We start from the raw sequence: 115,343 nt of genomic DNA on the forward strand, positions 1-115,343 counted from the left end.
AATTTGGATTACGGAAAAACATTGCAGCTGCTGAAAACGGACTTTCCGATGAGAGGTAACCTGCCCCAGGCAGAGCCTAAAATGCAAGCGCATTGGGAAGAAATCGACATTTACGCGAAAGTGCAGGAGAGCCGCAAAGGGCGGGAGAAGTTCATTTTGCACGACGGACCTCCGTACGCCAACGGGGACATTCATATCGGCCATGCGCTGAACAAGATTCTGAAGGATGTTATCGTCCGCTTCAAAACGATGCAGGGCTACGATGCGCCGTATGTGCCGGGCTGGGACACGCACGGACTGCCGATTGAGCAGGCAATCGCCAACAGCGGCAAAGTGGACCGCAAAAAGATGTCCGTTGCCGAATTCCGCAAATACTGCGAAGAATACGCGCTTCAGTGGGTAGAGCGGCAGAAGGAACAATTCAAGCGTCTCGGAATCCGCGGTGACTGGGATCATCCTTATATCACGTTGCAGCCGGAATATGAGGCCGAGCAAATCCGCCTTTTCGGCAAAATGGTGAAAAAAGGATACATCTACAAAGGGCTGAAGCCGGTGTACTGGTCTCCATCCTCCGAGAGCGCTCTGGCTGAAGCCGAGATCGAATACAAAGAAAAAACCTCCCCGTCCATCTATGTCGCTTTCGATGTAGCGGACGGCAAAGGCAAGCTTCCGCAGGATGCGGCTGTCGTCATCTGGACGACCACTCCGTGGACGCTTCCGGCGAATCTGGGCATTTCCGTTCACCCGGACTTTACGTACGCTGTCGTGGAAGCGGGCGGCAAAAAATATGTGCTGGCCGAAGGACTGCTGGAAGCGGCGGCGAAAGCCATCGGCTGGACCGATTACAGCATCGTCTCCACGGTTAAGGGAAGCGAGCTGGAGAACGTGACCTGCAAGCATCCGTTCTACGACCGGGAGTCGCTTGTCATGCTGGGCGAGCACGTTACGCTGGAAGCCGGTACGGGCTGCGTTCATACCGCTCCCGGCCACGGCGAGGATGATTTTATCGTCGGGCAGAAATACAAGATCGGCGTGCTTTGTCCCATTGACGATCAAGGGCACTTCACGGCGGAAGCGCCGGGGCTGGAAGGCGTTTTCTACGAAAAAGGAAACAAAACGATTCTGGAATGGCTGGAAAACAGCGGTCACCTGCTTCACGCTTCCTCCATCAATCACCAGTACGCGCATGATTGGCGTACGAAAAAGCCGGTTATTTACCGGGCGACGGAGCAGTGGTTCGCTTCCATTGATAAATTCCGCGATGAAATGTTGGAAGAAATCAAAAAAATCAAATGGACGCCTAACTGGGGCGAGATCCGCCTTCACAACATGATCGCGGATCGCGGAGACTGGTGTATTTCCCGCCAGCGCGTGTGGGGCGTACCGATTCCGATTTTCTACTGCCGCAGCTGCAATCATCCGATCGTAAACGATGAGACCATCGAGCACGCGGCCAAGCTGTTCGAAAAAGAAGGCTCCAACGCGTGGTTCACGCTGACGGAGAAGGAGCTTCTGCCGGAAGGCCTTTTCTGCCCGGAATGCGGCCATGGCGAGTTCCGCAAAGAAACGGACATTATGGACGTCTGGTTCGATTCGGGTTCCTCCCATGCGGGAGTGCTGGCCAAGCGTCCCGAACTGCAGTGGCCGGCCGATCTGTATCTGGAAGGTTCCGACCAGTACCGCGGCTGGTACAACTCCTCCCTGATCACGGGCGTGGCGGTAAAAGGCCAGTCCCCGTACAAGGGGATTCTCAGCCACGGCTTTACTCTGGACGGCGAAGGCCGCAAAATGTCCAAGTCGCTAGGCAACACAGTCGATCCGAGTCAAGTGTGCAACAAGCTTGGCGCCGACATTTTGCGTCTGTGGGTATCTTCGGTGGATTATCAGTCCGACGTGCGGATTTCCGACAACATCCTGAGCCAGATTACGGAAGTGTACCGTAAAATCCGCAACACGCTCCGTTTCCTGCTGGGCAACTTGAGCCATTTCGATCCGGTGAAGGACCGTGTGGATGTCGCCCAAATGAGCGAGCTGGACCAGTATGCCGTTATCCGCCTCAACAGAATGACGGAAAAAGTAATCAAAGCTTATGACGCATATGAGTTCCACGTCGTCTATCAAGCTGTTCATCACTTCTGCGCCGTGGAGATGAGTTCGTTCTACCTGGATATCATCAAAGACCGCCTGTACGCGGACGCGGCCGACGATTCCGCCCGTAAAGCTTCGCAGACGGTACTATACGACGCCTTGCTTGCTATCACGAAGCTCATTGCGCCGATCCTGCCGCATACGGCCGATGAAGTGTGGAAATACATCCCCGGCGTGGAGCTGGATAGCGTACAGATCAGCGAACTGCCGGAGATCCGCACGGATGTGTATAACCAAGAGCTGGAACAGAAGTGGGACGGCTTCCTGAATATCCGCGACGAAGTGCTTAAAGCGCTGGAAGAAGCGCGCAAGAACAAAACAATCGGCAACTCGTTGAGCGCCGCGGTTGATTTGTACCCGAGCGATGCGGCGTTCAAGCTGCTCAGCGGTTTCGACAAGCTCGATACGCTCTTCATCGTCTCGGCCGCAGCTCTGCATAATCCGTCCGAGAAAGCGCCGGAAGGAAGCTATGAGGCTCAAGACCTTGCCGTGCAGGTGTCCGTCGCCGAGGGAGACAAATGCGAACGCTGCTGGATAGTCACACCGGAAGTTGGGCAGAACAAAGAACACCCGACTCTGTGCGCAAGATGTGCGGAAGTAGTTTCCCGCCTCGAATAAAGCAGCCCAGGTAATGGAATTCGCCGCCGTGTGGAGATAGGGGACACCAAATCTGCAGGAGCGATTTCATGGATAACCTGAACGAAGAACGGAACGAACGGAATGACCGGAATGAATGGAACAAACCCGTTAGTGCCCGGCTTCCGGAGGAAGATGCGGAGCTAGAGCACCGGGATTTGCCAACCAACGCCGCCCGTACGGACGATGAGGAAAAACGGCTCGTTCATCATATTCATGAGAAAGTAACCGAAATAGCGGCCAATATCGAACGGACGCAAATTGCCGATTACGTGACGCTGATGAACAAGCCGCGCAAACTCATTTTCGCGAATCTCATAGCGGGGATTTCCAGGGGAGTGGGGCTCGGTCTCGGCATTACCGTATTCGCCGGTACCATCCTCTACGCACTGAAAGCTCTGGGCGCATTGAACCTGCCCATTATCGGCACTTACATTGCGGACCTTGTGGAGTATGTCCAGTTTCAACTGGAAGGGCGCCGGTTTTATTAACCGGGCGCGTTACAAAGGAAAACGCAGAGCCGCTTGTTCAGCTCTGCGTTTCTTCCGATGTATAATCCGGCTCAAGAAGAGGATCTCCTTCTTGATTATCCATATAAGAGCGATAGGCTTTATTGCGAATAACGGATACATGATTGCCGTAAATATCGGTGGCAAGGAAGCTTTCGAACGGTTCCACATAGCCGTCAAGCTCGTCTGCCTCGACGTACATGGCATTATAGTCGCCTATGTTCGGATCTTCCGCCATGGCGGGAGAGTCGGAATTGCCCCAGCTTTCCACGATCTGCCAGGCGTCTTCGCCGTCAAATTGATTTTGGTCCGAGCGTTCGTCCAGACTGGTCCGTCCGAAAGGCGGGGCAAGAAATTCCTCTTCCACAGGTCTTCTGTCGGATGCGTGCCGGTTCGGCACATGCTCCAGGCAGTACTGGGTTGTCGGAATTGCGCTTAACCGCTCGTAGGGAATGGTTCTGCCGCACTCGATACAAATCCCGTAGGTGCCGGCAGCCAGCCTTTCCAGTGCGAGATTGACCTGATCGAGATGACGTTCGGCATTTTCAAGCAGAGCGATGTCTTTTTCCCGCTCGAACATTTCCGTTCCCAAATCGGCGGGATGATTGTCGTACGTGGACAACTCTCCGGTGTTCTCGCCCATAGCCTGAGACATTCCGAAGTGTTCGTCGAGCTCTAACTGCTCTTTAAGTTCTTTTTTTTCAATGAGAAGCTGCTGTCTGAGTTGATCCGTTTGATTGGAAGTCAGTATACGCATGGGGGTACATCTCCCTTCGGAAGGTGGCCTGCAGCAATAGGGTTTACGAAGGCTCCCTTTTTTAGTGTGGAAAATGAAAGCACCGCAGCCAAACGTTTAACGGGCGACAAGCGACAAGCCGTCGTCAGAGGAGGAATCCCGTTGTATTATTATTTACTTGCACTTATCGTCTTTTTGATTGATCAGGGGACCAAATGGCTCGTGGTTAAAAACATTCCGCTGCATGACTCCATTCCGGTGATCGGCGAGTTTTTCCAGCTGACTTCGCACCGCAACCGCGGCGCCGCCTTCGGAATTTTGCAGGACCAGCGCTGGTTCTTCATCTTGATTACTTTGGTAATCGTCGCGGGAGTTGTTTTGTATCTCAACAGGACCCGTAAAGCCGGGCAGAAGCTGATGTCTCTGGCGCTCGCTCTGCTTTTGGGAGGCGCGGTAGGAAATTTCCTGGACCGTCTTCTTTTCGGCGAGGTTGTCGATTTCCTTCAACTGCATTTTCAGTTTTCCTTTTTCGGCAAAGCGGTCGACTACATTTATCCGATCTTTAACGTGGCGGACTCCGCGATCGTCATCGGCGTCATTCTGATTTTTATCGATTCGATCATCAGCTGGAAAAATGAAAAAAGAGGGACGGCATCATGAGCGAACAAAACAACTATGAGTTGGAACAAAACGGCATGGATGAAACGGAAAGCGAACCGACGCGCTGGCAGGTCGAAGCCGGGCAAAACGGCGAAAGAATCGACAAGCTTCTGTCCGATGCCTTGGATGGAGTGTCGCGTACGCAAATTCAGCAGTGGATTAAGGACGGTCATGCCCGGGTGGACGGCCGGAACGTAAAGCCTAACTACAAGCTGTCCGAAGGGCAGGTCGTCGATCTAGCCATTCCGGATCCCGAACCGCTGGATATCGCCGCGGAAAACATTCCCCTGGAGGTCGTTTACGAAGACGGGGACGTCATCGTGATCAACAAGCCGCGCGGACTGGTCGTGCATCCGGCTCCCGGTCATTACAGCGGTACGCTGGTGAATGCGCTGATGCATCACTGTAAAGATTTGTCGGGCATCAACGGGGTTATGAGACCCGGCATCGTTCACCGCATCGACAAGGATACTTCCGGCTTGCTGATGATCGCCAAAAACGATCAGGCCCATGCAAGTCTGGCCGAGCAGCTTAAGGAGCACAGCGTGACCCGCAAATATGTGGCGCTTGTCCACGGGAATTTGCAGCACGATCACGGAACGATTGACGCCCCGATCGGCCGGGACAGCTATGACCGCAAGCTGTACACCGTGACGGACAAAAACTCCAAACACGCGGTCACGCATTTTGCCGTATTGGAGCGGTTTGACGGGTATACGCTGGTGGAGCTTAAACTTGAAACGGGCCGGACTCATCAGATCCGGGTCCATCTCAAGTTCATCGGGCATCCGCTTGTCGGAGACCCGTCCTACGGCCGCAGCAAGGGGATGACCATGGACGGTCAAGCGCTTCACGCGCAGATTCTCGGTTTTACCCATCCGCGGACAGGGGAGCGGCTCGAATTCGAGGCGCCGATTCCGGAGGATATGGCGGATCTTTTACACCGTCTGCGCAATTTGTAAGGACAACTAGGGACAGGCGGAAGCCGGTCTCTCTTTTTTAAAACTAAGCGAACCTTTGGAGAGGGGAAGCACTCGGTATGCAACCGATCATTAATCCGCAGGTAAAAGAGATTCAAATTTCGGGTATCCGTAAAATTGCGAATAAAGTCGCGGCAATGCCGGACGCACTGGCCTTAACGATGGGACAGCCGGATTTTCCGACGCCCGCCCATATTGTGGAGGCCGCGCAGAAAGCGCTCCAGGCAGGCAGGACGGTGTACACGCCCAATGCCGGACTCCCGGAGCTTAGAAAAGCCGCGGCGGACTTTGTCGGCTCCAAATACGGACTGTCCTTTGACGGGAGCAGCGAAGTCATCGTGACGACGGGGGCAAGCGAGGCGCTCGACATTACGCTAAGGACTATTTTGACGCCGGGAGCGGAAGTTATTTTGCCCGGGCCGATTTATCCGGGCTACGAACCGCTGATTCGGCTGTGCGGGGGAGTGCCCGTTTATGTGGACACGCGGCCTTACGAGTTCAAGATGACCGCAGCCGCTCTGGAGCCTCATTTGACGGAGCGAACACGCTGCGTCGTTCTCGGCTATCCGAGCAATCCGACGGGGCAGATCATGACCAAGGCGGAATTGGCCGAGCTGGCAGCTCTTCTGGGAAGCCGAAACCTCTACGTTATTTCCGATGAGATTTACAGCGAGCTGGTGTACGGAGCCGAGCACGCTTCGATTGCCGCCCTGCCGGGCATGAGAGAGAAGACGATCGTAATCAACGGTTTGTCGAAATCCCATTCCATGACCGGCTGGCGGATCGGCTTTACGTTTGCACCGGAAGCTTTGACCCAGCACATGGTCAAGGTGCACCAATACAACGTCACCTGCGCAAGCTCCATCTCGCAGTATGCGGCTGTCGAGGCGCTCACCGCGGGCCGTGACGATGCTCTTCCGATGCGCCAGGCCTACGAGAACAGGCTGGAGCACGTATACGGCCGACTCCAGGCGATGGGACTGGAAGCCGTTAAACCGCAGGGAGCTTTCTACCTGTTCCCTTCCATTGCCCGGTTCGGGCTAGGTTCGGAACAGTTTGCTTACAGGCTGCTGGAAGAGCAGCGGGTCGCGGTCGTTCCGGGAGACGCGTTTTCACCGCTGGGCGAAGGTTACATCCGGCTGTCGTACGCCTATTCGCAGGAGGTGCTCGACGGAGCGCTGGACCGGCTGGAGGCCTTCATCCGCAAGCTAGACCGGAGCTGATCTCCCGCCGCGTGCCTATAAAAAATCCCCTTTATCCGACCCGCTGCCTGGCAGAGGGGAGATAAAGGGGATTTTTTTAACCGGACTGTGCGGATTTCCAGCGGAGGTAGCTGTCCACCGTCCGGATGGCTACACCGATGGCTCTTTCATCGGGTTCGATGCGGGCGTGATGGAGGCCGTAAGGCGTTTCGGCGCCCAGCCAGAACATAAAGCCCGGGATTTTCTCCAGGAAATAACCGAAATCTTCCCCCGTCATCGCCTCTGTACATTCGTACAGGCGGACGGGGATCAGCGGCTCCGACCAGGAGGAAGGGCTGTCTGCTTGCGCTTGGCTGGCTTCGGCAGGTTCCGAGCCGTTAACGGTGCCGGTTGCGGATTTGTCAGCTAAGGAACCGTCAGACACGCCGGCTTCAAGAGCCGTATCTGTTTTTTTCAGCCAATCCATAAATTCCAGCGTCAGCGCTTCATTGTTATACACTTGAAGATAATTGGAGCCCCAATCAATGGCCGCCGTACAGTCGTAGGAAGATTCGATACCGCGAACGATTCCTTCGATTCTCGCTTTAATCAGCTGCATGGATTCGGCGGAAAGCGTGCGGATCGTGCCTTCCAGCCGGGCGTTCTCGGCGATGATGTTCTGCTTGGTGCCCGCACTCATTTTGCCGATCGTGACAACGGCCGAATCGAGAGGATTGATGTTGCGCGACACAATCGTGTGAAGCTGCCCGACAAGCTGGGAAGCGGCGACCACCATGTCGTTGGAGAGATGCGGATACGCCGCGTGGCCTCCCCTGCCCTTAAGGTCGATAAATAGCTCGGACGTATTGGCGAACAAGATCCCGGGTTTGACCGCGATGGTGCCCACGGGATATTCCGGCGCGATATGAAGGCCGACCATCTGCTCCGGCATCCAGTCGCTTAGCTCGGCGGACGCCAGCATAGGGAGCGCTCCTCCGGGACCTTCTTCCGCGGGCTGGAACACGACGACGAGATCGTCTTTCATCGGGCGCTGCGCGAACTGAGTCACTAGGCCGGCGCCGATGGACATATGCACGTCATGCCCGCAGGCATGCATATATCCGGGGTGCTCGGACCGAAACGGATAGCCGGTTTCTTCGGGGATCGGCAGGCCGTCCATATCGGCCCGGTATCCGAAGCGTTTGGAAGGATTCGTCCCTTTGATATACACCAAAATGCCGGTGCGCCACGTACGGATTTTCATCCGTTCCTGTGGAAGAGTTTCCAGATAGTCGAGGAGCATGCGCTGGGTTTTAAATTCCTGGAACCCCGGCTCGGGAATCCGGTGAAGCTCGCGCCGCAGTTCAATAAACGGGCTGGTCACAGTGGTTCTCTCCTTCTTTCGTTAAATGTAAGTCCGCAGGATTGAAAAAGGGCCCGGCGCCGGAAGCGCTGGGCCAAACAGCAGCGGCAGTCCGCCTGCCTTCAGGAAGGATGCGCGCGTGCCGGTGTTGTTCTTTTTATGTACAAGCGGAGCGTGAACGGAAAACCCGCCGGGTTTACAGCTCGCGAAGCTCTTTCAGAATTTCCGTTTTGGATTTCGTTTTGTCGTCGACTTTCTTGATGACACGGGCAGGCGTACCGGCTACAACCGTGAATTCAGGAACATCTTCCACAACAACGGCACCCGCGGCCACGACGGAACCTTGACCGATGCGTACGCCTTCGAGAATAACGGCGTTAGCGCCGACAAGTACATCGTCTTCGACTACGCAAGGCTGTGCGGAAGGAGGTTCGATTACTCCGGCTACAACCGCCCCGGCACCGATGTGGCACATGTTGCCGATTTGAGCGCGTCCGCCGAGGATGGCGTTCATGTCGATCATCGTGCCTTCGCCGATGGAAGCGCCGATATTGATAACCGCGCCCATCATAATAACGGCGTTGTTGCCGATGGAGACTTTGTCGCGGATGATGGAGCCGGGCTCGATACGCGCGTTAATGCCTTTCAGGTCAAGAAGAGGAATGGCGGAGTTGCGGCGGTCGGACTCGACTACATAATCTTCTATGTTCTGCTGATTGGATTCGATAATGGCCTGGATATCCGTCCACTCGCCGAACAGGACACCGCTTTTACCGGAAATGAAAGATTGGATGCCCGTTCCGAAATCAACGGCTTCCAGGTTTCCTTTTACATATACTTTCACGGGTGTCTTCTTTTGGCTGGTCTTAATAAACTGGATAATTTCTTCGGTATTCATCTGTGTCATACTTCCACTCCTCCTGGGGTACGTTATCTTTATCATCATAGCAGATGAAAAGCGCTTACGCGATAGATTGTCCGAAAAAACGACAGGATACGCAGGACAGAGACAAAATAACGGGGGCAAACACACGGGAAAATGCGTAAAAAGCATGTTTTTTTACGGTTGACTTCTTTTGTCGAAAGTGGGATAATGGGCTTCAAGTGAATAGGGTACCTTTAAAATCAGTCCAGAGAGGCTGGCAAGGTCAACGTTTAAGCAGGAGCAGACTCCGGGGGAGAGCGTATTGCGGCGATTAGCTGCAACTTCCTTCGGTTCCAAGCACCCGTCTGTTTCTGCACATGCGCTAACCTTCTTGCCTTCGGAGCAAGGAGGTTTTTTTATGGCCGAAATTCGAGAAACGCGTACCCGACAGAAGGAGGCAGTCGACATGAGCGAGCATATGCATGTGCTGCTGGATGAAATGGCAGTAAGAAGGGCTCTGACCCGGATTGCCCATGAAATACTGGAGAAAAACAAAGGGGTCGGCAACTGTATGCTGATCGGAATCCGTACACGGGGCATCTACCTCGCCCAGAGGGTGGCGGAGAGGATTCAGGAAATCGAAGGCGTTCCGGTTCCGGTCGGGGAGATCGACATTACTTCCTACCGCGACGACCGGGTGAAAGTGCGGTCCGTGGATACGGTGCCCGGCGGAGACAATCTGAACATTCAGAGCAAGAAAGTCATCCTGTTCGACGATGTGCTCTTTACGGGCCGCACGGTGCGGGCAGCCCTGGACGCCCTGATTGACCTCGGAAGACCGGAGATGATCCAGCTTGCCGTACTCGTAGACCGGGGACACCGGGAACTGCCTATCCGGCCCGATTACGTGGGCAAGAACGTGCCGACATCGAAGCTCGAGAAAATCGAAGTTCACCTGACAGAAGTAGACGAACACGACCGAGTGGTCATTATCCAGCAGCAGAGGGGGAACGAATGATGGGAGCCGTTAAATCACGCACAGCGAACCATTTCATCGGTCTGAAAGGGGTCAGCGCTTCTGAAATTAAAGCGATCCTGGACCGGGCGGATTTCTGGGAAAAGCATCCGGATAAAGTGACGAGCCGGTTGAAGGGCACCTTTGTTTCGAATCTCTTCTTTGAGAACAGCACGCGGACCCGCTTTTCCTTTGAAATGGCGGAGAAAAGACTGGGAGCCCAGGTGCTGAATTTTTCCGCGGCGGAATCGAGCGTACAGAAAGGCGAGTCGATTTACGACACGGTCCGGACCCTCGAATCGATGGGAATCGACGCGGGAGTGATCCGGCTGAAGCCGGTCGGTCTGCTGGCCGAGCTCGCGGAGAAGATCAGCGTCCCCTTGATCAACGCCGGGGACGGAAACAACGAGCATCCGACGCAGGCGCTGCTCGACCTGTACACGATGCGCAGCCACTTCGGCGAATTGCGGGGGCTCACCGTCTCCATCATCGGAGACATTCTGCACAGCCGTGTGGCCCGCTCCAATCTGTGGGCACTCCGGGAGATGGGAGCGAACGTGAAGTTCTGCGCACCTGCCAACATGCAGGCACCTGAGCTGTCCGCTTACGCTCCGTACGTATCGATGGAAGAAGCGCTGCAGGCTGACGTGGTCATGATGCTTCGGGTCCAGCTGGAACGGCACGAGAAGGGCATGATCTCTTCGGCGGAAGAATACCGCGCCAAGTACGGGCTTACGATGAACCGGCTGCAGCAGATGCCGGCGCACGCGATCGTCATGCATCCGGCTCCGGTCAACCGGAACGTGGAGCTTGACGACGAGCTGGTGGAACACGCCCGCTCCAAGATTTTTACCCAGATTCATAACGGCGTGCCTATCCGCATGGCTGTAATCGAACGGACACTCAGCTAAAGCAGGCCGGCAGGGAACGGTGGGAACGGTAAGAGCAGCCGGAAACGGCTTGGACAAGTTGAACTTATAAATTCAGAAGCGGCAACTGCGAGTGCAATAACCGCTTTTCTATAGAGGAGAGGACAACGGCATGGGAATGTGGATCTTAAACGGAAAAATGCTGGACGCCTCCGGTAAGGAAACGACGGGGCATGTGCTGGTGGAAAACGGCAAAATCGCGGCGGTCACAGCCGGACAGGAGCAGCCGGACACCACCGGACATGAGGTTATAGAAGCGGCGGGCAAGCTGGTTTCTCCGGGTTTTATCGATATGCACGTGCATTTGCGGGAACCGGGTTTCGAACATAAAGAAACGATAGCTAGCGGAACGCGGTCGGCTGCCCGGGGCGGGTACACCACGATCGCCTGCATGCCGAATACGAAACCGGTAATCGATACCGTCGAAACGGTCAAGCTCATTCAGGGAAAAGCGGAAAACGAAGGAAACGGCGTGAAAGTTCTTCCTTACGGATGCATCAGCCGCAATCAGCTCGGCCGCGAACTGACCGATTTCGAAGCCTTGAAAGACGCCGGAGTCGTGGCGTTTACGGATGACGGAGTCGGGGTGCAGAGCGCCCAGATGATGAAAGACGCGATGAAGCGGGCGGCTGAACTCGGCATGCCGATCGTCGCTCACTGCGAGGACGAGACGCTGGTAGCCGGAGCTCCGGTTTCCGAAGGGACGTTTGCCGATAAGAACGGGCTGAAGGGAATTCCGAACGAGTCGGAGGCGATTCATGTAGGCCGCGATATCCTGCTTGCGGAAGCGACGGGCGTTCACTATCACGTCTGCCATGTGAGCACGGAGCAATCCGTACGGCTGATCCGGCTGGGCAAGCAAATCGGCGTGAAGGTGACGGCTGAAGTTTGCCCGCATCACCTGCTCCTCTCCGAAGAAGATATCCCCGGTATGGATGCAAATTGGAAAATGAACCCGCCCCTGCGCTCGAAACGGGATGTGGATGCGGTGATCGAGGCGCTGGAGGACGGCACCATCGATATCATTGTGACCGATCACGCGCCGCACAGCGAGGAAGAGAAGGCTAAAGGCATGCAGCTTGCGCCTTTCGGCATCGTAGGCTTCGAAACGGCCTTCCCGCTGCTGTATACAAAGTTTGTCGCGACAGGCAAATGGTCGCTGGGCTTCCTGATCGAACGGATGACTTCCAAACCGGCCGAAGTGTTCGGACTGGAAACCGGACGGCTGCAGGTCGGAAGCGACGCGGACCTTACGCTGGTCGATCTGGAAACCGAAAAAGAAGTGGATCCGGCGGCATTTTTGTCCAAGAGCCGCAACACGCCGTTCACGGGCTGGAAGCTGAAAGGCTGGCCGGTGCTGACAATGGTCGGAGGCAAAATCGCCTGGACGGAAACAAACGAATAGACAACACGAAACATATAGAGAAGGAGCTGAGGGGCATGAAGGCAAAGGCAAGACTGCTGCTGGAAGACGGAACGCTTTTTACGGGTAAATCGTTCGGAGCCGAAGGGGATTCGGTCGGCGAAGTAGTATTCAATACGGGAATTACGGGTTACCAGGAGGTACTTTCCGACCCGTCCTACTGCGGACAAATCGTGACAATGACCTATCCGCTGATCGGGAACTACGGCATCTCGCGGGATGACTTCGAGTCCGTGAGACCGTTTGTCCACGGGTTCGTCGTACGCCGGCACGAAGAGGCGCCGAGCAACTGGCGCGCGCAGTACACTTTGGGCAACCTGCTCAAAGAATACGGCATTATCGGCATCAGCGATATCGACACGCGCATGCTGACCCGTAAAATCCGCCATCACGGCGTTATGAAAGGTCTGCTGACGACTTCTGACCGCTCGGTTGAAGAACTGAAGGAAATGCTGCAAACGACTCCGCTTATGACCACGCAAGTATCAACCGTATCGACGCCGCATGTATTCAGCGCGCCGGGCAACCGCGAGCGTGTAGTCCTTGTGGACTTCGGAGCGAAGAGCGGAATTGTCCGCGACCTGACGAAGCGCGGCTGCGACGTGGTTGTCGTGCCTCAGGACTCGACAGCGGAGCAAATTATGCGCCTTGCGCCGGACGGTGTGCTGCTTTCCAACGGCCCTGGGGACCCTAAAGACGTTCCTCATGCGGTTGAAACCGTCCGTCAGCTTCTGGGTCAAGTGCCTGTCTTCGGAATCTGTCTGGGTCATCAGCTGTTTGCCCTGGCCTGCGGCGCCGACACCGAGAAGCTGAAATTCGGCCATCGCGGCGGCAACCATCCGGTGAAAGATCTCATTTCCGGACGCTGCTACATCACTTCCCAGAACCACGGCTATACCGTAAAAGAAGAATCCATCGACGGTACGGACTTGACCGTTACTCACATCAACAATAACGACCGTACGATCGAAGGACTTAAACATAACCAGTATCCGGCATTTTCGGTCCAATATCACCCTGAAGCGGCTCCGGGACCTTTCGATTCGAGCTACCTGTTCGACGATTTCCTGACTATGATCCGCTCGCATCAAACCGACAACCCGCAGGCTCCGCGTCAAGCGCAAATGCTTGCCGCCTGGAAAGCCGAGCAGTCTGACAACACGTCGAAAGGAGAACTTCACTATGCCCAAAAATGAGAAGCTCAAAAAAATTCTGGTGATTGGATCCGGACCGATTGTCATCGGCCAGGCTGCGGAGTTTGACTATGCCGGCACACAAGCGTGCCAGGCTCTTAAAGAAGAAGGTTTTGAAGTTGTCCTGATCAACAGCAACCCGGCAACAATCATGACCGATACAAACATGGCCGATAAAGTATACATCGAGCCGATTACGCTTGATTTCGTTACCCAGATTATCCGCCAGGAGCGTCCGGACGGGCTTCTTCCGACACTCGGGGGACAGACGGGTCTGAACATGGCGGTTGAGCTTGCACGTGCAGGCGTCCTGGAACAGGAGAACGTGAAACTGCTCGGCACACAGCTAACGGCTATCGAGAAGGCCGAGGATCGTGACTTGTTCCGCGATTTGATGCGCGAGCTGGAACAGCCGGTACCGGACAGCACCATCGTAACGACCGTGCCGGAAGCCGTGGACTTCGCTAACGAAATCGGCTACCCGATTATCGTACGTCCGGCTTACACGCTAGGCGGTACGGGCGGCGGAATCTGCCACAGCGAGGAAGAACTCGTGGAAACCGTGGCATCGGGTATCCGCTACAGCCCGATTTCACAGTGTCTCGTCGAGAAAAGCATCGCGGGCATGAAAGAAGTCGAGTACGAAGTCATGCGCGACGCCAACGATAACTGCATCGTCGTCTGCAACATGGAAAACTTCGACCCTGTCGGCGTTCATACGGGAGACAGCATCGTCGTGGCTCCGAGCCAGACGCTTTCGGACCGCGAGTACCAGATGCTCCGCTCGGCATCGCTGAAAATCATCCGCGCGCTGAACATCGAAGGCGGCTGTAACGTTCAGTTCGCCCTGGATCCGTTCAGCTTCCAATATTATGTCATCGAAGTAAATCCGCGCGTAAGCCGCTCTTCGGCGCTCGCTTCCAAGGCGACAGGTTATCCGATCGCCAAAATGGCCGCTAAAATCGCAATCGGCTACACGCTGGATGAACTCGTTAACCCGGTTACCGGCCAAACATACGCCTGCTTCGAGCCGACGCTCGATTACATCGTTTCCAAAATTCCGCGCTGGCCGTTCGATAAATTCATCAACGCCAACCGTAAGCTGGGGACGCAGATGAAAGCGACGGGCGAAGTGATGGCGATCGGCCGCACATTCGAAGAATCGATCCACAAAGCGATCCGTTCTCTGGAAATCGGCGTACACCGACTGTTCCTGAAGGAAACCGATCTGCTGGATCAAGAAACTCTTGAGCTGCGCCTGCAAAAGCCGGACGACGAGCGTATCTTCCTGCTTGCCGAAGCTTTCCGCCGCGGCTACACCATCGAACAGCTTCAAGACTTGACCAAAATCGACTGGTGGTTCCTGCACAAGCTGGACGGCATGATCCGGTATGAAGAGGAAATCGCCGCGGAAGAGTTTGATGACGAAGTGCTATACGACGCCAAACGGATGGGCTTCACGGATCGTGCCATCGCCGAAATCCGCAGTCTCGCCGGCCGCAGCACATTCGTCAAAGAAGCGGAAATACGCGAGTACCGTCTGAACCGGAACATCAAACCGGTCTATAAAATGGTAGATACCTGTGCCGCGGAGTTCGAAGCGACTACACCGTACTACTACTCCACCTATGAGATGGAAGACGAAGTGCTGGAAACCGATAAGCAAAAGGTGGTCGTTCTTGGCTCCGGACCTATCCGGATCGGTCAGGGAATTGAATTCGATTACTCCACCGTCCATGCGGTATGGGCCATCCAGGCTGCCGGTTACGAAGCGGTCATTATCAACAATAACCCGGAGACGGTTTCCACCGACTTTAACACGTCGGATCGTCTGTACTTCGAGCCGCTCTTCTTCGAAGATGTCATGAACGTTATCGAACGCGAGAAGCCGATCGGCGTCATCGTCCAATTCGGAGGCCAGACGGCGATCAATCTGGCTGCTCCGCTCTCCAAAGCGGGCGTACGCATTCTGGGCAGCGACCTGGAAAGCATCGATAAAGCCGAGGACCGCAAAAAGTTCGAAGCTCTGCTTCGCAAGCTCGATATCGCACAGCCGCCGGGCGGTACGGTTACTTCCGTGGACCAAGCGGTCGGAACGGCTGCGCAGTTCGGTTACCCGGTGCTTGTCCGTCCTTCCTACGTGCTCGGCGGGCGCGCTATGGAAATCGTCTACTCCGATGAAGAACTTCTCAGCTACATGGAGTACGCGGTGAAAATCAACCCGGAACATCCGGTCCTGATCGACCGCTATATGCTCGGCAAAGAAGTGGAAGTCGACGCGATCTGCGATAAAGAAACGGTACTCATTCCGGGTATCATGGAACATGTAGAGCGTGCAGGGGTTCACTCCGGCGACTCTATCGCGGTCTATCCGCCGCAGTCTCTTTCGGACGCGATCAAAAATCAGATTATCGATATCACGACAAAAATCGGACTTGAACTTCAAGTCGTCGGTCTGGTCAACATCCAGTTCGTTATCCATAACGAGCAGGTGTACGTGATCGAAGTGAATCCGCGCTCCTCGCGTACGGTTCCGTTCCTGAGCAAGGTGACGAACATTCCGATGGCCAATGTGGCTACTCGGGTGATCATGGGGCAGAAACTTACCGAAATGGGCTACCAGAGCGGCCTTTGGCCGGAAGATAACTTCGTCTCGGTCAAGGTGCCGGTATTCTCCTTCGCCAAACTGCGCCGTGTAGATACGACGCTCGGACCGGAGATGAAATCGACGGGCGAGGTTATGGGACGCGACGTCAACTTTGCGAAAGCTCTTTATAAGGGGCTCATCGGCGCAGGAATGAAAATTCCGGCTGCGGGAGCCATCATCGCTACCGTCGCGGACAAAGACAAGGAAGAAGCCGTGGAAATTTTCGGCGGATTCCAGCGGCTCGGTTACAAAATCATCGCGACCGGCGGCACGGCTCAGGTGCTCGAAGCCGCGGGCGTTCCGGTTACGACCGTAAATAAGCTGAGCGAAGGCTCGCCGAATATTCTGGATCTGATCCGCAGCGGGGAAGCGCACTTTGTCGTCAACACGTTGACGAAGGGCAAAACGCCTCAGCGCGACGGATTCCGCATCCGCCGCGAAGCGGTGGAAAACGGCGTCGTCTGCATGACTTCGCTCGACACGGTCCGTGCTCTGCTTCATATGCTCGAAGCGATCAACTTCTCGTCCCGCTCTATGCCGGTATACGCGTAAGCGGACGGGTTCAAACCAAATCAGGGGATGTGCGCATAACCGGCCCGCAGAGGCCGGGAGCGTAACATCCCCTCCTTATGAACGCAGGAATGAAACAAGCCATATGAGAGGGGAATGCCGGATGGAAACCGCAAGAGCACAATCTGCCGGACGGATCATGGTAGCGCTCGATTTTGCTTCAGCAGCCGAAGCGGAGACGCTCATTCAGGAACTTCGGGGAATTCCGTGTTACCTAAAAGTGGGGATGCAGCTGTTTTACGCAGCCGGGCCCCGTTTCGTAGCGCGCTTGAAGGATGAGGGCTACAACGTATTTCTGGATGTGAAAATGCATGATATCCCGAACACGGTCAAAGGCGGCTCCGAAAGCGTGACGCGCCTTGGAGTGGATATGTTCAACGTCCATGCTGCCGGAGGCGTCAAGATGATGGAAGGCGCCCTGGAGGGTGTGGACAAGGCCCTTGGCGGAGGCACGGCGAAGCGTCCGCAGGTCATTGCGGTCACACAGTTGACCAGCACCGGCCAAATGATGCTGAACGAGGAAATCGGCATTGCCGGCCGGGTGGAGGATGCAGTCGTCCGTTACGCGCGTCTGGCTCGCCAGGCGGGGCTGCAGGGTGTCGTCGCGTCACCGCTCGAAGTGTCCGCCGTCAAGGAAGCGTGCGGCACCGATTTTATTACGGTGACTCCGGGAATCCGGCCCGCCGGGGCGGCGTTGGGCGACCAGAGCCGGGTCATGACTCCTGCCGAAGCTTTCGCGGCCGGAACCGATTATGTGGTAATCGGCCGTCCGATAACGGCCGCACCGGATCCGCGCCAGGCGCTGGAACAAATTTTGGATTCGCTGGAGAGCTAAGATAAGCCTCTCATAATATAAACGCAAAAACTTTTATACACAGGAACGGAGTGATTGGATATGAACACAGCGCAATCCACAGAACGTGAAATAGCGGCTTCCCTGCTTAAGATCGGAGCGGTAGCTTTGCGTCCGCACGAGCCTTTTACCTGGACATCCGGAATCAAATCGCCGATCTACTGCGATAACCGTCTGACAATGTCGCACCCCGAAATCCGCGATGCTATCGCAGAAGCGTTTGCGGCCAAAATCCGCTCGGAATACCCGCAGGCCGAAGTAGTCGCAGGCACGGCGACGGCCGGTATACCTCACGCGGCATGGGTAGCCCAGAAACTCGGGCTTCCGATGATTTACGTGCGGGACAAGGCCAAAGGCCACGGCAAGCAAAACCAAATCGAGGGCGCTTTGGCAGCAGGGCAGAAGGTCATCGTGATCGAAGACCTGATCTCGACAGGCGGAAGCTCCCTCAAAGCAGCTCTGGCCGTCAATGAAGCCGGGGGTCAGGCGCTGGGTGTACTGGCTATTTTCTCCTATCAGCTGGACAAAGGCATTCAGGCGTTTGCCGAAGCCGGCATTCCGCTGGATACGCTGACGAACTATTCCAAGCTGCTTGAAGTAGCCGTGGAACAAGGGGTCATCGCTCAGGCAGATCTGGAGCTGCTCCGCTCCTGGCGCGAAGACCCGGCTTCCTACGGCGTGTGAAGCGGTAAGGTAGGCAGCAGACAAGTCGGGACCGCGGATCGAGATAAACCGAAGTCCCGTGAGCATCTGCCGGCATAAAGCCGGAATCAGGCCAGCATACGCCGCGGCGCTGACGGGGATCTGGGATAGGCGCTTCCTGAAGCAGAAGGAACTGTCCGCGGTGACCACCGCCACGTGACGATATGGCGCATTGGGAGCTGTTCGCGGTGCGAAACCTGATCCAAACAAATAGACCTCCATCCGCCGTATTGCGGCGTTGGAGGTCTATTTGTTTGGGGCCAAATCCTTGTTCACGGCTGCGGCATGCTCCACCGGTAAGGCCCATCCGATTGGAGCGGTTTACCTGAGTTATACGATACAAGCAGCGCCGCGCCGGTTGCCTACTGGCTGCCTCAGCCTACGCGTTTGCCCATAATGATCAGGTCCCGCTCGATTCCGTCCAGCTCGGCGATCCGCGGAAGCTCGGCCCATCTGGCGAAGCCGTAACGGTCGAAGAGGGCAAGGCTGTGCGCGTTGTGCCCGAAAATAAAGCCGAGTACGGTTTTAATGCCGAGCTCCGGACAGGCGGCGATGGCTTTCTCCAGAAGATAACGCCCCAGACCGCGGCCGCGGCACTCTTCATCAAGGTAAATGCTTACCTCGGCGGTGCCGTTATAGGCAGGACGGCCGTAAAAAGACTGGAAGCTCAGCCAGCCCCAGATCTTGCCGTCCTTTTCAAGTACCCAGATCGGGCGGGTTTCCGGATTGTGCTCGGCAAACCAGTTTTCCCGGCTCTGGACGGTCACCGGTTCAAGGTCGGCCGTAACCATTCTTCCCGGGATGGTTGAATTGTAAATGTGTACGATGGCGGGGAGATCCGCCGGTACAGCGTCTCTGAGCTTGTAAGTATCCTGCTGCATACCTGTTCCTCCGTTTTCGAGTGCGATGATTTAATTTTATCATGGTTAACGGAGTTAGGCCGCATTTTTTATTGGCTCGCCAGCTTTTCCCAGAAGCCGCAAACGGCCTGCAAGCCCTTGTCGAAGTTGTCCAGATCGAAATGCTCGTTGGGAGCATGGAGATTTTCGTCCGGAAGCCCGAAGCCCATCATGACGACCGGAGCCTGAAGCAATCGTTCGAAAACGTCCACGATCGGGATAGAGCCGCCGCCCCGGGTGAGCGCCGTTTTCTCTCCGTAGGCCTCTTCCAGCGCCGCCGAGGCAGCCACCATAACCGGATGGTCGGCAGGTGTCAGGAAAGGGTTGCCCTGCAGCACTCTTTTGACCGAAGCCTTCAAACCGGCCGGTGTGTGGGCCGCTACATGACGCTCAATCAGCTCGAAAATTTCATCCGGGCGCTGATCCGCAACGAGACGGCAGGCAATTTTAGCGGATGCGCGCGCCGGAACGATCGGTTTAATGCCTTCACCGGCAAAACCGCCGCTTATTCCCGTTACCTCCAAAGTCGGCCGCGCAGTCGTACGTTCGGTGAACGTATACCCTTTCTCGCCAAAGAGCTCAGAGAGACCGAGGTCCTCCCGGATCTTCGTTTCATCCTGCGAGACGCGGGCCAGTTCGCCGCGTTCCTGTTCAGTCAGATGGATGACACGGTCGTAAAAGCCCTCTATCGCGACGCGGCCTTCTTGGTCGTGAAAGGAATCCAGCAGGCCTGCGAGCGCATGAACGGCATTCGGCACGCCGCCGCCGTACAAGCCGGAGTGGAGATCGTTTCTGGCCGCGAGTATTTCAATCTCGACTCCGGCGACTCCGCGAAGCCCGTAAAGCAGGGCGGGTTTGCCCTTCTCCAGCATGGGCGTATCAGAGATCACGATAGCGTCCGCTTTTAGCTTCTCCGCATGCTCTTTTACGAACGGGGCGAGGGAAGGGCTCGTAATTTCTTCCTCGCCTTCGAGAATGAATTTGATGTTCAGCGGAAGGCTTCCGACCGCTTGAAGGAACGTTTCCGCCGCTTTGACGTGAATCCAGAGCTGAGCTTTATCGTCCGTCGCTCCACGCGCATAAATTTTGCCGTCCCGGATGACAGGTTCGAACGGTTCCGATTGCCATTCGTTCAAGGGATCGGCAGGCTGGACGTCGTAATGGCCGTAGACGAGGATGGTCGGTTTGCCGGGCGCATGAAGCCAGTCCCCGTACACAATGGGAAGTCCTGCCGTCGGCATGATCTCCACATTTTCCAGACCGGCATGCGTTAAGGCGCCGGACAGCCATTCCGCGCAGCGGTATACGTCTTCCCTGTGCTCGGACAATGTGCTGATGCTGGGAATTCGGAGCAGCTCTTTCAGTTCTTCAAGATGTCGTTCTCTATGCCGGGACGCATAAGATTCTGTTTTGGCTTTCATGGTGACAGGACTCCTTTTTTGACAATGGGTTAAAAAAGCTTATCCTCATAACTTCCCCATTTCCGCTTAAAATCCTGCAAATTCTTCAATAACGAAAGCAACCGCCGGAACTGAAGCAGGAAAAATAATTTTTTGGCCTAAAAAGAAACTTCCTGGAGATTTAATCGTCTTACTAAGTGGAAACAGGATGGAAATCTTTTCATCCGCGTTTTGTCAACAGGCTTTTCGGCTGTATTTAAATCATGGGTTGAGGTGGAAACTATGCGCAACAAAATGGCAGCACGTGCGACCGCACTGGCGCTGATTTTAACTTTAAGCACAGGAGGAGTGCTTGCGGCGACCCCCGCTGCGGCAGCTTCCGGACAACCGGCTCTGGGCTCGGTGACGGCAGGGGCTTCCGGTTCGTTCGAGCTTCAAAATATCCAGCTGCTGCCGGATCAGGACGGCAATATCGTGACGTTCACGGTCGGCGTCCATAATAAGAGCGCTGCCGATTTATCGCTCGTGGATTACTGGGTCCGGCTCAAAAGCAAAACAGGCCATACATATACGGTTCGATTGATGCCCCAGGACAAAGAAGTGAAGAAGATCGGAGCCAACTCTTCGGGCCAGGTGTCTTACTACGCCAAAGTCGGCAGCGGCGAGAAGCTTCAGGATCTGCAAGTGCAGTTTATCAAATGGGATTTCAGCCAGCCAAACTCCGAGCGCATTCTCGGACAAGTATCCGTACCGGCTTCTTACACGGGAGTGACGCCGACGGGACAAAATGCCGACTTCCAAGTGGGAAGCAGCGAACTGCGCGCCACCACGGAGAAGTTTACAAACGGAAAGAACGAGAAATATTACTTGCCCGCAATAAGCCTGCAGCTTGAAAATATCGGGGGCGCGGCAGTTACCCTGCCGGAAGTCAAATTTTCGGTTCGAACGCCCGAAGGACTTTTGTATCCGCTGGATGCGAAGAACGCCAAGGATTTGAAAATCAGCCCGAAGGAGACGAAAACCGTTCAGCTGTCGGGTGCTATTCCGCTTAAAGCCGGGGATAAGGGCTGGGAGCTTGTCATCACCCGGATCCATCCGGAGCTGAAGTTCAACACGCTGCTGGCCGCTTACCAGCTTCCGGCCGTCAGTAAACCTGCCGGTGGCGAGGCCGGCAAGGAAACGCAGTTTATGAACAAGTCCGGTCTCTATACGGCCAAGCTCGGAGGCATTTACCGTCTTCCGTGGGAAGACCAGGATATTTTGACCGCCAACGTCACGCTGTCGAACAAAGGAGAGCAGTCGCTTCCGATTCCGGATATGACGGCTTACTTTCTGCTGGATAATGCCGTGAAAGTGGAGGCCAAGCTGGTCCGCACGGATAAAGTGATCGGTATCGATCCGGGCTCGTCTCTGTCCGTTGAAGCGCTTGGCAAAATCCCGTATACGTACGCGTTTAAGGAAGTCAAGCTGGTTATCCAGGAAAAAGAAAGCGACACGCAGGTGAACGATCTGCTGGAGCTTACCGCGAAGCCCGATCTGCAGCAGCTGCCTTTTGTGGGATTGGGAGAAAAATACGCCCGCGAAGAAATCGGCCGCAAAGCGGAGTATACGGTTGCCGGAATCAACTCTTACGAGGGCTTGAGCGGGAGCATCGTTTCGGCCGAGCTGGAAATCGAAAATGCGGAGAAACGGTTTGCGCCCGTCACCGGTCTGGTCGCCCATTTTCAATTGAAGGACGGCACCGTATTCCCGGCTTCCGTGTCGGATATCAAGAAAACGGTCGCGCCAGGCGGCAAAGCAAGACTAGACGTATGGGCCGCTCTGCCTAAGGGAACCGATATGGAGAATGTCCGTCTGCTGATCGGTGATTCCGTTGCGCTGGAAACCGGAGGAGGCAAGGATGGTACTGCCCAGCAGCCTGCAAAAACCGACGCTTACGTAAGGCCGGTAACGTTCGCGCTGCCCAAAGAGAACAAAGATGTCAAAGACAAGCTGAAGGATATCACCCTGTTCCCGTATACGGTTTCCTTGAGCCGGATCAATACGGCGATCAACAACGATGTGCTGACGCTGAAGTTCGATTATGATATCCGCAAGCAGCTGTTGACCGAAACGGCGCCGGAAGGACATAAACTCGTTCTCGTCTTTGAAGACTATAAAGGCAACAAATCGTTCGAGAAAGCGTACGAGCTGAAAAACTGGGAGCCGCACGACGGCAAATCGGCCGAGCAGGTGACCGACAACGAGCTGAGAATCGGCAAGAAGGAGAACTTCACCATCCAGCTTCAGGACGCGGAGCTGATCTATAAGCAGCGGTTTCTCGATAAGTTCCATCTCAGCGTCTACCACGAATTCCAGGGACAGCGGAAACTTATGGCCAAGCAAAGCTTTACTTGGTTTACGTATTCGGACTAATTATAGCGATATTAAGGGCTTTTACGGCAAAGGTTCCATCTTCGGATGGAACTTTTTTCATGTTTATCCGTAACTGTTGAAGTGGACACCTCTTTTTTGTCGTCAAAACGGTAGGAGGCAGCGTGAAGGGAAAAAAAGTGTAGAGAAAAAAGTCATTGAAAAAAAATAAAGCCAGTTTATATTTTTTTAACCTTTACCGTTTATGATGGGGAAAGAATGGGTACAGCTGCCAATTTCAAGAGAGATGTTCAATCGGTGCGGAGGAGTAGAGTGGATGAACAAAATGACTAGTTTTTCAATGAAAAACGTGGCGGCGCTTTTTATTATTATGCTGCTGATATTTGCGGGCGGCATTTTCGCCACGACTAAACTGAAGGTGGAAAGCATGCCGGATATTTCGTTTCCGATCGTGGTCATTTCCACCCAGTACACGGCACCGCCGAAAGATGTGCTTGACCAGATTACGAAGCCGCTGGAGAAAGCGGTCGCCGGTTTTGACGGCATCAAAAATTTATCGTCTACGTCGAGCGATAATTATTCGCAAATTACGATCGAACTCGAACAGAACATCAAGCCTAAGGATGCCAAGCAGGATCTTGAGGCGCTGGTTTCGAACGTCAAGCTGCCGCAGCAGGCTGAGAAGCCTAAGGTGCTGACAGAAGGATTCTCATCCCAGCCGGTTTATTACTTGGCGGTATACGGCAACGACGGGATGAACCAGGCGGAGCTTGATAAAATTTACAAAGACACGATTTTACCGGGCTTTAACACGATCAAAGGCATTGACCATGTCGACTCCGTCGGCAACCAGGAAGCGACTCTTTCCATTAAGCTCAATGAAAACACGATCAACAGCTATGGATTGACGCCGACGGATGTCTCGAACAGCATCCGGGCCGCCTTGTCCGCAAGTCCTGCAGGAACCGTTGAATTCAACGGTACGACCCAGATGGTGCGGGTGACGGGTCAGATCGACACGATTTACAGCCTTGACAACCTGACGCTGACCACACCGAAAGGCAGCGTGCTGCAGCTTAAGGATCTCGGCAAAATCGAAGCCATCAGCGAATCCCAGTTTATCACCCGCCTCGACGGCAAAGCGGCCATCGGCGTGCAGCTGTACAAAACGAAGTCGGCCAACGCGGTAAACTTCGCGGACGAAGCCGACGCTTTGATGGCAAACTGGGAGAAAAGCCTGCCGGGCGTGAAATTCAAATCCGTTTATAATTCGGCGGTGGAAATCAAAAAGTCGATCCACGGCATGGTGCAGGAAGGCGGTATGGGCGCCCTGCTTGCCTCGGTTATGATTTTGCTCTTCCTCAGAAATATTCGGATGACCCTCATCGTTTTGGTCTCGATTCCATTATCCATTCTAATCACGCTCTTGATGATGGTGCCGCTTAATATTTCACTTAATATCATGACACTCGGCGGTATGGCTATTGCGGTCGGACGCGTCGTGGACGATAGTATCGTTGTCATCGAAAATATTTACAGCCAGCTTCAGAAAGCCCAGGAACGCGGAGAGTCCGTCATCAAAATGGCTACGGCTCAAGTTGCCTCGGCGATTACTTCCTCGACGATTACAACCGTCGGCGTTTTCGGCCCGATCGCATTCGTAAGCGGGGTTATCGGCGAAGTGTTCCGTCCTTTCGCTCTTACACTGGTCGTTGCGCTTCTGTCCTCGCTTCTCGTGGCGCTGACGGTCATTCCGATGCTGGCGAAGCTTCTTGTGCTGAAAAGCAAAAAACTCGGCAACCACGACGAGAATCATGTGGGCAAATTTGCCCTTGCATACAAAAGAGTCTTGGAGTGGTCCCTGAACAACCGGATCAAAACACTCCTGTTCTCCGGAATTCTCTTCGTTGCCTCGCTTGTGCTGATCGTACCGCAGCTTGCCGTATCGTTCATGCCGGAGGATCAGTCGGCACGGCAGATGATTTTCCAGATTAAGATGCCGAACGACACGTCGATCGAAACGATGGACGAAAAGTCCAAGCAGCTCGAGCAGATGATGAGGGAAGCGAAAGACGCTTCGGGCAATCCGCAGTTTACATACAATGAGTCAATGGTGGGCTACGCATTCAGCAGCGATGTAACGCCGTACCGGACGCTGATGTTTACCGAAGCGAACGAAGGCAGCAACGCCGATCAGGTTATGAAGGCCTACAAAGAGAAAATCTTATATGAGCTTCCGAAAGGTTCAGAGGTCGACGGTTCACTGATTGCCGCGAGCGCCGGCGGAAGCGGCACGGATTTCTCTTACTCCCTGAAAGGCGACGACATGCTGTATCTGAAGCAGGCGGCCGCCCAGGTTAAAGAGAAAATGAAAGAATTCCCCGATCTGTACGAAGTCAAGGACAGCCTCAGCGATTCCAAGACGGAAGTCGAAGTCACGGTCGACCAGAACAAAGCGCGTATGTACGGGCTAAGCTCCGCCCAGGTGCTTGAAATGGTTAACTCTTGGATCGGAGTCAGCAAACTCGGCGACTTGAAGTTTGATAACGTTACTTATGAGACCAAAGTGGAGCTTGATCCCCAGTATAAAAATTCGGTGAATAAACTCGGCACGTTCCTGCTGAAAACACCGACGGGTCAGACGGTTCAGCTGAATGAAATCGCCAAGATCACGCAGATTGATGCTCCTACAGCCATCACCCGTGAAAATCAGACCCAAACGCTGAAAGTAACGGCCAAGATCAAAAGTGCGGATAAAGGCGGAGTCAGCGGCAAGGTGGCTGCAGAATTGAATGCGCTGGAGCTTCCTGCCGGCGTAAGCCGTGAGGTCAAAGGGGTTTCCGACGATATCTCTTCCGGGTTCTCGGAAATGTTCGCTGCCATGGGCGCGTCCATCTTTATCGTCTATCTGGTCATGGTTCTCGCGTTCGGGAACGCCAGCGCTCCTTTTGCCATTCTGTTCTCGCTGCCGCTGGCGGTCATCGGCGGATTGTTCGGCCTCCTGGTCACGGGAGAATCGCTCAACATTACTTCTCTCATCGGATTCCTGATGCTGATCGGAATCGTCGTGACGAACGCGATCGTTCTGATCGACCGGGTACAGCAGCTGCGCGAGCAGGGAGTCGAGGTCAGGGAATCCCTTATCAGTGCGGGGATGACTCGTCTTCGTCCCATCATTATGACCGCGGGAGCGACTGTGTTTGCGCTTATGCCGCTTGCGCTCGGTTTGTCCAAAGGGACCATTATTTCCAAAGGCTTGGCGGTCGTCGTTATCGGCGGGCTCGTCACTTCTACAGTACTTACGCTAGTTGTCGTACCTATCATTTATGAATTGATTGAATCCTTTAAACGCAGAAGTTCGAACGCGTTCCACCGTAAACCAAAGAAAAATAAGGTGGATGCGGTCCCTGCGGCAAAATCCTGAGTCAAGCAAAGAGAAGAGGAGAGTACAACTGATGAAACGTCCTTTAGCTACGATCGTAAAGCAGAGCACGAAACTGGTAGGCATTGTCGCCCTTACTACGGCCTTGGCCGTCGGCTGTTCGAACAAACCGCTGTCTGGTCCGCAAGACACCGCACAGGGCCAGGAATCTCAGATTAAGACCGTAAAAACCGTCAAGGTGACGAAAGAAAAAATATCGGACCCGCTCGAGCAGGTCGCCAATGTCATCTCTTCCGTTCAATTGGAAGTTATTTCGAAAACAGGCGGAGACGTTCAGCAGGTCTATAAAAAGAGAGGCGACATCGTCAAGAAGGGTGAGCTTCTGTTCCGCATTGACCCATCCGATCTGCAATTGCAGAAGGAACAGGGACAGCTCGGTATCAAGAGCGCCCAGGCCCAGTTGAAGCAGGCCAAGGAAGAGCTGGCCAACGCGAAGACGGACCTCGAAAACAACATCGTAAAAGCGGAGCAGGGAATCCGGGATGCCGAGAAGAATTTTAATAAAATCCGTAACGATTATGATGAAGGTACCGTAACGAAGATCCAGCTGGAGCAGGAGGAAACAAAGCTCAACAGCCTCAAGCTTGATCTGAGCACCCTGAAACAGAAGCGCAAAACGCTGGACAATTCGAATTCGCTCGCCGCTGCTCAAGTAGCGATCGAAACGTCCGGCCTGTCTGTCAAGAAAGCGGAACGCGATCTGGAAAATACGGAAGTGAAAGCACCTGTAAGCGGAGTGCTTACGGACTTCCCGGTTGAGGCGGGGATGACGGTCGGGCAGGGATTTAAAGCCGGGGTCATCCAGCAGCTGAATCCGATCCTGATCAGAGCCGATTTGACGGAAGAAGCCGTTAATCTGGTGCGCGACAAGAAAGAGCTGAATTTCTATGTGCCGGGCACGACGGAATTAACGAAAGCTCCGATTAAGTATATTTCCGATGTGCTGGATGCACAGACGAAAGCTTACACGCTGGAGCTGGAAGTTTCAAACGCCGACCAAAAGCTGAAGCCCGGACAGAAAGTTCAGATTCAGCTGACCGATGAGGCGGAGCAGACAGTGGCGGCTATCCCGACGCTTAGTATCGTCAGAGAAGGCAGCGACTCATTTGTCTTCGTTCTGAACGGGGATACCGTTGAGAAGCGCAAAATCCAGCTCGGCCGTTTGAAGGAAACGATGCAGGAAGTGATTTCCGGCGTAAGCGAAAACGAGCAGATTGTCATTTCCGGTCAGCATCAGCTGAAAGATAAAGAAAAAGTCACGACAGCAGCCGCAGCTAACTAACAAAGGAACACATGGAGGAGAATACCGTGAAGAGCCAATGGAAAACTACCGTATCGTCCGTCTTTCTGTCTGCCGCTCTGCTCGCAAGCGCCGTTCCGGCACTTGCGGCAGAACCGGGGAAGCCAGCACCCGCACAAGCATCGGCCTCAGCGCCGACCGCTTATAAATTAACGAACGATCTGCAAGTCGAAATAAAAAGTGTTTTAAACGAAAAAACAGCGGACGGAACCCGTCTGGGTGCCGTTGTCCGCATGAAAAACACCAGTTCGAAAGTTGTACGCGTACCCGAGTACGAAGTGCGCATGAAAACGAAAGACGGCGTGGAACTCCGCTTGCAGGCAAGTCTGGGAAGCCCCCGCTCCATTCAGCCCAAATCCCAGGTTGAGCTTAGCTACCTGGCGACGGTTGACAGCGGAGAAGGCGTAGAACTGAGCGAGCTTCGCTGGGTAGACATCGATGTTTACGTCTATCCGAAAAAAGAAACGCTCCAGCTCAGCGTACCTGTGAGCGATCTAGTGTGGAACGGAACGGAAACGTCCGAAATTCCTTCCGCTTCCGTGAAGAAATGGGGAGAAGCCTTTACCATTCCTTCTTTGCAGACGCCGCTCGAATTCAAAACAACGAGTATCAGCCGCGATACGGTCGGCACGAAAACGAACTCGGTCGTTCAAGTGCTTGTAACGAATCCGTCGACCAAGCGCCAGACCCTTCCGAACATTGCCCTGGAAGGCAAAAGCGGCCTGCAGACGTATGACAGCAACCCATCCGACGCTACGCTAACTGTGGAACCGGGAGAAAAGAAGTACATTCACTTTGTTATACCTACGGAACTGAACACAGAGCTGCAATCTTTAAATGTGGTCACCGCAGAGAAATACATTGACGCGCAGGAGAAGCCGGTCATTTACAGCGTAGGCCGCGTTCATATCATGCTGCCGGCCAAGCAGGCCGATGCCCTGCCGGTTCAGGGAGTTTATGCTTTCGGTGCCTCCATGAAAATGGACCCGCTCAACGAGACGATTCACCCGAACCTGGATGTTTCCCTTGTGGAGCTCCACATGCAGCAAAATGATGAAGACGGTTTTAAAACCGCCATCGCTAAATTTAAACTTACCAATAAATCCGGTAACCCATTGGATGTCCCTGGTTTCGCAACAGATCTTGTCAGCAGAGACGGTTATACGTACAACGGAAACAGACAGGGAACGACCTCTCAGCGCGTGCTTCCAAACGCATCCAATGTCGTAACTTACTCCTATGTACTGCCGACTTCGGAAACAGGAGAAGGGCTTAAAATGGCTTTGTATGAAACTTACGGATTGTACGCTGCTCAGCCGGCTTCGCCAGCACCTGCAACGCCGGTAGCTTCGTATAAATCTCTTCTGACGGCTTACAGCGTTAATCTTCAACCGCAACCGGAGTCGAAGGATGAGCTCAAGCTGTATCCATTGACCGTGAAAGTGAACAACTGGGAGATCTCAGCACTGTATAATCAACAGCAGAACTATAATTATCGTCTGAAGCTTTCCCTGGACATTGAGCAGGAAAAAGATGTACTCATTGACCGTACGTTCTCCCAGCTTCAGTTTGACTTGTACGATAACGGCGGTACTCTTATAAACTCGGTCAAAAGTCCGTTTGTCGGGGAAAACAAGTTGCAAAAAGGCTCCAACACCATTAATTTTGGTGCGGAATCCATGCAGTTGAATTACCCTGTAATGATCAAAGTCTATGAATCCTTCGTCAATGATAAAGGCGAGACGGCGAAGCGTCTTCTGACTACGTTTAAACAGTAATTGAAAAGCTCGGCCACTTCTTCTGAAGGAGCCGTTCGAGTCTTGGCGTGGCTCTTTCCGCCGAACCTCATCTAAAAAAGGCCTTTCCGGTTAAACCGGAAGGCCTTTTTTTATTGAAGCGTTCGTTACCCCTGGAGCGGGAATGAGCGGATAACGGACCATTCGCCGTTTTCCTGTTTTCCGAGCAGTTGAATACTGTCCACATTGAAGGAAAAATCGACCGGCGTGTTTTTTACACTGGCCAGTACGTCGTGCAGCTCATCGGCTCCCAATTTCTGTCCGATGGTCAGATGGGGATGATAGGTGTAAGCTTTTTCCGTATCCACGAGAGGGCCCGTACAAAGCTTGTCGTGAAGATCAATGACCGGTTCCACTTGTTCCAGTGCCAGGTAAATAACGTTGTTAACCGGAAAATAAGAACTGAACCGGTTGAACGTAAGCTGGAATGGAGACACGCTGCGGCTCAGATCTTCCAAATGACTGATGGCAGCCTGAAGCTGTTCTTCGGTCCACTCTTCTTTTTCACGAACCGTAATGTGGGGCGAAATCACCCTATAATAAGGATCGAACCTTTTTCTATAACTGTTGGCAAATTCCTTAATTTCTGCGGATGGAAGAATGGCGATGCCGTACATCATATGGAATCCCTCCCTAAATTATGGTCGACTAGTTCTTATTATACCGTGTTTGTATCCCGCTCACAATTTCATTTTAAGACGATTCATTGTACGCGTATGCCCATACCCGAAAATGTGTGAAGTCATATACTGAACATATCGTGGAAATTTAAGGGGAGAAGACCGTGAAACGACAAGTTCACAGCCGGGAAATTAAAAAGGTCGTTATGCAAAGGCTGGCAGACCGGGGTGCGAGTCTGGAAGACATCGCAGAGATCGTATACGCCATGCAGGAGCCCTATCATCCGGGTTTATCGATGGATACGTGCATGCAGTCCATTCAGGCCGTACTGGGCAAAAGAGAGCTTCAGCACGCGATTCTGGTGGGAACCGAGCTGGATATGCTGGCCGAGCAGAAAAAGCTTACAGAACCGCTCCAAACGATTCTGGACACGGATGAGAGTTTATTCGGATGCGACGAAACGCTTGCGATCGGTTCCGTTTTCGGCTACGGCAGCATTGCCATCACGACATTTGGTTATCTGGACAAGGAAAAGACCGGATTGATCAAACGGCTGGATACGAAGACCGGCGGCGCCGTGCATACCTTCCTGGACGATCTTGTAGCCGCCATAGCCTCGGCCGCATCGGGAAGAATCGCCCATAGAAGCAGGGATGAACTAGAACGGGAAGTACCCGATGAAGATAACGAATATGTGTAAATTGCGCACTTCGATGCTTTTTTATGAAAAATTCCGCTGACCGTGTTGGCCTACAAATAAGCGAATGTCTTTTTGGATATGCTATTTCTAGGCCAATAACATCATCAACGGAGTGAGGACCATGCAGTGGGTATATTGGGTAAAGCTGTACGACAGTAAGTTTCAGGCAGGTGTCCTTGCCAAGCGGATGGAGGAGGACTGGTGGATTTACGGCTACGAATGCCCGTCCGAAGTTGAAGTCTTCAAATCCAAAAAAGGACGTTTCGGTGTCCGTTACTCGATTTACTAAAAAAAGTATTGACTTAACCGTACTTTGTATTGTATATTTATTTTTGTCGCTAAACGACATTGCTAGTTACTGACGCGGGGTGGAGCAGCCCGGTAGCTCGTCGGGCTCATAACCCGAAGGCCGCAGGTTCAAATCCTGCCCCCGCAATTAATCAAATTTTTTTTGTCTGTTTTTAGCCATACATAACATATCCGGGCCCTTAGCTCAGTTGGTTAGAGCGGTCGGCTCATAACCGATTGGTCGGGGGTTCGAGTCCCTCAGGGCCCATTGTAAGCCGGAGTGGCGGAATTGGCAGACGCACAGGACTTAAAATCCTGCGGTAGGTGACTATCGTACCGGTTCGAGTCCGGTCTTCGGCATTTAGGCAACAACGAGGTATAATCAGAAAACTCCCTTCTTTCACTTATGCGCACCGCAGAATGAGACAAGGGAGTTTTTTGCAGTTTATTTTTTCCTGTTAAGAAATGCCTGTAAAACGGGTAAGGGTATATTAAAACAAATAAGCGGGGAGGCGTTACCATGGCGATACCGTTTGAGATCGTAATGGATCAAAGCAATGTCATTCGCGGAGATTTTTATCCGGCGTCTTCTATAGCAAGGGGCATTCTCATTGTCTCGCACGGTTTTAAGGGATTTAAGAACTGGGGGATGTTCCCTTACGCGGCCGGGAAACTGGCCCAGGATGTGGATGTCATTACGTTTGATTTTACACATAACGGAGTGGGAGAAGACGGGCAGTCATTCAGTGAGCTGGAGAAATTTGCGAAAAATACGTACAGCTGCGAATTGGACGACTTGTCGACCTTGATCTCTGTGCTGACGGACGAGTGGGACTTTAAAAACAAGCTGCTGAAATCGGATCGCTTGAAGCCTGTTGTTTTTTATCCTCACCACAGCAGGGGGATTAATCTTTCGAACGAGGAGAATCAGCACCGGGGCTCCGCCAACCCGGTCAATAAGCTTCCTGTCTTTTTGCTCGGTCACAGCCGCGGAGCGGGGGTAAGCCTGATCTACGCGCTGGATCATCCCACGGAGATTGCGGGAGTCGTCAGCTGGAACGGAATTACGCAGGTGGACATTTTCGACGAAGCCTGCAAAGAACAGATGCGCAGCGAAGGACGCGCCTATATCGCTAATGCGAGGACCAAGCAGCAGATGCCGCTCGATAAGGTCATCCTGGACGATCTGGAGGCCCGCAAGGAGGACTTCAACATCCTGGAACGGATGCGGGGAGCGGCGTTTCCGGTTGTGCTCATACAGGGGGAGGAAGATTACGCCAACTTGAGGGCAGGCTCGGAAAAGCTCGTTGAGAATCAGCCGAAAGTCCAGTGGATTCAAATTGCGGGTGCCAACCACACGTTCAATACGGTCCATCCGTTTGCGGGTACTTCCGCGGAGCTGGAGCAGGCTATTGAACACACGCTGCAATTTTTAAAAAGCAAAGTGGTGCCGACAGAGTAAACGAAAAGTTCGCAGGTCCCGGAAGGGACCTTTTTTAATTCAGGGTAAGGGTGGAGCGGTATGGCTTGTTGTGCCTTTAAACGGCAAAAAAACCTTACAACGTAAGGGTTTTTCTAGTATGGCCTGAGCCGGGCTGGAACCGATGATCCCCACCCAGTCAAGATAGAGGAACGATATGTGTACGGGATGACAGACTGAGTTTCCTCAGTCCATCGTATCAAAGACGGCATTCATAAAATATGCGACCTCTAGTTCTGCCTCAGCGGCGTCGAAACCAACAAATATTAAAAAGTTTTTGTACCGATTATAAATATCCGGATCATTGTCAGTACGTTGATGCTGGCGGTCATAGACCAAAAAATTATTAGTCATATTACTATACATGATTATCACCTCCGGTTTTATTATATAAAACAGAATTTGGTATGTATAGATATTTTAAGTTATTTTGACTAAATTAAGAAGTGCATAGGTGGTCGATGCAGTACCCGTTTTCAAAGAGAAATACCAGAAGGGAGTGTGTCCACAAAGATAGCGAATAAAAGGACCACCTTTTCACGCAGCAAAACAAAGCTGGACGAAAAACATATATAAGCAAGTTGGTTTCAGAAACTGGTTTGAAGGAACAAAAATTGAAGGATTTGATAATAGTGAAAGCGAGGGATCGTAGCCCTTGTTCGTTCGTATCAGATATACCAAATTCATACCAAATTCGTATCATAAGCTCATTTTGCTGTTTTTCATCAGAAATAATTTAACCCCGTAAACGGCGAAAAACCCTTACAGAGTAAGGGTTTTTCTAGTATGACCTGAGCCGGGCTCGAACCGACGACCCCCACCCTGTCAAGATGGTGCTCTCCCAGCTGAGCTATCAAGTCATGTTTGTAAAATCTTCAGTTGTCTTAGTGACAAGTAGTATAATATCAAGAATTTAAAACACTGTCAACAATTTTTTTATAAAAGAGTTACAATAGCTAATGGAAAAACAAACGACCGTAAGGAACGTTATGAATGCATTGGACGGTTATTTGGATCACGCTTGCATGTAGGGGAAGACGTAAAGCTTTCCGGGTGAGGCGGTGTGAAATTTTAAATGATACAAAGTACTTGCTGTTCTATCACTTAGACTGGCGGTTGAGAAATAACACCGGACCCAGGTCCGGCAGCTGTCCGAAAGAAAGTAGGCGGCTCCCCGGTCAGGGGGATTCGAATTTGACGGGCACGAAGTGTTTCCTGAACTTTCCGGTTCCTTTATAATCAGAGAAGGGCGGTCAAGATGCGGCCCGATTTATAAAGAGAAGGGAAGAGAGAGAAGATGGAACGCTGGGAATACCAGACGCTTAAATTTTTTACAAAAGGTTTTTTTGTGGGCGGAAAATTAGATCTGGACGAATTTGATCAGGACCTGAACGAAATGGGGGCTCAAGGCTGGGAGTTGATTTCCTGTTTTGACACAAGCCAGCATCAAGGATCTTCCAAAGAAGTGATCTGTGTGTTTAAAAGAAAGCTATTTTAACATGCTCATATGTTTATCCCTAAAAAGCCCTCCCGCCGCTTTATAACGTCGTGGAGAGCTTTTTCAAAACCGTGAAGACATTCGGCCGGGAGCTCGGCCGGTCAACGTTTATCCGCCGGTTTGCCGGGGGAAGGATCAGTCGGATGCTCGCCGGAAAGATTGTCCATAATCTCTCCCACGATATCGCTCACGGGATCGGTTGCGGCTTTGTCCTCACGGTCCGGAGGGGTGTTGATGCCGCCCGCTGTATTCGAAGTTTCATTATATATGCCGACATCGTCGTTCGATCGCTTGTTCATCTAAGAAAACTCCCTTCGCTATAAAATGAACGTACGGTTCTTCACCGGGACAAGCCGGGTAACTTGGCTTCGTCTCTTTAAGTTAACCGTTCCGAAGGTAATTTAAACGGCCTTAAATCAATTATCAAAATTTTCAGATAATTATATTGCAATAAATGGGAGGGTGTTTTATAATGAAAACAGAAGGAAGAACAAGAGAAAGGGTGAGAAATTATGATAATGATGGTCTGGTTCATCGTCATCGCCTTTATTGTCCTTAAATTGGCCACAAGCGCTTATAAACCGCCTAAGAAGCGCAAAAACAAGCATCACTATTCCGATTCCGGCAGCAGCGGTTACACGGATTCCGGTTGGAGTTTCTTGGGAGGCGGTTCCGATTGCGATAGCGGAAGCGGAGGAGGAGGCGATTGTTCCGGTGGGGGAGACGGGGGAGGCGGCGGTGGCGATTGAAGCGCACCGGGCGCTTTTTTTAATGTTTACGGACTTTTAACGGGAAAATCAAATAGCTCATGATGGAATCCGCTTAGATGAAGAAGCGGTTTTTTTGCGCTGCATAAAATAACTAATAAAATCAGGCGGAAAACTTGCTTCGTTTATTGTTTTGTCCCAAAATAAGGACAGAAAGAAGTTTATCATACCGAGAGGGGCTGAAGAGATGGCGGTTACAAAAGTGGAACACGTGGGTGTAATGGTTACCGATATGGAAAAGTCGATTTCATTTTACGAATCCGTCGTAGGATTGAAGCTGAAAGATACCGTGACCAACGGGGCGATGAAGCTGGCGTTCCTTGGCTTCGACTTAAAAGGCGAAACGGAAGTCGAGTTAATCGAAGGCTACGGCGGAAGCTTAACCGAAGAGGGCCGGGTTCATCATCTGGCTTTTACGGTCGACGATATCGAAGCGGAATTTGACCGGGTCCGCAAGACGGATGTCGTGATGATCGATACGGAAATTACAACGCTGCCGAACGGATCGCGTTATTTCTTTTTTCACGGGCCGGACGGCGAATGGGTGGAATTTTTTCAAAGCACGAGAGTCTGATTTACCATGCCTGCCCTCATTCATCGCGGCGTTTTAAGAAAATCCGGTAAGTGGAACGGATGTTGACAGCGTTTTTATTCCGCGTTATGCTACAAGAAAGTTAATAGCTGTGACGGAGACTATGGAGATTCATACGAAGCATCGGATGTTGCAATCCGGTTGGTTTGTCGTGGATCTCTTTTTTTGCGGCCTATGGCCGAGGTCTCCACGGATTTTCGAAAATGATGCGGCCGAAGGCCGACAAAAGGCTGTTCCGGCAGCCGGTGGGGAGGAACGGACTTATGTCATCCTATATTATGTCCATCGATCAGGGGACCACAAGTTCACGGGCGATTTTGTTTAATCACGAAGGTCAAATCGTCCATACCGCCCAGCAGGAATTCCCCCAGTATTTCCCGAAACCGGGATGGGTCGAGCATAACGCCAACGAGATTTGGGCTTCGGTTCTGGCCGTCGTTGCAACCTGTCTGATTGAATCCGGAGTAAAGCCGGAGCAGGTGGCGGGCATCGGCATCACCAACCAGCGCGAAACCGCCGTCGTCTGGGACAAAAGAACGGGCGAGCCCGTGTACAATGCCATCGTCTGGCAGTCCAGACAAACCCAGCAAATCTGCGACGAACTCAAGCAGCGGGGACTGGAGGAGAAATTCCGCGATAAAACGGGACTCCTGCTGGACGCTTATTTTTCCGGGACCAAGGTGAAATGGATTCTCGACCACGTGGAGGGTGCCAGAGAGAAAGCGGAACGCGGAGAGCTGCTATTCGGTACCATCGATACGTGGCTCATCTGGAGGCTGACGGTCGGGGAAGCCCACGTAACGGATTATACCAACGCATCGCGGACTCTGATGTTTAACATCCACGAGTTGCGTTGGGACGAAGAGCTGCTGGAGCTGCTGACGATTCCGGCGAGCATGCTGCCCGAGGTCCGTTCCTCCTCCGAAGTCTACGCGCATACGAGCGAATCCCATTTCTTCGGCGCGAAAGTGCCGGTAGCGGGCGTCGCGGGCGACCAGCAGGCGGCTTTGTTCGGGCAGGCCTGCTTTGACAAAGGCATGGCCAAAAATACATACGGCACCGGCTGTTTTATGCTCATGAATACCGGGGAGAAGGCCGTTACATCCAGCCACGGGCTGCTGACGACGATTGCCTGGGGATTGGACGGCAAAGTTCAGTATGCTCTCGAAGGGAGCATCTTCGTTGCCGGTTCGGCCATCCAGTGGCTCCGTGACGGGCTGCGAATGATCAAGACGGCCAAAGACACCGAAACGTACGCGTCGCGCGTAGAATCGACGGACGGCGTTTACGTGGTCCCTGCTTTCGTGGGGCTGGGAACTCCCTATTGGGACAGCGACGTGAAAGGAGCCGTTTTCGGGCTGACGCGCGGCACGACCAAAGAACATTTTATCCGGGCGACTCTGGAAGCGCTCGCCTATCAGACGAAGGATGTGCTCGCGGCGATGGAAGCGGACGCCCATACAAAGCTGAAGAGGCTGCGTGTGGACGGCGGGGCCGTGTCCAACGACTTCCTGCTTCAGTTCCAGAGCGACATGCTGGGCGTGCCGGTCGAAAGGCCGCTTATCAATGAAACGACCGCGCTCGGAGCCGCTTACTTGGCGGGCCTTGCCGTCGGGTACTGGAAAGACTGCGCCGAAATCGCCGCGCAGTGGTCGGTCGGCGGCACGTTTGAACCGGAAATGCCGGCGCAGCGCAGCGGACAGCTGTACAGCGGCTGGCAGAAAGCGGTGCATGCCGCCATGGCTTTTAAATAAGCTCCCTGTCTTGCGTTCTTCTTATTCCCTACAATAGGTCCTCCGGAGGTTGCGTCAGAAAATCCGACACCGGAGAGACCTATTTGTGCTGCCCCGGAAAAGCGGCCGGGCTTCCGACCGAGGACGATTTACCTGTTTTTTACCAGTTGAGTTTAACTCGGAAGACAAACCGGGTAAGAAAAAGGAAACTGCCGCGTTTAGGCAGAGACATGTTGGCATATCCTAAATTATCGGATCAGGAGGTTTCATAATGCGAAAACCAATTCTGTCCCTGCTGCTCTCTGCAGCCGCCGTAGCGGCGATGACCGGCTGCGGCAGCGGCAACAACAAAAACGCGGGTCCGAACTCCACCATTACACCGGAGGCCCTGCCTACCGCCGCAACAGCGCCTTCCGCTTCGCCGGGCGCAACACCGTCCGCTTCGCCGTCGTCCTCGTCCGGAGTCGAGATCGAGCTTAAGAACGGAGAGGGAAGCGTGGTAGGCACAGCACGGTTTACCCAAGAGAACAAAGGGGTCCGCGTCCAGGTTCAGGCTACGAAACTCGGTCCCGGAGAACATGGCATCCATGTTCATGAAAGCGGCGTCTGCGCCGGTCCGGATTTCAAGTCGGCAGGGGGACACTTTAACCCGAACTCCAAAATGCACGGGATGGAAAATCCCCAAGGGCCCCACGTTGGAGACCTGCCGAATCTGAAAGCGGAGGCAAACGGAGAAGCGAAGCTGGACACGGTGTCGGAAGCTTTTACTCTGGAGAAGGACAAGCCGAATTCGTTGTTGAAGCAGGGAGGAACATCGCTGGTCATCCATGAAAAGCAGGATGATATGAAGTCCGATCCGGCCGGAAATTCGGGCAACCGCATCGCGTGCGGCACGATATCCGAAGGCAAATAGGCGATTAAGCTGGATGGAGGCAAGCAAGCATGATCAAGACCCAGGAACTCAAGCAGCAGATGGACGATCTGTCCAAGCAGAATGATATGCTTCTTGTGGAGTTTGAACAATTAAAAAAAATGATTATGAACGGCGGATCTCAAAACTCCGGCGATAGCACGGGCGGTTCGGGCAGTTCGGTCGGCGGCCGGCAGGAATCGGGCCAAAGCACGGACGACGGGCAGCAGCAAAGCCAGGATCAAAACCAGGATCAAAACCAGGATCAAAACCAGGATCAAAACCAGGATCAAAACCAGAATCAAGATCAATCGGGAGCCGGAGGCGGCCAGTCCACCAGACGCGGCGCTTCTTCCGGTAAAAGGCAGCAGTCCCAGGACGGCCAAAACCAGCAGGATTCTTCGTCCGGAGGCGCAAATCAGCAAGCCCAGGGCTCTTCCCGGCAGCAAAACGGGAGCTCCGGCAATAGCGGAAGCTCTGCCGCCGTTTCGGAAATGGCGGACGATCTTTACGTCATCAAAAACATGGTCGAACAGCTGGAGAGAAAGACGTCCCAATACGTTTCCGAGCAGACGAACCAGTCTTTGACGGAGAAGGATGTCGTTAATCTGGTCTTGTATCTGATGAACGGCATGATCGACTGGACCAGTGAATTTGTGGGAAAAAACCAGTCCTCATCGGGTTCGTCGGGACCGGTGCAATAGTGTGAAAGCCGTGAGAACGGCTTTTTTTTTTCCTGAAAAGAGGGAAATCCATTGATTCATTCTTTAGAGAATTCGACAAGATACACTTATTTACAGTTATCGGAAGTCCATATAAAGTAATGGTAGTGTTGTTTACTCACAGGGGCTTGACCCGCAAGAACCGGATTATTAGAGAGGATGAGCAGGGAGTATGAGAAACATCGATATTCGAGTCATGAGCAAGCAGCTTGGATTTGGTACCGAATCCTTGGAGTCTTGGCTGGCCAAAGAGGGGCAGCAGGAACCGGAGAAACAGCCGGCTTACCGTCTGGAAAACCTGCGTCCTTGTTACGAGAACAGGCCGTCGGATGAGTTTGTCTCTCTTTCCGTCTAACACGGATGTCAGCAGGATTCGGACCTCAACCTTCTTACTCTGCCACCTTCCTTCCTACAAACGCCCCCCGTCTTAGTACATATCCGACTCCATAAAAAAACCTCTCCGGTAAGGAGAGGCCGCGAACATCTTCACCCCGCAGCTTGCCGCTAAACGGGTGCCTGGAACATTTGCTTGGCACAGTATTCGATAATGTCACTGCGGCGCACAATTCCGATGAAATTACCTGCGTCATCCACGACCGGTACAAAGTTCTGCACCTTGGCAAGATCAATGAGATCTTCCATGTTCGCATGAATGTGTACCGGTTTATTTCTCATCCGGAGGGGAACTTCTTCTAAGGTATGCCTATGGGCGTTATCGAAGGTAATGCCCGGAGAATTTTTCAAAAACCAGAGCAGATCGCCCTCGGTTACCGTTCCCATATATTTGCCATCCTCTGTAAGGATGGGAACCGCCGTATAGCGGTGATATTCCATTCTTTCCAAGGTTTGTCTCAGTGTGGCATCAATCGTCGTTGTGATTACTTCAAGTTTGGGCAAAAGAAAAAAGGCAATATTCATGAATAATACTCCTTTGCGTAATAAGCGCAATTTATCATTTCTCACGAACTATTATACTATATCGGGGAGTCAGAAACGAATCCGCGGAAGTGGAAAGTTTGGAGTAACACGGGTGAGCCTATAGGAGAAACCGCCGAGCAGGGGTACGTTCCGTCTGGACAAGGGTGCGCGGATAAGCTATCATATCTCGTATCGTTTGGACGAAAGGGGAACAAGGCAGATGGAAATTATTCGCGTTACGACGGACGAACAACTTAAAGAGTGCCTGAGCGTCCGCAAAGAAGTCTTCGTTGATGAGCAGAATGTGCCGCTGGAACTTGAAATAGACGAGCTGGACGCATCTCACCAAAGCGGTCATCATTTTCTGATCCGAGAGGGGGGGAAGGCGATCGCGGCTGCCAGGTGGAAGCCGTTTGAAGAAAACCGGGCGAAACTGCAGCGTATCGCCGTCCTCAAGGCGAACCGGGGAACCGGCCTCGGATCCGTACTCGTGCAAGCGATGGAAACCCACGCCAAAGAACTCGGCTATAAGGGAGCGGTTCTGGATGCGCAGTGCCAAGCCGAGCCTTTTTACAAAAAAATCGGGTATGAAACGATTTCCGGAGAGCCGTTCGATGACGCCGGTATCCCTCACGTAAGAATGGTCAAATCTTTATAAGCCTTACACCGCGTTCTTGCGCCGGTTAAGCGGATAGCAGGGAGTCGATTCCGGTTCGGCAAGGGGAAAGGTCATTATGAACGTCGTGCCTCTGCCGATAAAGCTTTCCACTTCGATCGTGCCGTTGTGATCCTGCACAATTTTGTGGCAGATGGACAGGCCAAGTCCCGTTCCGCTGTCTTTGGTCGTGAAAAAAGGATTGAAGATCTGGTCCAGCTGTTCCACGGGAATTCCGCTGCCCTGATCTTCGATTTCAAGTACGGCATGGTGATCGCGCTCATACAGGCGGATCGCCATTTTTTTATTGTCTTCCATAGATTCATACGCGTTTTTAAAGAGATTAATGAGCAGCTGCACCATTTTATCCGCGTCCATCCAAATATTCATCGGTTTGTCCGGAGGATTATATACGATTTCATGGCCCAGCCGGGACATCTCGGATAAGGTTAGCGAAATGACACGCTGTATACAAATCTGCATCGACACTACTCTGAAATGGACGGCGTGAGGCTTGGAGAACTGGAGAAATTCGGCGGTTAGCTCGCTCATTCTGCTGATTTCGTCCATAATCAAAGGATACCAGGTTTCGATGTTGTAACCGTTCGATTTCGAGATCTGCAGGAAACCCTTGATTGTGGTCAGGGGATTCCTGATTTCATGCGCCATGCCGGAAGCGAGTTCGCCGACGATTCTAAGCTTTTCCGAGCGAAGCATATGCTCCTCGCGCTTCAGCCACATTTCCCGCTTCATACTGAACAGGCTGTTTTCCGCGACGAGCACGAGATCGTCCTTCGATGAACCGTCATCGGGCAGCACCGCGATACCGTAAGTGATTTGAATCCCCGTCAATTTGGGGAGTTCGGATCCGAGCTGCTGATCCACATAGGCCCGCATCGTTTCTTTGTCCTCATACGTAACGGCTACCGCGAACTCGTCTCCTCCGTACCGGGAAATAAAAGCCGCCTGGGAAAACTTGATTTTCAACAAAACCGCGATCTGCTTGAGAATCTGGTTGCCCGCTTGAAAGCCCTGCGTTTTGTTCATCGCCTTCAGATCCGTGCAGTCAATCAGGATAAACAGCAGCCGGCTTTCCTTATCGACCAGGTTATGGAGCATCGCGTGGCACGCTTCGAAATTGGGCAGTCCGGTCAGGGAGTCATGGGTCATCAGCTGCCTTCTTTCCCCGGCCAGTTTGTCTCTTTGTCTAAATGTGTTGAATACGGTTAAAGCGAGTCCCATAAAGATGGCGAAGTTGCTTAAGTAGAGCAGAATCATCCAGAGAGGCGGATATACGGAAAAGGCGGGAGCGGTTATCAGCGCCATAACGGTAAAGGTGATAAGATTGAGCGTAACCAGCATCCAGACGGTTTTCCGCGACTTAGACTCGTAAACTTCCGATGCGAGCAGGAGCAAGTACAGGGTGAAGCACCAATCGGTTTGGCTGCTCCAGTGAAACAGCGTAAGCAGAACCAGTTTGACGGCTGAAAAGGTGACGGAGGATCTTTTAAGGCCGAGGACGGCGGCAGCGAGGAACAGCAGGCTGAGCGGAAGCCATCCGCTAACGGACAAACCCAGCTTCCACGAAGAGATGCTGATGACCGAGGCATAGAAGATAACGAACCATTTGTAAATCACACAATCCACCCCACTTGAAAAAGGCCGCGCAGCGGAGCGAGCGAACGGGCCGGGCTCACAAGCGCGAAAGGCCAAAGTTTTTGGATTAGTACTTTAGTCCTGTCTCCATTAAAAAACACGAAAACCAGGCAGGTCACCTGGTTTCTTAAAGCTGATGCGGCTTTATAAAGTGTAAATTTGATGCTGCTTGATAAACGACATTTTTCCCGTTTTGCCGACATAAGCGGGCATACTGTCCCCATAGTGCATAAGCCGAATCCTAGATTGGACCGACTCGGGGAGCGTGAGCAGTTCTTCAAGCGCGGCGTGAACGACGCCGGGCCCTTCCAACTGGCAATCGTGGAAAATATGGCGGCAGTCTCTTTGCCCGACGACTTCGTTTAAAATCAGCTCGGGCTGAAAAATCATATCCGCACTGTAGAAAACGGTGTCGTTAACGAATAGGGAGAAGCTGGGCTTGCCGGCGATATGAGGCGTCCGGATAATCTCGATACGGAATCCCGTATGAATTTCGGAAGGCCGGCCTTCTTCGAGCAGTTCGACGTCGAAATAATCCGCCAAGCGGTTTAAATGTTCGCCGGTGTTCTCCATTCCGCCCTTCAAGGTGTGTTCCCAGATAGGAGCCTCCAGCGCCGCGGGCAGCAGCAGTCTGAGCTTTCGCCCGTATACGTAACGCATTTGCAGGGCCAGCTCTTCAAGCCCGCCGACGTGATCGGAGTGAAGGTGCGTAATCAGGACAGCGTCCAGTTCATCCGGCTTCATATTCAGCTCATGCAGGGCGCGCGGTGCCGTATTCCCGGCATCGACCAGGAGAGTAAAACCGCTGCAGGTCCAAAGTGCATTGTTATTAAAATATTTCTTGGCAAACGCACTGCCGGTTCCGATCATTTGCAGCTGCAAGCTCACAGAATAAGCCTCCGATCTGTAGAGTGACGTACTACCCACACTCTAGCACGGAAAAAGTTGGATTTCAACCGCTTTCATCTGTCAAATCCATGCGACATTCAAGTAAAACGGCTTCTTCCCGAAGCCAAGGAGTGGTATAATAAAGGATGAAAGAATTGCAGCGATGTGAGGGAAGGAAGGGGAAGGAGTTGGCTTTCTCAGTGGGTTCGAATTTACACGCGATTTCCCTGTTCGGAACGCTCGGTATGGCACTTCTCGTAATTGCCATCCGGATGAAAGCGTCCAAGCGGCCTATAAACGCGATGAAAATATTAATGCCGCCAATCGGCATGAGCACGGGGTTTCTCATGTTTGTCGCTCCGTTGACGCGAATACCGGTTACTTGGGGATTGATCGCTTTCGCGGTGGGAGCGGTCGTTTTCGCCTATCCGTTAATCCGGACCTCCGGATTTTCCAAGCAGGGCGATCATGTGTATCTTCATCGTTCGAAAGCGTTTTTAATCATTTTGGTCGTTTTGCTTGCCATTCGCTTATTTCTTCATTCGTACGTGGAGGAATACATTACGGTGTACCAGACGGCTTCCGTATTCTTTATCCTGGCGTTCGGAATGCTGCTTCCTTGGCGGGTGGCCATGTATGTGCAGTACCGCAAACTGATGAACAGCTGAGCCCGGCGAGCCGCTTTACGGCCTGAATAAGGTTAGGAGGCGGCCCGTTTTTTCATTTGTTCCACAATGAGGCCGTCCAGCTGCTGGCTGACTTCGACGACACGCGGATGATTCAATTCGTATTTGTATTGCGCGGCCATATAAGTCAAGACGCTTTTGAGGTATTCGATTTCCAGGTCAAGTGATCGGTTCATGGTTTTGAGCACGGGATCTCCTCCTGCACGATCGGAATTTTATAAAGCCGGGCTACTGAGGCTGCAGACTAGATAGGGTACGGAGAGTGAACGCATTGATATGGATCGTGTGGAGCGTCCTTCTGCTCCTTTTTGCCGGGTTTCTTGCTTCGGTCGGTATTGCCGCTTATGTGGGCTGGCAGCTGACGCATCCGAAAAGGCAGCCTGTCGACGACTCGCCCGCGAATTACGGGCTTGTTTTCGAAGAGGTGGAGATAGCCAGCCGTATGGGAGACATTGTGCTCAGCGGCTGGCATCTTCCTCCTCCCGATACGGCGGTCAGGCGGAACCCGATGACCGTCATTCTGTCCCACGGATACGCCGGAAACCGGCTCGAACGCGGGCTTCCGTCGCTCGCGTTAGCACGGGATCTCGTAGCAGCGGGTTTCCGTGTGATTATGTTCGACTTCCGGAATTCCGGGAAGTCCCAGGGAAGCATGACCTCCGTGGGTTATTACGAAAAGTACGATCTGCTCGGCGTCATCGACTGGGTAACGGAAACGTATCCCGGCGAAGCCGTAGGTCTGATCGGGTTTTCGATGGGAGCGACGACTTCTCTTCTGGCGGCTGCCGAGCATGAGAAGGTTGCCGCGGTAGTGGCGGACAGTCCGTTTCATCATCTCAAAAAATATTTGAAAACAAATTTGCCGGTATGGTCGGGTCTTCCGAACATTCCGTTTACTCCGCTTATCCTGCTTCTTTTTCCGCCTCTGCTTAAAATCGATCCCGAGGGAGTCGATGCGGTCAAGGCGGTTGAAGCGATTTATCCGAGGCCGGTTCTTTTTATACACAGCAGCGATGATCGCGCTATTCCCCAAGCTTCATCCGAAGAAATGTGGAGACGCCATCCCGATGCATTCGATTTCTGGCGGACGGCCGGAGCGCCCCATGTGGGCTCTTACCATTTAGAATCGGCAGAATATGCTTGTCGTGTTATAGCGTTTCTGGAAAAAACGGTTTCCGAAGAGACGGTATATCCCCGTGAAGCAGCTATATCCTATAATTCCCATTAACCTCAATTGATTCCTTTTGAATCGGGTTGCCGACAATTTTGCAAAGCATGGATTTATAAGGAAAAATCCGGTGCGGACGGGCGTTTGACCTGTTCCGTTTTCCGTGATACGATACCATCGAAAGATGCAAATTTAAAACGAAACGAGGTTCTACAATGAGCGATCACAAACACGATCATGATCAGGATTGCGGCTGCGGACACGATCACGACCATGAGCATGAAGAAAGCGTGTTTATTGTAACGGACGAAGAAGGCAAAGAACATGAAATGGTCATGGTGTACACGTTTGACTCTCAGGATCAGCTGTATGCGGTACTGCTGGACAGAAACGATCCCGAAGCAGACGGTGTTATTTTCCGTATAGAAGAAGAAAACGATGACGCCTACCTGGTGAACATCGAAGATGAAGCTGAATGGGAGCGCGTCGTAGCGGTCTACAATCAGATTATCGCGGAAGAAAACCGCGAATAGGTTCCGGACCCGGTATACATACGTACGGCAAGCGTGCGTACGATAAAAAATCCCTTTTCCTGTATAAGGAGAAGGGATTTCTGCATTTCTCTTTTAAAGTTTGTTATTTGCGGGGATTGAAGTACATCGTACGGCCGTTGAACAGGTCCAGTCGGGCTTTCCAGTGGCGGGCCAAATATTTCCCGAGTTCGTTGGCCTTGGACTTATCCCCGTGTGTTGCCGTATCCGGAAGAACGATTTGGACGTAATGCTGAAGGCTGTCTTCCCGTACTTCGCTTCCGACACCGAGCACGATGCTGCGGTAACGGGGCGTGGTTCCTTTCAAATAGAACCATTTGCCCTCCCCTTCGGGCTTCGTCTCCACCGTGTAGGGAAAGCCGGCTGAATCGTATTCCCAGCTCAGCTGGATGCCGGTTCTGGCAAGCTGCTCGCGGTAATGCTCGAGCTGGCCCTTCAGTTCGTCCAAGGTGGGGGAAGTCATTGTGGAGCCTGTGACAAAACGGATAAATGCGCTTTGACTCATTACTTGGCACCTCCAAAACTGCAATCCCCCACATCATAGCATCCGTGGACAATTTTGACAATCATGCGCCGCTTGGAGCAGAATTAGAAAATCGGCTGCGTTTCCACGATGACTTTGACGAACTGGCAGCTGCGGTCTTCCGGCCCTTTTACAGGCAGCCCGACTTCCACGTGTTCCACGATGTAGTCGATGTTTTCCTGCGAGATGACTTCGCCCGGCAGCAGGATCGGGATACCCGGCGGGTAAACATAAATGAATTCGGCAATGATTCTTCCCGCCGATTCCTTGAACGGAACCACTTCGGTATCGCCGTAGAAGGCATCGCGGGGGATCAGGGAAAGCTGCGGTATTTCCGGGATAATCACGATCAGATCGTCTTCGGCATTGCCGGTGTAGTGCTCGGCGGACAATTCGCGCAGCGCCTGCAGAAGCGCGTCGATGTTATCGGAGGTGTCGCCCGGCGTGACAAGACACAGAATATTGTACATGTCGCTCATCTCGACCTCGATGTTGTAACGGTCTCTGAGCCAGTTCTCCACATCGTAGCCGGTCAGTCCGAGATGACGGATATGAATCGTCACTTTGGTTGCGTCGTAAGCGTAAGTGGCTTCCGTGCCGAGAATTTCCTCCCCGAACGAATACAGGCCGGGGATCTTGTTGATTTCGCTCCGCGCATGTTCGGCAAGAGCGATCGTGCGCTCAGCCAGTTCATGGCCGTTCAGGGCCAGATGGCGACGGGCGGTATCCAGTGAAGCGAGCAGGATATAAGAAGTCGAAGTCGTCGTCATCATGCTCATGATCGTCTGGATGCGCTTCGGGTTTACGCGGCTTCCCTGCACATTCAGCACGGAGCTTTGCGTCAGGGAGCCGCCGAGCTTATGTACGCTCGTAGCCGCCATATCCGCGCCGGCTTCCATTGCGGACATCGGAAGTTTATCATGGAAATGGATAAGCACTCCGTGCGCTTCGTCGACCAGAACGGGAATGTTGTAACTGTGAACGAGATCGACAATCTCTTTCAAGTGCGTGCATACGCCGTAGTAGGTAGGGTTGATTACCAGAACCCCTTTGGCGTCCGGATGCTTCTCCAGCGCGCGGCGCACGGACTTGGTCGTAATTCCGTGGTCGATCCCGAGGTTCGCGTCACGGGCGGGCGATACGAAGACCGGTTTGATTCCGGCGAAAATGATAGCCGCCATTACGGATTTATGCACATTCCGCGGTACGATGATCTTATCTCCTTGACCGGCTACCGACATGATCATGGTCATGATAGCGCCGCTCGTCCCTTGAACGGAGAAGAAGGTGTGCTCTGCGCCGAAAGCCTGCGCGGCGAGTTTCTGGGCTTCTTCGATCACGCCGGTAGGCTGGTGAAGGTCATCCAGCGGTGCGATATTAATCAAATCGATGGACAGTGCGTTTTCGCCGAGAAATTCCCGGTACTCAGGGTCCATCCCGACTCCTTTTTTGTGGCCTGGAATATGGAACTGGATCGGATTTTTCTCTGCATGCGTGCGCAAGGCCGAGAATAGGGGTGTGCGATGTTGATCCATCCGGCAACCCTTCCCTTCTGCGTGGAATTTCTGCGAATCGCTGATACGAATCACGAGATTGAACAAACAAAATAGAGTATAACAAAAACGGACGGGCATGCAAGTATATTTTTTGAAAATAGTTTGTCCATCCTGGGGAAAACCTAATAAAAGAACGCTGCAAGAGAGGGGCGAGAGACATCGTGATGAATCTGGCCGGTTGGAAAAACAAGGCGGGGGCGGCCGCGCCCTTTGTCGTACAACTGCTGGTTATTATGTTCGTGGTGGAGTTCGTGAAGGGGGCGCTCCTTCTGACGATTCTTCCCGTTTATATGAAAACGGTCCTGGGAGCGACGGCATTCGTCGTAGGCTGGTCTCTTGCCGCCCAGTACATCGGGGACAACGTGTTCCGCACGCCGGTCGGATGGCTGATCGACAAAGCGGGCTACCGGTTGTCCATGCTGATCGGCATTCTGCTCTCGGGGAGCTCCGTGTTGATCATGGCGACCTTCACCCATCACGCTTGGATGGTAGCGGCATGCGCCATGCTGGGAGTCGGCACGGCTCCACTGTGGCCGGCCGTCATCGCGGGAACGACCGAGGTCGCGGGAGACAAGGCGAAAGGTACGATCATGAGCGTGGTCTACATGGCATGGCTCAGCGGTACCGGCCTTGGGCCGGTCGTGATCAATTTCTTTATTCACGGGTCCAATTACGGCCCGGCTTACCGGCTGCTGCTCATTTCCATGGGCGTTGTTTTGCTGATCGCCCTGTTTCTGCCGCGCAAACCGCTGCTTCGGGAAGACGGGGAGAAGAGGGAAGAGAGCCGGCATGTTCCAGCCGGCGCCGCATTCCCGGCGGGCGCAGCGATGGAAGCGGGCGCCGATCCCCTCGGGGAGGCCGTCACCGCAGACGGGGGAGGCGCGGCCGCTGTCATGCCGGCCGCGGACAAGAAGCCGCTCGGTGAGCGCGTGCGCCTTTATATGCGGGAAGTTCGCGCCTCTCTGCGGGAAATGAAAGTCAGCCGGCTGCTGTTTCCGGCCATGTTTATTCAGACGTTCGCGCTGGGAGTTCTGACCCCGATCCTGACGCTGTACGCCCGTGAAGTTCTGCATCTTTCGCCGGGTCAATACAGCATGCTGCTCATTGTCGGGGGAGGAGCGGCAGTGGCCCTGCTCGTTCCGGTCGGAAAACTTGTGGACCGCAAGGGCATTAAGGGACTGCTGACCGCCGGGCTTATGTTCAGCTCGGTCGCCCTGCTGGCCCTCGGATTTATCAGGCAGCTTGCGGCCGTCTACGTAGTCGTCGGGCTGCTCGGAATCGGCTATGCGCTTATCATTCCGTCATGGAATGCCCTGATTGCGTCCTGTGTGCCCAAGGAGAAGAGAGGCGCCGTCTGGGGCTTTTTCCTGACTATAGAAGGGCTCGGCATGATTGTGGGTCCCATCGTTTCGGGCAAGCTGTGGGATGCGTTCGGCCCGTCCGTGCCTTTTACGGTGAGCGGATCGGTGCTTCTGCTTCTGCTCGTGCTCCAGTGGAGAATTTTGGCGAAGAGCCGCGGGAATGCCGCGCGCCGGACAGGCTGAACCGGCCTGGATCGGTTCTTTGCCGGAGCGCTTTCCCGAAAGTCCCGCAGCGTATGCGGGACTTTTTTTATATAGAGGCAAGGGGATTCCCGAGGGCAGGTCCCGTGATGATCCGCCTCAGGAAGAGGTATATAAACCGGAGCAGAAATATGTAAATATCGTAAGAAAACCCATCCAGCACCAGCCGGGCGCTGTGTTATACTGAAAGCAGATCGGAGAGGGGAGGCGGGAGAAAGAAGTGTATTAAACACCGGAAATTAAAGCGTTTTAATTTTTACTCGCCCGATTAAAAGGAGGCTATTGTGATGAAAACTAGGTTAACCCCGACAAGGCTGCTGCGTAAAAGCCTGCTGTCCGCCGTCCTGCTCGGCGCCGCGTTTGCGCCCGCCATGTATGCCGCCGTGCCCCTTGAATCCGGGACCTCGGCGGATCAAGCGGCCGTCCGCAGCACAGAACAGGCCGCTGCCGCGCTTCGCACCGTATCGTGCTCGTCCGTATCGTGCCTCCAGAACGCCTTGAAAAACGCGCTGCCCGGGGACCGTATCCTGCTTGCGCCGGGTACATACAAGGGGACGTTCTCCTCGGCCGTCAACGGCACCAAATCGAATCCGGTTACGATCGAAAGCCAGGACCCGGCCAATCAGGCCCTCATATCCGGCACTTCCGCGGGAGGCGGATACTGCCTGAAAATTACGGGTGACAACTGGGTGATCCGAAATCTCAAGTTTACGAACGCCCAGAAAGGCATTATTTTGGACAATTCGAACGATACGCTAATTTCCGGGGTCGAAGTGTACGGCATCGGCTATGAAGGCGTGCACTTCCGTGACGGAAGCTCGCGGGGCATTCTCGAAAATTCGTATATTCACGACACGGGTACCGTAAATAAAGGATTCGGCGAAGGCGTATACGTAGGATCAGCCGAAGGAGCCGGCTACAACCAGGCTGTAAACGATACGATTATCCGGGGCGTGCGCATCGGACCCAATGTGACTGCCGAGCATATCGACATCAAAGAAAGAACGAGCGGAACGCTTGTCGAGAACTGCATATTCAACGGCACGGGCATCAGCGGCGAAAACTACGCGGACAGCTTTATCGACGTCAAAGGCAACAATGCCGTTATCCGCAACAACACGGGATGGAGAAACGGGAACACCGTGATAACCGACGCTTTTCAGCTTCATCAGATTGTGGCGGGCTGGGGCGTGAACAATGATTTCTCGGGCAACACCGTCAACCTGGACCAATCATCGGCTTATGTCATTAACGCTTCTCAAGGGACACAGGCCAAGGCGCACGACAATGTCAGGAATCCGGCGGGGAACATGTACACGGGCAACGTGACGACCTATTAAGAATTCCGAATCGGCAAAAAGGGAGTGCCTCCGCTGCGGGCACTCCCTTTTATCGTATGGCGCCGAAGCGTCCGGGCAGTCCGCACGGGACGGGCAAAAAGTCAAGATTCCCGTGCCGGAATGCGCTGCTCGACGTATTTTTCCAGGTCCGGAGCGAGCAGGGACTGGATGCGGCTGATCAGCTGGCTTTTCGTAATGCCCTTGCTTTCGGCGATCTGCTGCAGCGATTTGCCCTGCCGGAGCTCGCGGTGGAGCTCTTCTTTGCTGATGCCGATAGCCTGGGCGAGTTTTTCCTGATCCGGCTTGAGGCTGTGACGCATTTTCCCGTGCTGGTGACGGTTATGGTGGTTCAGCAGCGCCTTATCCTGCAGCATCCGCTTCAGGTGCTCCGCCATTTTCTGTTTCAGGGCCGCTGCGTGTTCCGCGTCGAGGCGTCCTTCTTTGACCGCCTGATCGATCTTGGAATGACGGATCGCAAGCAGCTTAGCCGTCAGGTCCTTTTCGCTGATTCCTTTATCTTTGGCCACGTCGTAAAGGCTTTTGCCTTTGTCCAGCGATTCTTTCAAAGAAGTGACGGTGGTGCCGAGAATAGAGGCGGCTTCCTCAAGAATCGGAAGACCGGGGACGCTGCTGTCTTTCGGATTATGTGATTCCTGGCGTCCGGGCACGCCCGCGGACGGGGTTGGCTGACTGAGGACGGCTTCGTCGGGCAGTTCCTCCGGAGAGCCGAAGGCGGCGGCCTGTCTGGCGCCGAGGGATACAGAGCCGAGCAGAAAGGCGAGTGCCAGCGTACCGGCCCATTTTTTCTTGGTTGGCTGTAAAAACATAGGAAGAACCTCCTTGTAGATCGGATGTCCTTCCTAGTATTTCCCAAACGGGAGCGCATTATTTGCGGGCGGCGTTTCTTTTTAAAATCGGTTCGGCGGGTTCACACTTTGTGCGGAATTGCCGATATAGGGGGTAGGAGCAGCCGATGGCTTACCCCCGGGCCGTCCGGTAGAAAGGCATCAGGGACTCGAACGTTTCCTTCGCCATCCGGGTGAATGCGTCGCCCTTTTGCAAAATCGGGTCCTGCCTGTCAAAATGCCTTCCGACGAGAAACTCGGCTTTTTTAACATCCCGGAAGCGGGCAAGAGCGTCGCCGAACGTTTGGGCCGTCAGGTCGCCGGCGGGCACGCTGCGTTTTTGCATATGATCGAATGACAATACATAATGCTCCGGGATGCTCCGGTACAGCTCGTCTTGGTTCGCGAGAAGACGTCCGGCGATCGCCTGCTTGTCCGGCACCTCGTAGATCAGGGCGAACCAGAGGAAAACGTGATCGTCGAACAAGCCGATCTGGAAGTGAGGGTGCTGCTTATAGCCGCGTTTATTGGCGGCGATAGCCAGCCAGGTGTCTTTGGGCGGATTCACGGTACGCCGGGCGTGCTTGGCGATATGCAGGTGCATTTCGGTTCCGGCATGCAGGGCGATATCTTCGCACAGGGTTTCGCCGAGCATTTTGAATTTCGGCTGAATCCGTTCCTGGATCGCTTTCATGCGCTCGTCCAGACCTTCAATCGCAAATGTTTCGAAATCGGATGAATCAAACCCCTGGAAAGCGGGGCGAATGGTTGTGGAGTTGGACATGGGACCTCCCTAGCATGGATGCTTGTAGAATTTAAGCAAGGCAAATGAAGCGTGCTTACGTAATTTACTATACCATAAACGCTTGACATGGCCATAACGGGGAAGGTGCGGCCTGATAACAGCCGAAGGATTCAATTGAAAAGGAGAGAGAACATGCATATTTCGAGCAAAAAAATGATAGCCGCGGCAGCCGGAGTGCTGATGAGCGTTTCGTTCGCGGCAGGCGTTTACGCCGATGACTGGATTCAGAAGGTGACGGCTTATGTCCGCAGCGATTTTAAGGTAGTCGTGAACGGGGCACCGGCCAATTTGAGCAGCCCGGTTCTTATTTACGACAACAACAGCTATCTGCCGCTCAAGGAGATCGCTTCCCGCCTTAACGCGAACGTAAACTGGCAGGATTCCAACCAGACGATCTATGTGAATACCCGCTTGTACCCGCAGCAACCTGAAACGGGCGATGTCGTGTACGATGAGATCATACTGGAAAATCCGACCGCTTATATCATGAAATATTTGGGCGGGGATTATCCGGTGCTCGTGACGCTCAGCAAAGGGATGTACTACCGGCAGAGCGACGTGCAGAAGATGGGCATGGACACGAAAGGGCTCCGGAAAGCCAAAGAAAAGTACACGGGAGAGATCTACATCAACGAGACGGAACTCCGGAAGGTTTGGAAAGAAAATCCGATCCTCACGTACGGGGAGGAAATGCCTCCGATTATTGCCGGGGAGAAGGATGATTTCAAAATCCGCGCCCTGCGGGGATACGTTAAAGACATGTCGAATTACAAAATCGGCGATACGTACTTTTTCCACAATCCGATTTTTATCGAGAAGCTCGAAGAGGCTAATACGTACCGGTACCTGCTGACAGAAAACGGCCAGTATTATCAGGTTATCCTGAAACTGACCGAGATGCAGAAAGATCTTTATATCGTAGGCAGCTCTTCCAAACAACTGCTGGGCAAAACCGCCGTAGACCCGTATTGACGGGAACGGATTCACCGACCGGAACCGGCCGGGGCATAAGATTAAGGCCGTGCCTGCTTCCAGTAGAAGATGGCGATTTGCGTCCGGTCTCTCAGCGCCAACTTTCCTAAAATATCAGAAATGTAGTTTTTGACCGTCCCTTCGCTCAGGAATAATTCCTGGGCGATTTCTTTGTTTGAAAGGCCGTCCGCGATCTTGGTCACGATCGTCTGCTCGGTCTGAGTCAGGCCGTGGGCAGACAATACCGGGGCGGAGGAAGCGGGAGCCGGAGAAAGGGGCGCCGCGTGAATAAACTCCGTCAGCTTGCGGGCGATATCCGGATGGATCAGCATGTTGCCGTCTTTGACGGTTTTGATGCCCTGGATGATGCGGTCCGGGGGAATATTTTTGAGCAAATAGCCGCTCGCGCCGTTCTTGAGCGCTTCGATGATGAAGTCGTCGTCGTCAAATGTCGTGAGCACCAGAATTTGAATGGACGGGGCAAGCTGTTTCAGGCTCTTGGTGGCCTCGACGCCCCCGCAGCCGGGCATCCGGATATCCATGAGCATGACATCGGGCAGACTGCCCTCCCGCACCGCTTCCAGCGCTTCCTCTCCGCTTCCGCTGGTGCCGGCCACTTCGATATCCGGGTCCATGGCCATCAGCAGCTTCAGGCTTTCCCGGATGAAGGGATCGTCATCGGTAATCCATAAATTAATCATCGCGCATTCTCCTGATTCTTCAGATGATTTGTTTCTTCCGGTAAGCCGGGAGCAGGGTAATTACGGTAAAAGGGACCTGGCCTCGTACGGAAAGCGTACCGCCTACGAGTCTGGTTCTCTCCAGCATCCCGCCTAAACCGAGTCCCGGTACGAGCGCCGCATTTTCCCCGGCAGGGAAAACGGTCCCGTTGTTGCTCACGGTCATGCGGACCTGTTCGCTTTCGTACTCCAGCGTAATCGCGACTTCTGTCGCATTCCCGTGCCGAACGGCGTTAGTCACCGCTTCACGGGCGTTTTTGTACAAAATGATCTCCAGGCTCGGATACAAGGGATACGGGAGGCCCTCGATATCGAATGTGATCCCGATACCCGTTTCGCGGCCGATTTCACGGATCAGCCGATCCAGGCTGTAGGAGCGCTCGCTCGCCCCGGGCTTCATTCTTTTGACCGTCGCGCGCATTTGGTCCATGCTCTCGGCCAGCTGGTCCCGGACGATTGTCAGCAGCTTCATGCCCTGCTCGGGATTGCCGGGCATTGTCTGGATAGCCGCCTCCATCATCATTTTGCTGCGGATCAGGCGGTGGCCCAGATCGTCGTGCAGTTCATGCGAGATACGGCTGCGTTCCTCGGCCTGTGCGGCGTTCTCCACCTTGCGGGCGTAATCGAGCAGCTGGTTTTTGGCCTCGTCGAGCTCGAAATGCTTCTTCCGCAGCTCGTCGTACAAATGGACGGCGGCATGCTGATCGGCGGAGGCCGCGTTCAATCTGTCCAGAAGCACCGCCGTAAGCAGAAGAGTGCCGTTCGCAGCGATCAATAGTCTCGGGTCCAGGCCGTACAGAGCCGCGTTCAAGGCAATCAGATGAATCCCGAGGAAAAGGGCGCGTATTCTCGGCAAGGGCAAGAAGGCGTATGAAAATACGGCCGAGAGCGCGCTGAAATACAGAATGCCTCCATAATGACCGCAAAGCCAGGCTCCATATCCGATTTCGGCGAGCAGAAGGAGTCTCTGCAAAGGCTGCGTTCTGGCGAACGGTCTCAGTACGACGAGCAGGAACAGTACAAGCACCAGCAGGGTGTAGATTCCGTAAGCGGTGAATTGTTCGAGATACATGGAAGCGACTGCCGGAACGAAAATGAGAGTGTACCGGACTTTATTGAGCGACAGATGCAGCACGATAACCGTCCTTTTCCGGATAGGATTTTCCCACAGTATAGCACAGAGGAGTGAAGCCCGGATTCCCCCTTCTTGGAGAAAATGACTTTCGTCACCCCGGATTGGTGACTCGGTATACCTTTCATCCGGCCGTTCTTCCTCTACAATACAAGTATCGAAACCAAAATTGGAACAGAAACAGGGGAGAAGACGATGAGTCTCATTGAAATGAAGGATGTCGTAAAAAGATACGGAGCGAACTTGTCGGTCGATCATTTGACCTTGTCCGTCCGCGAAGGCGAAATTTTCGGCCTGCTCGGTCCGAACGGAGCCGGCAAGAGCACGACGATCAAAATGATCAGCGGCCTGCTGAAGATGGACCGGGGTGAAATTACCGTAGACGGAATTTCCGTCACATCCAGGCCGCTTGAGGTCAAAAAGCGGATCGGACTCGTTCCGCAGGATCTTGCTCTCTACGAAACGTTGTCCGCCGCAGACAACGTCACTTTTTTCGCACGGCTGTACGGGTTAAGGGGAAAGCTGCTGAAGGAGCGGGTGCAGGAAGCGCTGGAGTTCGTCGGCCTGCAGGACCGCGCGAAACAAGAGCCTCGTACGTTCTCGGGCGGAATGAAACGCCGGCTGAACATCGCCTGCGCCATCATGCACCATCCGAAAGTGATCATCCTGGATGAACCCACGGTCGGGATCGATCCTCAGTCGCGCAATCATATCCTCGAATCCGTGCGCACGCTGAACAAAATGGGCTCCACGATCATTTATACGAGCCACTATATGGAAGAGGTGGCGGCTATCAGCGACCGTGTCGCTATCGTGGACAAAGGCCATGTGATCGTATGCGGAACCCAGGAGGAACTGCGAGAGAAAGTGGCCCAGGAGGAAGTGATCCGCATCCGGGTGCACGCAGTCGTGGACAGCGCGGTCGAAGAGCTCAAGCGGCATCCCCGGATCAGCAGGCTGATCGTGGAAGGGACGCAGCTCGATCTTCATGTTCCCTCTTCCCAGACGGATCTGCAGGATATTTTATTCGTCTGCGCCAAGCACAATATGGGCATTCATTCGCTTACGATCGAAGAGCCCGATCTGGAGACGCTTTTCCTGAATCTGACCGGCCGCACGCTGAGAGATTAGGGGGAAGATGCCATGAACAGCTTGATCATTGCCGTATACGAAGTACGGAGGCTGATCCGGAGCCGGGGCGTGCTGATGAATTTGTTTCTGCTGCCTCTGGTCATTATTTTTCTGCTGGGCTCGGCTTTATCGGGGATGTTTAACACGACGGAACTGTCGGGCGAGACCGTCAAGGTGGTCGTCGCTGCCGAGCAGACGGAACCTGCGCTCAAGATGCTGGAAACTTACGTCTCGAACCCCGAAGTCGCCAAGCGTATCCGTATGGAAAAAGCCGCTTCCCGGCAGGAAGCGGAGGAGATGCTCCGCAGCGGGTCCGCGGATTATGCGGTCCTCATCCCGGACGGCTTCGGCTCCGCCATGCAGCGCGGGGATGAGGCGCGCGTGATGCTGCTGCCCGGCAAAGACCGGACGCTTAACAGGTCCGCGGGACTTGTGCTCGGCTCCTTCGTCGAAGAGATCAATTACCGGCAGGCGGCGGCAATCGTGATGGGCCCGGAAGCAGCCGCACAACCGGCATTCGCACCGGGAGAGGCAAGCACGGCGGAGGGACCGCGTTCGTATGTGCAAGCGGGACAGCTGGGGACGGGAGTGAATACCTACTCCGCTTCCCAGTACTACGCGGCGGCGATGCTGATTATGTTCCTGTTTTATTCGGGGATGGCCATCAATACCAGTCTCGACCTGGAAAAAAGCGGACACACCCTGCAGAGGCTGCATTCGCTGCCCGTAACCTACTCGTCTGTTTTTACCGGTAAATTGCTGGGGAACGGGTTCGTCGCGGTCATACAGGCACTCGTTATCGTCGGGTTCTCTCATTTTGTGTACGGGGTGGACTGGGGAAGCCGTCTCCCGCTCGTTCTGCTGATCGCCGGCCTCGTGATTCTGGTCTCGATGTCGCTGTCCGTCGTGCTGTCTCTTCTCTTCCCGAACGGGGCAACCGCGAAAGCCCTGCTTCAGGTGCTTATCATCGCGATGACGTTTTTGAGCGGAGGATTCTCGCCCGTGCCGGGAGAGTTTATGCGGCAGTTGAGTCTGTTTACCGTTAATCACTGGGCGTTCCAAGGACTCCTGCGGAATATGCTGGCCGGAGAACTTCCCGGGGTTATGTCCAGCATTGTGCCTTTGTTTTGGATTGCGGCGGCGTGTCTGCTGCTGATGGTAATCGTTTATCGGAAGGTGGGATACCGTGAATAGCTTTTATATCGCATGGAATATGGTAAAGCGGACGCTCGGCAGCAAAAAAGGATGGTTGGCTTTTCTGCTTATACCTTCCCTGGTCGTATCCGCTGCGATCGGCTTTATCGGCAGAGAGGAAGGTCGTGTTACCGTTCTGGTCGTCAATGAAGATCAGGGAAGTTTTGGCGGGTATGTGTTAAAAGAAATGGCGGCCAGGCCGGAGTATACCGTCAAGCTGCTGGACAATGCCCGGGAGCTTAAGGAAGCGATTATCGAAAAACCGGGGCAGGCCGGCTTTGTTCTGCCCGCCGATTTCAGCCGGGAATTGCTTGCCGGGGGCAGCCCCGTCGTTCAAACGTATGAGCTTAACGTGAACGAAGCGACAGCGGTTATGAACGTTCATCTCGACGGGATTACGGGAAGGATGGTGTCCGCAGCGGCGGCGGCAAAAGCTTCTTCGGGCAGCGCGGACAGCCGCAGCGAAGCGCTCGCAAACATCCTCGAGCAGGCCGGAAAGCATACGATAGGTGCAGAAACCGGCGATCTGAAGCTGGCTCCCAAGCCGGGGCTTACTACCATTACCGGCTTTACGCTGATGTTCTTGATGAGCCTCGTGCTCAGCACGGTGTCGCTTGTCATCGAAGACCGGACGAAAATGACGATGGCCCGCATGTATACGGCTCCGGTCAAGGCTGCCGAAATCGCCGCCGGGAATTTTTTAGGCAGCTTTGTCGTGGGAAGCCTCCAAATCTTTTTTGTGCTCGTGATCACCCGTTTAGTGATCGGTTACGATTACGGGGTTCCGTTCCTGTCCCAGTTTGTGGTGTTGGCCGCATTTGTGCTCGTCAGCCTCGGACTGGCCAGCACGGTGGCCGGTCTTATCAAAAATCCGGGCAACGCGAGCATGATCAACTCGATGGTCGTGACGCCGACCTCGATGCTGGGCGGGTGCTTCTGGCCGATATCCATTATGCCGGACTACCTGCAGAAGCTGTCCAACTTCATGCCTCAGACGTGGACCATTCAAGCCATCGAGAAAATGGCTGCCGGGGCGTCTCTGGCCGATGTGCGTCTGCCCCTCGCGATTTTGGGTCTTATGGCGGTCGTGCTGCTCGCCGTCGGTTCGGCCATCTTGCAGCCGAGTGAGAACAAGGTGAGAATGTAGGCATCGGCTGGTCCAACCAAGATTAAACAGGATACGCGGCATGCCCGAAAAAGACGCTCTTTTCCCGCCAATAAAAATGGATGGGGAGAGAGCGTTATTTTTGTTCGGAATTCGGGTAAAAAATTGTCAATATCCAAGTTGCGAAAACATATGAATCATAATAAGATAAAGTAAACTTAAAGTTGTCTGAAATTTCTGTCAAAGCAGCCAATCGAAGTCTTCGGGAGGGGATTGCCGTGAGCAAAAATCACGAAGTCGAATACTGCAATCTGGAATTAAGATTCGACCGCCGGCTCATCCGGCAGTTTATTAAAGCCTTGATTCAAGAGGGATATTCCCTTTATTGGAACGAAAACGACCACCAGTTTGTTATTTCTATCCGCTCCGGAAGAAAACTAGTCAAGCTGAAATTCGAACGCATAGGCGAACGGTATAAAATCGTCGGGAACTATTCTTTTAAAGACGAGAAGCTTGCCGAAATGATGGAAAAACTGATTGGAGACACACGCGGGCATGCAGTCGTCAAGCGTTTCAAAGACCGTCAGATCCTGATCGAGAACATCATGTTCGGCGAAATTATCCGGATGGTCGAAATTTCGGGAATCGAACATAAAGTGCTGTTTCAGAAAGAACCTGTCATTACATTCGAGGAAATGCTTCAAGCTTTCCGCTCCAGACGTATCGAGGAACGGATTCCCGTCCTGCGGCTTGAGCTTGACTATGAGCTGGCTGTGTTGAACGAAGCGGTTCAGAAGGGCGACGTCCAGGCTGTCGTCGGTTCCAAAGAGAAGCTGACCGAACTGCGCCAAGAGATGCTTCTGCTTGAAATGTGACGGTCCGGAACGGATGTTTATCCGAAATATAGGGGGGCTGGAAAATATTGTTGTCAGGACGGACCGGGTATGCTATCTTAAAAAAGAACAGAATGAACCGGTGCGGAAGAACCGCCCATGAGTGTGCTTAAGTGCATGCCGTGGGCGGTTTTTTGTGCTGTGCCGGGAAAAAACAGCAAAAGGAGAGACGGTTGCGGTGAAATCCGATCGAGGCCGGCTGTATGCGGGAGATATTCTCGGCAGCCGCTACAGAATCGTTTCAACCGTCGGCAGAGGCGGCATGGGAACCGTGTATCTGGCCGAAGATTTGAAACTGAAAGGAAAGCGCTGGGCGGTCAAAGAGACTCTTCAGCAGGTGCAGGATTATCAGCGGTTCGTAGACGAAGCGGAAATGCTGATCCGCCTTCATCACGCTCATTTGCCGGGCATTGTTGATTATTTCCCCCCGGACGACGAAGGCTTCAGCTACCTGGTGATGGATTATATCGCAGGGGAGACTCTGGCCGAGCGATTTAGCCGCACGGGCGGACAAGTGGAAGTTGCGGCTGCGGTGAATTACGCGCTGCAGCTTTGCGATCTGTTCCACTATCTTCATGACGAGCTGCCGGTTCCGATGATTTATCGCGATCTGAAGCCTTCCAACATTATGATCGACGGCCAGGAACAAGTCAGGCTGATCGATTTCGGCATTGCCCGGCATTTCAAAAGCGGCGGACAAGCGGATACGGTCCAAATAGGAACCGTCGGTTTTGCCGCCCCGGAACAGTTTCAGCAGCTTCAAACCGACCGCAGAACCGATCTGTATTCGCTGGGCGCGGTGCTGTACTACCTGCTGAGCGGAGGGAAGTATCCGTATTCCTCCGGCGTCCCGCTCGCGCGGTTGAATGAGGAGGTCCCGCACAGCTTGTCCGTCATCATCGAGAAGCTGCTGGAGCACGATCCGGACCGCCGTTATCCGAACGCAAGAGAGGTGCGGGAAGCGCTGAGCGGGGTTTACGCGGCTTTGCGCGGCGGAGAGGGGCCGCCCGCACGTTCCGGCGGATTTCTCGGCCCGGTTGTGATCGCGGTCTGCGGGACGGGACGCGGTGTGGGCTGCACGCATACGGCCGTTCTGCTGGCCCATTTTCTGGCGCGTAAACGCCGCACCGTGGTGTTGGCCGAGGCTAACGCATCGGCGCATTTCAGCCGTATCGAGGCTGTGTACGAGGGCTCAGACGAGCCCCTTTGCGGCAGCGCCGCATTCGATTTGCGGGGAGTGCGGTATGTCAAAGCGGGCGACGGGCTGGACATGATCGGGACTTTGTCCGGATCGTACGATTTTGTCGTTCTGGATCTGGGAAGCTACGACGAAACGGAGTGGTTCGGGGAGTTTATGCGCGCGGCCGTCCAGGTCGTCGTTGGTACGGGCTGTGAATGGAAGCGCCGGGACATCGCAAAGTTCTTCCGCAGCCATCCCGTACCGGAGCCCGCCAAGTGCAGCTTGTTCGTGCCGCTTGCGTCCGCTCAGATGCTGAGGGATATCCGCCGTATGCTGCCGGACGTGCGGCTGCTCGGCCTACCGGCGCATACGGACCCGTTCTGCCATCAGCAGGAGACGGCCGAGCTGTTCGACGGGTGGCTGGGACTCCCGGAACCGCGTACGCAGGGGGCCGGCCCGTTTATGCGCCGATGGTTCCGTACGCGAGTGCCGAAATAACGAAAGGAGAGAGAACGTGTCCATTATCCGCCAAAGAACGAAACATCTAATTTACTCGGGCTTGATAGGTGCCTTGACCGCAGGACTGTTTGCTACGGGGGGATTTGTTTATACGGGGCTTCAGCATCGTAAAAAGCTCACGGAGCTGGAGTATCGTTACCAGGCCGACCTGTCGGAGGCTAAATCTTCCTCGGCCAAGACCGAAAGGAGAAAGGTGGTTGTGTTAACCCGGGATATCGAAGCGGGAACAAGGCTTGAAGACGAAGACATTAAGTATCTGGAAATGAATGCGGCCGATGCGCCTGCCGGATCGGATCTTGATCTGCGGCAGGTCGCCGGCAGGACGTTCAAGCTTGCCGGCGTTAAAAATACGCCCGTACTGGCTTCCATGCTGTATGAGGAAGGCATGCTGCCCAAAGATGTCCGTCAGGAGGAGTTCAACGTAATCGGGCTGCCGAGTCTGCTGAAGAAAGACGATTTCGTCGATGTGCGCATCAGCTTTCCGACCGGTCAGGATTATATCGTACTGGCGAAGAAAAGAGTGGACAACGTCTCGGAAGGCACCGTGTGGCTTAAGCTCAGCGAGAAGGAGATCCTCGATATGTCGAGCGCCGTCGTCGATGCCTATCTTCATGGAGCGAAGCTCTATTCGCTTCCTTATGTGGATCCCCAGATGCAGGACAAAGCCGAGCCTACTTACCCGGTCAACGCCAAGGTGCTTGAGCTGATTCGAACGGACCCGAATGTGCTGGAGACGGCTAAGCTGGATCTGATGAAAAGTATGAGGCTGCTGTTGGACAAAGATCTGCAGAATATGGATGATGCTTCGAAGCAGAAAATAAACGCCGGCCGAACAGGCGGTAACCCGCCCGGAATTGGTGCCGTTCAGGGAGAGGAGCCCCCTCCGGTCTTCGGGCCTTCTCCCCGGCCGTCCGCCAAACCTGAGGTGAGCGCGAAACCGGGCGGCTTCTCGCCAGGGTTAACCGGATCACCGGATAAAATGCCGACGGAAAGCGCCGGGCCCGAAACGCCTCCCTCAGAAATCAGGGAGAGGCAGGAAGATATTTTCCGGGAAGCGGTACAGCCATGACCCGCCCGGCTCACAGAGGGGAGATACACCGATGAAGCTGCTTTGCGTTGGAGCGAAGGAACACATTGACCTGCTGCTTGGCATTTGCCGATTGGCGGCGGTGGGAGGAAGACGCGTACTGCTTATAGACGGAACGGCATCCCGCAGGCTAAGCTGCCTCGTCGCCCCCGGCCCTGAACCTGAACTGGTTCAGTATGATGACATTGATGTGGCCTGCCATTTCGCCAGCTTGGATGAAGCCTTGGAGCATACCGCCGCAAGCGGATCGGTTTTGGAAGAATACGATATCGTGATGGTGGATACGGACCGGGCTGACTTTCCGGGGGCCGCATGCGCTTATCCGTTCGAAGGTCTCTTCCTGACAACGGCCTACGATAAATACACGATGCGGAGAACGGCGGAATTGATCTGTTCATTGAATGATGTCTGTCAGGTGAACACCCTCACAAGTACGGTCATCATACGGGATGCGGTGGAATGCGGTATTGACGAAGCGTATGTGGATAAGGTCCTGGCTCCGCTGCCGTTCATAACGCCTGACGAATATCACAAGCTGCCGTTCGATGAAGTGGACCTCGCTGTACGCATCGACAGTGAATACCAGGGCAAGGTCGAAATCAGGCGCATGTCCAGAGCGTACAGGAATGTGCTGCTGGCTGTTACGAACGAAATAACCGGAGAGGATAGAAGCGTTCTCAAACGGATAATTAGACAAGCCATGAGGAGGAAAACAGGATGAGTCAGGTAGCGTTTTGGGCGCCCGTACGGGGGCATGGAGCCGCAACATCGAATGTGCTCGCGGTCTCTACGATGATCGCGCTCGATTATTACGCACGGATTATGATTACTCATACGAAAAGAACAAGAACGGCGCTGGAAAATGCCTTCGGACGGCCTTCTTCGGACGGCAATCTGCTGTCGTTCAGCGAGTATGGGCTGGATGCGCTGGAACGGCTGCTTCAATGCGACAAGATGACGCCCGAGACGATTCAAGATTACACGAAACCGATCGTCAAGGATAGGCTGGACCTGCTTCCCGGTTCGAGGAAGCCGCTTGCGGACCCGGATTGTTTCCGGGAAGAAACACTGCCGTACATCGTAAACAGTGCCAGCCGTTACTATGACCTTACCTTTGTCGACGTCGGAGACGGGTATAAGGAAGGCAGCTCGGAGGCTATTCTGCGTAATTCGGATTTGATCGTCGTCAATCTCAGTCAAAACCTTGAGCTGTTGGAGCGCTATTTCAACAAGGAACTCTGGACGGAATCTCTGCAAAATAAGCCGCTTCTCCTCGTGCTGGGCGATTATGACGGTAACTCCCGCTTTAATGCCGTTAATCTGGCCCGGAAATTCAAATGGAGGCAGCCGATTTATACCGTTCCGCACTGCACCGGTTATTTGGATGCCTCCAGCGATAAAAATGTGCTCGAGTTTTTTTTGAGGAGCCGAAATGCGGGCCCGGGTCATCCTTCGTATGCATTCATTACGGAGATCAGGAAGCTGACCAAAGCTCTTCTCAACCGGCTGGGCCTCGATTCGAAGCTTATGCAGGAAAGGGGAGCCTAGCCCTCGATGCCCACGGACAGGTTAAATCTCGCGTTGATCCTCATGGTGGTTATTTTTGCGGCAGTGTGGTTCTTTACCAAAACGGGAGGCTGGCGCGGCAGAATTTCCACTTCGAAAACCGTAAAAAGTTACTCTATTGAGGCAATGACTGCTTTCATTAAAGAAGCTTTTGCCGAGATAACGGCGGGCGGAGGCAGCGAACTCCGGTTGTCCGAGGAGGAATATCGGCGCAGCCGGAACAAAAGACTCCAGCTGAAAAGAGCTCTAAAGGGCTGCGGACACGGCGATCTGCAGGACAAACGGTACGTAAAATCCGTTATGATGGACCTGCTGACCGGTGTCTACGGACTTGGTGAAACAACGGTTCACCTCTCTCTGCCTTTTCATAAGCCCGAGCAGCTTACGGCACAGGACCGGTTTGACATTCTGCTTCATCTGTATCGGAAAAAGTACGGTTACGACGGCCTTCACGAATTAATCCGGAGGCATAAGCTGGATACCGTTAAACATGTGATTGAAGACGGCTGCACGCCTTCTTATATCGTAACGGCGGAAGAGATTGCGCACGTATTCCGCAAGGAAGCCGGGCTGCTGTCGTATCAGGATAAGCTGGAAATTGTCGTGCAGAGGATCTATCAGCATTACAAAGGCTTCGGCGTCATCGATGCCATCCGCGAGATGAACATCGACGGTGTATCGGGAGGAGTTTCCGGAGCGCTTCCGGACAGTGCCGGGCATCGTGGAGCTCCGCTTGCGGAGAGAGAGGCTGACGGGAATCACCGGCATAGGAAAGAAACCGTGTCTTACGATAGCGTTTGGATTTTCTACCGGGGAAAACCCATCCACTTTTCGTTCCTAAGTTTCGGCAGTAGGGAAGAGCTGCGGCGGGTCTGTCAAAACATCTACAAATATAATTATCCGGGCCAGCTTTCCGAAACGAACGGCTATAAAGTGAACGATATGAAGGACGGATCCCGTGTCGTTGTGGTCCGGCCTCCCTTTTCGGAATCCTGGGCGTTTTTCGTCCGCAAGTTCGATCTGCCCAACGCTTTGCTGGACCAGCTTGTCCAAGGCGGCAATGCCGGGCTGGCTGTGGAACTGATTCGTCACCTTGTCAAAGGCTGCCGGATAACGGCCGTGACGGGTGCGCAGGGCAGCGGGAAAACAACTCTGCTGATGGCTATGGTCCAATCTATCTCCGCGACCTTGACGCTTCGCGTACAAGAAATGGCGTACGAACTGCATCTGAGGAATTTATACCCGCAGCGCAATATCTTAAGTTTCCGGGAGACGGATCACATTACGGGGCAGGAGGGTCTCGACGTGCAGAAAAAAACGGACGGAGCCGTCCATATCCTGGGGGAAGTGGCGACCGACACGGTCGCCGCCTGGATGATTCAAATGGCTCAGGTAGCGAGCTTGTTCACCCTTTTTACCCATCATGCCAAAACGTTCGCCAGCCTGATCGACTCGCTTCGCAACTCACTGCTCAAAACGGGAATGTTCCAAGATGAAGTGATGGCCGAAAAGCAGGTTATCCGCGTAATTCACTTTGACATTCATCTGCGTAAAAATGCCGACGGAACGCGTTATATAGAACGGATAACGGAATGCGTTCCGCTGGATAGCGATTTATATCCGAGCGAAAAAGCGGGCATGACGGACAAGGATAGGGTTGAACTCCCGGGCTTTCTGAACGATGCCTCCGAATTTTTTCGGAGGACAACGGACCGTAAACTTTACGAACAACGAAACATTATGGAATACCGGGACGGTGCCTACCGGGTTTGCCGGCCGATCAGTCTCCGCAATACCGAGGAAATGCTGGATCATATGACACCCGCGGATGCCCAGTCATTCGAAAGATTTTTGGAAACGCATTGGGGAGGCGATGTTATTGCCGCTTCGTGAATGGTTGCTTGCGGCCGCTTTATTCAGTGGGGGCGCCGCATGCGTAATTTGGCTTCTGTACGTATACGCGGTTAAAAGGCGGGCCAAGCTGAGCGGTTACGGGGAGGAAGAGCTTCAAAAGCTGCTCTCTCCTTTAAACGGAAATGGAAGAAAACAGATCCAACGGCTGTACGGCAAATGTTACGAAATTATAAGCAAAACTCCCGGAATGTTCCGTTATACACAGCGTATACGCCGGAGGATTGCTCCTTTATACTCCTACGACGAGAGCGTGATCCGAATGGAAACCGGGCGAATTACGCTGCTTGCTCTCCTGATCGGCTGGCTCACCGCGGGATTTGTTTTTCTTTTTTACCCGGATGTTTCTTACATGCTCATGATTTTGCTCGGAAGTCTTGTTCTCCACGGCATTCTCATCGATACGCTCGTCCATCGGGCCGAAGACCGGCTGCTCCGGCAAATGACCGAGTTTTTATCGGATGTCCGGCACTTTTATCACCAGCACGGGATGGTGGATGAGGCGGTTTATGACGCCGCTCAGATCGCGCCCAGGCAGTTGTCGCTCCATGCGGAAGCGGTATACGGCACTTTGACCTCCGACCATCCGGAGAGCAGTCTGGAAATCTACTATGAGCATGCGCCGAACCGTTTTTTGAAAAGCTTTGCGGGCGTCTCCTTTTTAGTTAGGGAATTCGGAGACAAGCTGCTCCCGCATGGCTCCATGTATCTGCATGCCCTCAGCAAAATCACCTCTGAAATCCGCCTTGAAATACTCCGTAAGGAAAAACTCCATTATCTTTTAAAAGGACTCTCTATTATTGCCATCTCTCCGATTTTGGCTGCCAAGCCCATTGAAACGTGGGCGCGCAATAACTTCCCGGCAATGGATCAATTTTATACGGGAGCAGCGGGATTTGCAGTCAAAACAGGCATTTTCGTGCTGATCATCGTCTGCTTTGTCCTACTCAGAAAGCTTCAGGATCCTGCAGAGGAAGCAGGAAAGCGCAGAACAGGCCGGAGACCGCCCGAGCAAAAATGGCTGGGTAACCGGCTTGTCACTGCGGTCACGCAAAGATTCGTCCCCGCAGTGCATTCCATGGAACGGGGCAGGTTGCAAAAGCTTCTCAGGGAAGCCAATTCCCCTTTGCTGCTTGAATGGCTTACCCTCCGCCGCCTGCTTACGGGACTGGCTTGTTTTCTTCTCGTGCTGGGAATGTTTCTGATTATGCAGAGACTGACCCTGCAGCAGGTTTACTTTTCGCCGGCCCGCAATCAGGCGATGTTCGGCAGCCTTTCTCCGCAGGAAAAACGGAAAGCGCTGGAAGCTGCGGCCTTTGACCGGAGCGTCATTCAGAAATTGGCGCGGTCCGGCAGAGAGCTTCGTGAAGTGATAGCCGAAGAAATGCGGCAGCAGGGATTCCGGCCCGATCCTAGCGCCCTTAACACCGCGGGCGAACGGATTAAGGCGAAACTGGACAGTATCGCGGGGGCATATTTAAGCTGGCGGGAGCTTTTGATCTGTATTATTTCCGGTTGGGCGGGCTACCACAGTCCGGTTTGGCTGCTGCACATGCAGAAACGAATGCGCAGGATGGAAATGAAAAACGAGGTGGATCAGTTTTATACAATGTTGACCATCCTCGCTCATTTCGAAAGAATGTCCGTCGAGCACATGCTGGAATGGCTGGAACGTTTTGCAGTCTTGTTTCAGCCGCCGCTGTCCGCATGTCTGCTCGACTACGAAGCGGGGGCGGATGAGGCGCTGGAAAAGCTGAAGGAGGAAGCCGCCTATGCTCCCTTTGTCCGTCTGGTTGAACGGCTCCAGGCTGCCGTTAACCATATTCCGGTCAAGCAGGCGTTTGACGATTTGGAAGCGGAGCAGCAGTATCACTTCGAGCAGCGCAAGCAGGACTATGAGAGGATGATCGAAACCAAAGCCGGTTGGGGGCGCTGGATCGGTTTTGCCCCTATGTATGCCCTTGTTTTCCTCTACCTGGTCATTCCGCTCGTTTATATGAGCATGCAGCAGATGACTCTGTATTATCAGCAGATCGGTAAAATTTCTTAATCATAAAGGAGCTGAATTACAATGGGAAATGCACAGAAGGCACTAATCATGGCGGCAGGTTTTTTTCTGGCCATTGCTCTGATTACGATAGCGGTGGTGATGTTTATTTCCGCGCAGGATGCCACGAAAGCGGCGCAGAACAATTTTTCGGATATTCAGACGGAGCTTTCCCAGACGGCTTTTACCGTATACGACAATACCGTCGTTTCGGGGAGTCAGGTTGTAAACGCGCTGCGTAAATTTGCCGACAAGGAGCAGTTCGGGATTCAGGTTCAAACGGGGAAAAATCCGGTCGGCTCCTGGTATACGAACAAGATCGATACCACATCGCCGTCAAGCAGCAATTACGGCTCGGTAATCGCCTCGATATCCAGGGATGCTGTTGCGAACGCCACCTTGGAGTCTCATATGGATTACGTGAATCCGAGCGGTAAATTCAAAGCGCACATCATTAAGGATAAAAGCAATGTGATCCGTGCGATTGAATTTATGCAGCAGTAGACGAAGCGATGAATCATGCGACTCGCTCCATGCTGTTTGCCGGTGTTTCGGTCTGCATGTTCGTCTCGGCTTTAGTCACGGGCATGATGCTGCTTCAAAACGTACGGGGAGCCATTGCGGACACTTATTCTTCCCGGAAGCTTCTCGATTACAATCAGCAGTACGCAAATGCTGAGCTCGAAGAGGTTTTGGTAAAAGGATCTGATCTGATCATGTCCATTTATTTAAACGCCGGAGAACCTTACGACATTATGGTAAACGGCAAACGCTATCCTGGCGGTCGGCAAAAAGAAGAGACGGACCCGACCGGCATAGATCCGGCTGCAGCTTATCGTTTTTATGCAGTGCGCGATACCGGAGGAACGTTAGAACGAATCGTATATACGACGCCTTGAAGTGTCAGGCGTAAACGGGGAGGGAGCAGGTGGATACGCTCAGCAAGGCTTTTGTCCTCATTTTAGCGGTTTTGCTGCTGTACATTTATCCGCTGTCGGATTCGGCGGCCAGAGAGGATGATCTTTCTCGGGTGATCGCTTTCGAGACGATGACACGTTTTGTCGACAACGTGCGCGATAAAGGACGGTTGACGCCGGCTATGTACGAACAATTTCAAAAGGAGCTGACAACCTCCGGTCAGGAGTTTGATGTCAAGATGGAGCATAAGCACAAACGGTACGTGCCCGTATATGACGACCAAGGGCGGTTCGCGGAGAAGTATACGGTGGAGGATGAAGCTTTCTATAACGCCCAGATTCTTCCCGTGCTGTTTCCCGAAAACTCGCTTCCGCCGGACCATGCGGACCGTACCTACAAACTGGGCGCCGGTGACTGCTTTACTGTGACCGTGCGCAGCCTGAGCCGTACACCGGCGGTTGTCTGGCAGGACGCTTTAAATGGGACGAATACGCCCGTCGGACAGCTTTACATGCCATACGGGGGAATGGTCCGCAATGAAGACAGCTAAACTGGCCATTTTCTTTGTTCTCATTTATGTGCCCTTCGCCTGGACGAACAAATTCGATGCAGAAGCCCAGTTCCAAATGCTGTTTCTGGAGACAAAATACGATGCGGCTGTGAATGCGGCCGTCCAGGACGGCGCGACGGCTCTTTCCGTCAATGAAAAGCAGGGGGAAGAGGTTCGGTACGAATCCTCGAAGAAGGTCCGGGTCAACCGGAAAGAGGCTGTCGATAGCTTTTATAAAACCCTCTATTCGAATTTCGGCGTATCGGAGAATGCGGCGGGCCGGCAGGTTCTCGATTCTTATCTTTCCGCTCTCCTCATTGTCGGCTACGACGGCTGCTACTCCTACACATACGAATCGTATACGGGTGAAGACGGTTTTGAGCGGAGCCGGAGACTGGAAGGGCCCAAAAGGCCGTACGTCTACCAGGACCCGACAGGAGAGGTGATAGCCTTTACGCTGGACGAATACGTAACCGTGAAAAATGCTTCGGGAACCGGCTGGGTAGAAGGGTTCCGGAGCGAGATCCAGCCTAAAACGCAAACGGCGCTTTTGAAGCCGGGGGCACGTTTTGACGAAGTCAGGAGAGGCGCAATTATAAACACGATCCAGCGTGAGCTCGAAAATGCGATCAGGGAGCACAATGTTCAGACACGCCGTTTGGGAGCTGCCTATACGTTCACGCTGCCCCTTCTGTCGGGCGAAGAATGGAGCAATACGATCGACGATGTAGGGATGCTCGCTTTTGTACAGGGCATTCCGATCGGCTACCGGACCTATAACAATTATGCGCTGGGAGGGGCAAGGATCGTGAAGCGCCCCGTGTTTTACGGATACCGGGAGAACAGTCTTCCTTATTTCACGAGCAGCCGGTGCCCGCGGCCCCAGGAGATTCTGGAAACCTTCACAAGCTCCAAAGCCGCCGCTGCAGCCGGTTATTACCCGAAGGAATGCATCAACGGACGGACATAAAACACTCGTTTTCCGGACGGAACAAAGAAAGCGCTCTACCGAAAAAGATTGTCCGATAAAATTGACATCCGATCCGCGGAACGTTTATCATCAAGTCAACGATGAGTTCGATGCGGCTTCCGCACATTTGTGATGCCACGTTTCATTTATGACTGCAGTGGTTTAACGTCATAATGCGGTTCACGGGCGGAATCAGCATGTTGGGCGGTTTGACTGATCTGTGCTGTCGGGGCGCTCGGGCCCATGTTAAGAATTGGAACATGCGGGCTCGCGGAATCAGGCGCAGATGCTTTGGGAAATCTACGGGAATGTGGAAACCACCGGGCAATGTGCTTTTTTTCACACAAATTTTCGTCTGTTCTTACACGTGTATCGCCCCGAATTTTGATCAGCAAACGCAAGCCCGGAAGCTTTGCCTCGAGCCGGAAGCAGCGGTTCTTGCATGATCCGTAACGGAAAATGCGCCGTTTGTTCCCGAGCGGGTCGAATCCATCCTTCGGCAGCCGTTCTGACACCAAGTGGGAGCGGTGACGATCTAATACAAGAGGAAAGGGTGTTTGATTCATGTCCAAACAGCAAATTGGTGTAATCGGTCTTGCGGTCATGGGTAAAAACCTGGCGCTTAACATCGAGAGCCGCGGCTTTACCGTTTCCGTTTTTAACCGCTCGCCTGAGAAAACGAAAGAACTTCTTGAAGAGGCAACCGGTCGCAACCTGGTGGGTACTTTCAGCATGGAAGAATTCGTGCAGTCGCTCGAAACTCCGCGCAAAATTTTAATTATGGTCAAAGCCGGACAAGCGACCGACGCAACCATTGAACAACTCGTTCCGCTTCTGTCCGAGGGAGATATCCTGATCGACGGCGGAAACGCCTACTTCCCGGATACCCAGCGCCGCAACAAAGAACTGGAAGCCCGCGGCATCCGCTTTATCGGCACGGGTGTTTCCGGCGGTGAAGAGGGCGCGCTTAAAGGCCCGTCCATCATGCCTGGCGGACAGAAAGACGCCTACAAGCTCGTGGAACCGATCCTGACCGCGATCTCCGCCAAAGTGAACGGCGATCCATGCTGTACGTACATCGGTCCTGACGGCGCCGGTCACTACGTTAAAATGGTACATAACGGCATCGAATACGGCGATATGCAGCTGATCTGCGAAGCTTATCAACTGCTTAAAGACGTGCTGAACGTCAGCACGGAAGAACTGCACGAAATTTTCACGGAGTGGAACAAAGGCGAGCTGGACAGCTACCTGATCGAAATCACCCGTGATATTTTCACGAAATACGACGAAGAAACCGGCAAGCCGATGGTCGACGTTATCCTCGATTCGGCCGGTCAGAAGGGTACGGGCAAGTGGACCAGCCAAAGCTCCCTGGATCTGGGCGTACCGCTTTCCATCATTACGGAATCCGTGTTCTCCCGCTTCCTGTCCGCCATGAAAGAAGAGCGGGTAGCTGCAAGCAAAGTGCTGAACGGTCCGGCTGTGAAGCCGTTTGAAGGCAGCCGCGAAGAGTTCATCGAAGCGGTCCGTAAAGCTCTGTACGCGAGCAAAATCGCTTCGTATGCACAAGGCTTCGCTCAAATGCGCGCCGCATCCGAAGAGTACAACTGGAATCTGAGTTACGGCGAAATCGCCATGATTTTCCGCGGCGGCTGCATTATCCGTGCCCGTTTCCTGCAAAACATCAAGGATGCGTACGACCGCGATCCGGAACTCCGCAACCTGCTGCTGGACGATTACTTCAAAAACATCGTGGAAAACTACCAGGATGCTTGGAGAAACGTCGTTTCCGTAGCGGTAACGCGCGGTATTCCGGCGCCGGCTTTCGCCTCCGCGTTGGCTTATTACGACAGCTACCGTACAGAGCGCCTGCCGGCCAACCTTCTGCAGGCCCAGCGCGATTATTTCGGCGCGCACACGTTCCAGCGTGTGGATAAAGAAGGAACCTTCCACTACAACTGGCTCGAAAGCTAACAACGGAACCCGAACCGGCTCCGTTCCGCCTTACCGGACACTGCGTCCGTTTCGCTGGCTTCCAATTGGGTGCGGCATCGTCCGTGCTTCCTAATCGTTTGCCGGTGAGGAATCCCGCTCCGATGGGGGTTCATTTTCGAAGAGACCGTACGATGCTTCTTTCAGACAGCTTTTGATACGGTCTGCTTCCTGATCGAAGGCGCTTCTGCGATGGACAAGCATCATGGACACTTCGGCGAAAGATTCAAAGTTTTTCAATAGACGCGGCTGAGTAAGTTCCTTTAACCGGGGATCCTGCTCAGCCATTTTTTTGCGTATAAACTCAAGCGCCCAGACTACGTCATCTCTGCACAGCATGTACGAGGGCTGAAGCATCTGACTCAGCCGACCTGAAGTATTCCGGCCGGGATTGGGAATCCTGGGATGAGGCATCAATCGGACATCGCTCCTTGTAATCTACTGATCCTTCTACGGATTGCGTACGTACTCTCATTTTTGCTGTCTTTGAAAAGGTTTATTCACTATACCATATGAAATTGATGCGATTTGTATTCATCCGGGGCTTTTGCTGTGATATGATAGTGGAAAGTTTAAACCGAGAGAGGATCGACGGGCACGATGAGCACACAACCGAGATCAAATATAGTGCTGATTGGGTTTATGGGCACTGGTAAAACGACTGTCGGGTTAAAGTTGGCTGATCGGCTGGGTTGGCCTATGATAGATACCGATGAGGAAATTGTAAACAAAGCCGGAGTGTCGATTCCGGAGCTGTTCGCCACGCACGGAGAAGCTCATTTCCGGACTTTGGAGCGCGAGGTCATCCGGGAGACGCTGGCCGGCAGCCACCGTGTGATTTCAACCGGGGGCGGTGCCGTGCTGGCGGAGGAGAACCGGGCGCGCATGAGCGAGCGGGGCTTTGTCGCGGCTTTGTCCGCGAGTTTGGAAACCATCGTGGAGCGGGTTAAAAACGACTCCAACCGGCCTTTGCTGCAGGGAAGCGGACTGGAAGAAAAGGTCCGTACGATGCTCCAGGAACGTCAAGATGCGTACAGGTTTGCCGACCTTACAATCGATACGTCACCGCTTGCCGCGGACGACATTGCCGAACACATCTTTAACGCCTGGACCAAAGAAAGGCTGAAGCGGGAAGAACTTTCGGGCTGACCGGACCGCTCGTCCGGCCGCGGGCTTAAAGCTGTTCCCAGGCGAGCATTCCGCCCTCCATGTTTTTCAAATTAGCAAAGCCTTGGGACTCCAGGAAATCGTATGCTTTCCCGCTCCGGTTGCCGCTGCGGCAGACCAGAATGACCTCGCCTTCTTTAGGGATTTCGTGAAGACGGGTGTGAATTTCCATCAAGGGAATCGATTTGGCACCGGCAATTTGACCGGCCGCGACTTCTTCGGGCTCGCGTACGTCGATAACGCACAGCGGTTCACCCGCCGCAAGTCGGGCTTTCAATTCCGAGGGTTGAATCTTATTCATATAAAGCGCACCTCCTGTATTCTCGTTTTCCCTGTAACTATACAAAACACGGAAGCACGGAGTCAAACCGTATCCGGACTTCCCCGAATCTATCTTCAAAGCCAAATACGGGACAGAACAGGTGGTTTGCCCATGAGAAGTTGGATCATCGGAACAGCCGGCGTATTCGGAGTCCTGTCCCGTTACGGGTTATCCGTTCTATGGAACGAAGGGGACGGTTCCTTCCCGTGGGGCACGCTGGCCTGCAATATGATCGGCTGCCTGCTGCTCGGTTATTTCAGCGAAGCTCTGCCGACGAAATGGCCGCAGGAGCTGCGCACCGCCGTTACGACTGGTTTTATCGGGGCTTTCACGACTTTTTCCACCTTCAGTATGGAAACGGTCCGGATGCTGCGGGATAATCAAGTGCCGGCAGCCCTGCTTTACATCGGGGTCAGTCTGTTCGGAGGGCTTGCTGCCGTCAGTCTGGGCACGGCCGCCGCACACCGAAGGAAGGCGAAAGCCCTATGAATGCGGGCTGGATGAATGTACTGCTGGTAGGGGCCGGTGGATTCGTCGGCTCCATCGCCAGATTTAAATTAGCTGGCTGGGTCCAGAGCCGTACGGCTTCTCCGTTTCCATTCGGCACACTGGCCGTCAATCTCACGGGCTGTTTTTTTCTGGGGTGGCTGTTCGGGCATGTGACGGATGCCGCCTTGCTTATCGGGCTGGGAACAGGCTTTACCGGCGCATTCACGACGTTTTCCACTTTAAAGCTGGACAGCTGGAAGCTGAGAAAGAAGAAACTTTTTAATCTGGATAGGATCTATCTGGCCGTAAGCTATCTGGCCGGAATCGGCTTCGCTTTTGCCGGCTTTTACATATAAACAGAAGGCCGCACACAGACCACTCATCGACCAAAGGAGAGAACTACCATGAATTCCATGAAAGCCATTGTAAAAGCGACACCGAACCTGCAGGGAGAAATTCAGGCGCTGTCTTCCAAAAACTATACGACTCGTTACCTCCTTCTTGCAGCACTGGCTGACGGTACGAGTACGATCCACTACCCGGCACACAGTGAAGACAGTGACGCGATGCGCCGGTGCATCCGGGATTTGGGTGCGGTTATCGAAGAAGACGAGCATAAGATGGTTATTAAGGGATTCGGCAAAAGCCCTCTCCCGATCAAAGAATTAAACGTCGGCAACGCGGGAGCGGTTCTCCGTTTTCTGATGTCTACGGCAGCTCTCTGCCAAAGCGAAGTTACTTTCATTAATCAATATCCGGAATCGCTCGGCAAGCGGCCGCATATGGATCTCATTGATACGCTGGAACAAATGAACGTCAAAGTCGAACATAATGAAGGCCGTCTGCCGATAACTATTAAAGGAGGACAGCCCCGCGGCGGCAAAATTACCGTGTCGGGCAGCGTAAGCTCGCAGTTTTTGAGCTCCCTTCTGTTTTTGACGCCTCTGCTCCAAGAAGACAGTGAAATCGAAGTGCTTCACGATTTGAAGTCCAAAGTGATTGTCGGACAAACACTGGAAGTGCTCGAACAAGCAGGGATTCGCGTGGAAGCCAGCGAAGATCTTATGCATTACCGGATTCCCGGCAATCAATCTTACCGTGCGCAAGAGTATGTCGTGCAGGGAGATTACCCCGGATCCGCGGCGATCTTGGCGGCTGCGGCCGTCACGCGCTCGGATGTTACCGTTCATCGTCTCGACGAGAACAGCCGTCAAGGGGAGAAAGCCTGCGTGGACGTTCTCCGCGCCATGGGCGTCTCGCTGACTCACAAGGATGGAATCGTGCGCGTACAAGGCACGGGCAACCTTAAAGCCGGCGAATTCGACGGCGATCATTTTACGGACGCGGTGCTTGCTATGGTAGCGGCCGCGGTGTTCGCGGAAGGCACCTCGCGTTTTTACAACGTGGAGAATCTCCGCTACAAAGAGTGCGACCGGATTACGGATTTCCTGAACGAGCTGCGCAAAGCCGGAGCCGACGTGGAAGAGCGTCAAAGCGAAATCATTGTCCACGGCCGGCCGGAAGGGATTGAAGGCGGCGTGGAAATTAACGCGCATTATGACCATCGCGTCATTATGGCCCTGTCCGTGGCAGGGCTGAGGAGCAAGCAGGGGCTTGTTATCCGTGACGCCCACCATGTGGCCAAATCTTATCCGCAGTTTTTCGATCATATGATTTCACTCGGAGCGCACATCGAATTAACGAACGAATGAATGGGTGAATAGGATGCGCATTATTTGGAGGGGCATGAAAGTGACGTTCGGTTTCTTTCTGATCCTCGGGTTATTGTTCTCAGGCGGTTTCATGTCTGTGATGCTATATGCCAAAATAAGCGGGCAAGACGTTCAGACCGTCATGGCCATGGACGCGAAATTGGAAAAACAGCCTCTGCCTGAGCCTGAGCAGCCACCGGCGGCGGAACAGGTTCAAGAGCAGCGGAAAACGAAGGCTATGATCGACGCGCCCGTTATCGCGCAGAAACCGGAACTGCCGTCCGGCTGTGAAATTACTTCGATTGCCATGATGCTTCATTATAAAGGCATCAAGCTGGACAAGATGCAGCTGTACGAAGAAATGCCGAAGGACCCGACTCCTATCGTTTGGAACAAAGACGGGACGATTGCCTCGTGGGGCCACCCGAACATTGGCTATGTGGGAGACGGTACCGGGCAATCCAAAGGCTTCGGCATTTACCACAAGGCGCTGTTTCCGCTGTTGAAATCGCATATTCCTTCTGCCGTAGATTTGACGGGCGAATCCTTTGACGTGTATGAAAAACAAATCGCAAACGGCCGCCCGGTCGTCGTTTGGACGACCATCGGTTTCACGATGCCGACCCGCTGGTCCGAATGGAATACCTCTATCGGTCCGATCCGCGCGACATTTTCCGAGCATGCGGTATTAATGGTCGGTTACGACGAGACGTCCGTTTACGTGAACGACCCGTGGACGGGCAGCAAAAATGTTCAGCTGGATAAAAAACTGTTCATCGGCATCTGGGAAGCGATGGGCAAGCAGGGCTTGTCCTATACGGCTGATTAAGACCAGACAACGGACAAGCCGGTTCTTTAAATAGCGAAAGGGAGTGTTCTCATGCCATTTGAAAACCCGACCAGAGACGAAATCAAAACCTTGCTGGCTTCGGCCGGCCCCATTGCCGTAGTAGGTTTGTCCGATAACCCGGAAAGGGTGTCGCACATGGTATCGGCAGCCATGAAATCCCGCGGATACGAGATTATTCCGGTTAATCCGAATGCGGATGTCATTTTGGGCGGCAAAAGCTATGCCAGTCTGTCCGATATTCCCGGTCATGTGGATATCGTCAATGTGTTCCGCAGAAGCGACCAGGTTGTGCCGATCGCAGAGGAAGCGGTACGTAAGGGGGCCAAAGTTCTTTGGCTTCAGCAGGGCGTTTATAATGAAGAAGCGGCGGAAATTGCGCAACGCGGCGGGCTGACGGTCGTAATGGACCGCTGCATCAAAGTGGAAGATGCGATTTTGAATCCGAGAGGCAACTGAACCGGTGCGGCACAGCCGCTAAAAGTGTCATTACCCGACTAAAGCGCAAGCTCTAGTCGGGTTTTATTTTTTTCTGCAAAAAATTTTTCTGGGACGGTTCATAATTTCAGCGGCTCCTGCAAACAATAGTGGAGGCTTCAGAACAAGGAAAGACTTGTCTGGAAGACTCATTAATTTCCTTAAAGGAGGAACTCCGCATGTACAACCAGTATCAAAATCAAGCTGGTATCGGCTCCCAGTCCCAATACCAAAACAAGTTCCAGCCGACCGGTTATGTTCAATCTTCGTACGGTCAGAACCAGTTCCAAAATTCTCAATACGGCAGCTACCAAAACCCGCAATCGTTCCACACGGCTAACTACCGCGGCAACCAACAGGGTCACGACAGCTACCTGCGCTCGGATTCCCAAACTCCGGCCCAACAACAAGGCTTCGGACAAGCTTCCTACGGCCTGACTCAATCCTTCGGTTCCCAAGCTTACGGCAACCAAGGAAATCAATCTTACACGAACCAACAACAAAGCTACGGACAATTCGCTTCCCCTCAGTCTTATCACACGGCTAACTACCGTGGCGATCAGCCGGGACACGACAGCTACCTGCGTTCGGATTCCCAGACTCCGTCCCAGCAAGGCTACGGCCAAGCTTCTTACGGGCTGAGCCAATCCCCTATCGGCCAAGGCTACGGCTCTCAACAAAACTACGGTTCCCAATCCTACGGTCAATCCTATGGCCAAGGCTACGGCACGCAAAGCTACAGCCAAGCCGCGTCTCCGCAGTCTTACCATACGGCTAACTACCGCGGCGACCAGCCGGCCCATGACAGCTACCTGACTTCGGATTCCCAAACTCCGGCTCAGCAGCAGTTCGGCGGTTACTCCAGCAGCGTGGGTTCCGCTCAATCCGGCCGTTTTAACACAGGCATTCCGTACACGACAGGTACGTTTTAATTAAAGGCTGACGATAGCTCACAGCATCGTTATGCTGCATGACGCCAACAAGCGGGTCTTCGGACCCGCTTATTTGTTTTTGACAAAAAGTGCGGCAGCCATTAGGATCGAAATAGAGAGGAGGCAGGGCTTAAGTTGAACTGGATGGGAAATTTGCAGCAATTCGGGCGTTCTTTAATGCTTCCGATGATTACGCTCCCTGTTGCCGCAGTGCTTATACGACTGGGAATCCTGCCATGGGACAGTATGGGGGCGGCATGGCTCGGCGATATGATGCTGCTTGCGGGTCATACCATTTTTACATATTTGCCGCTCGTGTTCGCGGTAGGCGTTGCTCTCGGTTTGACGGAGAATGCGGGTATCGCCGGACTTTCCGCACTGATGAGCTATTTTTTATTCACCGTACTGACCCAGCATCAACTGGGCGAAACGTTTCAATTGGGTGTCGCGGGAGGAATCCTGATCGGTCTGCTGTCGGCGGTCGCATACCACCGGTGCAAGCGAATCCAGCTCCCCGAATATGTACAGTTTTTCGGAGGGCCGCGGATGGTTCCGCTTATTATGGGAGTCGTTACGCTCGTCCTGTCCATCCTCATGATCAAGCTGGGCCCCGTCCTGGAGAACGGGATGGAGCAGTTGACGGCATGGGTTCTCAGCCTCGGCGGATTCGGTGCTTTCTTGTACGGCATCGCGCATCGTCTTCTTGTGCCTTCCGGGCTTCATTATATTCTGAACAACTTCTTCTGGTTTCAACTGGGTGCTTACAAAGAACCGAACGGAGACATGGTTTACGGCGATCTGCCCCGTTTCTTCGCGGGTGATCCGACGGCCGGGGCCTACATGGCCGGGTTGTATCCGATTATGATGTTCGCGCTTCCCGCCATTGCCTTCGCCATTATCCACGAGGCCCGGGAAGATTTGAAGCCTCATGTCCGAGTAACTTTTATGACGGCGGCGCTGACTTCCTTCCTGACCGGCGTCACGGAGCCGATTGAGTTTGCCTTTCTGTTCGTCGCTCCTTACTTGTTCGTGATTCATGCCATTTTATCCGGCTTTGCCATGTGGATCGCGTATGCGCTGAATATCTCGCACGGCTTCTCTTATTCCGCCGGAGCTATCGATTTTGTCATTAACGAGCATTTGTCGCGCAACGGATGGATGCTCATTCCGATCGGATTAGTGTTCGGAGCGGTGTACTATGTCATGTTCAGGTACGCCATCCGGCGTTACCGCATTCCGACCCCGGGGCGGGAGGAAGGTTCATCGCTCGAAGAATGGGCAGGGGATATCCCTTACCGGGCTCCGCTTATCGTCCAAGCGCTCGGAGGCAAGGGGAATATCAAAAAAATCGAAGCCTGCATCACACGGCTGAGATTGACCCTCGAATCCGACCGCCTCATGGATATCGCCGCACTGAAGCACCTTGGAGCGGCCGGAGTCATCCGCTTAGGCGGCGGCAACGTGCAGGTCGTTTTCGGCACATTCTCCGAACTGATCCGGGAAGAAATCATGAAGCTGCTGCGCAAAGACATTCAGCTTGTGCTCTTTAGTTCCCCGATGGCGGGGAGAATGATTCCGCTGGAGGACGTTCCGGATCGCATTTTCGCCGGAAAAATTGTCGGCAACGGGGTTGCTTTCATACCGGATAAAGGGGAGCTGCTGTCGCCGGTAGCCGGTAAAATCATGCACGTCTATCCGACGATGCATGCGCTCGGGATTCAGACAGAGGAAGGACTTGAAGTTCTGCTGCACATCGGCATCGACACATCCACATTAACCGGAAATTTCTTCGAGGCCCAAGTACAGCCCGGAGACGAGGTGGAGGCGGGGCAACTGCTGATCCGTTTTAATTACAATCAGTTGAAGAAGCACGCCAAATCGCTGGCCACCCCTATGGTGATTACCAATTCGGACCGTGTCAAATCATGGAGCTTCGCCCCCTATAAATCCGTGAAAAAAGGGCAGGCGTCCGTGATGTCCGTTGTGCTGAAAAAACCGGAACAGAGCGGAGGGACTTCAAATGTTTAAAGGGATAGGAGCTTCATCGGGGATCGCCATGGGTCCCGCTTACGTGATCCCCGCCTGGGATTGGGAGTTCCCGGATAAGATGGTGGACGCCACCGATTTGTCGTTTGAATTCGAACGGCTGTATGACGGGATCCGTTCGTCCAAAGACGAATTGGAACATATCAAACAAGAGATCCGGGACGTCCTGGGCCAGGAGCAATCGTACATTTTCGACGCTCATCTGGCGATTTTGGAAGATCCCGTGTTTATGAACGAAATTCAGGGCATCATCAGCCGGCAGTACAAAGCCGCAGAGGTGGCCGTCAAAGAAGTGATCGACAAATTCGTCGAAATGTTCGATGTGTTGGACGATGACTATATGAAAGAACGGGCCATGGACATCAAAGACGTAGGCAACCGTCTTCTGAAGCATCTGCTGGGCAGCGGGGACGAGACTCCGCCGCCGACGGATCATTCCTACGTACTCGTGGCAAAGGAGCTTACCCCTTCCCAACTGGTACATTTGGACCCGGCCCGCGTTCTGGGTATCGTCACGATGATGGGCGGACTGACCTCGCACACATCGATTATGAGCCGCGCGATGGGAATTCCTTTCGTGCTGGGGCTGGAAGGCAAGCTTATCCGGCCTATTCAGAACGGAGACTTGATGATTGTGGACGGCGAGGAAGGGATCGTCTACGTGAACCCCGACAGCGGCACCGTGGAGTTGTACGAGTCGCGTAAGACGGACTGGCTCATGCATCGCGAGCGGCTGCAGGAAATCGCCCACGTCCCGTCCATGACTCAGGACCGCAAGCAGGTCCGGCTGGCGGCGAATATCAGCTCGATCAAAGAAATCGACCAGGTGCTTAAAAACGGCGCCGTCGGGGTCGGCTTATTCCGCTCGGAATTTCTCTACATGGACCGCGACTCCCTGCCGGATGAAGAGGAGCAGACCGAGGTGTATAAACAGGCGGCGGTCAAGCTGGACGGCAGGCCGCTCATCATCCGCACGCTGGATATCGGCGGAGACAAGAAGCTGGATTATCTTCCGCTTCAGGTGGAGGAGAATCCGGCGCTGGGATGCCGCGCCATCCGGATCTCGCTGGATCGCCGCGAGCTGTTCAAAACCCAGCTCCGCGCGATTTTGCGGGCCTCGCACTTTGGTCAAGTAAAGCTTATGTACCCGATGATCTCTTCGCTAGGCGAGCTCAGAGAGGCCAACGCTCTGCTGGCGGAAGCCAAGCAGGAGCTGAAAAGCCGGGGCAAGCCGTTTAACCCCGACATTGAGGTCGGCTTGACGATCGAAGTGCCGGGCGCGGCCCTGATTGCCGACGTTCTGGCCAAAGAAGTCGATTTCTTCAGCATCGGAACCAACGATCTGATCCAGTTCGTTTTGGCGGTGGACCGGATGAACGACAGCATCGCCCATTTGTACAATCCGTATCATCCCGCCGTAATCCGCCTGCTGAAGCTGACCATTGATGCGGCCAAGGCGGCCGGTATACCCGTTGCCGTATGCGGAGAGTTCGCCGGGGATATCCGCGCGCTGCCTCTTTGGCTGGGGCTAGGCATCGAGGAGCTGAGCATGTCCGTCCAGCTCATTCTTCCGATCAAGCACCGTCTGCTGACGAGCAATCACGCCGAGTGCGAACGCCTGCTTCAGGAAGTCCTGAAGTGCGGCACCAGCGAGGAAATTGAGCAGGTGCTGCGGCAGGCGGATTCCCGCTCGAGCGCTTCTTAACCAATTCTCACTAAACCAGGAGGGATTTACTATGACCGTACAGGATTTGAAAGGCCAGCGCATACTGGCGTTTGTCGATGAGGAATTCGAGGATCTGGAAATGTGGTACCCCGTTCTTCGTTTACGGGAAGCGGGAGCAGTCGTCGATATTGCAGGCCCTAAAGCGGGGGAAATCTATCACGGCAAATACGGCGTGCCGATTACGACGGATGTCGCGTTCGGAGACGTAAGCGCGGCCGATTATGACGGGCTGTACGTGCCTGGCGGCTGGGCGCCCGATAAACTGCGCAGATATGCGGACGTTCTGCGGTTTACCCGCGAAATTCATGAAGCGCAAAAACCGATTGCGCAGATTTGTCACGCGGGCTGGGTTTTGATTTCGGCCAAAATCGTGGAAGGCTATACGATGACCTCTACGCCGGGCATCCGGGATGATCTTGAAAACGCCGGAGCGATCTGGGTGGACGAGGAAGCCGTGGTCGACCGCAATATCGTTTCGGGGCGGCGTCCTCCGGATCTGCCCGCTTTTATGAAAGCTTTTATTGAGGTATTGATTCAGAAAAAGGCCTCAAACTAGCGTTTGGCTCAGAGATGACGCTGCCTTCAAAAATAAAATGAAATTTTCATGAAAAGGGAATATGTGACAGGGCCCGAAAAGCAGGAATATTATTCACCCGGATCGAAGTAGCTAGGTAAGACGAAGACAGCAAGGTTCTATCGGCTGCTAAAGGAGTGAGTGATTATGCAAAAAGGGTACTGCTGCGGACAACCGATTCATTTATGCCTGAGAACCGTCGTGTTTCAACAGAAAGTAGAGATTGAAAACGTACCCATCTACTCATGCGAAGCATGCGGGAAAAGCGTTGTTTATTCGAGCGTAAAACCTAAAGTTACGGAATTGATCGATACGTTGGGCCCGAAACCGGAAAAGCAGATCCTCCGGTTCGAAGACGTGTCCGAAATCGCCTGCCTCATTGTCCGGCTCGCCTGTTCCTCTGACGATGGGTACGGATTTAAGCAGGCCGTGGAGGAAAGAGTCAATGAACTGCTGGATCTGCTGCTTCTGGCTACCTCTATCGGGGATATGAGCTGGGCGGAGGAGATTCGCAGCAGGCTGGCCCAAATCAGCGAGCATGTGCTGTCGGACGACCGGCTGCAGGAAGTTTTTGCGGATAGGACCAGCGGCTGATTGCCCGCAGTACCCTTTCCTTCATACCACCCGCGGGATGCGCTTGGATAGGTTTGCAGTTGATTACATAGCCAACTTGTACGATGGAATTCCTGCGGGGAGCGGGTATGAAAATCGGCGAGTTGGCTTTCATTCGTATTTTTTGCTACTATTAGGTGTGAAAGTGTTTTAATTGCGAAAAGGGAAATAATGTCGTATGATAGTCTGTAATATGGCAAGGACGACGAATATTCGAATAAATGGAGAGAGTGACCGTGACCGTTACTATTTATGACGTAGCAAGAGAAGCAGGAGTATCGATGGCCACGGTTTCGCGTGTCGTCAACAATAACCCGAACGTGAAGCCGCAGACAAGGAAGAAAGTATTCGAAGCAATCGAACGGCTCGGTTATCGCCCCAATGCTGTTGCCCGTGGGCTTGCATCGAAGAAAACAACGACAGTCGGCGTGGTTATCCCCGATATTTCAAACTCGATTTTTGCGGAAGTGGCGCGCGGAATCGAAGATATTGCGAACATGTATCATTACAATATTATTTTGAGCAACGCCGACAAGAAGAAAGAGAAAGAAATCCGCGTCATCAACACCCTGCTGGAGAAGCAGGTGGACGGGCTTCTCTTTATGGGTGGCGTCGTGACGGAAGATCATATCAATGCGTTCCGGACTTCTTCCGTTCCGGTTGTGCTCTGCGGTACGGCCGATGAGCAGAACGTAATGCCGTCCGTCGATATCGACCACGAGAAAGCGGCTTACGATGCCGTGCAGCTTCTGATCGAGAGCGGCCACCGTACGATCGCCATGATCTCCGGACCTCTCCAGGATCCGGCTAACGGCTTTGCTCGCTACCAGGGCTACAAGAAGGCGCTGGAGGATGCAGGCATCGAAGTGAACGAAGATTACGTGAGACTGGGCAATTACCGGTATGAATCGGGAATCGATGCGACGGATTATTTCCTGAAGCTGCCGACGCGCCCAACCGCTATTTTCTCGGCGACGGACGAAATGGCGATCGGCGCCATTCACAAAATTCAGGACGAAGGGCTTTCCGTACCGAAGGATATTTCCGTGATGAGTATCGATAATATCCGGATGGCTTCTATGGTGCGCCCTCAATTAACGACAGTGGCACAGCCTATGTACGATATCGGCGCGGTGTCCATGCGTCTGCTTACGAAGTTGATGAACAAGGAAACGATGGAACTTACTCAAGTCGTTCTCCCGCACGAAATCATTAAGCGCAGCTCAGTGGCTCCTCGTTGAGCCGCTTTTTGTTGAGCGGAAAGGAGAGGTTACACTAGGATGATTAATAAAATCGGTCTGATCGGCGCCATGAATGAAGAAATCGAACTGCTTGTCGGCGGGATGAGCGGCGTAACCGAAACGAATAAAGCCGGCATTACATACAGGGAAGGCCAGTTTGAAGGCAAATCCGTTGTGGTTTGCAAATCGGGAGTAGGCAAGGTGAACGCCGCCGTCTGCACGCAAATTCTGATTGACGGCTTCGGCGTTGATGCCGTGCTGTTTACAGGCGTTGCCGGAGCGCTCGATCCCGAGCTGAATATCGGCGACATCGTCATTTCCACAACCTGCATGCAGCATGACATGGATGTGACGCCTCTTGGCTTCCCGCGCGGAGTCATTCCTTACGAGGAAGTTTCGGTCTTCAAAGCGGACCCTCGGCTGGTCGAACTGGCGGATGTGGCAAGCCGGGAGCTGTTCCAGGGAAGAACGAAGCAGGGACTCGTCCTGTCCGGGGACCAATTCGTCGCTTCGCGCGACAAAGTGGCGGAGCTTCATCAGGAGCTCGGCGGGACCTGCACGGAGATGGAAGGTGCGGCCGTGGCGCAGGTTTGTTCCATGAACAAAGTTCCGTTCGTCGTTATCCGGTCCATGTCCGATAAAGCGGACGGATCGGCGCACGTTAATTTCGCGGAGTTTACCAAGCAGGCTTCCGAAAATTCACACCGGATCATTGAACATATGGTGCGCTCTCTATAACAGAGTAACAAGCATATGAAAAAGGCTGACCGGGTTTCTCGACCGGTCAGCCTTTTTTGATTAACGGATTTGTATGCCGTCCCATTACGCCATGCGCGAAGCGGTGAAGGTAAAATACTGTGCCGAACGGAAGAAAACACAATTAAAAAACCGCGGGGACCGCTCTCTTATTTTAAATAAAGCAGAGCGATCTCCACGGTTTTTTTGTTCTTCTCGGCAATAATGTCCCGGCGCGGGATGGGTTCCCAATCGTCGACGGCGTCGAGCCAAGTGGCAGGGAGCTTAACGGGACTGCCCGGCTGATGCTCGGCAATCCAGCCGGCGGGCAGGGGAAGGAGCGGATTGCTCTCCAGCTCCTGAAGCAGCGGGTGGCCGGTCATGACCAGCCAGACCAGGCTCCAGGCACGCGGGACGACCCTATAGATGTCGTATCCGCCGCCGCCGAGCGCAACCCAGCGGCCGTCACACCACTTGTCGGCCAGCTCGCGGATAAGCTCGGGCATTCTTTTGTAGATCCGCATGGAACAGTGTACGTGGGCCAGCGGATCAAGGGCATGCGCGTCGCAGCCGTGCTGCGACACGATGATATCGGGCTTGAAGCGCTCAATCAGCGGCACCAGAACCGCTTCAAAGCTTTCAAGCCAGGAGTCGTCTTCGGTGTACGGCTCCACCGGAACATTCACGCAGGTGCCGAAGGCTTCGCCCTCGCCCCGCTCCGTCACATCCCCCGTCCCCGGAAATAAATATTTCCCGGTTTCATGGATCGAGAACGTGCATACGCGCGGATCGCTGTAAAAGCTCCATTGAACGCCGTCGCCGTGGTGGACATCCGTGTCGATGTACAGAACCCGCGCGTTGTAGTGCTCGGTAAGATGGGCAATGGCGGCGGAAGCGTCGTTATAGACGCAGAAGCCGGCTCCTTTGCTCTGCAGAGCATGGTGCAGGCCGCCTCCCAGATGGAATGCGCGCTTCGCTCTGCCTGACATTACGGTGTCGGCGGCGGTTATGGAACCGCCGACTACCATGGAGGTGACGTCATGCATCCAGGCGAAATAGGGCGTGTCCTCGGTGTCCAATCCGTACTTGGCCGCGCTGTTTACCCACTCAAGCGAAGGGGAGAGTTCGCTAAGCGCTTTCACGGCATCGATATAAGCGGGTTGATGGACGCGGAGAAGCTCGTCATCCGTGGCTACACGGGGGTGCACGATTTCGGAGTCGTTCAGAGCTCCGGCTTTTCTGAGAAGGTCAATCGTGAGCAGCAGTCTTTTCGGATTAAACGGATGTTCCTCGTTGAACTTGTAGGTCGCTTCATGCTCGTTAAATACAAAAACCGATTCGTTCTTCATCTCGAGCTGTTCCTCCCGTAACCCAGGAAATGGTTCTTAATACATGAACCGTTGTTGAAAGCGGATGCGGTCGAACTGCTCGACGGAAGCGAGGGGAACTTTGCTTCCGATGCGAACCATCAGGCAGTTGGCCGGGTGCGAACATATTTCGGGATCGTCGGTGGCAAACCACACCATATCTACGCATTTCATCAGGTTTTCCATCATTTTGCGGTAATCCCATACACTGAGCCCGCTGCTTTCCAGGTCCCAATGCCAATAATATTCGGTCGTGAACGTAATGACGTTCTCAAGCTGACCGTCCGTAAAAGCGAGCCGGATCATCTTCTTGCCGAGTCCGAGAGCCCGGTAGCTGTTGGCCACTTCGATCGCCCCGAGTTCAATCAGGTCGGGCATATTGCCTTGGGACCAGCGTTCGATTTCATCGGGATAATGGAAGGTGACATAGCCTACAATCCAATCCCCGGTACGGGCGATAATAATGCGGCCCTCGGGAAGCTCCGCGATTTCGATCAGGGCTTCGTGCTGGTCTCTCGGCTTGCGGAAAGCGTCCAGATCGGCATGCATCTGAAGGCCGCGCAGGTGGTCAGGGGATACGGGACCCTCCACGGTGATCTCCGCATCCAGGCCAGGCGGTACGAAAGAGTGCGAATGATAAATTTTTTTATGGTCCATGAGAGGGAGTCTCCTTAAAAGCGGCGTCGGTAACGCAGTTCTCTCTATACTCTCTTATATCACATTTTTCGGCGAATTGAAAAGCAATAGGCAAACATAACCTGCTGTGATATAATATACATGGTGAAAAGTACGCTTTTCTTCCTGTCAGGCACAAAGCATTCAAAAAAGATTGAAAGCGTTTCAATTGTCGGGAGGTAGGAGAAATGAACCAATTAAAAGGTGAAGTGGTAGATGCGGTTTCACAAAACGGCAATCTAGGCGATTACGAGAAAGCCCGGGAATCGTTCAATTGGGAAGAGATAGAATCCAATTTTTCCTGGTTCGATACGGGCAAAGTGAACATGGCTTACGAAGCGATCGACCGCCATGCCGAATCTTCCAGAAAAGACAAAGTTGCCCTCTATTATAGCGATCAGAAGAGAGACGAGTCCTATACTTTCTCTCAATTGAAAACGACATCCAATCAATTCGGGAATGTGCTCCGCAAGCTTGGTGTGAATAAGGGAGACCGTTTCTTTATTTTCATGCCGCGTACTCCGGAACTGTATATGGCGCTTCTCGGAGCCATCAAGATCGGTGCGGTAGTCGGACCGCTCTTCGAAGCATTCATGGAAATGGCGGTGCGCGACCGTCTGCAGGACAGCGAGGCTGTCGCCATTATTACGACACCCGCACTCGTGGACCGAATCCCAACGGCCGAGCTGCCTAATCTGAAGCATGTCATTGTCGTTGGCGAGGATCTTGATCTGCAGGAAGGCCAAGTGGATTTCCACAAGGAAATGGCGCAGGCGTCCGAAGAACTCGACATCGAATGGGTAGACCGTGAAGACGGATTGATTCTGCATTACACATCCGGTTCGACAGGCAAGCCCAAAGGCGTTTTCCATGTGCATAACGCCATGGTTCAGCATTACTATACGGGCAATATTGTCCTTGATCTTAAAGAAGACGACGTGTACTGGTGTACGGCCGATCCAGGCTGGGTTACCGGCACATCTTACGGTATTTTCGCCCCTTGGCTTAACGGAGCTACGAACGTAATCCGCGGCGGACGTTTCAGTCCGCAGGATTGGTATAATACGATTCAGAAATACGGCGTGACCGTCTGGTACAGCGCTCCGACCGCTTTCCGTATGCTGATGGGTGCCGGAGACGATGTGGTCAAACAGTTTGATCTTTCATCGCTCCGTCATGTACTGAGCGTAGGGGAGCCTCTTAACCCGGAAGTCGTCCGCTGGGGGCTGAAAGTTTACGGCCAGCGTATTCACGACACCTGGTGGATGACCGAAACAGGCGGCCAGCTCATCTGTAATTACCCGAGCATGCCGATCAAGCCGGGCTCCATGGGACGTCCGATTCCCGGCGTGGAAGCGGCCATTATCGATGACAGCGGCAATGTTCTTCCGCCTAACCGGATGGGCAACCTCGCGGTCAAGACGCCTTGGCCGTCCATGATGCGCAAAATTTGGAACAACCCTGCGAAATACGAAGAGTATTTCAGAATAAGCGGCTGGTATATATCCGGGGACTCCGCTTACATGGATGAGGACGGCTACTTCTGGTTCCAGGGCCGTATCGACGACGTTATTAACACAGCGGGAGAACGGGTTGGCCCGTTTGAGGTGGAAAGCAAACTGGTCGAGCATCCGGCCGTTGCGGAAGCGGGTGTTATCGGCAAGCCGGATCCGATGCGCGGCGAGATTATCAAAGCGTTCATCGCGCTTCGCGAAGGGTTCGAGCCATCCGATGAACTTAAAGCGGACATCGCCAAGTTTGTAAAAGAAGGTTTGTCTGCGCACGCATCTCCTCGGGAGATCGAATTTAAAGACAAACTTCCTAAAACGCGCAGCGGTAAAATCATGCGCCGCGTGCTCAAAGCTTGGGAACTTAACCTGCCGACAGGCGACCTGTCGACGATTGAAGATTAAGAGAGGAAAGAGCGGCCGTCACGCCGCTCTTTTTTGCTCTGCAACTGCTTTTTTTCATGGGTTCGAATTCCGTTCTCATGCAAGTTGTGCGATTCCGCTTGATAGAAAAGCCAAAAGAAAAGCCCGGAGCTGCCAAGCAATCAAGCTTGGCAGCCTCACGGGCTTTTTTTAAAATTTATCCGGTGCGATCCGCTGACTTAACGTGCCGCATATTTTACCGCGGAAGACAACCGGGACTCTCCGGCATCATTCACGGCCGACACTTTGTAATACCCGTCGTGTTTGACGGACGAGATTGCGTATTCGGCAGAGAGAGCGGCATCGATCTTTTTGTAACTTCCGTCCGCTTTCTCGGCATAGTAGACATTGTAGCGTTTAACTTTATCTTTAGAAGAATTCTCGTTCCATTGCAGCTTCAAACCATTGCCGTTCCCTTTCGCGGTCAGTCCTGTAGGAGAGGACGGTGTCTGCTTATCCGATTCCTGGTCGGAACCGCCGTTCCCTCCGTTTTGGCTGCTTCCGTCTGACCCGCTGCCTCCTCCTCCCGGAACTAATCCGGAATCAATGGAGGAGTTGGAGCCCGTCGAAGAGGCTTTTCCGGGAGCGGATTCCCGTCCGGCTACGTCAACCGCCGTGACATAGTAAGATTGGGCGGAAGACGGGCTGACGCTGTCCGTAAACTTGCTGTCGCTTCCGGTCATGACAACCTTGCCCGTCTGCCGGATATACGGGCCGCCGTTGTCGGAACGGTACAGCCGATAGCCGACTACGTCGTTGTTCCCGCTTGGCTGGAACGTGATGACTACGGAGCCGCCCGATTTGGTTGCCGTCACTCTGGAAGGGGCGCTCGGATCGCTTCCGTCATCCTTGCGCGGATCGATCTCGGAAGGCGCGTCCTCGTCGTAATCCTTCGGTTTGTAGAAGCTGAGCGGACGGCGGTTTTTCGCCGGGAGTTTGTTCAGAACCGCCGACAGCTCTTTCAGCAGGGAATTGACCGACTTCTCGCGGACAATAACAAATTTCGATTTCACCATATCGCCCGGAGTCTGGTCCTGCGCAATATAGTTAATGCCGTTGTATTCGATAGTACTCATGGATTTCATCGAGTTATCGACGGTTGTAGGGATGTATTTGCGGTTAAACCAATCCGTCACCACGTGTCCGGACTGCCGGTTCAAATCGCTCGGAAGCTTGCCGGATACGTCGGAAACGGTCGCCTGAACGACCGTAGAAGGCCGTTTAAACGAGGTGTCCGGGAACAGCTCGGGTTTCTTCTCGACGGCGGCGTTCATAATGAGCGACCACATATTCATGGCACGCTGAGTCCCGGCTTTGCTCAGCTTATTCACCGGAAGCTCGTAACCCGCCCACACACCGACCGTAATGTTCGGGGTATACCCCATGAACCAGGCGTCGGCGTCATCCTGCGTAGAGCCGGTTTTGCCGACCACCGGTATTTTGCCGTAAAATTTAAAGCTTTTCTTGATACTTGTCGCCGTTCCTTCGGTAATAACGGTTCTCATCATGTCTGTAATCAGGTAGGCAGTCTCCTCGGAGAAGACACGCGTCGGCTTCATTTCGTGCTCATAAATCACTTTGCCGGTCGAATCCGTAATTTTCCGGATCATAAACGCTTCGTTGTACAGTCCTTTGTTGGACATGGCCGCATAAGCGCCGGTCATATCCTTGACGGTCACGCCGTATTTAAGACCGCCGATTACGCCCGTTTGAAAGGTATAATCGTCTTTATCAATCGTGGAGATTCCCAGTTTCTTGGCGAACGTCCAAGCTTCCTTAATTCCGACGGTGTCCGTGAACAGCTTGATCGCCGGGATGTTGTAGGATTGGTTCAACGCCTTGCGGGCAGTGATCAGACCGTTGTACTTGTCGTTCCAGTTCTCGGGAATGTGATAGCCTTTCCCGCCGTCCTTCAAAATTACGGGCGAATCGTCGATAACGCTGGCCGGCTGGATTTTGCCGGATTCCATGGCGGGAATGTACGCCGCAATCGGCTTCATCGTGGAACCCGGCTGCCTGACGGCCTGGATCGCGTTGTTCATCTGCGATTTGTTGAAATCGCGGCCTTCGATCATCCCGAGAACGGCGCCCGTTTTGCTGTCCATCATGACCGCTCCGACTTGTTCCTCGCCTTTTTTGGAATCGGTCGGGGAATAGTTCTTCGCTTCTTTGCCGATCGTTTGCATGGAGTCATAGATCGTTTTGTCTATGCTCGTGTAAATCTGATAGCCGCCGCGCAGAAGCTGTGTGTGCATGGCCTTGGATGCTTCGCTGTAAGCGGCCGCGTTTTTTTCGGGATCAAGGTCCGGACTCTGCTGCTTAAGAAGCAGATTGACAGCTTCCTTCTCGGCTTCGATCATGAGATAGGGATAGCTGGCATATGCTTTTTGCTGGCGCTGGGCAAGAGAAGCTTCAATATCGAAGGCGAGTGCCTCGTTGTACTGGGCTTCGTTTATTTTGTTCTCCTCGCGCATCCGCTTCAGCACAAGCTTCTGGCGGGTAATCGCGTTTTTGAATCCCGTCGGATTGGGCGCGCCGCTGCTTGTGTATGCCGAATAGTTGCTCGGCTGTTGGGGAATGCCGGCAAGGTAAGCGGCCTGGGCGACATTCAGCCGATTCAGATCGTCGATATTGAAGATGCCTTTGGCGGCCGCTTTAATTCCGAACAGGTTATAGCCGGCAGATCCGTTTCCGTAAGGGATTTTATTTAAATAGGCCAGCAGAATCTCGTCTTTGGATAAAAGTCTTTCCATCCTCAAGGACAGCAGGATTTCTTTGGCTTTACGCCCCGCATCCCGGTCCAATGTCAGAAAAACGCGTCTGGTCAGCTGCTGGGTGATCGTACTTCCGCCGGTTTGTACGTCTTCGTTCAGCAGTTTCTGCGTTACGGCACGGGATAAGCCTTTTAAGTCAACCCCGTTGTGTTTGTAAAAATCGTTATCTTCAATCGCGAGCACCGCATCAAGAACGACTTGAGGAATTTCTTTTAATTCGGCAAGCCGCCTGTCTTCTTCCGTACGAAGCTGTCCGATAACGGCATCGTCGTTAAAGTAGACAAAACCCGTGATGGCGTTCTCTTCGATTTTTTTGCGCATTTCCTCTTTATTCCGGACGGGTTCGTTTTTGACAAGAGCGCTTACGTAACCGAAAGCGGCGGCTCCTCCCATAATTCCGACAACAAGAAATGCCACAAACAACCACTTAACCGTATGAAAGGTGACTTTAAGCGTTTTTCGGACTCCCGGATTTTGTAAAAAAGAGAGTTTTTTTGCCATATTACCAGGATTCCTCCTTTAATAACCGCCTCAATTATAGCACAAAGCCAAAATCTTGAATACCGTCGTGACTTGGGTCCTAAGGACTGCGAATTGACACCGTTTGTTTCTTTATGATATAAATTTAGGGAACTGGATATTAATCAAAATGCGTCGATGGACTTCAGTAGCGGGAAGATGCAGGGAACAGAGAGCCGATGGCGGGTGTGAATCGGTGCCGGTCTCCTCAGCGAAATACCGTCCGGAGCAGAGATTGTGAACACGAGAGCAGCCGCCCGTATGATCCGGAACGGCTTGACGACCGCCGCCTGGACAGGATAGAGCGGAAGTTTCTTTCAGTAGCTTTCTTCCGGGATCTTTCCCGTTATCCGAATGAAGTGAAAGTGCCAGCCCGGCCCGTATGCCGGTGAAGGTGCTTTAATTAGGGTGGTACCGCGAGTTTAAAGCCTTCTCGTCCCTTGTGGACAGGAAGGCTTTTTGTTATGCAGCGAAAACTACAGCGACGAGAGGGATGGAAGCGAGATGACGATGAAAGACGTATGGGAAAAGTTGTCGGCCGAGCAGAAGGCCGAAGCGGAACGCCAGGTTGAGATCCTGCGCCGCGGAGCGGTTGAAATTGTGCCGGAGGAAGAATTGAAGCTGAAGATCGCCGAGTCCCTTGCGGACAACCGGCCGCTCAAAATCAAGCTGGGTCTGGACCCTTCCGCGCCCGATATTCATGTGGGCCATACCGTAGTACTTCACAAGCTCCGGCAGTTCCAGGAACTGGGACATCATGTGCAGCTTCTGATCGGAGACTTCACGGGCCGTATCGGCGATCCTACGGGGAAATCCGAGACGCGCAAGCAGCTGACGGAAGAAGACGTGAAGCGCAATGCGGAGACGTACAAAAAGCAGATCTTCAAGATTCTCGATCCGGAGCAGACTACCGTTTGTTACAACTCGGAATGGCTCAGCCCCCTGACTTTTGCCGATGTGGTGGAGCTGTCCGCCAAATTGACGGTTGCCCGCGTGCTGGAGCGCGACGATTTCTCCAAACGCTACACCTCCGGTCAGCCTATCCACGTGCACGAATTTTTCTACCCGCTTATGCAGGGCTACGATTCCGTTGCGCTGAAATGCGACGTGGAGCTTGGAGGCACGGACCAGAAATTCAATCTGCTTATGGGGCGCACCCTGCAGAAGGAGTACGGCGTACCGGCACAGGTCGCAATCATGATGCCGCTGCTTGAAGGACTCGACGGCGTAAATAAGATGAGCAAAAGCCTCGGCAATTACATCGGGATCGATGAAGCGCCTAACGAAATTTACGGCAAAGCGATGTCCGTTCCCGACGAGCTCATGCTGAAGTACTACGAGCTGGCGACGGATCTGAGCCATGACGAGCTCCGCGCGCTCCGTACGGGAATCGAAGACGGAAGCGTTCATCCCCGCGACGCCAAAATGCGGCTGGCCGCTACGTTTGTGCGCATGTACCACGGCGAGGAAGCTGCCAGTGAAGCGGAGCGCCACTTCGTCACGGTATTCCAGCAGCGTGCGCTGCCGGACGACATCGAGGAAGTCGAGCTTGCGGCCGGAGAGCTTGAAGAAGGCGGAATCCGCCTGGTGAAGCTGCTCGTAACGCTGGGCCTGCAGGCGACCAACGGAGAAGCGAAGCGCAGTATTCAGCAGGGCGGTGTCCGCTTGAACGAAGAGAAAGTAACCGACCCGAACGCGTCCGTAGAAGTGAAGGACGGCGATATCCTTCAAGTAGGCAAGCGTAAATTCGCGAAAATCAAACTAGCTTAATGTACGAGATAGGCTTTCCCCGCACAAACGGGGAGAAGCACAAAAAGAGCCCCGATCCGGAGATCGGGGCTCTTTTGCAGTCGAACCTGACGGTTGACTAGGAAAGACGGTTGTAGAACTCGACAATTTGCTTCTCGTCGATCTCTTGCGGAAGCTCGGAACGCTCCGGCAGACGAACGTATTTACCTTCCAGAGCCGCTTCGTTGAATTCAACGTAAGCCGGGAGGTAGTTACGGTTAGCCAGTGCTTCTTTGATTACGGAGAGACCGCGGCTTCTTTCACGAAGACCGATCACGTCGCCGGTTTTAACCGAGTAGGAAGCGATGTCGACTTTTTTGCCGTTTACAGTCACGTGACCGTGAGCAACAAGCTGACGCGCGCCTGCACGGGAGTTGGAGAAACCAAGACGGTATACGAGGTTGTCCAGACGGCTTTCAAGAAGCTGCATGAACGTTTCGCCCGTAATTCCTTTTTGCTTTGCAGCAAAGCTGTAAAGGTTGCGGAACTGCTTCTCGTGTACGCCGTACATGAGGCGAAGCTTTTGTTTCTCTTGAAGCTGCATGCCGTAGTTGCTCAGCTTCTTGCGTTGTCCCGGGCCGTGTTGACCTGGAGGAAACGGACGCTTGAGTTCTTTGCCGCTGCCGCTCAGAGAAATACCGAGACGACGGCTAAGTTTAAATTTAGGACCTGTATAACGTGACATATGGATGTTACCCCTCTTCAAATGTTATTTTGGATAGATGGGCAGATCACGTGATAGTTTCGCCGGCGGACGCGAAGGGCGTCCTCTGAGAAGCTTGTTCAGCCGCAGGCTAATCAGCAGCGAAGCTATAGAGGGTGAGTCACGAAAATCTCCCGACAACCTTTTGTACTCGACTACTTATTTTATGCAAAAAAAGGGCATATGTCAAGCGCGGCACTCTGTATAAACTCTTGGAAAAGATAGTGCATAACTACTAAAAATTTAGTATCATTAGGAGTATACTTCTTAATTATTCGGAAGTGGAAAAGGAGTTGTCTATGAGCGACAAACTTCACCACCCCTTACCGTACTATCCCGTCGAAAACGCGAAAAAGCTTGATGAATCAAGCCTGGAGCCCTATGTTCTCCATCTTGGCAGGCAGGGCGGCGTTCTGTCGCAGCGCGAAGAACTCTATCAGCTTTTCAAAGATTGGATAGGTCGGTCGGCTCGGTACCTGCGTAAGTTTAATGGTTCTTTGGAACTATTTGATTCTTTCGGTCAAATCATCGGATTTTATACCGCGGAAAATTTTTTGCACCCTCTATACCGGGACGGAACAGCATGGACGGAGGAGCTGCTCGAACAAACCGCTTTCTCGCAGTGTAAGCGCCACCAGAGACTGGTTACCGTCGACGGTTCCCAATATAACGAAGGGGCGCTGCGCGGCTGTGTGACCTGCGCCGCTCCGCTGTACAGCCCGTCCGGAGAATATGTCGGAACGATCGGCATCCTTGCCGGCCCGGTTCAGGATCACGCCCTGCTGGAAGCGCTGCTCGAGTCTCAGATCCTGTCGCTGCAGCAGTACAGCATGAGCGGACATTCCGCCCGCACGGCGCTCGCCTTGTCGGGACAGGTCAACCGCAGCGAGCGGGAGCTTCGCAAATGGGAGATGCTGTTCGAGATGACGAACAAGCTGCATGCGCAGATCGACGTTAATGCCGTTCTTACGGTCGTGATCGATTGCATCCAGGAGCTGTATCCTTTCGTCATGCTGGATTTGCTGCTTTCGCAGGACCATCATAACGGGGCTCTTCCCTTCAAGCTTCTCCGCTACCAGAGCGGCGAGGAAGACATCTGCGCCAAGGCATTTCTGGAAGGCGAGCTGTTCGTCTACGAAGAAGATTTGGGAGACGGAATCCGCCGCAGGGAGATTGCGGCGCCTCTTTCGGGAAATCAGGGTGTATACGGAGTTCTTCATCTTAAATATACGTGCGATACGGTCGATCCGGCGGAGCTTTCCTTTATAACTCTGCTCGCGGACGCGGCCGGCACGGCGTTCGAGAATGCGAAACTCTACGAGCATTCCAATCTGCTGGTCAACGAGCTGCGGCTCATCAACGATATGACCCAGAAGCTGACCCAAAGCTTGAGCCTTCACGAAATCTTCGATTTCGCCTGCGGAGAACTTACGGATATCTTCAAAGGGGACTTCTGCTGCATTCTCCAGAAGGAAGAAGAGAAGGATCAGCTTGTCGTCAAAGCGAGCAACTTCAATCCGCTGCATTACGAGCATCTCGAACTGGGGACAGGCTACTCGGGGCTCGTTTACGACCGGAAGGAAGCCATCATCGTTTCGGATTACGATCCGCGATTCCACGTTTCATCGAAACTGATGGAATTGTCGAAATCGAGATCGTTGATGGCGGCCCCGATTCTTGGAGGGGGAGAAGTGCTTGGCGTTATTCTGGTCGCTCACCTCGAGCCCCACTATTTCTCCTACGATAACTTCAAACTGTTACAGGCGCTCTGCAGCCATATCGGTCTGGCCATCACGAATGCGACTTTGCATGCGGAGCTCCAGCGGTTGGTCATTATGGATCAGCTGACCGGCTTGTATGCGCGTCATTATTTGAATAACCAGGTACAGGAGATGCAGAAGAAAGATTTCTGCGGCTCCCTCATCGTAGTGGATATCGATTATTTTAAACAAGTGAACGATACGTACGGCCATCAGGTCGGAGACCAGATTCTTATGCAGGTCAGCGGTATTCTGGCTTCAAGTATCCGCGACTCGGACATCGCTGCCCGCTGGGGAGGTGAAGAGTTGGCTGTTTATTTACCGAAAGTCGGAAAACAGCAGGCTCTTCGCGTAGCAGAGAGAATCCGGGAAAGAGTCATGAACGAGACGCGTCCGGGAGTAACGGTGTCCTGCGGGGTTTCGGACTGGTTCTGGGAAGATGATAAAATCAGCGTGGAATCCCTGTTTTACAAAGCCGATATGGCCTTGTACCAGGCCAAGCACGATGGCCGGAATCAAATCGTTATGGATCAAAGCCGCTCCTTCACCTCGTGAGGAGCGCTTTTTTTATGCCAATAGGAACCGAGTCTAGATGTTTGTCTAGGTGATATGGGCCCGCTTAAGATTACATTTATTACCGTCAGAAATGCCTCGTGCGGCTATTCCGCCTGTTAAAAGTGTACAAGCCGCGTAATAATGGGCCTCGCGGTTTACATCATCCCAGAAAATGTTACAATAAAAATGTCAGGAGGATGGCGAGTTTGAAATGGCTTACATTTATTCGTACCAAACGATTTATTTATGGGATGACGATAGTGCTGGTTATCATTGCCGTTCTTTCGATCCTCTATAGAAAATCGGCCTGGAGGCATACGGGCGCGTCTATGGAGCAATTGACTCCATGGCTTATTTCGCTTGGCATGCTGGGCAAAACTCTGGGTATAGCCTTGGTCTATCTGCAAACCTTGTTCCCCTTCGTGCCGTTCGTGCTCATAGCGGGCGCCAACGTCGCGCTGTTCGGAATCAAATGGGGGTTTGTGGTGAATTACGTGATGTCGGTGCTGGGCAGCGTGACGGCGTTTATTATCGCCCGCTATTTCGCCCATGACTGGGTCGAAAGAAAACTGAGCTCCAAGCCGCTTGTACAACAGTTTAACAGGAAACTGGAGCATCATGGTTTTTTGTACATCCTAATGGGGAGGCTAATTCCCGTTATTCCTTCATCAGCCATCAGCTTCGGCGCCGGCGTCACTTCGGTAACGTTTCGCCAGTTTGTACTGGGGACGATAATCGGCAAAATTCCGATGGTGCTGCTGGAATCCCTGATTGCCCATGATTTATTTCATTTCAAAGCCTATAAAGGCAGATTATTCATTCTGCTCGCCATTTTTGTCATTCTGATGGCACTCGGCAGTCTGTTCAAAAAACGGCTGGATGCCCGGAAACAAGACAAACCGTCTTCGTAAGCCGGGGAATACAGAACCAACCGCTCATTTCAAGGAGGAAACGACATTCATGCGCGACCCTAGAATTCAACAGCTTGCGGCCAATTTGGTCCAATATTCGCTTGATGTTAAACCGGGAGAAAATGTATGGATCGAGATGTACGGTTCCGAACGGGAACTCGTGCGCTGCCTGATCGAAGAAGTTTATGCCCGCGGCGGTAAGCCTTACGTGGATCTGATCGACCGGCGCGTGCTCGGCTCCCTGATTAAATCCGCTACGAAGGAACAAATGCAGGAGTGGGGAGAAGCCGATCTTGCCCGCATGAAAAGAATGGACGGTTACATAGGAGTAAGAGCGGGGGAGAACGTGAACGAGTGGGCGGATGTGCCCGAAGAGCAGATGAAGCTCTACAGCCTCTACTACCAGAAGCCGGTTCATCTGGAGCAGAGAATCAAGCACACCCGCTGGGTGGTTCTCCGCTATCCGAACGCTTCCATGGCGCAGCTGGCCAGCATGAGCACGGATGCTTTCGAAGATTTCTATTTCGACGTGTGCAATCTCGACTACGGCAACATGGACGCGGCGATGGACCCGCTGAAGGCTTTGATGGAGCGGACCGACAAGGTGCGGCTGGTTGCGCCCGGTACCGATTTGACTTTTTCAATCAAAGGAATTCCGGCGATCAAATGTTCCGGTCAAAATAACATACCGGACGGAGAATGCTTTACAGCGCCTGTCCGCGATTCCGTAAACGGGACGATCACGTTCAACACGCCGTCGATTCAGTCGGGCGTTACATTCGATAACATTTCATTCCGTTTCGAGAACGGCAAGATTGTGGAAGCGACAAGCAGCGACACGGCGCGTATTAACGAAGTTCTCGATATGGATGAAGGAGCCCGTTATATCGGAGAGTTCAGTCTGGGCTTTAACCCATATATCCAGCACCCGATGAAAGACATTTTGTTTGATGAAAAGATCGACGGAAGCTTGCACTTCACCCCCGGACAAGCCTACGAAGAAGCGGATAACGGCAACCGGTCCTCTCTGCACTGGGATCTCGTTCTGATTCAGCGTCCGGAGTACGGCGGCGGCGAAGTGTGGTTTGACGATGTGCTTATCCGCAAAGACGGACGTTTTGTGATTCCCGAACTCGAGGGCCTTAATCCCGAAAATTTGAAATAAGCGTTTAGAATGCGCAATGGAAAAAGTTGTTGCGTGTAAGGGGTTTCATCGTGTAACATGGAACTATATGACGACGTTGAACCGTATAGGAGGAATGCTTCATGCCAAGTGCCAACAATGCAGCGATTGTGGAAATTTCCCAGACTGCGAATCAGTTCAGATCTTCCATCGTACTGCAATACGATAACAAGTATATTGACGTTAAGAGCATTCTGGGTCTGTTCACGACGCTTCTGAGCTCCGGCAACTATGAACTTCATGTTCACGGACCGGATGCGGATGAAGCCAAGAAAGCAATGGCCGAAGTATTCGCCAAGCATCAGCTGGCCATTCAAATCGTGGAAGACTAATCCGAGAAATAAGGGCGTCCCGCATGCGGGGCGTTTTTTTATATTGGTTTGAAAAGGAAGGCAAAGGCCCTTTCTCTTGTAACTTGGCTTATTTTCGTCTATATTAGACTTAAGGCGTAGGAATCTGTACAGGGGGGAAAAGGAGTATGTCTTCATCGGATTTGCTGGTGAGTATGAACCAGAAAGCACTTAATCTTCTTGAAGAAGATGCATATAAAATCGAAAAACTGATCGAAATTCAAATGGAAAACTTGACGACTCGTCAATGCCCTTTGTACGAAGAGGTGCTCGATACACAGATGTACGGATATTCGCGGGAAATCGATTTCGCAATCCGTGCAGGACTTATTCCCGCCCATGTCGGCAAGGAACTGCTGAATAAGCTGGAGCGTAATTTGGCGAAATTGTATGAAGCCTTAAATAAAAAGTAACCCACGTCAGGCGGGTTACTTTTTTTGTTGATTCTATAAGGAAGTTCAAGTTCACTAGACAAGGAAGAAGACCACACCGAGGATCAGGTACACCGCCAGCAGGAGGACCCCTTCATACCAGTTGGAGGAACCGTCCTGGGAGATGGATTTCGAAATAATAACGGCTACTCCGATGGCAACCAGCTCGTAAGTGGTGAAGACGATGTCCATTGTGTTGCCCATGAAGAAGCTCGAGAAAATAAGAACGGGAGCTACGAATAAGGCAATCTGGAGCGAACTCCCGACCGCGATCTCTACGGCGGCTCCTATTTTATTCTTCAAAGCCATCATAACCGCCGCGCTGTGCTCGGCCGCATTCCCGATAATCGCAATAAGGAAGGCGCCGACGAACAGTTCGGAGAGTCCGAATTGGGAAGTGAATTCTTCCAGCGTTCCCACGAGCCACTCACTTTCGAAGCCCACCATAACCGTGGCGAGAATAAGGAAGAGGATCGACGTCCGTTTGGACCAGGCCGGCTCGCTGTGTTCGACAACTTGATCGGAGAGCTCTTTCTTGTGCGTCACCATCGAGAAAATGAGCCACAAAATGTAGGCTACAATCAGGACGCCGGCCACGATCAAGCTCATCTGCGTCGTTTCTTTCTGGGTCAGACTTTTTGCAAACACCGCCGGTATGAATAACGCGATCACGGCAAGCGTCATCAAGGAGGCATTATGCGAGGCCAGCTTGATGTTGAAATTTTGTTCTTTAAACTTCAGACCGCCCGCCAGCACGCTCGCTCCAAGAACGAGTAGAAGATTACCGATAATGGCTCCCGTTAAACTGGCTTTTACGACATCGAACATGCCGTCTTTAACGAGAAAGAAGGCAATGATAAGCTCCGCCGCATTCCCGAAAGTCGCATTCAGGAATCCCCCCATCCGGTCACCGGCGTAGTGGGCGACACTTTCGGTCGCTTTTCCCAGGAATCCGGCCACGAACAGGATAGCCAGACACGAGATAGCGAACTGGATCGTCGTGCCCCAGTGCATATAATGCGCGACGGCACTAAGTGCGAATGTGACTATTAAACCGATGTTGAACAGGTTTTTTCTCAAAAGCTATCCCTCCGCTTAAGGCTAAGTATCTTACAGGTATGTACGCTCTAAATAATATACCCACAAATGGCAATGTTGTAAAATGAGATTTCTTCGCCCTAGAAAGTAACCGCTTCCTCCCGTCTGTGACGCATTCGGTTGCTTTCTCTATTGCCAGCAATTACAATAAGGATAACGATTGCTGAAGGAGTGGTTCGGATGGTCGAAGAAATTCAAACGGGTAACATACGCATTTCAGACGATGTGGTGGCTACAATTGCCGGCCTCGCCGCTTTGGAAACACCGGGAATCGCCGCGATGTCCGGCGGAATATCGGAAGGATTCGCCAAACGTCTGAGCGGTAAAAATGTTCAGCGCGGTGTCTCTGTAGAGGTCGGACAAGTGGAAGCGGCCGTCGATCTCCGGGTCATCGTCCTTTACGGAAGCAAAATCCAGGACGTATGCAGAGAATTGCAGCTTAACGTGCGCGAAGCGGTGGAGAACATGACGGGACTCCGGATCGTAGAGGTAAACGTTAAAGTGGAAGGCGTTTCTTTCAAGGAAGACGAAGCCGTCTCGCTTGACGATCCGACCCGCGTGAAATAATCCGATTCCGGCCCGTCTGCCGGATAGCGTACATACCAAAAAAGGATGCCCGGGGGCATCCTTTTTTTTCTTATCGCACGGACGGGCGGATTAAGGGAGAGGATGCTTCTAGCGGTATACCCGCGTAGTCTGCGTAACCTTCTCGACCTTCTCCTTCTTCTCCAGCCGGTTCTGCTCGCGGGAAAGGCTGAGCATGATCCCCATGCTGATCAGCGTGACCATCATGGACGATCCCCCGTAGGAGATAAGCGGGAGCGTTACCCCGGTCATCGGCAGCGTTCCCGTTACACCGCCGATGTTGATAATGGCCGTAATCCCGATCATGGTCATAATGCCTACGCCGGTCAGCATCCCGAACCGGTCCGGGCACCGGACGGCAATGACCAGTCCGCGCCACAGGAAGATGATGTAGACCAGAAGGAAAAGTATGCTGCCGATCATGCCGAGCTCTTCGCCGATAATGGCGAAAATAAAGTCCGTATAGGGCTCGGGCAGATAGAGCTTCTGAATGCTCTGCCCGAAACCGGCTCCGGTAATTCCGCCATGCCCGAAAGCGTAAAGAGACTGCATGACCTGAAAACCGCTGTCCAGCACATCGTCTTTGGGATTCAAGTAAGCACTGAACCGTTTCATCCTTAGACCGACATGATCGGAAGCGGATTTAAAATTAAACAGAAAATAGAAGCCGAGAAACACCGTGGCGGCCAGTCCGCCTGCCACCCCTAAGGAAAACAGATGCTTCACACGGGCGCCTCCCACGAAGATCACCACGCTGGCGCAAAGGATAAGAATAGCGGCCGAACCGACGTCCGGCTGGAGGATAATCCAGAAGGCGATAAAAGCCGTAATGACAACAGCCGGCAGAAGGCCTTTTTTCATATCCTGAATATTGTCGCCCTTCTTGCTGATCAGCTGTGCCAGGTAAACGATGACAGCGAGCTTGGCAAATTCGGCGGGCTGAAGGCTGAACGTTCCGAGCGGGAGCCAGCTTCTGGAGCCGTTAATTCCTTTGAAAAACAGGACGGCTATCAGCATGGCAATCACCACGAAAAAGCCGGGCTTGACCCAGTTTTTCAGTTTGCTGTACCGGATATTCATGCAGAACAGCATCATGAACGTGCCGACTACGGCGAATAAAATCTGTCTGGTCGCAAAATACCAAGGATTGTTGAATTTGGTCGATGCGTATACCGAGCTGGAACTGAAAACCATCACGAGGCCGAAGCAGACCAACGCGAAGGTCAAGAAAAGAAGCAGAAAATCTGGCGTTCCTCTGCGCGGGGTACTCAAGAGAGTCTCCTGTTACGCCAACAGTTGTTGAAGTTGGGTCAACTTCTGCTTCGCTTTGTTCAAAATCGCGTCCGGAATCGGGGATTCATAGTCGAGACCGTGCGGGAATGTAGCTCTTCCTATGTATGCTTCTTCGATGTACAGAATCGCGTAAGGAGATTCCAGCTTGCCGGATTCGGCACGTGTGTTTACACGCAGGTAGTAGTCGGATTTTGTCGTCGGGTCTTCCATTTTCAAATCATAAGTCGCACGGGTATATTCCCACTGCCCACGTACAAAACCGAGTTTGGTTGTTACTTCGTCGAGGTGGGCGAGATCGCTTTTCAGGCCTTTAAACCCTTTGGTTTCAATAATCAATTCAGACGCCTCCAATTTCTATGCATTCTTTAACCATGATAGTATGTTTCCCTAAGTCTTGCAAGTAAGAGCAAACCCGGAATCGTGTAAAATTGTTGTCGGTTTGGCGATGAAAGACGTGGGAGGATTTGGTACAATGAAAGGAAGAATCGTATCAAACACGTGGGCGGGGTGATACCTTGATCAGACAAGGTGAGGAACTGGATAAAGAATGGGAAGCGATGTACGAGACGATGGTGTCCTGGAGAAGGTATCTGCATCAGCATCCGGAGCTCTCTTATAAGGAAGTCAATACGGCGGCGTTCGTAGCGGAAAAGCTTACCGATTGGGGGCTCGATGTCCGCACGGGGATGGGCGGTTACGGGCTGATCGCCGATCTTCAGGGAAACGCTCCCGGACCTACGGTCGCTCTCCGGGCCGATATGGATGCACTGCCGATACAGGACGAAAAACAGTGCGGCTACGCATCGAAGGTTCCGGGCATCATGCATGCTTGCGGACACGATGCGCACACGTCCACTCTGCTTGCCGCCGCGAAAATATGGAGCACAAAAAAAGAGCGGCTGAAGGGCAGAATCCGGTTTATTTTTCAGCATGCGGAGGAAGTTACCCCCGGCGGGGCCGCTTCCATGATAGAGGCGGGCGCCCTTGATGGGGTGGACGTAATATACGGTGTGCATTTGTGGACACCCTTACCGGTTGGGGTAGTCGGATCGAACCCCGGAGCGATGATGGCCGCAGCCGATGAGTTTCATTTTGAAATCCGGGGCAAGGGCGGCCACGGGGGGATGCCTCATCAAGCGATTGACAGCGTTGTCATCGGTTCCCACACAGTCGTGAATTTGCAGACCATCGTCAGCCGGACAGTAAGCCCTATCGAGTCCTGCGTGGTCACGATCGGTTCCATAAACGGCGGAACCAACTTCAATGTTATTGCGGAAACCTGCAAAATGAAAGGGACGACCCGGACGTTCGATTCCGTTCTGAGGCTGCAGGTAAAAGAAAGGGTCGAGGATATTGTAGCTTCGACCTGCAAGATGTACGGAGCCGAGTCGGTCATGGACTACCGGCTGGGGTATCCGCCGCTGGTCAATCACCCCGCCGAGTTCGAACGGTTCCGGGAAGTCGCCTCCGGCATGCTTCCGGAAGACCGTGTTCTTACGATCGAGCCGGTAATGGCTGCGGAAGATTTCGCATATTACCTTCAGCAAGTGCCGGGCTGCTTTATTTTCGTGGGAGCCGGGAACGCGCAGACGGGTGCGGACTATCCGCATCATCATCCGAAGTTCGATCTGGATGAACGGGCGATGCTGACCGCCGGCAAGCTGCTGACGCGAATGGCTCTGCATGTTTTGGACGAAACGGGGACACGCTAATTCCAGCCCTAACATAACTTGCCGTCATGCAAGTGAAGGAGGAATTCTTCGTGCCCACAGTCAGAGATGTCATGTCTACCGACTGCGTAACCGTAACGCTGCAGGATAACGTCTATGAAATCGCGGTTAAAATGAAACAGCACGATATCGGCTTCATTCCCGTCGTGGAAGGAAGCAAGCTGATCGGCGTCGTAACCGACCGGGATCTGGTCGTCCGCGGCTATGCCGAGAAACACAGCGGATCCACGGCCGTTAAGAAAGTCATTTCCGAAAACTTGACGACGATCTCGCCGGAAACGGATGTTCAGGAAGCGGCCAAAGTGATGGCCCAGCATCAGGTGCGGCGCCTTCCGGTCGTCGAGGACGGTAATTTGGTCGGCGTTATCGCGATCGGAGACCTTGCGGTCCGGGATAAGCTGGAAGACGAAGCGGGAGAAGCGCTGAGTCGTATTTCGGAAGGACGGAGCACGTCCTCGAACAAATGAATGCTGCTTGACAGCCCGAAAAGACGCACCGGCATCCGGTGCGTCTTTTCGGGCTGTCAAGGCTATCCGGCTTTGCGGTAGCCGGCCTTCTTGGCGTCGTTCTCCGTGCAGAACATGGCTTCCGCCTGTGTCTGCTCGTAGGATGAGCTCCCCGGAACGTGATAGATTTTATCTTTCTTCGAATTGATATTGCCTTTGATTTGAGGATCGGGGCAGGCCGCCGTTTGATTGGCAGCTTCCGGATTTTTGCCGGAACCGCCATTTGGGGAATCGCCGGTTTTGGCGGGAGATGAGGGGCTTTTGGCGCCCCAAAGGCCTTTGTTTTGGGACCGGGCTTCCCGCTCCGCTTTTACAAAACGATCGGAGAACATCACATTGGGCTGAATGGTCATCACGTTGGCATACCCCTCTTGGAGGAGAAGTTCGTTATACATGACGGACTCCCCTTCAATAAAGACGTACCGGAGCAGCCGGCCGTACTTATCGGTATCTCCGGCATCGTTGAACAGATAGACGGTTGTTCCGGTCAGCCGTTTTTTCGTATAGTCGGACGCTTCCTTGCCGTAAGTTTCGACAGGGCTGTTCGGCTTGACGGTTTCAGGCGTGTTGCAGCCGATCAGCCGCACTTTATCCCCGTTTTCCAGCTCGAACGTATCGCCGTCCACTACTCGTTTGACCTTAGCTGTCGTCATTTTTTGCGTTTTCAGCTCGGGATAACGGGCGAGGACGGTTTCTTTAAACGATCCGGAATCCGTTTTTGGTTGGGCGGACACGCAGGCCGCAAGAAAAAGGGCGGTAAGAATAAACAGAAGAAGCGCTTTTTTTGTGTTCATGAGATCAAATCCTTGTTGTGGTTTAGATGCCCCTTTTCGGGAAAAGGAACCTAGCCATTATACAATGCTCCGAAATGGAGCACAAATGATGCAGCAACGTTTATTTCTCGGAAGTTCCCTTCATACTAGGAATAGTGAAGAGGGAATTCGGTTAAAAAAAGGAGGCCTCGCCGTGAATCCGGCATCTGACAATGCGCTCATCGTTCAACAGGACCTTACTGTGCTGGCGGAAGCGGATCATGAGCGCTTCGAGTCGATCCGTGCGGAGTTGGTGCTTTTCGCGGATCTCGTTAAAAGTCCGAAGCATCTGCATACCTACCAAATAACCCCCCTGTCCCTGTGGAATGCGGCGGCTTCGGGCCTGCGCAGCGGCGATATTATCCGCTTTCTGAAGCAGGAGTCCAAATACGGGATTTCCCGCCGCATGGAGGATGAACTTACCTCCATTCTGGACCGGTATGGACTGCTCCGGCTCGTTTCCGACAAGGGGAAGCTGTATCTCCAATCCGCAGACACGGAGTTGCTGGCCAAATTGGGCGGTTTGAAACAGTTTCAGCGGTTTTTCGACCGGGAAGACGCAGATCCCGCGGAAGCCGTGCAAAGTTCCGCACTCGCAGTCCGGCCGGATATGAGGGGCGTCATGAAGCAGGAGCTGACGCGGCTCGGGTATCCGGTCATTGATATGGCCGGTTATCACGCGGGAGAAGAGCTTCCGGCGGAGCTAAAGGGAGTGGAGCTGAGAGATTACCAGCGCCAAGCGGTAGAGTGCTTTCATCCGGCCGGCGGTTCGGACGGAGGCAGCGGAGTGCTCGTTCTGCCCTGCGGAGCGGGAAAAACGGTCATCGGCATCGCCGCGCTGACAAAGCTAAGCTGTGCGGCACTGATATTGACTACGAATGTGACATCCGTCCGCCAATGGATCAAAGAGATTCTGGGCAAGACCAGTCTGGACGAATCACGCGTCGGCGAATACAGCGGGGACGTCAAGCTGGTTAGACCCGTCACCATCGCCACGTATCAAATTCTTACACACCGGCGTGAAAAAGGCGGCGAACAAGCTCATATGGAGCTGTTCAACAGCCGGGACTGGGGGCTCATTATCTATGACGAGGTGCATCTTTTACCCGCTCCCGTTTTCCGGGCGACCGCGGATATCCAGGCGACCCGTCGGCTCGGACTGACGGCAACCCTGGTGCGCGAGGACGGACGCGAGGAGGATGTTTTTTCGCTGATCGGCCCCAAACTGTTCGATATGCCCTGGAAGCGGCTGGAGCAGGAAGGATGGATCGCACGGGTAACCTGTACGGAGGTTGGCGTGGAGATGGAGACCGGTGAGCTGCAAAACTATTACGAGGCGGACAAAAGAAGCCGGTTCCGCATAGCCGGGGAAAACTCCCGTAAATTTCTGGCGTTAACGCGTCTGCTGGCCCGCCATGACGGAGAAGCGATTCTCATTATCGGCCAATATCTGGACCAGTTGAAAGAAGTCGCCCGGAAATTAACGATTCCGCTTATTACCGGCGAAATGCCGCAGGTGGACCGGCAGCGGCTCTATGACGCTTTTAACACCGGCCATGTCCGGATTCTCGCTGTTTCGAAAGTCGCCAATTTCGCCGTCGATCTTCCGGATGCTTCTGTCGCTATCCAGCTTTCGGGAAGCTACGGTTCCAGGCAGGAAGAGGCTCAGCGCCTCGGGCGCATACTCCGGCCCAAAAAGGGGAGAAACGAGGCTTTCTTTTACACATTGGTCAGCAGAGGGACGAGCGAGCAGGAGTATGCGCTTAAGCGGCGGATTTTTCTGCTCGAGCAGGGGTACGAGTACAGGATAGAGGAGGGCGGGAGCGATGAACTATGCGCAAATACTCGATAAAATGCCGCCGGCCGTTTCCAGGCAGCTGCTCGGACAAGAGTGGATAAAAAGCGCGGCGGCGCATGGTATGGAGGCCCGGGAAGCTTTCGGAAATGAGGAGGTGCTCGGAAAGCTCCGGGCAACTCTGCAGTCCGATGAGGAGAAGCTGCTTCGGCTGATCGTCGTCCGTTTCGGCAGCCGGCCTTTTACACCTGCCGAACTGGAGAGGGAAACGGCGGACTGGGCGGCGGCTTTGGTTAAAACGGCTCTCACGGGTCTGCGCAGCCGGGGGCTGATCGCGGCGTTCCGCAAATCGTGGGGCGACCGGCTGTTCCTGCTCCCGCAGGACGGTCTGCGGGGGTGGCAGGCCGTGTTTTTTGGGCCCGGCTGTAATGGAGTCGGGCGCGGCGGCGGAGCGGGCAGCCCGTGGAATATCGGCAGCGGCGATAATACCAAGCTGCGGCAGCTTTACGAACAGGGAGACAAGCCGCGTCAGGGACTGCCGCTCGACTTGTTTCTCCTGCTCAACTATGCGGATCAGCACGAGCTGCCGCTTACCCAGCGCGGGGCTTTGCACAAGCGCCACGTACAGAGAATGACGGCGCTTCTCGGTTTTGACGAAACCGACCTGGCCGGCTGCGGACTCCAGTTCGCTCATGCCGATACCTATCCGGTATCGCTGGCGGTAGCCTTGGATTTTTTGCAGCGGCTGGGGCTTCTGTACCGGAGCCGGGACCGGCTTGTTCTGCACAAGCCCCGGCTTCGTGACTGGCTCGCCGCGGACGAGGCGCGTCAAACGGACATGCTGTACCGGCTTTGGACGGAACACCGTTTTCCCGAAGAAGCGGATCTGCAGCATGCGGTATGTCTGCTCGACAAGCTCGCCGTCGGCACCAAAATACGGCTGAGCCGCTTGGCGGCCGAGCTGAACAGGCGGGAAACGCTGACCGGAGGAGAGGAGGAGGGAGCGCGTTTTTCTCTCCGGCTGGTTCAGAAATGGCTTCAGCCTCTGCGGGCGTTCGGATGGCTCGAATGGGAGCCGGAAGACAGCGGCGACGTATCGGTCGGCTGGCTTTATCCCGTACGGTGCGAACAGAGAGCGAATGAGGAGCGGAAAACAGCGAAACCGTCCGCCTTTTTGTATGTACAGCCGGATTTCGAGGTGATGATCTCGCCGGAATGCCCGTTTAAGGTACGCTGGGAAATCGCCCGTGTCGCCGAGCTCGTGAAAAGCGACCGTATGGCCGTGTACCGCTTGACCAAAGAAAGCGTCCAAAGAGGGGCGGATCACGGAACTCCTCCGGAACAGGTCTTGGAACTTCTCGAAAGTCATGCCCGCCACGGTGTGCCGGAAACCGTAAGGCTTACGATTACCGCATGGGGCGAGCAGTACGGCCGTGTCGTGCTCGGCGGCGTGACTCTTCTGCGCTGCGCGGACGCACAGCTTGCGGAACAAATCTCGCGCCATCCCAAGATCGGGAGGCTGCTGCTTGAGAAAATCGGGGACGCTGATTTTATCGTTCCGGCAGGCAAAATGACCGACATGATGAAGCTGCTGGACGCAGCGGGCTTTTCTCCCCGGCAGGCGTCTGATTATCAGGCTGAAGAGGAAGCGCCGGGTCCGGATGGAGAAGCCGAAACGGAGACGCTGAAAGGGATTGTGTACGATCAGGACCCCGTCCAGTACCTGGAACTGGATACGCGCCTGCCTTCCGCGGAGGAAATGTATCCCGGAATGCGGGATATTCCGGCGGTCTGGTATCGGGACAGCAGGGGATACCATGCGTCGACCACTCTTAAAATCGTTCGGCAGGCGATTTCCTGGGGAGCCCCTGTTTTAGCCGAGGTTGAAGGCAGTGCAGCGGCGGTATGGATCCCGCGCAGGGCCGTAGAACGGGGAGATGAGCTAATCCTCGAACTGTCGGACGGCGCAGGGAGAAACAGAACGGTTCAAGCCGGCCGGATCGGCCGCATCCGTATCCTTTTGCCCGGATTATCCGGTACTTAAATTTGTTAAACTTGATTTATGGAAAATTATGTAATATAATTTGTTTCGTGCGAATCATTTCTTTGTTTTTAAACACCGGGACGCCTGCAAACGGTCTTTTTTTTCTGAGGAATCTCCAACAAAAGTCACCCCGGATGCTTTTAAAAATGGAGAAAGTCCTAGGGAACTGTGATATGATAGGGGGAGTACGCAGGAAACACAAAAGGAAGTGATCGATTGTGAGTGTGGCGGAAGCCAAGACAATGGATATGTCGTCCATTCTTATGGGCGCGTATCAGGTGGGCGATCTCATTAACAACTCTGCCGAAGTGGCGGATTATCTATATTGGAAGCAGGCGGTGGAACAGGATTTCGAGGCGCAGAGGCTCGTGAGAGAGTTCAACAAAGCCAAAGATTTGTTCGAGGAATGCGAGCGTTTCGGCCATTTCCATCCCGATTACCATGCCGCACTGGAGAAAGTCCAGGCCGTACAGTCCCGGCTTGAGCAGGTGCAGAGCATAAGCAAGTACAAGGAAGCGGAGGAACGGCTTGACCTGTTGCTGTATACCATATCGAAGACTATCGCGACTGCCGTATCCGACACGATCAAAGTTCCCGGCGGACTCGACAACGGATCGGGCGGAGGCTGCTCCAGCTGCGGATCGGGCGGAAGCTGCTCCAGCTGCGGTTAACCTCCGCAGGGAACCGGACAAGCGGAACCGGGGGCTTAGCCCCCTCAAGGTTTCCGTGCCAACAGCTTTGACAATTCGAACGTCTCTTGACGGGGACGATAATAGCCGATTTTCTAAAAAAAGCCGTGCCTGCGGGTTATTCCCGCGGACACGGCTGCTGTTTAAGTAAGTTTGAAGTCGGCTTGAATGGAGCCTACGACGGTGCCCTGCCAATTCGTGACCTTCGGCTCGCGGAATTCCGCCAGGGCCTCCATCTCGCGCGCATGAAGCAGACCAAGCTGAACAAGGGCTTCGAACATGGCGCAGTAAAGCGCTCTCTGGGCGCCGTCCTCGATCTTGAGGACAAGGCCCAGTCCTTCATCGGGCACGGTAACGGCGAAGAGGCCTTCGGCGCCCATCTTCCCGATGATTCTGCCGCCGGTCGCCTCGGCCAGCCGCGTGTCGAAGCGGTCGCTTCCCGCGAGGTAGGAAGGCTCCCGCCGGATGGCCGCAATGATCCGGCGGCACGCGTCGGCGCGTTCGGCGGAGAGGCCGTCGGGCTTGCCGAGCCGCGCGTAAGCGAGCGCGAGGCGGTCGATGGCCAGCCCGAACACGGGCACGCCGCAGCCGTCTACGCCCAGAGGAATCTCCTCGGGGGCAAGGCCCGCCATTTCGGCGACGGCCCGGAGCATCTGGCGCTGCACGGGATGCTCGGGCGACATGTAATGCTCGGCGCTGACGCCGAGCTTAGCCGCCAGAGAGAGCATGCCGGAGTGCTTGCCGGAGCAGTTGTTGTGCAGGGGCGTAGGGGCTTCCCCCTCCTGGCGCATCTGCCGCGAAGTCGGCTTGTGGAACGGATAGTGCGACCCGCACTGCAGATCGTCCGCTTCCGCGCCCGCTTTGGCCAGAATGGAACGCGCCGCGCGGACATGCTGGTCTTCCCCGTTATGGGAAGCGCAGATCAGGGCGATTTCGGCGTCGGTGAAGCCGAAATCGGAAGCCGCGCCCGATTCCAGAACGGGCAGCGCCTGAATCAGCTTTGCGGTGGAACGCGCGAATGTAACCGCATGCGGATCGCCCAGGCTGTGAAGCAGGCGGCCCGTATGATCGACGACAGCGATATGGCCGCGGTGAATACTTTCAGTGATGGGCCCGCGAATGACGCGGGCAATGACAGCCGAAGAAGCCGACATTTAGGATCATCTCCAACCCGTAAAATAGAATTCAGTTTATCAAAAGCGAATACTGCTAAAAGGAGTCAAACGACATGATAACGGAGCGAACCGGACTAATCATATGGGTGACTGATTTGAAAGCCGCCAAAAATTTGGAGCGCTTCGGATCGGTGCACTACATGTCCAAGAAAATGCACTATGTGGTGCTGTATATTCATGCCAGCCGGTATGACGAAACCGTACGCCAACTTCAGAAGCTGGCTTACGTACGCAAGGTGGAGCGTTCTTACCGCGGTGAAATTAAAACCGAGTACGAAAGCCACGGACCGGACAAATCAAAATTTTACACACTGTAGAGCAAAAGCGCAAATCTGTTTTTCCAAATAAGCCTGGTTATTTGACCGGAGGTCAGCCCTTGCCGGCGCTGCGGCCGTGAACGCGTTCTGAAATCTTATTTCATTGTCTTTACAGTTTATGAGAAGATTGATTTTTTTGTTAATTTTGAATTTTCTACAGTTGTGTGACATTTTTTCTTGTGCCGCGCCATATTTATAAATTAAGTGAGCGTTTTTATTTGGAAATATTTTAATATTGAGTTACAATGGTGAAAACCAGTAGGTATAAAGGCCTAAACGCTTGGAGAGGAGTTGTGATTCATGAGGGACAAAACAATGGACCGCTGGAGCACGTACGAACCTTTTTATGTTAACCTGAACGACAAAAAAATTGCGGACATTGTGATCACGAATCATGCTCGTCTCCGCTGGGCGGACCGGGTCGAAAACGAGAAAACCGGCTTCGAGGACATTTGCGATTTTTTATGGGATAAACTGAAAGACGGACGGATCGCTTCGTATTACAAGAACGAACAGGACGTTTATCTCGTGGACGACGATCTGGTGATGGTCGCCGAGTTTTCCGTCATTGAGAACGAAACCGATATTGCGGGCAACCCGCTGCATAAAATGATTATCGTGACTTTCCTAGGCAGAATGTCGGAGACCATCGAGCTGCGCGATCTGAAATCGTACTACTCGTGGCTCCGCCACTCCCGCCGGATGACGCTGATCAAGAACAGCCGTAAGCGGCGGTAACTCCGGGCAGATGAAGGATTACGGCACGGCGAAGAGCATGCCTGCATTTTGCAGGTATGCTCTTTTTTCCGTCTTATAAATGCTATAATAAATGCGGAGAAAGGGCGGCGATGACGATGGCTCTGAATTTTCACCAGCTTCACATCTTTTATACGGTAGCCGAAAAAGGCAGCTTTTCGCACGCCGCGCAGGCGCTTCATATGACGCAGCCCGCGGTAACGATGCAGGTGCAGTCCCTGGAGGATCATTTCGGAATCAAGCTGTTTCACCGCTCTACCAAAAAAATCGAATTGACGGAAGCGGGAAGGACGCTGATTCCCTACGCCCGCAAGTGCGTCGAACTCATCCGGGAAACCGAGAACGCCATGACAGGCTTTACAGCCATGGCCGAAGGACGGCTGCAGCTCGGAGCCTCGCTGACGATGGGGGAATATATCCTGCCCCGCCTGCTGGGACCCTTCCGCAAAGAATACCCGAATATTTCGGTTGCGATGAAAGTCATGAATACGACGCAAATTTTGGACGAGATTTTTGCCCATCAGCTGACGTTCGGCCTTGTTGAGGCTCCCATCCAGCATCCGGATGTCCACACGGAAGCCATTTTGAGCGATGAGCTAAAGCTCATTGTCCCCGCAGGGCATCCGCTGGCGGAGATGGATACGATCCGTATGGAGGACGTTTTCCAATACCCGTTCGTTCTTAGGGAAGAAGGTTCGGGAACCCGGCGCGTCATGGAAGAGGAGCTGGAGCGGACGGGCATCGCGTGCAGCGAAATGGACATCGTCATGGAACTGGGGAGTACGGGAGCGATCAAATCGGCGGTAGAAGCCGGTCTCGGCGTTTCCATTTTGTCGCAGTCGTCGGTTAAACATGAGGTCAGGCTTGGTATATTAAAGATAAAGGAAATCGAAGGCGTGTCTTTTTCGCGCAGTTTCTATGCGATTTATTTGAATTCGACCCTCCTGCCGTTGTCGGCCGTTAGTTTTTTGAATTTTATGCGGCGCGACGATCTGGTCAAATGGCTTTAGAAACGGATAGAAAAGGGCGTTACATCCCTATAGAGATGACCGGATACACTTTGCCGGGAAAAAAAGGAGGCACCATCTATGACTCAATGGGCCGATTTGCATACGCACACGACGGCGTCGGACGGAACGCAGGCGCCTGAGGACAACGTCCGGCTGGCTAAGGAAGCCGGACTTGCGGCCGTAGCCATAACCGATCACGATACGGTATCCGGCGTCAGGGCGGCGCAGCTTGAAGGCAGGCGGATCGGGATCGAAGTCGTTCCCGGCGTCGAAATCAGCACGGTGGCCGGCGGGCAGGACATCCATGTGCTCGGTTACTACATCGATACGGAGTCGGAAAGCTTTCTGGAGCGTCTGGAAGAGCTCCGGAATACGCGCAACAAGCGCAACGAGATGATGCTGGCGCGTCTGAACGAGCTGGGTCTTGCCGTTTCGATGGAGGAGGTCGTCAAACATCTGGAAGCCGGCAAAGGCGAAGAGGACACGATCGGCCGCCCTCATATCGCAAACGTTCTGCTTGCCAAAGGCTATGTAAGCTCGATGAACGAAGCGTTCGAGAAATATCTGGGCAAAGGCGGAGCCGCCTATGTCAATCCGCCGCGCATCCGTCCCGTCACGGCCATCGACTGGATTAGAGAAGCCGGCGGAGCTGCCGTGCTTGCCCATCCGGGTCTTTACGGCGACGAAGACATCGTGCGGGAACTCATCGCATATGGTTTAGATGGCATCGAAGTCAGCCACGCCGATCATACGCCGGAGCAGGAAGCCCATTACGGGCGTCTGGCCCGTGAGCACGGGCTGATCGCAACGGCAGGCTCGGATTTCCACGGCTTACGTGCCGGTCAGGTATTTCACGCTCCGCTGGGTTCCAAGCGCACTTCGCTTGAAACCGTGCGGAAGCTACAGGAACGGAGGAACAACCGTGAAAATTCGTAAAGCGATAATTCCCGCGGCCGGTCTCGGCACGCGTTTTCTGCCCGCTACCAAGGCGCAGCCCAAGGAAATGCTGCCGCTGGTGGATAAACCGGCCATTCAATACATAGTCGAGGAAGCCATCGAATCCGGGATCGAGGATATTCTAATCGTTACGGGGCGTAACAAGCGCGCGATCGAGGATCATTTCGACAAATCTGTCGAACTGGAAATGATGCTCGAGGAGAAGGGGAACGATGAGCTTCTTTCCCTGGTCCGTACGGTCACCAATCTGGCCGATGTGCACTATATCCGTCAAAAGCAGCCGCTTGGCCTGGGCCACGCGATTTACTGCGCCCGCAAGTTTATCGGGAACGAACCGTTTGCGGTACTTCTGGGAGACGATATCCTTCGTTCGTCCAAACCCGCTCTGCGCCAGATGATGGACGTGTTCGAGGAGACGGAGACGTCCGTCATCGGTGTCCGTGAAGTTCCCTGGGAAGATGTGAGCAAATACGGAATTGTCGCACCCTCGGACGAAATTACAGCTTATAAGAAAATTGCGGATCTCGTGGAGAAGCCGGACCGCAGCGATGCGCCTTCCAACCTGGCCGTAATCGGCCGCTATCTGATTATGCCGGAGATTTTCGATATCTTGGAGAAATGCGAGCCCGGACGCGGCGGCGAAATCCAACTGACGGACGCGCTGCGCATTTTGAACGAAAAGCAGCCGATGGTCGCCTATCCGATCGAGGGGAGAAGATACGACGTCGGCGATAAATTCGGCTATATCCAGGCCA

The 115,343-nt window shown here is 53.5% G+C and carries 108 protein-coding genes, 4 tRNA genes and 1 other annotated feature (1 of these 113 only partly in view); of the genes, 82 read left to right on the forward strand and 30 right to left on the reverse strand.

What is annotated here, in order from left to right; genetic code table 11:
- Positions 1-3 precede the first annotated feature (3 nt).
- Positions 4-2,766, forward strand: a complete 2,763-nt coding sequence (gene ileS, locus ACI48J_RS08655) for an isoleucine--tRNA ligase (RefSeq protein ID WP_405082470.1) — start codon at positions 4-6, stop codon at positions 2,764-2,766.
- Between the two features lie 68 nt (positions 2,767-2,834).
- Entirely contained in the window at positions 2,835-3,275 is a 441-nt protein-coding gene (locus ACI48J_RS08660; protein ID WP_326052844.1) for a DUF5665 domain-containing protein, read from the forward strand.
- Between the two features lie 37 nt (positions 3,276-3,312).
- Here the strand turns inward: ACI48J_RS08660 and ACI48J_RS08665 are convergent, their stop codons facing one another.
- On the reverse strand, positions 3,313-4,050 hold the full coding sequence (locus ACI48J_RS08665) for a TraR/DksA C4-type zinc finger protein (RefSeq protein WP_326052845.1): 738 nt from the start codon (positions 4,048-4,050) through the stop codon (positions 3,313-3,315).
- A 141-nt stretch (positions 4,051-4,191) separates the two neighbouring features.
- Here ACI48J_RS08665 and lspA point away from each other — a divergent pair, with 141 nt between their 5' ends.
- From lspA to ACI48J_RS08680, 3 genes are all read left to right on the forward strand, one after another.
- Complete coding sequence (lspA, locus tag ACI48J_RS08670; RefSeq protein ID WP_405082471.1) at positions 4,192-4,689, forward strand: signal peptidase II; 498 nt, start codon at positions 4,192-4,194, stop codon at positions 4,687-4,689.
- Positions 4,686-5,651, forward strand: a complete 966-nt coding sequence (locus tag ACI48J_RS08675) for an RluA family pseudouridine synthase (protein WP_405082472.1) — start codon at positions 4,686-4,688, stop codon at positions 5,649-5,651. Before lspA ends, ACI48J_RS08675 begins: the two co-directional genes overlap by 4 nt.
- Positions 5,652-5,728: 77 nt before the next feature.
- Positions 5,729-6,892 (forward strand): aminotransferase A, encoded by a 1,164-nt coding sequence (locus tag ACI48J_RS08680; protein ID WP_405082473.1) that lies wholly within the window; start codon positions 5,729-5,731, stop codon positions 6,890-6,892.
- A 76-nt stretch (positions 6,893-6,968) separates the two neighbouring features.
- On the opposite strand, the gene ACI48J_RS08685 is transcribed toward ACI48J_RS08680, so the two are convergent.
- Positions 6,969-8,234 carry an N-acetyldiaminopimelate deacetylase gene (locus tag ACI48J_RS08685; protein ID WP_405082474.1) on the reverse strand — a complete coding sequence of 422 codons (1,266 nt, stop codon included), beginning with the start codon at positions 8,232-8,234 and terminating at the stop codon, positions 6,969-6,971.
- Between the two features lie 175 nt (positions 8,235-8,409).
- Positions 8,410-9,120, reverse strand: a complete 711-nt coding sequence (dapD, locus tag ACI48J_RS08690) for a 2,3,4,5-tetrahydropyridine-2,6-dicarboxylate N-acetyltransferase (protein ID WP_009671804.1) — start codon at positions 9,118-9,120, stop codon at positions 8,410-8,412.
- Positions 9,121-9,544: 424 nt separating this feature from the next.
- On the opposite strand from dapD, the gene pyrR reads away from it, so the two are divergent.
- From pyrR to pyrE, 7 genes are all read left to right on the forward strand, one after another.
- Positions 9,545-10,096, forward strand: coding sequence for a bifunctional pyr operon transcriptional regulator/uracil phosphoribosyltransferase PyrR (gene pyrR / locus ACI48J_RS08695; protein ID WP_218228420.1), 552 nt, complete (start codon positions 9,545-9,547; stop codon positions 10,094-10,096).
- Positions 10,093-11,004 (forward strand): aspartate carbamoyltransferase catalytic subunit, encoded by a 912-nt coding sequence (locus tag ACI48J_RS08700; RefSeq protein ID WP_405082475.1) that lies wholly within the window; start codon positions 10,093-10,095, stop codon positions 11,002-11,004. The genes pyrR and ACI48J_RS08700 overlap by 4 nt, the downstream gene beginning before the upstream one ends.
- Positions 11,005-11,134: 130 nt before the next feature.
- Complete coding sequence (locus tag ACI48J_RS08705; protein ID WP_405082476.1) at positions 11,135-12,427, forward strand: dihydroorotase; 1,293 nt, start codon at positions 11,135-11,137, stop codon at positions 12,425-12,427.
- A 35-nt stretch (positions 12,428-12,462) separates the two neighbouring features.
- Positions 12,463-13,641 carry a glutamine-hydrolyzing carbamoyl-phosphate synthase small subunit gene (carA, locus tag ACI48J_RS08710; protein ID WP_326052851.1) on the forward strand — a complete coding sequence of 393 codons (1,179 nt, stop codon included), beginning with the start codon at positions 12,463-12,465 and terminating at the stop codon, positions 13,639-13,641.
- Positions 13,628-16,837, forward strand: coding sequence for a carbamoyl-phosphate synthase large subunit (gene carB / locus ACI48J_RS08715; protein ID WP_405082477.1), 3,210 nt, complete (start codon positions 13,628-13,630; stop codon positions 16,835-16,837). The genes carA and carB overlap by 14 nt, the downstream gene beginning before the upstream one ends.
- A gap of 121 nt (positions 16,838-16,958) precedes the next feature.
- Positions 16,959-17,690 carry an orotidine-5'-phosphate decarboxylase gene (pyrF, locus tag ACI48J_RS08720; protein ID WP_405082478.1) on the forward strand — a complete coding sequence of 244 codons (732 nt, stop codon included), beginning with the start codon at positions 16,959-16,961 and terminating at the stop codon, positions 17,688-17,690.
- Positions 17,691-17,750: 60 nt separating this feature from the next.
- Complete coding sequence (gene pyrE, locus ACI48J_RS08725; RefSeq protein WP_405082479.1) at positions 17,751-18,392, forward strand: orotate phosphoribosyltransferase; 642 nt, start codon at positions 17,751-17,753, stop codon at positions 18,390-18,392.
- A gap of 392 nt (positions 18,393-18,784) precedes the next feature.
- Here the strand turns inward: pyrE and ACI48J_RS08730 are convergent, their stop codons facing one another.
- Both ACI48J_RS08730 and ACI48J_RS08735 read right to left on the reverse strand, forming a co-directional pair.
- Entirely contained in the window at positions 18,785-19,291 is a 507-nt protein-coding gene (locus ACI48J_RS08730) for a GNAT family N-acetyltransferase (RefSeq protein WP_326052855.1), read from the reverse strand.
- Positions 19,292-19,359: 68 nt separating this feature from the next.
- On the reverse strand, positions 19,360-20,730 hold the full coding sequence (locus tag ACI48J_RS08735) for a dipeptidase (protein ID WP_405082480.1): 1,371 nt from the start codon (positions 20,728-20,730) through the stop codon (positions 19,360-19,362).
- A gap of 261 nt (positions 20,731-20,991) precedes the next feature.
- Between ACI48J_RS08735 and ACI48J_RS08740 the strand changes: the two genes are divergently transcribed.
- The 4 genes from ACI48J_RS08740 to ACI48J_RS08755 all read left to right on the forward strand — a co-directional run bounded on the left by ACI48J_RS08740 (position 20,992) and on the right by ACI48J_RS08755 (position 29,602).
- Entirely contained in the window at positions 20,992-23,124 is a 2,133-nt protein-coding gene (locus tag ACI48J_RS08740) for a hypothetical protein (RefSeq protein ID WP_405082481.1), read from the forward strand.
- Between the two features lie 274 nt (positions 23,125-23,398).
- Positions 23,399-26,506: an efflux RND transporter permease subunit gene (locus ACI48J_RS08745; RefSeq protein WP_405082482.1), complete on the forward strand. Its 3,108-nt coding sequence runs from the start codon at positions 23,399-23,401 to the stop codon at positions 26,504-26,506.
- Positions 26,507-26,537: 31 nt separating this feature from the next.
- A complete protein-coding gene (locus ACI48J_RS08750) occupies positions 26,538-27,806 on the forward strand; it encodes an efflux RND transporter periplasmic adaptor subunit (protein ID WP_405082483.1) in 1,269 nt (422 codons plus the stop codon).
- Positions 27,807-27,832: 26 nt separating this feature from the next.
- Positions 27,833-29,602, forward strand: a complete 1,770-nt coding sequence (locus ACI48J_RS08755; RefSeq protein ID WP_405082484.1) for a hypothetical protein — start codon at positions 27,833-27,835, stop codon at positions 29,600-29,602.
- Between the two features lie 125 nt (positions 29,603-29,727).
- Here the strand turns inward: ACI48J_RS08755 and ACI48J_RS08760 are convergent, their stop codons facing one another.
- Positions 29,728-30,240, reverse strand: a complete 513-nt coding sequence (locus ACI48J_RS08760; protein ID WP_405082485.1) for a 2'-5' RNA ligase family protein — start codon at positions 30,238-30,240, stop codon at positions 29,728-29,730.
- A gap of 164 nt (positions 30,241-30,404) precedes the next feature.
- Here ACI48J_RS08760 and ACI48J_RS08765 point away from each other — a divergent pair, with 164 nt between their 5' ends.
- The 6 genes from ACI48J_RS08765 to ACI48J_RS08790 all read left to right on the forward strand — a co-directional run bounded on the left by ACI48J_RS08765 (position 30,405) and on the right by ACI48J_RS08790 (position 32,691).
- Positions 30,405-30,941 carry a phosphatidylglycerophosphatase A gene (locus tag ACI48J_RS08765; RefSeq protein WP_405082486.1) on the forward strand — a complete coding sequence of 179 codons (537 nt, stop codon included), beginning with the start codon at positions 30,405-30,407 and terminating at the stop codon, positions 30,939-30,941.
- 121 nt (positions 30,942-31,062) lie between these two features.
- Positions 31,063-31,230: a hypothetical protein gene (locus tag ACI48J_RS08770; protein ID WP_317954947.1), complete on the forward strand. Its 168-nt coding sequence runs from the start codon at positions 31,063-31,065 to the stop codon at positions 31,228-31,230.
- A 73-nt stretch (positions 31,231-31,303) separates the two neighbouring features.
- A tRNA-Met gene (locus tag ACI48J_RS08775) sits at positions 31,304-31,377 on the forward strand.
- A 46-nt stretch (positions 31,378-31,423) separates the two neighbouring features.
- Positions 31,424-31,497, forward strand: a tRNA-Ile gene (locus tag ACI48J_RS08780).
- A gap of 6 nt (positions 31,498-31,503) precedes the next feature.
- Positions 31,504-31,589 (forward strand) — tRNA-Leu (locus ACI48J_RS08785).
- A 160-nt stretch (positions 31,590-31,749) separates the two neighbouring features.
- Positions 31,750-32,691, forward strand: a complete 942-nt coding sequence (locus ACI48J_RS08790; protein WP_405082487.1) for an alpha/beta fold hydrolase — start codon at positions 31,750-31,752, stop codon at positions 32,689-32,691.
- Positions 32,692-32,895: 204 nt separating this feature from the next.
- Here ACI48J_RS08790 and ACI48J_RS08795 read toward each other — a convergent pair whose 3' ends face one another.
- Both ACI48J_RS08795 and ACI48J_RS08800 read right to left on the reverse strand, forming a co-directional pair.
- On the reverse strand, positions 32,896-33,075 hold the full coding sequence (locus ACI48J_RS08795) for a hypothetical protein (RefSeq protein WP_405082488.1): 180 nt from the start codon (positions 33,073-33,075) through the stop codon (positions 32,896-32,898).
- A 421-nt stretch (positions 33,076-33,496) separates the two neighbouring features.
- Positions 33,497-33,569, reverse strand: a tRNA-Val gene (locus ACI48J_RS08800).
- Between the two features lie 437 nt (positions 33,570-34,006).
- Here ACI48J_RS08800 and ACI48J_RS08805 point away from each other — a divergent pair.
- Positions 34,007-34,207 carry a DUF4177 domain-containing protein gene (locus ACI48J_RS08805; protein WP_042232542.1) on the forward strand — a complete coding sequence of 67 codons (201 nt, stop codon included), beginning with the start codon at positions 34,007-34,009 and terminating at the stop codon, positions 34,205-34,207.
- Between the two features lie 101 nt (positions 34,208-34,308).
- On the opposite strand, the gene ACI48J_RS08810 is transcribed toward ACI48J_RS08805, so the two are convergent.
- The gene (locus ACI48J_RS08810) at positions 34,309-34,506 is read right to left on the reverse strand and encodes a hypothetical protein (protein ID WP_405082489.1); all 198 of its coding nucleotides are present in this window, start codon (positions 34,504-34,506) and stop codon (positions 34,309-34,311) included.
- Positions 34,507-34,719: 213 nt separating this feature from the next.
- Here ACI48J_RS08810 and ACI48J_RS08815 point away from each other — a divergent pair, with 213 nt between their 5' ends.
- The 6 genes from ACI48J_RS08815 to ACI48J_RS08840 all read left to right on the forward strand — a co-directional run bounded on the left by ACI48J_RS08815 (position 34,720) and on the right by ACI48J_RS08840 (position 39,286).
- Positions 34,720-34,956, forward strand: a complete 237-nt coding sequence (locus ACI48J_RS08815) for a hypothetical protein (RefSeq protein WP_405082490.1) — start codon at positions 34,720-34,722, stop codon at positions 34,954-34,956.
- A 205-nt stretch (positions 34,957-35,161) separates the two neighbouring features.
- On the forward strand, positions 35,162-35,548 hold the full coding sequence (locus tag ACI48J_RS08820; RefSeq protein ID WP_405082491.1) for a VOC family protein: 387 nt from the start codon (positions 35,162-35,164) through the stop codon (positions 35,546-35,548).
- Positions 35,549-35,829: 281 nt separating this feature from the next.
- Positions 35,830-37,320: a glycerol kinase GlpK gene (glpK, locus tag ACI48J_RS08825; protein ID WP_405082492.1), complete on the forward strand. Its 1,491-nt coding sequence runs from the start codon at positions 35,830-35,832 to the stop codon at positions 37,318-37,320.
- 250 nt (positions 37,321-37,570) lie between these two features.
- A complete protein-coding gene (locus tag ACI48J_RS08830; protein ID WP_326052871.1) occupies positions 37,571-38,212 on the forward strand; it encodes a superoxide dismutase family protein in 642 nt (213 codons plus the stop codon).
- Between the two features lie 29 nt (positions 38,213-38,241).
- Entirely contained in the window at positions 38,242-38,913 is a 672-nt protein-coding gene (locus tag ACI48J_RS08835; protein ID WP_405082493.1) for a hypothetical protein, read from the forward strand.
- Positions 38,914-39,103: 190 nt separating this feature from the next.
- Entirely contained in the window at positions 39,104-39,286 is a 183-nt protein-coding gene (locus ACI48J_RS08840; RefSeq protein WP_326052873.1) for a hypothetical protein, read from the forward strand.
- 149 nt (positions 39,287-39,435) lie between these two features.
- On the opposite strand, the gene ACI48J_RS08845 is transcribed toward ACI48J_RS08840, so the two are convergent.
- A complete protein-coding gene (locus ACI48J_RS08845) occupies positions 39,436-39,849 on the reverse strand; it encodes a CBS domain-containing protein (RefSeq protein WP_009671848.1) in 414 nt (137 codons plus the stop codon).
- A gap of 220 nt (positions 39,850-40,069) precedes the next feature.
- Here ACI48J_RS08845 and ACI48J_RS08850 point away from each other — a divergent pair, with 220 nt between their 5' ends.
- Positions 40,070-40,507 (forward strand): GNAT family N-acetyltransferase, encoded by a 438-nt coding sequence (locus tag ACI48J_RS08850; RefSeq protein WP_326052875.1) that lies wholly within the window; start codon positions 40,070-40,072, stop codon positions 40,505-40,507.
- Between the two features lie 3 nt (positions 40,508-40,510).
- Here ACI48J_RS08850 and ACI48J_RS08855 read toward each other — a convergent pair whose 3' ends face one another.
- Entirely contained in the window at positions 40,511-42,142 is a 1,632-nt protein-coding gene (locus ACI48J_RS08855) for an ATP-binding protein (RefSeq protein ID WP_405082494.1), read from the reverse strand.
- A gap of 162 nt (positions 42,143-42,304) precedes the next feature.
- Entirely contained in the window at positions 42,305-43,048 is a 744-nt protein-coding gene (locus ACI48J_RS08860; RefSeq protein WP_405082495.1) for an MBL fold metallo-hydrolase, read from the reverse strand.
- Positions 43,049-43,248: 200 nt separating this feature from the next.
- On the opposite strand from ACI48J_RS08860, the gene ACI48J_RS08865 reads away from it, so the two are divergent.
- Complete coding sequence (locus ACI48J_RS08865) at positions 43,249-43,716, forward strand: CcdC family protein (protein WP_405082496.1); 468 nt, start codon at positions 43,249-43,251, stop codon at positions 43,714-43,716.
- Between the two features lie 32 nt (positions 43,717-43,748).
- Here the strand turns inward: ACI48J_RS08865 and ACI48J_RS08870 are convergent, their stop codons facing one another.
- The gene (locus ACI48J_RS08870) at positions 43,749-43,922 is read right to left on the reverse strand and encodes an aspartyl-phosphate phosphatase Spo0E family protein (RefSeq protein ID WP_009671838.1); all 174 of its coding nucleotides are present in this window, start codon (positions 43,920-43,922) and stop codon (positions 43,749-43,751) included.
- A 74-nt stretch (positions 43,923-43,996) separates the two neighbouring features.
- Between ACI48J_RS08870 and ACI48J_RS08875 the strand changes: the two genes are divergently transcribed.
- Together ACI48J_RS08875 and ACI48J_RS08880 are read left to right on the forward strand one after the other, a co-directional pair.
- Entirely contained in the window at positions 43,997-44,962 is a 966-nt protein-coding gene (locus ACI48J_RS08875) for an alpha/beta hydrolase (RefSeq protein WP_405082497.1), read from the forward strand.
- A gap of 155 nt (positions 44,963-45,117) precedes the next feature.
- The gene (locus tag ACI48J_RS08880) at positions 45,118-45,435 is read left to right on the forward strand and encodes a DUF1292 domain-containing protein (protein ID WP_016423469.1); all 318 of its coding nucleotides are present in this window, start codon (positions 45,118-45,120) and stop codon (positions 45,433-45,435) included.
- A 103-nt stretch (positions 45,436-45,538) separates the two neighbouring features.
- Here ACI48J_RS08880 and ACI48J_RS08885 read toward each other — a convergent pair whose 3' ends face one another.
- Positions 45,539-45,958, reverse strand: a complete 420-nt coding sequence (locus tag ACI48J_RS08885; protein ID WP_405082498.1) for a DUF1885 family protein — start codon at positions 45,956-45,958, stop codon at positions 45,539-45,541.
- Positions 45,959-46,041: 83 nt separating this feature from the next.
- On the reverse strand, positions 46,042-47,511 hold the full coding sequence (locus ACI48J_RS08890) for an aminotransferase class I/II-fold pyridoxal phosphate-dependent enzyme (protein ID WP_405082499.1): 1,470 nt from the start codon (positions 47,509-47,511) through the stop codon (positions 46,042-46,044).
- A gap of 185 nt (positions 47,512-47,696) precedes the next feature.
- On the opposite strand from ACI48J_RS08890, the gene ACI48J_RS08895 reads away from it, so the two are divergent.
- Both ACI48J_RS08895 and ACI48J_RS08900 read left to right on the forward strand, forming a co-directional pair.
- A complete protein-coding gene (locus ACI48J_RS08895) occupies positions 47,697-49,076 on the forward strand; it encodes an MFS transporter (RefSeq protein WP_405082500.1) in 1,380 nt (459 codons plus the stop codon).
- Positions 49,077-49,381: 305 nt separating this feature from the next.
- Positions 49,382-50,434, forward strand: a complete 1,053-nt coding sequence (locus tag ACI48J_RS08900; RefSeq protein WP_405082501.1) for a right-handed parallel beta-helix repeat-containing protein — start codon at positions 49,382-49,384, stop codon at positions 50,432-50,434.
- 101 nt (positions 50,435-50,535) lie between these two features.
- Here the strand turns inward: ACI48J_RS08900 and ACI48J_RS08905 are convergent, their stop codons facing one another.
- Complete coding sequence (locus tag ACI48J_RS08905; RefSeq protein WP_405082502.1) at positions 50,536-51,261, reverse strand: hypothetical protein; 726 nt, start codon at positions 51,259-51,261, stop codon at positions 50,536-50,538.
- A gap of 151 nt (positions 51,262-51,412) precedes the next feature.
- Positions 51,413-52,063 (reverse strand): YktB family protein, encoded by a 651-nt coding sequence (locus ACI48J_RS08910; RefSeq protein WP_405082503.1) that lies wholly within the window; start codon positions 52,061-52,063, stop codon positions 51,413-51,415.
- 153 nt (positions 52,064-52,216) lie between these two features.
- Here ACI48J_RS08910 and ACI48J_RS08915 point away from each other — a divergent pair, with 153 nt between their 5' ends.
- Positions 52,217-53,056 (forward strand): stalk domain-containing protein, encoded by an 840-nt coding sequence (locus tag ACI48J_RS08915; protein ID WP_326052518.1) that lies wholly within the window; start codon positions 52,217-52,219, stop codon positions 53,054-53,056.
- Positions 53,057-53,097: 41 nt separating this feature from the next.
- On the opposite strand, the gene ACI48J_RS08920 is transcribed toward ACI48J_RS08915, so the two are convergent.
- Both ACI48J_RS08920 and ACI48J_RS08925 read right to left on the reverse strand, forming a co-directional pair.
- A complete protein-coding gene (locus tag ACI48J_RS08920; protein WP_405082504.1) occupies positions 53,098-53,757 on the reverse strand; it encodes a response regulator in 660 nt (219 codons plus the stop codon).
- Positions 53,758-53,776: 19 nt separating this feature from the next.
- On the reverse strand, positions 53,777-54,931 hold the full coding sequence (locus ACI48J_RS08925; RefSeq protein WP_405082506.1) for a sensor histidine kinase: 1,155 nt from the start codon (positions 54,929-54,931) through the stop codon (positions 53,777-53,779).
- A gap of 192 nt (positions 54,932-55,123) precedes the next feature.
- Here ACI48J_RS08925 and ACI48J_RS08930 point away from each other — a divergent pair, with 192 nt between their 5' ends.
- The 15 genes from ACI48J_RS08930 to gndA all read left to right on the forward strand — a co-directional run bounded on the left by ACI48J_RS08930 (position 55,124) and on the right by gndA (position 71,976).
- Entirely contained in the window at positions 55,124-56,059 is a 936-nt protein-coding gene (locus tag ACI48J_RS08930) for an ABC transporter ATP-binding protein (protein ID WP_405082507.1), read from the forward strand.
- Between the two features lie 12 nt (positions 56,060-56,071).
- Positions 56,072-57,253 carry an ABC transporter permease gene (locus ACI48J_RS08935; protein WP_405082509.1) on the forward strand — a complete coding sequence of 394 codons (1,182 nt, stop codon included), beginning with the start codon at positions 56,072-56,074 and terminating at the stop codon, positions 57,251-57,253.
- Positions 57,246-58,400: an ABC transporter permease gene (locus ACI48J_RS08940; protein WP_405082511.1), complete on the forward strand. Its 1,155-nt coding sequence runs from the start codon at positions 57,246-57,248 to the stop codon at positions 58,398-58,400. Before ACI48J_RS08935 ends, ACI48J_RS08940 begins: the two co-directional genes overlap by 8 nt.
- Positions 58,401-58,636: 236 nt before the next feature.
- The gene (locus ACI48J_RS08945) at positions 58,637-59,233 is read left to right on the forward strand and encodes a hypothetical protein (protein WP_326052512.1); all 597 of its coding nucleotides are present in this window, start codon (positions 58,637-58,639) and stop codon (positions 59,231-59,233) included.
- A 196-nt stretch (positions 59,234-59,429) separates the two neighbouring features.
- Positions 59,430-60,929, forward strand: a complete 1,500-nt coding sequence (locus ACI48J_RS08950) for a protein kinase domain-containing protein (protein ID WP_405082512.1) — start codon at positions 59,430-59,432, stop codon at positions 60,927-60,929.
- 16 nt (positions 60,930-60,945) lie between these two features.
- Positions 60,946-62,019, forward strand: coding sequence for an SAF domain-containing protein (locus tag ACI48J_RS08955; RefSeq protein ID WP_405082513.1), 1,074 nt, complete (start codon positions 60,946-60,948; stop codon positions 62,017-62,019).
- 31 nt (positions 62,020-62,050) lie between these two features.
- Complete coding sequence (locus ACI48J_RS08960; protein WP_405082514.1) at positions 62,051-62,758, forward strand: hypothetical protein; 708 nt, start codon at positions 62,051-62,053, stop codon at positions 62,756-62,758.
- Complete coding sequence (locus ACI48J_RS08965; RefSeq protein ID WP_405082515.1) at positions 62,755-63,585, forward strand: hypothetical protein; 831 nt, start codon at positions 62,755-62,757, stop codon at positions 63,583-63,585. The genes ACI48J_RS08960 and ACI48J_RS08965 overlap by 4 nt, the downstream gene beginning before the upstream one ends.
- Positions 63,586-63,591: 6 nt before the next feature.
- Entirely contained in the window at positions 63,592-65,496 is a 1,905-nt protein-coding gene (locus tag ACI48J_RS08970; RefSeq protein WP_405082517.1) for an ATPase, T2SS/T4P/T4SS family, read from the forward strand.
- The gene (locus ACI48J_RS08975) at positions 65,477-67,564 is read left to right on the forward strand and encodes a hypothetical protein (RefSeq protein ID WP_405082518.1); all 2,088 of its coding nucleotides are present in this window, start codon (positions 65,477-65,479) and stop codon (positions 67,562-67,564) included. Before ACI48J_RS08970 ends, ACI48J_RS08975 begins: the two co-directional genes overlap by 20 nt.
- A gap of 21 nt (positions 67,565-67,585) precedes the next feature.
- On the forward strand, positions 67,586-68,065 hold the full coding sequence (locus ACI48J_RS08980) for an ABC transporter permease (RefSeq protein ID WP_326052505.1): 480 nt from the start codon (positions 67,586-67,588) through the stop codon (positions 68,063-68,065).
- An 8-nt stretch (positions 68,066-68,073) separates the two neighbouring features.
- Positions 68,074-68,460, forward strand: a complete 387-nt coding sequence (locus ACI48J_RS08985) for a hypothetical protein (protein WP_405082519.1) — start codon at positions 68,074-68,076, stop codon at positions 68,458-68,460.
- A 29-nt stretch (positions 68,461-68,489) separates the two neighbouring features.
- Positions 68,490-69,029 carry a hypothetical protein gene (locus ACI48J_RS08990; RefSeq protein WP_405082520.1) on the forward strand — a complete coding sequence of 180 codons (540 nt, stop codon included), beginning with the start codon at positions 68,490-68,492 and terminating at the stop codon, positions 69,027-69,029.
- Positions 69,016-69,999 (forward strand): hypothetical protein, encoded by a 984-nt coding sequence (locus tag ACI48J_RS08995; RefSeq protein WP_405082522.1) that lies wholly within the window; start codon positions 69,016-69,018, stop codon positions 69,997-69,999. Before ACI48J_RS08990 ends, ACI48J_RS08995 begins: the two co-directional genes overlap by 14 nt.
- A 564-nt stretch (positions 70,000-70,563) precedes the next feature.
- Positions 70,564-71,976 carry an NADP-dependent phosphogluconate dehydrogenase gene (gndA, locus tag ACI48J_RS09000; protein WP_326052501.1) on the forward strand — a complete coding sequence of 471 codons (1,413 nt, stop codon included), beginning with the start codon at positions 70,564-70,566 and terminating at the stop codon, positions 71,974-71,976.
- A gap of 90 nt (positions 71,977-72,066) precedes the next feature.
- Here gndA and ACI48J_RS09005 read toward each other — a convergent pair whose 3' ends face one another.
- Entirely contained in the window at positions 72,067-72,408 is a 342-nt protein-coding gene (locus tag ACI48J_RS09005) for a hypothetical protein (protein WP_405082524.1), read from the reverse strand.
- Positions 72,409-72,594: 186 nt separating this feature from the next.
- On the opposite strand from ACI48J_RS09005, the gene ACI48J_RS09010 reads away from it, so the two are divergent.
- Entirely contained in the window at positions 72,595-73,143 is a 549-nt protein-coding gene (locus ACI48J_RS09010; protein ID WP_326052499.1) for a shikimate kinase, read from the forward strand.
- A 25-nt stretch (positions 73,144-73,168) separates the two neighbouring features.
- Here the strand turns inward: ACI48J_RS09010 and ACI48J_RS09015 are convergent, their stop codons facing one another.
- Positions 73,169-73,462: a rhodanese-like domain-containing protein gene (locus ACI48J_RS09015; protein WP_009672581.1), complete on the reverse strand. Its 294-nt coding sequence runs from the start codon at positions 73,460-73,462 to the stop codon at positions 73,169-73,171.
- 132 nt (positions 73,463-73,594) lie between these two features.
- On the opposite strand from ACI48J_RS09015, the gene crcB reads away from it, so the two are divergent.
- The 12 genes from crcB (at position 73,595) to ACI48J_RS09075 (ending at position 84,877) form a co-directional block, all read left to right on the forward strand.
- Positions 73,595-73,972, forward strand: a complete 378-nt coding sequence (gene crcB, locus ACI48J_RS09020; protein WP_405082526.1) for a fluoride efflux transporter CrcB — start codon at positions 73,595-73,597, stop codon at positions 73,970-73,972.
- On the forward strand, positions 73,969-74,328 hold the full coding sequence (locus tag ACI48J_RS09025) for a fluoride efflux transporter FluC (RefSeq protein ID WP_405082527.1): 360 nt from the start codon (positions 73,969-73,971) through the stop codon (positions 74,326-74,328). Before crcB ends, ACI48J_RS09025 begins: the two co-directional genes overlap by 4 nt.
- A 57-nt stretch (positions 74,329-74,385) precedes the next feature.
- On the forward strand, positions 74,386-75,684 hold the full coding sequence (gene aroA, locus ACI48J_RS09030; protein WP_405083194.1) for a 3-phosphoshikimate 1-carboxyvinyltransferase: 1,299 nt from the start codon (positions 74,386-74,388) through the stop codon (positions 75,682-75,684).
- 34 nt (positions 75,685-75,718) lie between these two features.
- Positions 75,719-76,513 carry a C39 family peptidase gene (locus tag ACI48J_RS09035; RefSeq protein ID WP_405083195.1) on the forward strand — a complete coding sequence of 265 codons (795 nt, stop codon included), beginning with the start codon at positions 75,719-75,721 and terminating at the stop codon, positions 76,511-76,513.
- A gap of 51 nt (positions 76,514-76,564) precedes the next feature.
- Complete coding sequence (locus tag ACI48J_RS09040) at positions 76,565-76,990, forward strand: CoA-binding protein (RefSeq protein WP_405082529.1); 426 nt, start codon at positions 76,565-76,567, stop codon at positions 76,988-76,990.
- Between the two features lie 197 nt (positions 76,991-77,187).
- Complete coding sequence (locus ACI48J_RS09045; protein WP_405082530.1) at positions 77,188-77,940, forward strand: hypothetical protein; 753 nt, start codon at positions 77,188-77,190, stop codon at positions 77,938-77,940.
- Between the two features lie 135 nt (positions 77,941-78,075).
- Positions 78,076-79,968 (forward strand): glucose PTS transporter subunit IIA, encoded by a 1,893-nt coding sequence (locus ACI48J_RS09050; protein WP_405082531.1) that lies wholly within the window; start codon positions 78,076-78,078, stop codon positions 79,966-79,968.
- Positions 79,961-81,691, forward strand: coding sequence for a phosphoenolpyruvate--protein phosphotransferase (ptsP, locus tag ACI48J_RS09055; protein ID WP_405082532.1), 1,731 nt, complete (start codon positions 79,961-79,963; stop codon positions 81,689-81,691). The genes ACI48J_RS09050 and ptsP overlap by 8 nt, the downstream gene beginning before the upstream one ends.
- 31 nt (positions 81,692-81,722) lie before the next feature.
- Positions 81,723-82,268, forward strand: a complete 546-nt coding sequence (locus ACI48J_RS09060) for a type 1 glutamine amidotransferase domain-containing protein (protein WP_009672636.1) — start codon at positions 81,723-81,725, stop codon at positions 82,266-82,268.
- Positions 82,269-82,433: 165 nt separating this feature from the next.
- On the forward strand, positions 82,434-82,880 hold the full coding sequence (locus ACI48J_RS09065) for a hypothetical protein (RefSeq protein WP_405082533.1): 447 nt from the start codon (positions 82,434-82,436) through the stop codon (positions 82,878-82,880).
- A gap of 239 nt (positions 82,881-83,119) precedes the next feature.
- The gene (gene ccpA, locus ACI48J_RS09070; RefSeq protein ID WP_405082534.1) at positions 83,120-84,139 is read left to right on the forward strand and encodes a catabolite control protein A; all 1,020 of its coding nucleotides are present in this window, start codon (positions 83,120-83,122) and stop codon (positions 84,137-84,139) included.
- A 39-nt stretch (positions 84,140-84,178) separates the two neighbouring features.
- Positions 84,179-84,877: a 5'-methylthioadenosine/adenosylhomocysteine nucleosidase gene (locus ACI48J_RS09075; RefSeq protein ID WP_405082536.1), complete on the forward strand. Its 699-nt coding sequence runs from the start codon at positions 84,179-84,181 to the stop codon at positions 84,875-84,877.
- A 167-nt stretch (positions 84,878-85,044) separates the two neighbouring features.
- Here ACI48J_RS09075 and ACI48J_RS09080 read toward each other — a convergent pair whose 3' ends face one another.
- Positions 85,045-86,223: an acetoin utilization protein AcuC gene (locus tag ACI48J_RS09080; RefSeq protein ID WP_405082537.1), complete on the reverse strand. Its 1,179-nt coding sequence runs from the start codon at positions 86,221-86,223 to the stop codon at positions 85,045-85,047.
- 36 nt (positions 86,224-86,259) lie between these two features.
- Positions 86,260-86,898, reverse strand: a complete 639-nt coding sequence (locus ACI48J_RS09085; RefSeq protein WP_405082538.1) for a GNAT family N-acetyltransferase — start codon at positions 86,896-86,898, stop codon at positions 86,260-86,262.
- A gap of 206 nt (positions 86,899-87,104) precedes the next feature.
- Here ACI48J_RS09085 and acsA point away from each other — a divergent pair, with 206 nt between their 5' ends.
- On the forward strand, positions 87,105-88,829 hold the full coding sequence (acsA, locus tag ACI48J_RS09090; protein WP_326052485.1) for an acetate--CoA ligase: 1,725 nt from the start codon (positions 87,105-87,107) through the stop codon (positions 88,827-88,829).
- 197 nt (positions 88,830-89,026) lie between these two features.
- On the opposite strand, the gene ACI48J_RS09095 is transcribed toward acsA, so the two are convergent.
- Positions 89,027-92,122 (reverse strand): transglycosylase domain-containing protein, encoded by a 3,096-nt coding sequence (locus tag ACI48J_RS09095; RefSeq protein WP_405082539.1) that lies wholly within the window; start codon positions 92,120-92,122, stop codon positions 89,027-89,029.
- A gap of 144 nt (positions 92,123-92,266) precedes the next feature.
- Positions 92,267-92,584: a binding site (T-box leader), on the forward strand.
- Positions 92,585-92,650: 66 nt separating this feature from the next.
- On the opposite strand from ACI48J_RS09095, the gene tyrS reads away from it, so the two are divergent.
- Positions 92,651-93,910: a tyrosine--tRNA ligase gene (gene tyrS, locus ACI48J_RS09100; protein WP_405083196.1), complete on the forward strand. Its 1,260-nt coding sequence runs from the start codon at positions 92,651-92,653 to the stop codon at positions 93,908-93,910.
- Between the two features lie 97 nt (positions 93,911-94,007).
- On the opposite strand, the gene rpsD is transcribed toward tyrS, so the two are convergent.
- Positions 94,008-94,613, reverse strand: coding sequence for a 30S ribosomal protein S4 (gene rpsD / locus ACI48J_RS09105; RefSeq protein ID WP_405082540.1), 606 nt, complete (start codon positions 94,611-94,613; stop codon positions 94,008-94,010).
- Positions 94,614-94,930: 317 nt separating this feature from the next.
- On the opposite strand from rpsD, the gene ACI48J_RS09110 reads away from it, so the two are divergent.
- The 5 genes from ACI48J_RS09110 to ACI48J_RS09130 all read left to right on the forward strand — a co-directional run bounded on the left by ACI48J_RS09110 (position 94,931) and on the right by ACI48J_RS09130 (position 99,803).
- On the forward strand, positions 94,931-96,946 hold the full coding sequence (locus ACI48J_RS09110) for a diguanylate cyclase (RefSeq protein ID WP_405082541.1): 2,016 nt from the start codon (positions 94,931-94,933) through the stop codon (positions 96,944-96,946).
- Positions 96,947-97,143: 197 nt separating this feature from the next.
- Positions 97,144-97,857 carry a TVP38/TMEM64 family protein gene (locus ACI48J_RS09115; protein WP_405082542.1) on the forward strand — a complete coding sequence of 238 codons (714 nt, stop codon included), beginning with the start codon at positions 97,144-97,146 and terminating at the stop codon, positions 97,855-97,857.
- Positions 97,858-97,906: 49 nt separating this feature from the next.
- A complete protein-coding gene (locus ACI48J_RS09120) occupies positions 97,907-99,022 on the forward strand; it encodes an aminopeptidase (protein WP_217557714.1) in 1,116 nt (371 codons plus the stop codon).
- A gap of 101 nt (positions 99,023-99,123) precedes the next feature.
- On the forward strand, positions 99,124-99,372 hold the full coding sequence (locus ACI48J_RS09125) for an HPr family phosphocarrier protein (protein ID WP_009672583.1): 249 nt from the start codon (positions 99,124-99,126) through the stop codon (positions 99,370-99,372).
- Positions 99,373-99,518: 146 nt separating this feature from the next.
- Positions 99,519-99,803 carry a YlaN family protein gene (locus tag ACI48J_RS09130; RefSeq protein ID WP_326052479.1) on the forward strand — a complete coding sequence of 95 codons (285 nt, stop codon included), beginning with the start codon at positions 99,519-99,521 and terminating at the stop codon, positions 99,801-99,803.
- A gap of 54 nt (positions 99,804-99,857) precedes the next feature.
- Here the strand turns inward: ACI48J_RS09130 and cax are convergent, their stop codons facing one another.
- Complete coding sequence (gene cax / locus ACI48J_RS09135) at positions 99,858-100,901, reverse strand: calcium/proton exchanger (protein ID WP_009672652.1); 1,044 nt, start codon at positions 100,899-100,901, stop codon at positions 99,858-99,860.
- Between the two features lie 198 nt (positions 100,902-101,099).
- Here cax and ACI48J_RS09140 point away from each other — a divergent pair, with 198 nt between their 5' ends.
- Positions 101,100-101,486, forward strand: coding sequence for an Asp23/Gls24 family envelope stress response protein (locus ACI48J_RS09140; RefSeq protein WP_326052477.1), 387 nt, complete (start codon positions 101,100-101,102; stop codon positions 101,484-101,486).
- Between the two features lie 108 nt (positions 101,487-101,594).
- On the opposite strand, the gene ftsW is transcribed toward ACI48J_RS09140, so the two are convergent.
- Together ftsW and ACI48J_RS09150 are read right to left on the reverse strand one after the other, a co-directional pair.
- Positions 101,595-102,776 (reverse strand): putative lipid II flippase FtsW, encoded by a 1,182-nt coding sequence (gene ftsW / locus ACI48J_RS09145; protein ID WP_326052476.1) that lies wholly within the window; start codon positions 102,774-102,776, stop codon positions 101,595-101,597.
- Between the two features lie 12 nt (positions 102,777-102,788).
- Positions 102,789-103,133: a YugN family protein gene (locus ACI48J_RS09150; RefSeq protein ID WP_405082543.1), complete on the reverse strand. Its 345-nt coding sequence runs from the start codon at positions 103,131-103,133 to the stop codon at positions 102,789-102,791.
- A gap of 179 nt (positions 103,134-103,312) precedes the next feature.
- Here ACI48J_RS09150 and ACI48J_RS09155 point away from each other — a divergent pair, with 179 nt between their 5' ends.
- Together ACI48J_RS09155 and ACI48J_RS09160 are read left to right on the forward strand one after the other, a co-directional pair.
- Entirely contained in the window at positions 103,313-104,509 is a 1,197-nt protein-coding gene (locus ACI48J_RS09155; protein WP_405082544.1) for a M20 family metallopeptidase, read from the forward strand.
- A 50-nt stretch (positions 104,510-104,559) separates the two neighbouring features.
- Complete coding sequence (locus ACI48J_RS09160) at positions 104,560-104,994, forward strand: CBS domain-containing protein (protein ID WP_009672601.1); 435 nt, start codon at positions 104,560-104,562, stop codon at positions 104,992-104,994.
- Positions 104,995-105,056: 62 nt separating this feature from the next.
- On the opposite strand, the gene ACI48J_RS09165 is transcribed toward ACI48J_RS09160, so the two are convergent.
- Complete coding sequence (locus tag ACI48J_RS09165; protein ID WP_405082545.1) at positions 105,057-105,827, reverse strand: thermonuclease family protein; 771 nt, start codon at positions 105,825-105,827, stop codon at positions 105,057-105,059.
- 172 nt (positions 105,828-105,999) lie between these two features.
- On the opposite strand from ACI48J_RS09165, the gene ACI48J_RS09170 reads away from it, so the two are divergent.
- The 3 genes from ACI48J_RS09170 (at position 106,000) to ACI48J_RS09180 (ending at position 110,355) form a co-directional block, all read left to right on the forward strand.
- The gene (locus tag ACI48J_RS09170) at positions 106,000-107,697 is read left to right on the forward strand and encodes a DNA repair helicase XPB (RefSeq protein ID WP_405082546.1); all 1,698 of its coding nucleotides are present in this window, start codon (positions 106,000-106,002) and stop codon (positions 107,695-107,697) included.
- Positions 107,672-109,684, forward strand: a complete 2,013-nt coding sequence (locus tag ACI48J_RS09175; protein WP_405082547.1) for a helicase-associated domain-containing protein — start codon at positions 107,672-107,674, stop codon at positions 109,682-109,684. Before ACI48J_RS09170 ends, ACI48J_RS09175 begins: the two co-directional genes overlap by 26 nt.
- A gap of 218 nt (positions 109,685-109,902) precedes the next feature.
- Positions 109,903-110,355 (forward strand): YlbF family regulator, encoded by a 453-nt coding sequence (locus ACI48J_RS09180; protein WP_326052469.1) that lies wholly within the window; start codon positions 109,903-109,905, stop codon positions 110,353-110,355.
- Between the two features lie 161 nt (positions 110,356-110,516).
- Here the strand turns inward: ACI48J_RS09180 and ACI48J_RS09185 are convergent, their stop codons facing one another.
- Positions 110,517-111,527: an asparaginase gene (locus tag ACI48J_RS09185; protein ID WP_405082548.1), complete on the reverse strand. Its 1,011-nt coding sequence runs from the start codon at positions 111,525-111,527 to the stop codon at positions 110,517-110,519.
- A gap of 74 nt (positions 111,528-111,601) precedes the next feature.
- Between ACI48J_RS09185 and ACI48J_RS09190 the strand changes: the two genes are divergently transcribed.
- The 5 genes from ACI48J_RS09190 to galU form a co-directional block, all read left to right on the forward strand.
- On the forward strand, positions 111,602-111,865 hold the full coding sequence (locus ACI48J_RS09190) for a YlbG family protein (protein WP_009672616.1): 264 nt from the start codon (positions 111,602-111,604) through the stop codon (positions 111,863-111,865).
- Positions 111,866-112,165: 300 nt separating this feature from the next.
- The gene (locus ACI48J_RS09195; RefSeq protein WP_326053655.1) at positions 112,166-112,603 is read left to right on the forward strand and encodes a hypothetical protein; all 438 of its coding nucleotides are present in this window, start codon (positions 112,166-112,168) and stop codon (positions 112,601-112,603) included.
- A 116-nt stretch (positions 112,604-112,719) separates the two neighbouring features.
- Positions 112,720-113,631, forward strand: coding sequence for a selenium metabolism-associated LysR family transcriptional regulator (locus ACI48J_RS09200; protein ID WP_405083197.1), 912 nt, complete (start codon positions 112,720-112,722; stop codon positions 113,629-113,631).
- A gap of 78 nt (positions 113,632-113,709) precedes the next feature.
- On the forward strand, positions 113,710-114,567 hold the full coding sequence (locus tag ACI48J_RS09205; protein ID WP_405082549.1) for a PHP domain-containing protein: 858 nt from the start codon (positions 113,710-113,712) through the stop codon (positions 114,565-114,567).
- On the forward strand, positions 114,554-115,343 hold the 5' portion of the coding sequence (galU, locus tag ACI48J_RS09210; RefSeq protein ID WP_326053651.1) for a UTP--glucose-1-phosphate uridylyltransferase GalU. Its footprint extends 92 nt past the window's final position; only the first 790 of its 882 coding nucleotides appear in the window; it begins with the start codon at positions 114,554-114,556; its stop codon lies beyond the right edge, outside the window. The genes ACI48J_RS09205 and galU overlap by 14 nt, the downstream gene beginning before the upstream one ends.

This window comes from Paenibacillus chitinolyticus (assembly GCF_045038035.1).
GTDB lineage: Bacteria > Bacillota > Bacilli > Paenibacillales > NBRC-103111 > Paenibacillus_F > Paenibacillus_F chitinolyticus_A.

Excerpts from the sequence above, each read along its gene's own strand:
- ACI48J_RS08660 (WP_326052844.1), top strand. The coding sequence starts at position 2,835 with ATGGATAACCTGAACGAAGAACGGAACGAACGGAATGACCGGAATGAA.
- ACI48J_RS08665 (WP_326052845.1), bottom strand. The coding sequence starts at position 4,050 with ATGCGTATACTGACTTCCAATCAAACGGATCAACTCAGACAGCAGCTT.
- ACI48J_RS08675 (WP_405082472.1), top strand. The coding sequence starts at position 4,686 with ATGAGCGAACAAAACAACTATGAGTTGGAACAAAACGGCATGGATGAA.
- ACI48J_RS08680 (WP_405082473.1), top strand. The coding sequence starts at position 5,729 with ATGCAACCGATCATTAATCCGCAGGTAAAAGAGATTCAAATTTCGGGT.
- dapD (WP_009671804.1), bottom strand. The coding sequence starts at position 9,120 with ATGACACAGATGAATACCGAAGAAATTATCCAGTTTATTAAGACCAGC.
- pyrR (WP_218228420.1), top strand. The coding sequence starts at position 9,545 with ATGAGCGAGCATATGCATGTGCTGCTGGATGAAATGGCAGTAAGAAGG.
- ACI48J_RS08700 (WP_405082475.1), top strand. The coding sequence starts at position 10,093 with ATGATGGGAGCCGTTAAATCACGCACAGCGAACCATTTCATCGGTCTG.
- ACI48J_RS08705 (WP_405082476.1), top strand. The coding sequence starts at position 11,135 with ATGGGAATGTGGATCTTAAACGGAAAAATGCTGGACGCCTCCGGTAAG.
- carA (WP_326052851.1), top strand. The coding sequence starts at position 12,463 with ATGAAGGCAAAGGCAAGACTGCTGCTGGAAGACGGAACGCTTTTTACG.
- carB (WP_405082477.1), top strand. The coding sequence starts at position 13,628 with ATGCCCAAAAATGAGAAGCTCAAAAAAATTCTGGTGATTGGATCCGGA.
- pyrF (WP_405082478.1), top strand. The coding sequence starts at position 16,959 with ATGGAAACCGCAAGAGCACAATCTGCCGGACGGATCATGGTAGCGCTC.
- pyrE (WP_405082479.1), top strand. The coding sequence starts at position 17,751 with ATGAACACAGCGCAATCCACAGAACGTGAAATAGCGGCTTCCCTGCTT.
- ACI48J_RS08730 (WP_326052855.1), bottom strand. The coding sequence starts at position 19,291 with ATGCAGCAGGATACTTACAAGCTCAGAGACGCTGTACCGGCGGATCTC.
- ACI48J_RS08735 (WP_405082480.1), bottom strand. The coding sequence starts at position 20,730 with ATGAAAGCCAAAACAGAATCTTATGCGTCCCGGCATAGAGAACGACAT.
- ACI48J_RS08740 (WP_405082481.1), top strand. The coding sequence starts at position 20,992 with ATGCGCAACAAAATGGCAGCACGTGCGACCGCACTGGCGCTGATTTTA.
- ACI48J_RS08745 (WP_405082482.1), top strand. The coding sequence starts at position 23,399 with ATGAACAAAATGACTAGTTTTTCAATGAAAAACGTGGCGGCGCTTTTT.
- ACI48J_RS08750 (WP_405082483.1), top strand. The coding sequence starts at position 26,538 with ATGAAACGTCCTTTAGCTACGATCGTAAAGCAGAGCACGAAACTGGTA.
- ACI48J_RS08760 (WP_405082485.1), bottom strand. The coding sequence starts at position 30,240 with ATGATGTACGGCATCGCCATTCTTCCATCCGCAGAAATTAAGGAATTT.
- ACI48J_RS08770 (WP_317954947.1), top strand. The coding sequence starts at position 31,063 with ATGCAGTGGGTATATTGGGTAAAGCTGTACGACAGTAAGTTTCAGGCA.
- ACI48J_RS08790 (WP_405082487.1), top strand. The coding sequence starts at position 31,750 with ATGGCGATACCGTTTGAGATCGTAATGGATCAAAGCAATGTCATTCGC.
- ACI48J_RS08795 (WP_405082488.1), bottom strand. The coding sequence starts at position 33,075 with ATGTATAGTAATATGACTAATAATTTTTTGGTCTATGACCGCCAGCAT.
- ACI48J_RS08805 (WP_042232542.1), top strand. The coding sequence starts at position 34,007 with ATGGAACGCTGGGAATACCAGACGCTTAAATTTTTTACAAAAGGTTTT.
- ACI48J_RS08810 (WP_405082489.1), bottom strand. The coding sequence starts at position 34,506 with ATGAACAAGCGATCGAACGACGATGTCGGCATATATAATGAAACTTCG.
- ACI48J_RS08815 (WP_405082490.1), top strand. The coding sequence starts at position 34,720 with ATGATAATGATGGTCTGGTTCATCGTCATCGCCTTTATTGTCCTTAAA.
- ACI48J_RS08820 (WP_405082491.1), top strand. The coding sequence starts at position 35,162 with ATGGCGGTTACAAAAGTGGAACACGTGGGTGTAATGGTTACCGATATG.
- glpK (WP_405082492.1), top strand. The coding sequence starts at position 35,830 with ATGTCATCCTATATTATGTCCATCGATCAGGGGACCACAAGTTCACGG.
- ACI48J_RS08830 (WP_326052871.1), top strand. The coding sequence starts at position 37,571 with ATGCGAAAACCAATTCTGTCCCTGCTGCTCTCTGCAGCCGCCGTAGCG.
- ACI48J_RS08835 (WP_405082493.1), top strand. The coding sequence starts at position 38,242 with ATGATCAAGACCCAGGAACTCAAGCAGCAGATGGACGATCTGTCCAAG.
- ACI48J_RS08840 (WP_326052873.1), top strand. The coding sequence starts at position 39,104 with ATGAGAAACATCGATATTCGAGTCATGAGCAAGCAGCTTGGATTTGGT.
- ACI48J_RS08845 (WP_009671848.1), bottom strand. The coding sequence starts at position 39,849 with ATGAATATTGCCTTTTTTCTTTTGCCCAAACTTGAAGTAATCACAACG.
- ACI48J_RS08850 (WP_326052875.1), top strand. The coding sequence starts at position 40,070 with ATGGAAATTATTCGCGTTACGACGGACGAACAACTTAAAGAGTGCCTG.
- ACI48J_RS08880 (WP_016423469.1), top strand. The coding sequence starts at position 45,118 with ATGAGCGATCACAAACACGATCATGATCAGGATTGCGGCTGCGGACAC.
- ACI48J_RS08885 (WP_405082498.1), bottom strand. The coding sequence starts at position 45,958 with ATGAGTCAAAGCGCATTTATCCGTTTTGTCACAGGCTCCACAATGACT.
- ACI48J_RS08890 (WP_405082499.1), bottom strand. The coding sequence starts at position 47,511 with ATGGATCAACATCGCACACCCCTATTCTCGGCCTTGCGCACGCATGCA.
- ACI48J_RS08895 (WP_405082500.1), top strand. The coding sequence starts at position 47,697 with ATGAATCTGGCCGGTTGGAAAAACAAGGCGGGGGCGGCCGCGCCCTTT.
- ACI48J_RS08900 (WP_405082501.1), top strand. The coding sequence starts at position 49,382 with ATGAAAACTAGGTTAACCCCGACAAGGCTGCTGCGTAAAAGCCTGCTG.
- ACI48J_RS08905 (WP_405082502.1), bottom strand. The coding sequence starts at position 51,261 with ATGTTTTTACAGCCAACCAAGAAAAAATGGGCCGGTACGCTGGCACTC.
- ACI48J_RS08910 (WP_405082503.1), bottom strand. The coding sequence starts at position 52,063 with ATGTCCAACTCCACAACCATTCGCCCCGCTTTCCAGGGGTTTGATTCA.
- ACI48J_RS08915 (WP_326052518.1), top strand. The coding sequence starts at position 52,217 with ATGCATATTTCGAGCAAAAAAATGATAGCCGCGGCAGCCGGAGTGCTG.
- ACI48J_RS08920 (WP_405082504.1), bottom strand. The coding sequence starts at position 53,757 with ATGATTAATTTATGGATTACCGATGACGATCCCTTCATCCGGGAAAGC.
- ACI48J_RS08930 (WP_405082507.1), top strand. The coding sequence starts at position 55,124 with ATGAGTCTCATTGAAATGAAGGATGTCGTAAAAAGATACGGAGCGAAC.
- ACI48J_RS08935 (WP_405082509.1), top strand. The coding sequence starts at position 56,072 with ATGAACAGCTTGATCATTGCCGTATACGAAGTACGGAGGCTGATCCGG.
- ACI48J_RS08960 (WP_405082514.1), top strand. The coding sequence starts at position 62,051 with ATGAAGCTGCTTTGCGTTGGAGCGAAGGAACACATTGACCTGCTGCTT.
- ACI48J_RS08965 (WP_405082515.1), top strand. The coding sequence starts at position 62,755 with ATGAGTCAGGTAGCGTTTTGGGCGCCCGTACGGGGGCATGGAGCCGCA.
- ACI48J_RS08970 (WP_405082517.1), top strand. The coding sequence starts at position 63,592 with ATGCCCACGGACAGGTTAAATCTCGCGTTGATCCTCATGGTGGTTATT.
- ACI48J_RS08975 (WP_405082518.1), top strand. The coding sequence starts at position 65,477 with ATGTTATTGCCGCTTCGTGAATGGTTGCTTGCGGCCGCTTTATTCAGT.
- ACI48J_RS08980 (WP_326052505.1), top strand. The coding sequence starts at position 67,586 with ATGGGAAATGCACAGAAGGCACTAATCATGGCGGCAGGTTTTTTTCTG.
- ACI48J_RS08985 (WP_405082519.1), top strand. The coding sequence starts at position 68,074 with ATGAATCATGCGACTCGCTCCATGCTGTTTGCCGGTGTTTCGGTCTGC.
- ACI48J_RS08995 (WP_405082522.1), top strand. The coding sequence starts at position 69,016 with ATGAAGACAGCTAAACTGGCCATTTTCTTTGTTCTCATTTATGTGCCC.
- gndA (WP_326052501.1), top strand. The coding sequence starts at position 70,564 with ATGTCCAAACAGCAAATTGGTGTAATCGGTCTTGCGGTCATGGGTAAA.
- ACI48J_RS09005 (WP_405082524.1), bottom strand. The coding sequence starts at position 72,408 with ATGCCTCATCCCAGGATTCCCAATCCCGGCCGGAATACTTCAGGTCGG.
- ACI48J_RS09010 (WP_326052499.1), top strand. The coding sequence starts at position 72,595 with ATGAGCACACAACCGAGATCAAATATAGTGCTGATTGGGTTTATGGGC.
- ACI48J_RS09015 (WP_009672581.1), bottom strand. The coding sequence starts at position 73,462 with ATGAATAAGATTCAACCCTCGGAATTGAAAGCCCGACTTGCGGCGGGT.
- crcB (WP_405082526.1), top strand. The coding sequence starts at position 73,595 with ATGAGAAGTTGGATCATCGGAACAGCCGGCGTATTCGGAGTCCTGTCC.
- ACI48J_RS09025 (WP_405082527.1), top strand. The coding sequence starts at position 73,969 with ATGAATGCGGGCTGGATGAATGTACTGCTGGTAGGGGCCGGTGGATTC.
- aroA (WP_405083194.1), top strand. The coding sequence starts at position 74,386 with ATGAAAGCCATTGTAAAAGCGACACCGAACCTGCAGGGAGAAATTCAG.
- ACI48J_RS09035 (WP_405083195.1), top strand. The coding sequence starts at position 75,719 with ATGAAAGTGACGTTCGGTTTCTTTCTGATCCTCGGGTTATTGTTCTCA.
- ACI48J_RS09040 (WP_405082529.1), top strand. The coding sequence starts at position 76,565 with ATGCCATTTGAAAACCCGACCAGAGACGAAATCAAAACCTTGCTGGCT.
- ACI48J_RS09045 (WP_405082530.1), top strand. The coding sequence starts at position 77,188 with ATGTACAACCAGTATCAAAATCAAGCTGGTATCGGCTCCCAGTCCCAA.
- ptsP (WP_405082532.1), top strand. The coding sequence starts at position 79,961 with ATGTTTAAAGGGATAGGAGCTTCATCGGGGATCGCCATGGGTCCCGCT.
- ACI48J_RS09060 (WP_009672636.1), top strand. The coding sequence starts at position 81,723 with ATGACCGTACAGGATTTGAAAGGCCAGCGCATACTGGCGTTTGTCGAT.
- ACI48J_RS09065 (WP_405082533.1), top strand. The coding sequence starts at position 82,434 with ATGCAAAAAGGGTACTGCTGCGGACAACCGATTCATTTATGCCTGAGA.
- ccpA (WP_405082534.1), top strand. The coding sequence starts at position 83,120 with ATGGAGAGAGTGACCGTGACCGTTACTATTTATGACGTAGCAAGAGAA.
- ACI48J_RS09075 (WP_405082536.1), top strand. The coding sequence starts at position 84,179 with ATGATTAATAAAATCGGTCTGATCGGCGCCATGAATGAAGAAATCGAA.
- ACI48J_RS09080 (WP_405082537.1), bottom strand. The coding sequence starts at position 86,223 with ATGAAGAACGAATCGGTTTTTGTATTTAACGAGCATGAAGCGACCTAC.
- ACI48J_RS09085 (WP_405082538.1), bottom strand. The coding sequence starts at position 86,898 with ATGGACCATAAAAAAATTTATCATTCGCACTCTTTCGTACCGCCTGGC.
- acsA (WP_326052485.1), top strand. The coding sequence starts at position 87,105 with ATGAACCAATTAAAAGGTGAAGTGGTAGATGCGGTTTCACAAAACGGC.
- ACI48J_RS09095 (WP_405082539.1), bottom strand. The coding sequence starts at position 92,122 with ATGGCAAAAAAACTCTCTTTTTTACAAAATCCGGGAGTCCGAAAAACG.
- tyrS (WP_405083196.1), top strand. The coding sequence starts at position 92,651 with ATGAAAGACGTATGGGAAAAGTTGTCGGCCGAGCAGAAGGCCGAAGCG.
- rpsD (WP_405082540.1), bottom strand. The coding sequence starts at position 94,613 with ATGTCACGTTATACAGGTCCTAAATTTAAACTTAGCCGTCGTCTCGGT.
- ACI48J_RS09110 (WP_405082541.1), top strand. The coding sequence starts at position 94,931 with ATGAGCGACAAACTTCACCACCCCTTACCGTACTATCCCGTCGAAAAC.
- ACI48J_RS09115 (WP_405082542.1), top strand. The coding sequence starts at position 97,144 with ATGGCGAGTTTGAAATGGCTTACATTTATTCGTACCAAACGATTTATT.
- ACI48J_RS09120 (WP_217557714.1), top strand. The coding sequence starts at position 97,907 with ATGCGCGACCCTAGAATTCAACAGCTTGCGGCCAATTTGGTCCAATAT.
- ACI48J_RS09125 (WP_009672583.1), top strand. The coding sequence starts at position 99,124 with ATGCCAAGTGCCAACAATGCAGCGATTGTGGAAATTTCCCAGACTGCG.
- ACI48J_RS09130 (WP_326052479.1), top strand. The coding sequence starts at position 99,519 with ATGTCTTCATCGGATTTGCTGGTGAGTATGAACCAGAAAGCACTTAAT.
- ACI48J_RS09140 (WP_326052477.1), top strand. The coding sequence starts at position 101,100 with ATGGTCGAAGAAATTCAAACGGGTAACATACGCATTTCAGACGATGTG.
- ACI48J_RS09165 (WP_405082545.1), bottom strand. The coding sequence starts at position 105,827 with ATGAACACAAAAAAAGCGCTTCTTCTGTTTATTCTTACCGCCCTTTTT.
- ACI48J_RS09175 (WP_405082547.1), top strand. The coding sequence starts at position 107,672 with ATGAACTATGCGCAAATACTCGATAAAATGCCGCCGGCCGTTTCCAGG.
- ACI48J_RS09185 (WP_405082548.1), bottom strand. The coding sequence starts at position 111,527 with ATGTCGGCTTCTTCGGCTGTCATTGCCCGCGTCATTCGCGGGCCCATC.
- ACI48J_RS09190 (WP_009672616.1), top strand. The coding sequence starts at position 111,602 with ATGATAACGGAGCGAACCGGACTAATCATATGGGTGACTGATTTGAAA.
- ACI48J_RS09195 (WP_326053655.1), top strand. The coding sequence starts at position 112,166 with ATGAGGGACAAAACAATGGACCGCTGGAGCACGTACGAACCTTTTTAT.
- ACI48J_RS09200 (WP_405083197.1), top strand. The coding sequence starts at position 112,720 with ATGGCTCTGAATTTTCACCAGCTTCACATCTTTTATACGGTAGCCGAA.
- ACI48J_RS09205 (WP_405082549.1), top strand. The coding sequence starts at position 113,710 with ATGACTCAATGGGCCGATTTGCATACGCACACGACGGCGTCGGACGGA.